The sequence below is a fragment of the Vibrio sp. 10N.286.45.E10 genome, assembly GCF_002874195.2.
Classification (GTDB): domain Bacteria; phylum Pseudomonadota; class Gammaproteobacteria; order Enterobacterales; family Vibrionaceae; genus Vibrio; species Vibrio crassostreae.
The window spans coordinates 2,822,111-2,925,995 of sequence record NZ_MCWD02000001.1 but is presented as its reverse complement, the minus strand read 5'-3'; the positions used below and the strand labels follow the sequence as shown (position 1 = coordinate 2,925,995).

Sequence of the window (103,885 nt, the reverse complement as noted above, 5' to 3'; positions counted from 1 at the left end):
TAACAATTTAAACCTATCAATCTGTGTACCTGTTGATGAATATCAAAACGTTATTACTGAAGGGTAAAAACTGTTACTTCGGTATCAACATTGATTTCAATGAACTGAGTGACTAACACAAATAACCTCGGTTATTTACACAGTCAATCTATTATCATTCTGTTGGAATGGTAATAGCTTTAAAATTACATAGTAGTTTTGAAGTCAGTATTCGTTGAGTCACAAAATCTTAAATTGAAGAGTTTGATCATGGCTCAGATTGAACGCTGGCGGCAGGCCTAACACATGCAAGTCGAGCGGAAACGACACTAACAATCCTTCGGGTACTTCGGCGTCGAGCGGCGGACGGGTGAGTAATGCCTAGGAAATTGCCTTGATGTGGGGGATAACCATTGGAAACGATGGCTAATACCGCATAATGCTTACGGGCCAAAGAGGGGGACCTTCGGGCCTCTCGCGTCAAGATATGCCTAGGTGGGATTAGCTAGTTGGTGAGGTAATGGCTCACCAAGGCGACGATCCCTAGCTGGTCTGAGAGGATGATCAGCCACACTGGAACTGAGACACGGTCCAGACTCCTACGGGAGGCAGCAGTGGGGAATATTGCACAATGGGCGAAAGCCTGATGCAGCCATGCCGCGTGTATGAAGAAGGCCTTCGGGTTGTAAAGTACTTTCAGTTGTGAGGAAGGGGGTAGTGTTAATAGCGCTATCTCTTGACGTTAGCAACAGAAGAAGCACCGGCTAACTCCGTGCCAGCAGCCGCGGTAATACGGAGGGTGCGAGCGTTAATCGGAATTACTGGGCGTAAAGCGCATGCAGGTGGTTCATTAAGTCAGATGTGAAAGCCCGGGGCTCAACCTCGGAACTGCATTTGAAACTGGTGAACTAGAGTACTGTAGAGGGGGTAGAATTTCAGGTGTAGCGGTGAAATGCGTAGAGATCTGAAGGAATACCAGTGGCGAAGGCGGGCCCCTGGACAGATACTGACACTCAGATGCGAAAGCGTGGGGAGCAAACAGGATTAGATACCCTGGTAGTCCACGCCGTAAACGATGTCTACTTGGAGGTTGTGGCCTTGAGCCGTGGCTTTCGGAGCTAACGCGTTAAGTAGACCGCCTGGGGAGTACGGTCGCAAGATTAAAACTCAAATGAATTGACGGGGGCCCGCACAAGCGGTGGAGCATGTGGTTTAATTCGATGCAACGCGAAGAACCTTACCTACTCTTGACATCCAGAGAAGCCAGCGGAGACGCAGGTGTGCCTTCGGGAGCTCTGAGACAGGTGCTGCATGGCTGTCGTCAGCTCGTGTTGTGAAATGTTGGGTTAAGTCCCGCAACGAGCGCAACCCTTATCCTTGTTTGCCAGCGAGTAATGTCGGGAACTCCAGGGAGACTGCCGGTGATAAACCGGAGGAAGGTGGGGACGACGTCAAGTCATCATGGCCCTTACGAGTAGGGCTACACACGTGCTACAATGGCGCATACAGAGGGCAGCAAACTAGCGATAGTGAGCGAATCCCAAAAAGTGCGTCGTAGTCCGGATTGGAGTCTGCAACCCGACTCCATGAAGTCGGAATCGCTAGTAACCGCAGATCAGAATGCTACGGTGAATACGTACCTGGGCCTTGTACACACCGCCCGTCGCACCATGGGAGTAAGCTGCAAAAGAAGTGGGTAGTTTAACCTTTCGGGGAGGACGCTCACCACTTTGTGGTTCAAGACGGGAAGGGTGAAGTCGTAACAAGGTAGCCCTAGGGGAACCTGGGGCAGGATCACCTCCTTATACGAAGATATTCACGATAAGGTCCACACAGATTGATAGGATTAAAAAGTGAAGAGACAAAACACCCAACAACCCACAGCCCATGTCCCGTTCGTCTAGAGGCCTAGGGACACCGCCCTTTCACGGCGGAAACAGAGGTTCGACACCTCCTACGGGATACCATTCCCACTTTTATCACCACCCCCCCCCCACCCCAGATTCAAACTTACGTACCCAGGAGAGCCCCCCGGGGTCACCCCCCCCCATTATCTCTAATTTCTGAATTAACCCAAGCCACGTCTTATGCGCTGATTTTCACTTTACACCACACCCACCCCCCACCCAAAATAAAACTAGCACCAGGAGAGCCCTTTCAACGGGCACCCCCCCCCACCATCAAACCCACCCCCTGATTTTGACACAGAGTCTTTAGAAAATGTGATTTGACAGAGGTGTTCCTTGAAGTCTCATGCTCTTTAACAATTTGCAAAGCTGGACTGATTGATTACTTACGAGTAATTCAATCAAATTTAGAAAGTTCTCAATGTTTACCTTTACGGTAAACATAACAAACACATTCTAGTGTCTTATATTCGAATCAAACTTAATTTGATTCACATTGAGTCCGGCAAACAGTCATTGAGAATTAACCCTTCTTAATGACAACCAAAAAACCTTGGTTAGTTGGCATACGCTAGCTAGAAATCTCTTTCGGGTTGTATGGTTAAGTGACTAAGCGTACACGGTGGATGCCTTGGCAGTCAGAGGCGATGAAAGGCGTAATAACTTGCGATAAGCCCAGATTAGGTAGTAATAACCTTTTGAGTCTGGGATTCCTGAATGGGGAAACCCACTTACATAAGTAAGTATCCTGTTGTGAATACATAGCAGCAGGAGGCAAACCGGGGGAACTGAAACATCTAAGTACCCCGAGGAAGAGAAATCAACCGAGATTCCGAAAGTAGCGGCGAGCGAAATTGGATTAGCCCTTAAGCTTTTAATGATGCAGGTGAAGAGTCTGGAAAGTCTCGCAATAAAGGGTGATAGCCCCGTAACCGACACATCATAATCAGTGAAAACGAGTAGGGCGGGACACGTGATATCCTGTCTGAATATGGGGGGACCATCCTCCAAGGCTAAATACTACTGACTGACCGATAGTGAACCAGTACCGTGAGGGAAAGGCGAAAAGAACCCCTGTGAGGGGAGTGAAATAGAACCTGAAACCGTGTACGTACAAGCAGTAGGAGCACCTTCGTGGTGTGACTGCGTACCTTTTGTATAATGGGTCAGCGACTTAATTTTAGTAGCAAGGTTAACCGTTTAGGGGAGCCGTAGGGAAACCGAGTCTTAACTGGGCGTACAGTTGCTAGGATTAGACCCGAAACCAGGTGATCTAGCCATGGGCAGGTTGAAGGTTGAGTAACATCAACTGGAGGACCGAACCGACTAATGTTGAAAAATTAGCGGATGACTTGTGGCTAGGGGTGAAAGGCCAATCAAACCTGGAGATAGCTGGTTCTCCCCGAAAGCTATTTAGGTAGCGCCTCGGACGAATACTACTGGGGGTAGAGCACTGTTAAGGCTAGGGGGTCATCCCGACTTACCAACCCTTTGCAAACTCCGAATACCAGTAAGTACTATCCGGGAGACACACGGCGGGTGCTAACGTCCGTCGTGGAGAGGGAAACAACCCAGACCGCCAGCTAAGGTCCCAAAGTATAGCTAAGTGGGAAACGATGTGGGAAGGCTCAGACAGCCAGGATGTTGGCTTAGAAGCAGCCATCATTTAAAGAAAGCGTAATAGCTCACTGGTCGAGTCGGCCTGCGCGGAAGATGTAACGGGGCTAAGCTATACACCGAAGCTGCGGCTACGTACCTTAGGGTATGTGGGGTAGGGGAGCGTTCTGTAAGCCGTTGAAGGTGGTCTGTAAGGGCTGCTGGAGGTATCAGAAGTGCGAATGCTGACATGAGTAACGATAAAGGGAGTGAAAAACCCCCTCGCCGGAAGACCAAGGGTTCCTGTCCAACGTTAATCGGGGCAGGGTAAGTCGACTCCTAAGGCGAGGCCGAAAGGCGTAGTCGATGGGAAACGGGTTAATATTCCCGTACTTCTTACAATTGCGATGGGGGGACGGAGAAGGCTAGGTGGGCCTGGCGACGGTTGTCCAGGTTCAAGTACGTAGGCGGGTGGTTTAGGTAAATCCGGACCGCTACTAACGCTGAGATACGATGTCGAGCTACTACGGTAGTGAAGTCATTGATGCCATGCTTCCAGGAAAAGCCTCTAAGCTTCAGATTGTAAGGAATCGTACCCCAAACCGACACAGGTGGTCGGGTAGAGAATACCAAGGCGCTTGAGAGAACTCGGGTGAAGGAACTAGGCAAAATGGTACCGTAACTTCGGGAGAAGGTACGCTCTTATCAGTGAAGTCCCTTGCGGATGGAGCAGACGAGAGTCGCAGATACCAGGTGGCTGCAACTGTTTATTAAAAACACAGCACTGTGCAAAATCGTAAGATGACGTATACGGTGTGACGCCTGCCCGGTGCCGGAAGGTTAATTGATGGGGTTAGACTTCGGTCGAAGCTCTTGATCGAAGCCCCGGTAAACGGCGGCCGTAACTATAACGGTCCTAAGGTAGCGAAATTCCTTGTCGGGTAAGTTCCGACCTGCACGAATGGCGTAATGATGGCCACGCTGTCTCCACCCGAGACTCAGTGAAATTGAAATCGCTGTGAAGATGCAGTGTACCCGCGGCTAGACGGAAAGACCCCGTGAACCTTTACTACAGCTTGGCACTGAACATTGAACCTACATGTGTAGGATAGGTGGGAGACTTTGAAACCGCGTCGCTAGATGTGGTGGAGTCGTCCTTGAAATACCACCCTTGTAGTTTTGATGTTCTAACGTTGGTCCCTGAATCGGGATTACGGACAGTGCCTGGTGGGTAGTTTGACTGGGGCGGTCTCCTCACAAAGAGTAACGGAGGAGCACGAAGGTGGGCTAAACACGGTTGGACATCGTGTGGTTAGTGCAATGGCATAAGCCCGCTTGACTGCGAGAATGACAATTCGAGCAGGTGCGAAAGCAGGTCATAGTGATCCGGTGGTTCTGAATGGAAGGGCCATCGCTCAACGGATAAAAGGTACTCCGGGGATAACAGGCTGATACCGCCCAAGAGTTCATATCGACGGCGGTGTTTGGCACCTCGATGTCGGCTCATCACATCCTGGGGCTGAAGTCGGTCCCAAGGGTATGGCTGTTCGCCATTTAAAGTGGTACGCGAGCTGGGTTTAGAACGTCGTGAGACAGTTCGGTCCCTATCTGCCGTGGGCGTTGGAAAATTGAAAGGGGCTGCTCCTAGTACGAGAGGACCGGAGTGGACGAACCTCTGGTGTTCGGGTTGTCATGCCAATGGCATTGCCCGGTAGCTAAGTTCGGAATCGATAACCGCTGAAAGCATCTAAGCGGGAAGCGAGCCTTGAGATGAGTTTTCCCTGACGCTATAAGCGTCCTAAAGGGTTGTCGTAGACTACGACGTTGATAGGCAGGGTGTGTAAGTGCTGCGAGGCATTGAGCTAACCTGTACTAATTGCCCGTGAGGCTTAACCATACAACACCCAAGGGGTTTTGTGGACTCAAAGAAATACCAAACGCTTGAATGAGTTTGAAGAGACTTTTAAATCAGTTTTCCAGATTATTTTGCCTTCAGTTTTTAAAAAACTGAAAGTAAAAGCAAAATTTGCTTGGCGACCATAGCATTGTGGACCCACCTGATTCCATGCCGAACTCAGAAGTGAAACACAATAGCGCCGATGGTAGTGTGGGGCTTCCCCATGTGAGAGTAGGACATCGCCAGGCTTTAAATTATGAACGACTTGTCAGCGACGACAAGTAGTCCACTGCGGAGTGGTAGTTCAGTTGGTTAGAATACCGGCCTGTCACGCCGGGGGTCGCGGGTTCGAGTCCCGTCCACTCCGCCACTTATTAGAAAAGCCCTGCTAGCAATAGCAGGGCTTTTTTACATTTGAAGAAAAGTGTTTTGCTGTTAGGTTGTATGAGTGTTGTTAAGATACCGAGCCCCTGCACTTCACGCTATTCCTGCACATATTAGAAAGCCTAGTCTGACGACTAGGCTTTCGTCGTTTTTGATGTATGAACTTCGGACTTTTGGTACAGACCTCATTGCTACCTATTGAGGTGTCTCTATAGAAACCGACAGGCGCTGTTTGCTCTCAAATCTGACGAATGAAGGTGGCTCTTTCAACTTTTTCTGTTGCACCTTCTAAAGAGGGATTTAGCTATCTCGTAGATACAAAAACGCCTAGCGTTTGCTAGGCGTTGATAGATGGTTATTTTTAACATCGACTACAGTATTTGTTTAAGCACTCTATCGGCTTTCACGCGAGTGATCTTGCGAATCAACTTCTGAACTTCCGTCGGGTAGCTCTCTATCTTGTCTAACTGCTTATAAGTACAGATAAGCTGAGTGTGTTGAAGGATATTATCCACTTCAGCTTGGAATTTGTCTGTTAGGTGATGGTAGTTATCTTGGATAAAGATGCCGTTCTCTAGATCTAGCTTCCATGCTCGAGGGTTTAGGTTATTGCCTGTTAGTAGCATGTAGCGCTTATCGACCCAAATCCCCTTTAGGTGGAAGCTATTGGAATCGTGTTGCCAAAGTCGAATTGATAGATTACGGCTAGCTATATGAGCTTCATTCGCTTTAGCGAAACGACGTAAGTTCAATTCGTAAAGGTATGGTAAACCGCCAATCGTTTTAAACTCTTCTTCTGGCGAGATAAAGAAATCATTTGCTGTCTTATCGCCAACAACAATGCTGACCTTTACGCCTCGCTTAAGCGCTTTCTTCACTTCTTTAGCTAGGCTAGGTGGGAAGTTGAAGTAAGGTGTGCAGATAAAGATTTCATCTTTAGCTTGAGCGACGAGTTGATTAATTCCCTGATTCAGTCGGTTACGTCTCTTACCGATACCAACCAATGGTGTTACAGCAACTTGGTCTGCTGAAACCTCTTGACCATCGAATTGATACTGAGATCTTGCCAATGATGCACGAAACTGACGAATCGCTGGTTTCAGTTCTTTGGTCGCAGGCTTGTTCTTATCAGCCAAGTCATAAACAGCGCTGTCCGCAACCATCTGTTCGTGTACGTAGGTAAACATCGAGTCCGCAAGCGCTACGTTGTTTAAAACGTGGTAACGATCAAAGCGATAGCGGTCATGGTAATTCAGGTAGATATTGTTAAGGCTTGCACCGCTGTATATCACGCTGTCATCGACGATAAAGCCTTTTAAGTGCAATACGCCAAAGACTTCTTTACCGCGAACTGGAATGCCATAGACAGGCACAGCGTGCTGATATTTTTCTGCGAACTCTTTATACATGGCTGCATTGCCTTCAGAAGACTCTGCGCCGATCAATCCACGCTGCGCTCGGTGCCAGTCGACACAAACGCTCACGTCTAATTCTGGATTCTTTTGCTTTGCTTCATATAAGGCAGTTAGGATCTCACGGCCAGCCTCATCATCTTCAAGATACAAAGCGACTAAACTAATACGAGTCGTTGCGCGAGATATCTCATCAAGTAGACGAGTTCGAAACTCTTGCGCTGATAGTAGTACTTCAAACTTGTCAGGATTCTGCGCTATGGTTGGCAACTGTATGAATGGATTCCTACTGGCAATCATATTGACTGTTTTACCTTAAAAATATGCAAAATTGCGAACCTTTAATTTTACCAAAGGGATAGCATCAAATACTAGATAATCGAGGCATTCTCTAACAATTTTGCTGAAAATGCATAGGAATGAGATCTTTTCCGCTATTCGAATAGCGCTCATATAAAACTCTTAAGCCATTGGGTAGCTGTTCTGGAGCGATCTGTACGAACTGATGTCGTGAGTAAAAGCTGGTGAGATGCGCGTAGGCAAAGCAGTAGTCGTTATCTGTTAGCGTATGCTGAGCACAATAATCCATAAGCTGAGAGCCTAATTGCTTACCACGATGTTCTTTTGATATAGCCATTCCGGTGAGCAAGCGAGTATTTTCTATCGTCCGAAAACGCACGACACCACAAAGCTCGTTATCCATCAGTAACGAATAGATAAGCTCACTCTTATTGGCTTTCCCTGTCGGATAATGTTCCTTGTAGAAACGTTTTACGAGGGGAACCTTTACGGGGTCTAATTGGGTAATGATGACATTGTTCATTCAGTCACTGCGCCACTGGTTTATCTGCTGTAGAATGGTTGCAGTGTAAGTTAATTGAATATCGTCATGCAATTCCATCTCAATGCTAGTTTAAAAAACGTTCATACTTTTTCCATCGATCAGACTTGTGATGCGTTGGTTGAAGTCACGACTATCGAAGAACTGATTACGGTTTATCAAGACCCTAAGTGGTCAACTTTGCCAAAGTTAATATTGGGTAAGGGCAGTAATATGCTTTTTACTGAGCACTTTGCAGGCCTGATTATTGTGAACCAGTTAGCCGGGATTACGTTAACCGAGACAGATAGCCATCACCATCTACATGTTAATGGTGGTGAGGATTGGCCTAGTTTGGTTAAGTGGAGTGTCGATAAAGGGCTGGGTGGTCTAGAAAATCTAGCAATGATACCCGGTTGTTCAGGCTCTGCTCCGATTCAGAATATTGGTGCGTACGGCGTTGAACTGCAAGACATATGCGAGTACGTTGATATCCTATGTCTGGATACTTATACAGTTAAGCGATTAAGCAAGGAAGAGTGTCTCTTTGGTTACCGAGATTCTATTTTCAAACATGCTCTCTACGGTAAAGCGATTGTTGTTGCGATTGGTTTAACGTTGCCGAAAGAGTGGGAGCCATGCAATCACTATGGCCCGTTAAAAAGCCTAGCAGCCGATAGTCTCTCTCCTCGTACTGTATTTGATGAAGTGTGTGCTATTCGTTCGAGTAAGCTGCCAGACCCTAGAATACAAGGGAATGCGGGCAGCTTCTTCAAAAACCCTTTGATCACCAAAGATCATTTTGATCGCCTGTTAGCTCTATATCCAAACATTGTCGGCTATGAGAGTAATGACATGATCAAAGTCGCTGCTGGCTGGCTGATTGATCAATGCCAGTTCAAGGGCGTGACAGAAGGTGGCGCTCAGGTTCACCCTAACCAAGCATTGGTTATCATCAATTCTGATGAGGCTTCTGCTGTGGATATCCTTAAGCTTGCAGAGCGAGTACGTCAGGCCGTTTTGAATAAATTCGATATTCGATTGGAACATGAAGTACGTTTTATGGGACGAGACCGTGAGACAAACCTAGATAAGGCTTTGGAGTCATTGGTATGAGAGAACATAGTACCAAGCTTGCACTATTGAGATGTCTTGCTGACGGTGAGTTTCATTCAGGTGAAGAGCTAGGTGAAATGATTGGTGTATCACGAGCGGCTATCAGCAAGCACATTAAAGGTATTCAAGAGTGGGGTTTAGATATCTACCGAGTACAAGGCAAGGGTTACAAGCTAGCTAGCCGTTTAGATATGCTTGACCAAGAAAAATTGTCTGCAGTTAGTCGCGATGCTTCTCTTGAGCTGATTCCAATCATCGGTTCTACAAACCAACACCTATTAGAGCGTACTAACACCCTCGAATCGGGTTCTGTCTGTATTGCTGAATATCAAGCTGCGGGGCGTGGACGTCGCGGACGAGAGTGGGTATCGCCATTTGGTGCAAATCTCTACCTTTCAATGTATTGGAGACTCGACGCAGGGATGGCTGCTGCGATGGGCTTAAGCCTTGTGGTTGGAGTAGCCGTTGTAGAGGCTTTGGAAGAGATGGGCGTTGAAGGCATCAAGCTTAAGTGGCCGAATGACCTATACCACAATGACAAGAAGCTCGCGGGTATCTTGGTCGAGCTCTCTGGGCAATCGGGTGGCGCAGCTCATATTGTTATTGGTTTAGGGCTGAATCTATCTATGGATCCAACGACATCAGGTATTGGTCAACCGTGGACTTCTCTTAAAGAAGTGTGTGACGGAAAGGTGCCTGATCGTAACCAATTAGCGCAGGCTCTGATCAATGCTTGGGACAAGTCTCTTGTGGATTATGAACTGAAAGGAATGTCCAATTTTGTAGAGCGTTGGAATCGCTTAGATAATTTCTTAGGTCGCAATGTTAGGTTGATTATTGGACCTAGAGAAATTGAAGGTGTTGTTCAGGGCATCGATGAACAAGGTGCCGTGTTACTCAAAACAGAGAATGGCCTCGAGAGTTATATTGGTGGTGAAATATCGCTAAGAAAAGGCGATTAAGGCGTTACTATTTTCTGAGTAACACTTCTTCAACCATGTGATCGGCGCCTTTTCGCAAAATCAGGTGCGCTCTTTCTCTTGTCGGAAGGATATTTTGTTCAAGGTTCAAGCCATTGATTGAACTCCAGATACCTTCCGCTTTATCCAGTGCCGCTTGATTCGATAACTTAGTGTAATGACTAAAGTACGAGCCAGGTTTAGTAAACGCGCCATCGCGAAACTTCATAAAACGATTGATGTACCATTCTTTGATTTGCTGGCTGTCAGCATCAACATAGAGTGAGAAATCAAGGAAGTCTGAAATAAACACACGATGCGGTTCGTGTGGGTAGTTCATGCCACTCTGTAAGACATTAAGCCCTTCAATAATAAGTACATCGGGTAGGTCGACACACTTAACATCATCAGTAATGTTGTAAGTTAGGTGCGAGTATACCGGTGCGGTGACATTTCTTTTGCACGCTTTAACATCTGAGACAAAGTTCACAAGACGCTTGATGTCGTAAGACTCAGGGAAGCCTTTTTTACTCATCAACCCTTTCTCTTCCAACACTTCATTTGGGTATAAGAAACCGTCCGTTGTGACTAGCTCAACTTTTGGGTGGTTTTCCCAACGAGAGAGTAGGGCTTTAAGCAGTCGTGCAGTTGTACTTTTACCAACCGCAACACTACCTGCAATACCTATGATAAAAGGTGGCGCTTTCTCTTTCTTATCTAGGAACTCGTGAAGTACCGAGTTTCTGTTTTGTCTGGCTGCTACATAGAGATTCAACAGCCGAGAAAGTGGTAGATAGATCTCCACAGCCTCTTCCATTGTGAGTTTTTCATTGATGCCTTGAAGCTCTTTTAAGTCGCTTTCAGAAAGTGTCATCGGAACTAAATTCCTTAGCTCAGACCAGCGTTCGCGGTCAAATGACATAAATGGGCTCATACAAAACTCTATAGTGGATAACAAAACAAGTGCATGGAAAATACATCAAGCGATAGATAAATAAAATATCTTCCTGTGCTAGATGCGTGTTAAAGATGGAAACCTTGAGCTAAATTGGCGTATGTAGGAGTTTGGTAAGAGAATTTTGCACTTTTTTTCAATTTACTATTGCAAGGTGGAAAATCATTCAATAAAATGCGCCCCACTTGTGCCGACTTAGCTCAGTAGGTAGAGCAACTGACTTGTAATCAGTAGGTCACCAGTTCGATTCCGGTAGTCGGCACCACTTTCTCCCTTCCTCTAAGGCAAGCGAGAGAAAGCTCAAAATTTGGAGAGGTTCCCGAGTGGCCAAAGGGAGCAGACTGTAAATCTGTTGGCACTGCCTTCGATGGTTCGAATCCGTCCCTCTCCACCATATTCTAAAGGTTAAATAGCTCAAACAGAGTTACGTGTTGCGTGCATCGTATAATGGCTATTACCTCAGCCTTCCAAGCTGATGATGCGGGTTCGATTCCCGCTGCACGCTCCAACTCATTTTGTGTGCTGATATAGCTCAGTCGGTAGAGCGCACCCTTGGTAAGGGTGAGGTCCCCAGTTCGACTCTGGGTATTAGCACCAGTCTAAAGCTTCTTCTCCTTTAATAAAGAAAACCATTTTTTTTGGTTGCGTGGTCTTATTTTAAGCCACCTAATCCGTACCTAGAGGGACACCCCATGTCTAAAGAAAAATTTGAACGTACGAAACCGCACGTAAACGTTGGTACTATCGGCCACGTTGACCACGGTAAAACAACTCTAACTGCTGCTATCTGTACTACACTTGCAAAAGTGTACGGCGGTGTTGCTAAAGATTTCGCATCTATCGATAACGCTCCAGAAGAGCGCGAGCGCGGTATCACAATCGCAACTTCTCACGTTGAGTACGATACTCCAGCACGTCACTACGCACACGTAGACTGTCCAGGACACGCGGATTATGTTAAAAACATGATCACTGGTGCTGCACAAATGGACGGCGGTATCCTAGTTGTTGCTGCGACTGACGGCCCTATGCCTCAAACTCGTGAGCACATCCTACTTGGTCGTCAAGTTGGTATCCCTTACATCATCGTATTCATGAACAAATGTGACATGGTTGATGACGAAGAGCTACTTGAGCTAGTTGAGATGGAAGTTCGTGAACTTCTTTCTGAATACGACTTCCCAGGTGATGACCTACCAGTTATCCAAGGTTCTGCACTTGGCGCACTAAACGGCGAGAAGCAGTGGGAAGACAAGATCGTTGAGCTTGCAGAAGCACTAGATTCTTACATTCCTGAGCCAGAGCGTGCAGTTGACCAACCGTTCCTACTACCAATTGAAGATGTATTCTCAATCCAAGGTCGTGGTACTGTTGTAACTGGTCGTATCGAGCGCGGTATCCTACGTGTAGGTGACGAAGTAGAAATCGTTGGTATCAAAGAGACTACTCTTACTACTTGTACTGGTGTTGAAATGTTCCGTAAACTGCTTGACGAAGGTCGTGCAGGTGAGAACGTTGGTGCACTTCTACGTGGTACTAAGCGTGATGACGTTGAACGTGGTCAAGTACTTTCTGCGAAAGGTTCTATCAACCCACACACTAAGTTTGAGTCTGAAGTATACGTACTTTCTAAAGACGAAGGCGGCCGTCACACTCCTTTCTTCAAAGGTTACCGTCCACAGTTCTACTTCCGTACAACTGACGTAACAGGCGACATCACTCTACCAGAAGGCGTAGAAATGGTAATGCCAGGTGACAACGTTCAAATGACTGTTGAGCTAATCGCTCCAATCGCAATGGACGAAGGTCTACGTTTCGCAATCCGCGAAGGTGGCCGTACAGTTGGTGCTGGTGTTGTAGCTAAAATCTTTGCATAAGATTTGACGAACCACTAGTAAAAAGGGCATCATTTGATGCCCTTTTTCTGCGCTAAAAAAAGAGTTGGATGTTTTGACATCGATTTTTGCTCTTAGCAAAGAATTAAACGGTCTTTTTGACTAAAATGACTGTTAGATGTGTTGTTTTGCAACGCAAAGGAATGTGCCCTGCAACAGCGGGGTTATTGTCGTCTATATTTAAGACTTATCACAGGTTGGTTTTATGAAAGCAAACGCTGAAACTCCTGATAGCTCAGGTGCAGCAGATACAATGAAGTGGATTGTCGCTTTTGTTCTGTTGGCTGCTGCTGTTGTGGGTAATTACCTGTATGGTGAATTGTCTGTTGTAATTCGCGCTGCAGGTGTAGTTGTGCTGATTGCTGCCGCACTAGGCGTTGCAGCAACAACAACTAAAGGTAAAGCTGCGATCGATTTTGCAAAAGAATCTCGTATGGAGATTCGTAAAGTTGTTTGGCCTACTCGCCAAGAAACTATGCAAACTACATTGATCGTTTTAGCTGTATGTATTGTTATGTCTCTAGTGCTTTGGGGAATTGACGGCATTATGGTCCGTCTAGTTTCTCTAGCAACTGGGGTGTAGAGGGTTCTGATTCATGAGTGAAGCTCCAAAAAAACGTTGGTATGTAGTTCAAGCCTTTTCTGGCTTTGAAGGTCGTGTTGCACAGTCGCTACGCGAGCATATTAAAATGCACAACATGGAAGAACTATTTGGCGATGTGCTAGTACCTACTGAAGAAGTAGTGGAAATGCGTGCTGGCCAACGTCGTAAAAGTGAACGTAAATTCTTCCCTGGCTACGTATTAGTTCAAATGATCATGAATGATGAATCATGGCACTTAGTACGCAGCATTCCGCGTGTTATGGGCTTCATTGGTGGTACCTCTGATCGTCCTGCACCAATCACTGATAAAGAAGCTGATGCTATCTTGAACCGTCTAGAGAAAGCGAGCGAGTCTCCACGTCCTAAGACAATGTTCGAAGCGGGTGAAGTGGTTCGTGTGAACGATGGTCCATTTGCTGACTTCAACGGTACTGTTGAAGAAGTAGATTACGAGAAAAGCCGCATTAAGGTATCTGTATCGATCTTTGGTCGTGCAACACCAGTTGAGCTTGAATTTGGTCAGGTTGAAAAACTGGACTAAAACTCTGACATTTGAGCAAGCTGTGGATAAATGCTTCATAAGTTGTTCAAAATAAAAGAGTATAAAAAATCACCTTTTTAGGGTTGTTAAAGGCGCGAATTATGATTATAATTTCGCGCCTTTTTGCTTCTGAGGAAGTAAAAAAGAGTTAATTGAATTTATGGGGAGCTCGCCTTACGGCTAGCGCATGTACCCAAAATATTAGGAAATATCATGGCTAAGAAAGTTGAAGCTTATATCAAACTGCAAGTTGCAGCTGGTATGGCAAACCCAAGTCCACCGGTTGGTCCTGCTCTAGGTCAACACGGCGTGAACATCATGGAATTCTGTAAAGCGTTCAACGCAAAAACAGAATCTGTTGAGAAAGGTCTACCTACTCCAGTAGTTATTACTGTTTACAACGACCGTTCTTTCACGTTCGTAACTAAGACTCCACCTGCTGCTGTTCTTCTTAAGAAAGCTGCTGGCGTTAAGTCTGGTTCAGGTCGTCCAAACACTGAGAAAGTTGGTACTGTAACTGACGCTCAAGTACAGGAAATCGCAGAAACTAAAGCTGCTGATATGACTGGTGCTGACATCGAAGCAATGAAGCGTTCTATTGCTGGTACTGCTCGTTCAATGGGCCTAGTGGTAGAGGGATAAGATCATGGCTAAACTTACTAAGCGTATGCGCGTAATCCGCGACAAAGTTGACGCGACTAAAGAATACGAAATCAACGAAGCTGTTGCTCTTCTTAAAGAACTAGCGACTGCTAAATTCGTTGAGTCTGTAGATGTTGCTGTTAACCTAGGCATCGATGCTCGTAAATCTGACCAAAACGTTCGTGGCGCAACTGTGCTACCTCACGGTACTGGCCGTGACATCCGCGTTGCTGTGTTCACTCAAGGTGCAAACGCAGAAGCAGCTAAAGCAGCTGGCGCAGATATCGTTGGTATGGAAGATCTTGCTGAGCAAGTGAAAAAAGGCGAAATGAACTTCGACGTTGTTGTTGCTTCTCCAGATGCAATGCGTGTTGTTGGTCAACTAGGTACAATCCTAGGTCCACGTGGCCTTATGCCAAACCCTAAAGTTGGTACTGTAACTCCTAACGTTGCTGAAGCGGTTAAGAACGCTAAAGCTGGTCAGGTTCGTTACCGTAACGACAAGAACGGCATCATCCACACTACTATCGGTAAAGCATCTTTCGAAGCTAACCAGCTTCAAGAGAACCTAGAAGCTCTTCTAGTTGCTCTTAAGAAAGCTAAGCCTTCTTCAGCTAAGGGTACTTACCTGAAGAAAGTAAGCATCTCTACTACGATGGGTGCTGGTGTTGCTGTTGATCAAGCTAGTCTTGACACTCAAGCAAACTAATTTGCTTAGGCGCAGATTTAGTGTATACTTCTGCGCCTAATATTTGTGGTTGGGTGGTTTTAAAGCAATTTGAAATCATCTATCCCAAGACCGTAGGCGCTGTCGATTTTCATTAGATTATTGATAGCTTAATAAAACCTACGTAGGCGATGTTGTGGTTTGAAGTGAATTTATTCATTTTTAAATAACATCGTAAACGCTCATTACATTTTGTATTGAGTGCTGTAATCACAACCAGAGGTTAATCCAAATGGCTTTAAATCTTCAAGACAAAAAAGCAATTGTTGCTGAAGTCAACGAAGCTGCCAGTGGTGCACTTTCTGCAGTTGTAGCTGATTCTCGTGGCGTTGAAGTTGGCGCAATGACTTCTCTACGTAAACAAGCTCGCGAAGCGGGTGTTTACATGAAAGTTGTTCGTAACACACTAGCACGCCGTGCGGTTCAGGGTACAGACTACGAGTGTCTAGTAGACACTTTCACTGGTCCAACTCTGATCGCATTCTCTAATGAGCACCCAGGTGCTGCAGCGCGTCTTTTCAAAGACTTCGCTAAAGAGAATAAAGATTTCGAGATCAAAGCTGCTGCATTTGAAGGCGCAGTTACTGATGCTGAAGTACTAGCGACACTACCAACTTACGACGAAGCTATCGCACGCCTAATGATGTGCATGAAAGAAGCTTCTGCTGGCAAGCTGGTTCGTACTATCGCTGCTGTTCGCGACCAAAAAGAAGAAGCTGCGGCATAAGCCTTGCTTTTCACTGGTTGCTATTTAAACTTATTGTTGACTTAAAAGAGAATTGTTATGTCTATTACTAACGAGCAAATCCTAGACGCAGTTGCAGAAATGTCTGTAATGCAAGTTGTTGAGCTTATCGAAGCTATGGAAGAGAAATTCGGCGTTACTGCAGCTGCTGCTGTTGTAGCTGGCGGCGCAGCTGGCGGCGACGCTGCTGCTGAGCAAACTGAATTCGACGTTATCCTAACTGCTGCTGGCGCTAACAAAGTACAAGTTATCAAAGCTGTACGTGGCGCAACTGGCCTAGGTCTTAAAGAAGCTAAAGGTCTTGTAGACTCAGCTCCTGCAGCGCTTAAAGAAGGCGTTGACAAAGCTGAAGCTGAAGCTCTTAAAGCACAGCTAGAAGAAGCTGGCGCTTCTGTTGAAATCAAGTAATTATTACTTAATTTCATAGCCGCAAGGCTAATGGCTGGTGGTTTATTAACCACCGGCCTTTTTGCGCTGTAGGGCTATGACGAAATTTCCGCTGTTTAACCGTCATAATCCGAGCAAAAAAACAGTCATTTTTTCGAAATGATTGTTCACTACCACTAAACAGCTGTTTGTCACCACCCCCTCTGAAGAGTGTTTTGGGTGGTTTGGGTCACTTATCAGCGAGCTGAGGAACCCCATGGTTTACTCTTATACCGAGAAAAAGCGCATCCGTAAGGATTTTGGTACTCGTCCACAAGTTTTGGACATTCCATACCTGTTATCGATCCAGCTTGATTCTTTCGACAAATTCATCGAACAGGATCCAGAAGGTCAATACGGTCTTGAAGCTGCTTTCCGTTCTGTATTTCCAATTCAGAGCTACAACGGCAATTCTGAGCTGCAATACGTTAGCTACCGTCTTGGTGAGCCAGTTTTTGACGTTAAAGAATGTCAAATCCGCGGTGTTACTTACTCAAAGCCACTACGCGTAAAACTACGTCTAGTTATCTTTGATCGAGATGCACCAGCAGGTACTGTAAAAGACATTAAAGAACAAGAAGTCTACATGGGCGAAATTCCGCTTATGACAGACAATGGTACTTTCGTAATTAATGGTACCGAGAGGGTTATCGTATCCCAGCTGCACCGAAGCCCAGGCGTGTTCTTCGACAGTGATAAGGGTAAGACCCACTCATCAGGTAAAGTTCTTTATAACGCACGTGTAATTCCTTATCGTGGCTCATGGTTAGACTTTGAGTTCGATCCTAAGGATAACTTATTCGTACGTATCGACCGTCGTCGTAAGCTACCAGCATCGATTATTCTTCGTGCACTTGGTAAATCGACTGAAGAGATCCTTGATCTATTCTTCGACAAAGTGAACTTCGAAGTTAAAGACCAAACTCTTCTTATGGAGTTGGTTCCTGATCGTCTACGTGGTGAAACTGCGTCATTCGACATCGAAGCAAACGGCAAAACTTACGTTGAGACTGGTCGTCGTGTTACTGCTCGCCATATCCGTCAACTTGAGAAAGATGGCGTTGAGCACATCGAAGTACCAGTAGAGTACATCGTTGGTAAAGTTGCATCTAAAGATTACATCAATGAAGCAACTGGTGAGATCATCGTTGGCGCGAACCAAGAGATTAGCCTAGAAGCACTTGCTAACCTGTCTCAAGCAGGCCACAAGGCTCTACAAACTCTGTTCACGAATGACCTAGATCACGGTCCATTCATGTCAGACACTCTACGTGCAGATAGCACAGTAGATCGCATCTCTGCATTGGTAGAAATCTACCGCATGATGCGTCCTGGCGAGCCACCAACGAAAGAAGCTGCAGAGTCTCTATTCGAAAGCCTATTCTTCTCTGAAGAACGTTACGACCTATCAACTGTAGGTCGTATGAAGTTCAACAGCTCTATCGAGCGTGAAGAAGAAGAAGAGCGCGGTACTCTGGATGAATCAGACATCATCGAAGTGATGAAGAAACTGATTGGTATCCGTAACGGTATTGGTGAAGTGGACGATATCGACCACCTTGGCAACCGTCGTATCCGTTCTGTAGGTGAAATGGCAGAAAACCAATTCCGTGTTGGTCTAGTTCGTGTAGAACGTGCCGTTAAAGAACGCCTAAGCCTTGGTGACCTTGATGCAATCATGCCTCAAGATCTTATCAACGCTAAGCCGATCTCTGCTGCAGTTAAAGAATTCTTTGGCTCTTCACAGCTTTCACAGTTCATGGACCAAAACAACCCATTGTCAGAAGTTACGCACAAACGTCGTATCTCTGCTTTAGGTCCTGGTGGTCTTACTCGTGAGCGCGCAGGCTTCGAAGTACGTGACGTTCACGTAACTCACTACGGTCGTCTATGTCCGATCGAAACGCCTGAAGGTCCAAACATCGGTCTAATTAACTCGCTATCTGCGTTTGCACGTTGTAACGATTACGGTTTCCTAGAAACTCCGTACCGTCGTGTAGTTGATGGTGTAGTAACAGAAGAAGTTGATTACCTGTCTGCAATCCAGGAAGGTCAATTCGTAATCGCGCAAGCAAACACCATTCTTACTGAAGAAGGTACGTTTGCAGATGAGCTAATCACAGCTCGTCAAAAAGGTGAATCTGGTCTTCACCCACGCGATCACGTTGACTACATGGACGTTGCGACAAACCAAGTTGTATCTATCGCTGCTTCGCTTATCCCGTTCCTAGAACACGATGATGCGAACCGTGCATTGATGGGTGCCAACATGCAACGTCAAGCTGTACCAACACTTAAGGCTGATAAGCCTCTAGTAGGTACGGGTATCGAACGTAACATCGCAGTTGACTCTGGTGTTACAGCGGTTGCTAAACGTGGTGGTCAAGTTCAGTCTGTAGACGCTTCTCGTATCGTAGTTAAGGTTAACGAAGATGAATTGGTACCTGGCGAAGCTGGTATCGATATCTACAACCTAACTAAGTACACGCGTTCGAACCAAAACACATGTATTAACCAACGTCCAACTGTACTTCCAGGTGAACCAGTTGCACGCGGCGATGTTCTTGCTGATGGTCCTTCAACAGACCTTGGTGAACTTGCTCTTGGCCAAAACATGCGTATCGCATTCATGCCTTGGAACGGTTACAACTTCGAAGACTCGATCTTAGTATCTGAGCGCGTAGTTCAAGAAGACCGTTTCACGACAATCCACATCCAAGAACTATCTTGTGTGGCTCGTGATACTAAGCTGGGTTCTGAAGAGATCACAGCTGATATTCCAAACGTAGGTGAGTCTGCTCTGTCTAAACTAGACGAGTCAGGTATCGTTTACATTGGTGCTGAAGTTAAGGGTGGCGACATCCTAGTTGGTAAAGTAACCCCTAAAGGTGAAACTCAACTGACTCCTGAAGAGAAGCTACTACGTGCTATCTTCGGTGAGAAAGCATCTGATGTTAAAGATACTTCTCTACGTGTACCAAACTCTGTTTCGGGTACTATCATCGATGTACAAGTCTTCACTCGCGATGGCGTAGAGAAAGACAAGCGTGCACTTGAAATCGAACAGATGCAGCTTAAAGAAGCTAAGAAAGACCTAACTGAAGAGTTCCAAATTCTTGAGGGTGGCCTTCTTAACCGTGTTAAAGCTGTACTTCTGTCTGGTGGTTACTCTGAAGCTAAGCTTGATACTATCGGTCGTAAGCAATGGCTAGAGCAAGTTCTAGAAGACGATGCGCTACAAACACAGCTTGAGCAACTTGCTGAGCAGTGGGATGAGCTAAAAGCAGACTTCGATAAGAAGTTTGAAACTAAGCGTCGTAAAATCACTCAAGGTGATGATCTAGCGCCTGGCGTTCTTAAGATTGTTAAAGTTTACCTAGCGGTTAAACGTCGTATCCAGCCTGGTGATAAGATGGCCGGTCGTCACGGTAACAAAGGTGTAATCTCTAAGATTAACCCTGTTGAAGACATGCCATACGATGAGAAAGGTCAGCCTGTAGACATCGTACTTAACCCGCTGGGTGTACCATCGCGTATGAACATCGGTCAGATCCTAGAAGTTCACTTAGGTTTGGCTGCGAAAGGTATCGGTGACAAGATCAACCAAATGGTTAAGGAACAACAAGAACTGCATAAGTTCCGTGAGTTCCTACAGAAGGTTTACGATCTTGGTGATACTCGTCAGAAAGTTGATATTGCTGAACTGTCTGATGATCAAGTTCGTACACTGATCAAGAACCTACGTGGCGGTCTACCGATTGCTACTCCTGTGTTCGACGGTGCTTCTGAATCTCTAATCAAAGAACTACTTAAACTGGGTGATCTGCCAGAATCTGGTCAGCTTAAACTGTTTGATGGTCGTACTGGTGATTCGTTTGAGCGTCCTGTAACTGTTGGTTACATGTACATGCTGAAACTGAACCACTTGGTTGATGACAAGATGCACGCTCGTTCAACTGGTTCTTACAGCCTAGTAACTCAGCAACCACTTGGTGGTAAAGCTCAGTTCGGTGGTCAGCGTTTCGGTGAGATGGAAGTATGGGCACTAGAAGCATACGGTGCTGCATATACTCTACAAGAAATGCTAACAGTTAAGTCGGATGACGTTAACGGCCGTACTAAGATGTATAAGAACATCGTAGACGGTAACCATAGCATGGAACCTGGTATGCCTGAGTCGTTCAACGTACTGTTGAAAGAGATTCGCTCGCTAGGTATCAACATCGAGCTAGAAGACGAAGAGTAATCCCTCCTCTTTTTTAAAAGAAGATAGGATTATTTGGTAAAAGGGAGCTTGCTACAGCAGTGAGCTCCTTTAACTCCTTACAGGAGCTGAATGTGAAAGACTTATTAAACTTTCTAAAAGCACAGCATAAGACCGAAGAATTTGATGCAATCAAAATCGGTCTATCTTCACCAGACATGATCCGTTCATGGTCTTTTGGTGAAGTTAAAAAGCCGGAAACAATTAACTATCGTACGTTCAAACCTGAACGTGATGGTCTGTTCTGTGCACGTATTTTTGGTCCAGTTAAAGACTACGAATGTCTTTGTGGCAAATACAAGCGCCTGAAGCACCGTGGTGTTATCTGTGAGAAGTGTGGCGTTGAAGTTACACAAACTAAAGTTCGTCGTGACCGCATGGGCCACATCGAGCTAGCTTCACCAGTTGCTCACATCTGGTTCCTAAAATCACTACCGTCTCGTATCGGTCTACTAATGGATATCCCTCTACGTGATATCGAACGTGTTCTTTACTTCGAGATGTACGTAGTAACTGAACCAGGTATGACTGATCTAGAAAAATCTCAGATGCTTACTGAAGAAGAGTATCTGGATCGTCTAGAAGAGTGGGGTGACGAATTCACTGCTAAGATGGGTGCTGAAGCGATCAAAGATCTGCTTGCAACAATGGACCTTCATCAAGAAGTGGAAGAAATGCGCGAAGAGTTAGAAACAACTAACTCAGAAACTAAGCGTAAAAAAGTTACTAAGCGCCTGAAGCTAGTTGAAGCGTTCATTGCATCGGGTAACGATCCGCAATGGATGATTCTGACTGTACTTCCGGTTCTGCCGCCAGATCTACGTCCTCTAGTACCACTAGATGGCGGTCGTTTTGCGACTTCAGATCTGAACGACCTTTACCGTCGTGTGATCAACCGTAACAACCGTTTGAAGCGTCTTCTAGAGCTAGCTGCTCCGGACATCATCGTACGTAACGAAAAGCGTATGCTGCAAGAGTCTGTTGATGCACTTCTAGATAACGGTCGTCGTGGTCGTGCTATCACGGGTTCTAACAAGCGTCCTCTGAAATCTCTTGCTGATATGATCAAGGGTAAACAAGGTCGTTTCCGTCAGAACCTTCTAGGTAAACGTGTAGACTACTCTGGCCGTTCTGTAATCACAGTAGGTCCATACCTTCGTCTACATCAGTGTGGTCTTCCTAAGAAGATGGCACTTGAGCTATTTAAGCCGTTCATCTACAGCAAGCTAGAAACTCGTGGCATGGCTACGACAATCAAAGCTGCTAAGAAGATGGTAGAGCGCGAAGAAGCTATCGTTTGGGATATCCTAGACGAAGTAATCCGCGAACACCCAGTACTGCTTAACCGTGCACCTACACTTCACCGTCTAGGTATCCAAGCGTTTGAACCAGTACTAATCGAAGGTAAAGCGATTCAGCTTCACCCACTAGTGTGTGCGGCATACAACGCCGACTTCGATGGTGACCAAATGGCGGTACACGTGCCTCTAACTCTAGAAGCACAGCTTGAAGCACGTACACTGATGATGTCGACGAATAACATTCTGTCGCCAGCGTCAGGTGATCCGATCATCGTACCTTCTCAGGACGTTGTATTGGGTCTTTACTACATGACACGTGACAAGATCAACGTGAAAGGCGAAGGTATGTACCTTGCTGGCCCTGCTGAGGCTGAAAAGGCATACCGTACTAAGACTGCTGAGTTACACGCTCGCGTTAAAGTACGTATCACCGAGACTGTAGTAGACGAAGATGGTAACAGCACTACTGAAACGAAGATGGTTGATACAACTGTCGGCCGTGCAATGCTATGGCAAATCGTTCCAGCTGGCCTACCGTACAGCATCGTTAACCAAAAGTTAGGTAAGAAGCAGATCTCTACTCTTCTTAACGAGTGTTACCGTAAGCTTGGTCTAAAAGATACAGTAGTATTTGCTGACCAAATCATGTACGCAGGTTTTGCATACGCTGCACTTTCTGGTGTTTCTGTAGGTATCGACGATATGGTTGTACCTCAAGCGAAATACGATGAAATTGAATCTGCTGAAGAAGAAGTTCGCGAAATCCAAGAGCAATTCCAATCTGGTCTTGTTACTGCGGGTGAGCGTTACAACAAAGTTATCGATATCTGGGCATCTACGAATGACCGCGTTGCGAAAGCAATGATGGATAACCTATCTTCTGAAACAGTTATCAACCGTGACGGCGAAGAAGAACAGCAAGAATCGTTCAACAGCATCTACATGATGGCCGACTCGGGCGCACGTGGTTCTGCAGCTCAGATTCGTCAGCTAGCAGGTATGCGTGGTCTGATGGCGCGTCCAGATGGTTCAATCATCGAAACGCCGATCACAGCGAACTTTAAAGAAGGCCTAAACGTCCTTCAGTACTTTATCTCAACGCACGGTGCTCGTAAGGGTCTTGCGGATACAGCACTGAAAACAGCAAACTCGGGTTACCTAACTCGTCGTCTAGTAGACGTTGCTCAAGACGTTGTAGTACACGAACATGACTGTGGCACGCATGAAGGTATCGACATGATGCCTCACATCGAAGGTGGTGACGTTAAAGTTGCACTTTCTGAGCTTGCTCTAGGTCGTGTAGTAGCTGAAGACGTTCTTAAGCCTGGTACTGAAGATGTACTGATTCCACGTAATACTCTGATTGATGAGAAGTGGTGTCAAATCATGGAAGACAACTCAGTAGATAGCATGAAAGTGCGCTCTGTTGTTACCTGTGATGCAGACTTCGGTTGTTGTGCACAGTGTTACGGTCGTGACCTAGCACGTGGTCACCTAGTGAACCAAGGTGAAGCAGTTGGTGTTATCGCTGCACAATCTATCGGTGAACCGGGTACACAGCTAACGATGCGTACGTTCCACATCGGTGGTGCGGCATCTACTGCAGCAGCAGAGAACAGCATCCAAGCTAAGACAACTGGTACTGTGAAACTTCACAATGCTAAGTTCGTAGTTAACAAAGATAAGAAACTGGTTATCACTTCTCGTGCATCTGAGATGACGATTATTGATGAATTCGGCCGTACTAAAGAGAAGCACAAACTTCCTTACGGTTCGATGCTAACCAAAGGCGACAACGCAGCAGTTACTGCTGGTGAAGTTGTAGCTAACTGGGAAGCGCATACCATGCCAATCATCACTGAAGTGGCAGGTCGTATCCAATTCGTAGATATGATCGATGGTATTACAGTTTCTCGTCAAACTGACGATCTAACGGGTCTTTCTTCAAGTGAAGTTACAGACGCAGCAGCTCGCCCAGCAGCAGGTAAAGATATGCGTCCAGCTATCAAACTTGTTGATGAGCAAGGTAACGACGTAATGATCCCTGGTACTGATATGCCAGCTCACTACTTCCTACCTGGCAAAGCGATTGTAAACATTGAAGATGGCGCTGAAGTTGGCATTGGTGACACACTATCTCGTATCCCTCAAAAATCGAGCGGAAACAAAGATATCACCGGTGGTCTACCTCGCGTAGCTGACCTATTCGAAGCTCGTAAGCCTAAAGAGCCTGCGATCCTTGCTGAGCACACAGGTACTGTGTCTTTCGGTAAAGAAACGAAAGGTAAGCGTCGTCTAGTAATCACTCGTGAAGGCGGTGACGCTTACGAAGAGATGATTCCTAAGCATCGTCAATTGAACGTGTTCGAAGGTGAGAAGATTGAACGTGGTGATGTAATCGCCGACGGTCCTGAAACTCCACACGATATCCTGCGTCTACGTGGTATCCACGCAGTAACTCAGTACATCGCGAACGAAGTTCAAGAAGTTTACCGCTTACAAGGCGTAAAGATTAACGATAAGCACATCGAGACTATCGTTCGTCAAATGCTACGTAAGTGTACAATCACTCATTCTGGTGACTCTCCGTTCCTACCTGGCGAACAAGTTGAGTACCACAATGTTAAGATTGCTAACCGTAAGCTAGAAGCTGAAGGTAAAGAACTAGTACGTTTCGAACGTGATCTACTAGGTATTACTAAAGCATCTCTTGCAACTGAGTCATTCATCTCAGCTGCATCGTTCCAAGAAACGACTCGCGTACTAACAGAAGCTGCGGTTTCTGGTAAGCGTGATGACCTTCGCGGTCTGAAAGAGAACGTAATTGTTGGTCGTCTGATCCCAGCTGGTACTGGTTTCGCATACCACCAAGAGCGTCAAAAGCAACGTGAAGAAGAGCAAGAAGGTCCTTCAGCTGAACAAGCTACTGACAACCTAGCAGCACTTCTAAACGCTGGTTTCTCTTCAGAAGAGTAAGCTCTACGAGTAGTATCTAAGAGATAAGAAAAAGGCACCTTTGGGTGCCTTTTTTGTATCTGGCGTATTGGTGTTTAACGAGGGCCTATAGATTAGAATCTGATAGGTTTGCTTGATTGCTTGATTGCTTGATTGCTTGATTGCTTGGCTGGTGGACTTAGTCACGAGTACTTTTTCGAAGGTAGTTTTGAGTGTTTGCAGGAAGAGCGTGAGGGTGAAACTGGTGACAAGTGTTAAGTCTGGTTATCGCAAAACATCAGAGTAGGGACGAACCAATAACCTCTGGTAGAAGAGTTGGATGTTTTAGGTAACGCTACAGACAAAACAAAAAGCTTGCACAGAGGCAAGCTTAGAAGATGTTAAGCCATTACGCTCCTGGTGGGACCGCTAGGCTGTCGGCAATTTGTTGTATCAGTTGGTCTTCAACCGCAAATCTCGCCTCAAGAATCTCACCAACGAGTGATAGCTCACTATCAAAGCTTTCTAATGTATCGGTCGCTTCAATGGCAGCGTATTTATCGGTGAAGTTGAGCAGTGGATCTGTGGTAAGAACGATATGACCATAAGATTGGTTGATTTCGTCTGTTGCTTTGAAGCCAGTAGACTGCCATTTATCCATCACCATGTCATAGATTTTGAAATGACCTTCAGAGATGTAATCAACAAGGTGTTGGCTGAATTTTTGGAGCTCTTCTGGAGAAGGCAGTTCGGTGATTGCAGTTGCTTTCGACGATGAAGGCTGCAGAGCGGCAAGCTTACAATACTCAACGATTAGAGACTGTCGAGTTTCGAGCCAATGATCGATGACCTCATTAGAGCCACCCCATTGTTCTTGTATTTGTTTGAATTTATTTAGCATGACCATGTCCTCATGATCTGATCACAACCTTGTGATCAAGTAATTGCCTAAGCAGGGTCCGTTTTATTGGTAGCTACTAAAAGTAATAGCTTGAAATATTCTCTGCTACAACTCTAGTATGAAATTAGATTGCCAGTAAAATGAACGAACTGCAAGCAATGAGGCATAGGGATGTTAAAAAAAAGTGATAAAAAAATGACAGAGCAAGCTTATTGGTGCGTCGTTTCTGGTAGTGATATTTGGGTTAATAATGATCAGTTTCCGTTTGGCTCTGCTGAAGAGCTAGGGCTGAGTATTGAGCATGCAATCTGTATTGGTCAACATCAAGGTCGCAAGGTGTATTGGCTCAACGATTGTGATGTGGAGAATAAGTTGAGCATGGTCAGCCTAAGAGAGTTGCTGCACTGGCCTGAAGCGAGTTTCTTGACTGCAAGCAAAGCCATCCAATATGGGCATATGACTCAAAGTATGCGCTTTTGCCCTCAATGTGGCGGCCGTAATCACCTCAATCATAACCAGGTGGCGATGCAGTGTGGAGATTGCCGCACGCTTCATTATCCTCGTATCTTCCCGTGCATCATTGTCGCTGTACGAAACCACAACAAGATATTGCTTGCGCAGCACCCAAGACATAAAACAGGCATGTATACCGTGATAGCGGGCTTCCTAGAGGTCGGAGAAACCTTAGAGCAGTGTGTGGCAAGAGAAGTCAAAGAAGAAACGGGTATCGATGTCGACAACATTCGTTACTTTGGCAGTCAGCCATGGGCGTTTCCATCGAGTATGATGATGGGCTTTCTTGCAGATTATGCTGGTGGTACGCTTAAGCCTGACTATAGCGAGCTATCGGATGCTCAATGGTTTGGCGTAACAGGCCTACCTGATGTTGCTCCTGTTGGAACCATTGCGAGACAGTTGATTGAGAAAACAGTTGATGACGTGATGAAAGATGGTGTGACGGAGCAGATGCTAGAGCACTAATTGGCCTGTGATAGTATTTAGCCTATGGGTAGTCAAAAGCTAAAAAAAACCCTCCACAAGTGGAGGGGGTAAGTAAGATGTCGTTATGAGATGCTGAGTAGTGACTACTCAGATGTTATAATTGTAATTTTCGCTAGCGAACAAATTTTTAACATGCTCCCGTAATTGGGTGCAAATTAAGCATTGATTTAAAAGTTAATAACTTGATCTAGGTTGCAAAGCACACAGCTTTTACCCTTCAATCAGTGTTAGAATACTTGCCATCAAAACTAGACAAGATTGAATTGGAATTTAACGGAATGACCGAATTAAAAAACGATCGCTATTTACGCGCACTTTTAAAACAGCCTGTTGATTACACACCGGTATGGATGATGCGCCAAGCTGGCCGCTATCTTCCTGAGTACAAAGCAACGCGCGCTGAAGCGGGCGATTTCATGTCTTTGTGCAAAAACGCGGAACTGGCATCAGAAGTAACACTTCAACCTTTACGTCGTTTCCCGCTTGATGCGGCAATCTTGTTCTCAGACATCCTAACTATCCCTGATGCAATGGGCTTAGGTTTGTACTTTGAAACAGGTGAAGGTCCTAAGTTTGAGCGTCCTATCACGTGTAAAGCTGACGTAGAGAAGATTGGCTTACCCGATCCAGAAGGTGAGCTTCAATACGTAATGAATGCCGTTCGTCAGATCCGTAAAGACCTGAAAGGCGAAGTGCCGCTGATTGGTTTCTCTGGTAGCCCATGGACTCTAGCGACATACATGGTTGAAGGTGGGAGCTCTAAAGCATTCACTAAGATCAAAAAGATGATGTACGCAGAACCACAAACACTGCACCTGCTTCTAGACAAGCTGGCTGACAGTGTTATCGAATACCTGAACGCGCAAATTAAAGCGGGTGCTCAATCAGTAATGGTATTTGATACATGGGGTGGTGTACTGACTCCTCGTGACTACAACCTATTCTCACTGCAATACATGCACAAAATCGTTGATGGCTTAATCCGTGAAAACGAAGGTCGTCGTGTACCGGTTACTTTGTTCACTAAGAACGGTGGCATGTGGCTTGAGTCTATCGCAGCAACAGGTTGTGATGCGGTTGGTCTAGACTGGACAATCAACATCGCAGATGCAAAAGCTCGCATCGGCGACAAAGTTGCTCTGCAAGGTAACATGGATCCTTCAATGCTTTACGCTCAGCCTGAACGTATTCGCGAAGAAGTGGGCAGCATCCTAGAAGGCTTCGGCGACGGTGGTACAGGTCATGTATTTAACCTAGGCCACGGTATCCACTTAGATGTACCGCCAGAGAACGCTGGTGTATTCGTTGACGCTGTTCACGAATTGTCTAAGCCTTACCACAAGTAACTCTGAGTAAGATGACTGAAAGCGCTGTTGGGAAACCAACCGCGCTTTTTTATTGTCTGAAATTGGTATTTGATCGCGGTTTAATCTTGTTGTGTGCAGTTAATTAGGTATTTGGATCATGGTAGGCCAAATGCTCTGAGATGTGTTTCCTGATATAGGGAATGACTTCACTTTCAAACCAAGGGTTCTTCTTTAGCCAGATATTATTGCGTGGCGAAGGGTGAGGTAATGGCAAAAATTCAGGCGCCCAAGCCTGCCAGTTTTTGACTGTTTCTGTCAGCGTTTTGGTGGTTCTTTCCTTTAAATAATAGTTTTGCGCATATTGACCAATCAATAGTGTCATTTGAATGTTGGGCAATGACTGCAGTACCTTTTTGTGCCAGAGCTCTGCGCATTCTTTGCGTGGTGGCAGATCGCCACTCTTCGCTTTGCCTGGGTAGCAGAACCCCATAGGAACAATCGCGACCTTTTGTTCGTCATAAAAGGTATCGCTGTTTATCCCTAACCATTCTCTTAATCGTTCGCCACTGGCGTCATTCCAAGGGATCGACGACTCATGCACCTTGATACCCGGCGCTTGACCTATGATCAGCAAACGCGCATTTGGGTGTGCTTGAATTACTGGGTTGGCACCGTGTGATAGGTGAGGTTCACAAGCTCGGCATTGTCGAACCTCTTTAAGTAACGAAGAGGACATCAGTAACCTTTATCAAAATCGATGACATGATTAAGTGTAAAGCCATCTCGCCATTGTTGGTAATTCTCTGCGAAGATCTCGACCACTTGTCTTGGCTCACTGAGTGCAGCGATGTGCGGAGTGATGGTGACTTGCGGTAGTTTCCAGAAAGGGTGTTCTTGCGAGAGGGGTTCACTTTCAAACACATCTAAAAATGCGTGTTCTACCCATCTGTTTTTTATGGCGAGCAACAAGGCTTTATTGTCGATGCTCTCTCCTCGACCGACATTAAACAGCAACACATTAGAGCAATAGCCTAACGTGGTTTGGTTCAACAACTGATAGGTTTCAGCAGTTGATGGTAGGGTGTTGACCACAATATCGGCCTGCTTGAGGGCAGCCTCTATCTCATTGATGTGGAACGTCTCTTTAAAGGTTTCTTGTTTGGATGGGATGCCCGTACGGTTGACACCTATGGTATGAATACCAAAAGCGGCCGCGGTTTTTGCTAAATGACTGCCGATTGAACCTGTTCCTAAAATCACCATAGTTTTGTCAGTTAGGCTAGTATAAAGCTGTGGCTGCCAGTTTCGTTGTTGTTGATGCTGGTGGTAATGAGGAAAGTGTCTACAGTGGCTGATTGCGTAACCTAAAACGTACTCCGCGATAGCAGGACCGAAGATACCTTTGACGTTGGTCAGCGTGTAATCCTGACGAAGGTCTGGCTGAGTGAGTTTATTGATGCCAGCGTAGGTACTCTGTACCCAGTCTAGCTCTTTAAACTCGCCAAGGCGCTCGGCTATCAGGGGAGGCGAGGCTAATACAATTTCAGCTAACTCGGGGTTTTGAGTGATTTCTAGGTCGGGTAAATCCTGGTTTAGAATCAGTTGCGTATAGGTATCGTTATGCTCAGTAAGAATATAGAGCTTATTCGTGAAATTGTTCATCGGCTTACCTTTTCCCCCCAGGGTTTATCAAGTACACTTTCGCTGTCTTTTTCTGCAATTATTGAGTGACTATGCTTCAGAATCCACTGCAGGTTCGTCTTGAAAAGTTAGAACCTTGGCAACAAATTACCTTTATGGCGTGTCTATGTGAGCGTATGTACCCTAACTATGCCATGTTTTGTGAGAATACAGAATTTGCGGAAGCTCGAATCTATCGTGATGTTTTGGATAGCATTTGGGAAATCCTGACGGTTAAAACAGCAAAGGTGAACTTTGAGCGTCAACTTGAGAAGGTTGAAGAGCTATTCCCTAGCGGTGATGATTTTGATTTTTATGGTGTTTACCCAGCAATGGACGCATGCCAAGGCCTAGCAACGCTAATTCATGGCCTGCTTGACCGTGAACATATGTTGGAAGCGGTAATTAAAGTGAGTCAACAATCGGTGAAGACGGTTGCTGAGCTTGAGTTTGCTCAAGGCGCTGAAGAAGTGACCAACGAAAACCAGAAAGAAAACGAAGCGGTATGTGAAGAGTGGGACGTTCAGTGGGCCATTTTCCGACCTCTACGTGAAACGACTGAGCGTGACTTAGAGTTGATCAAAGACCTACGCCACGAACTGCGTGAAGACCCAGTCAGTAACATTGGTGTTGCGTTATAATTCGCTATCGCACCAAGGTACGAATAAAAACAAAGGCTCCCTAGGGAGCCTTTATTGTATCTGACGATATCAAATTTAGATTAAGCGTCTTTTTTGTCTTCGTTCTGCGCTTTGTCTTTTGATGCCTTATCTTTTGATGCGTCGTCGTCATCCGCTGATGTTGAATCTGAGGAATCGTTGTCTGCTGGAGTTTCTTCCTCTAGCTCGTCCTCGTCATCGCGGTTTTCGATAACACCGTGTGTCTCTTTCCACTTTTCCCAGCGTTGGAACGCCAGTTCTTGCATGTCAGTCGTCTTATCCGCTTCGTCGACAATCTCTTCACCCACTAGGTGTTCAAAGATATCTTCTAGGGTGATGATGCCCTGAATGGTGCCGTACTCGTCCACAACTAAAGACAGTTGCAGGCGGTTTGCCATCATCTGGTCAAAGGCCTTAGCCAAGCCCATGTTGTTCAGCAACACGTGGATAGGGCGCATTACCTCACCCAGAGCTTTCTCACCACAACCGGCTTGCTGCAATCTAAACAGCTCTAAGCGGTGAACAAAACCGATGATGTTGTCACTCTGCTCGCTGTAAACCAGCGGGCGTGAGAATGGCGTATCTTTATGTTGTTCTAGGAAGGTATTCACACTCATTTCCGCATCAACACGGAATACCACTGGGCGCGGCGTCATTACCTGAGTCACGGGTACATCTTGAATACCCAGTAGGTTGCTCAGGATTTTTGATTCGCCTTCTGCAAACTCGCCGCTCTCTTTTGCCAAAATCGCCATTGCAGATAGTTCATCACGCATTTTGGGTGCTTGGTGGCCACGAGCAAGACGTTTGGTGATCTGTTCTGAGAACCATACAAACGGTGTTAGGAAGAACACCATCCAACGCAGCACACTTGCTGAAGTAGGAGCAAGTTGACGCCAGTAGGTTGCACCAATGGTTTTTGGAACAATCTCAGACAGTACCAAAATACCTAGCGTTAGCACGGCAGAGAAGACACCTAACCATTGGCTACCAAAAACGACAGCCGCTTGTGCACCTGCTGTCGCAGCACCGATAGTATGCGCGATGGTGTTGAGCGTTAAAATTGACGCAAGCGGGCGGTCAATATCTGTTTTCAGTTTGTCTAAAGACTCTGCTGCAGGGTGCCCATTTTGTTTTAGTTGAGCAATGTAGCTCGGACTAATACTCAAAAGTACAGCTTCCAAAACAGAACAAATGAAAGAAACTCCAATAGCAATGGAGACGTAAATAGTTAGCAGCAGCATGTTTGCCCTTAAATTAAATTGTACGCTTTAGCAGCGATTCAGCGTGGATTATAGTGAAAAAGTAGTGGCTAGGTCATCATTAATTTTGCTCTCAGCCCCTTTTAAACAAGGGCTTGCTTAATAAAATCAGTAACAAATTGTGAGTTATTACTCATATTATGGCTAAAACTACGGCATTAGAGCTAAAGATCGACGACAAACCTTTGCCAGATGGGGCATTTATGTTTTAGAGTGAATTGAATTCAAAAATACAAAGAAGGGAAACCTAAAATGAACAAGACTCAATTAATCGACTTTATTGCTGAAAAAGCGGACCTTTCTAAAGCACAAGCTAAAGCTGCTCTAGAAGCGACTCTTGGCGGTGTTACAGATGCTCTTAAAGATGGCGATCAAGTTCAGCTAATTGGTTTTGGTACTTTTAAAGTAAACCACCGTGCAGCTCGCACTGGTCGTAACCCAAAAACTGGTGATGAGATCCAAATCGCTGCTGCAAATGTTCCAGCATTTGTTGCAGGTAAAGCGCTGAAAGATTCAGTGAAATAATCTAAACTGTACCGAGGTAGTCGTATTCCACCTCGGTACAGGTTTTTATGAAAAAAGCATTTCTTCTCGTTTCACTATTATCTACATTTCTTATTGGCTGTTCTTCAACAAGCCCTCGCAAAAACCTAGAGCAATTTGAAACTCACACCGGCGGCCAAGTCATGGGCGACGCGACAAGTTTTTACTGGGTTACAAACAAGCTAACACAACCTCATACTTCAGCTGACTACGTCACTGTAGGCGATTACGGCTGGTACCAAACTGACTATGCTTGGTCAGAAAGTGTGCTTCGTGAATTCATTCGTGAAGGCGAGCAGCGTAACTCTTCTAATAAGCTGGTTCCTTATCGTGTCCATGTGCGTTTCAATAAGTCGGGCGAAGCTGTGTATCAACAGTATCGTATCGACAGCAAAATCTTACCTATCCAAGCTAAGCAGCTTGAAAACTACCAGAAAGAAGCTAAATCGGTTCTAGAGACTACGATGAAGCAGAATGACGAAGGGCTAAGATTGGTTCAGGGTTACTGGGATGGCAGCTCTTTTAAGACGTGCGCTGGTGGTGAATTTGATCGCATTGAATTTAACCAGACTTTACCAAGCTTCGTGATCGACCGATTGGCATCTGTGGAAAGCTATGCGGCGTTTCTTGGCAGTGATTCACTGGGTAAGATGAGCGTGAAAGAGTTACTGATGCTGGCTGAAGACAGCCATGATTGTGTCGTTAGGCCATCATTGTTGAAAGAATAGCTAACAATCAAAGGTTTGAGAGTATTTGGCCTACTGTAGGCCAAGTGCTAATTTGTCTGTACAGGCGCAGATTCCTAGAAAGATTGAGTAATAAAAAAGGCGCCTATCGAGGCGCCTTTTGCTGTTATTCGCTTACTGCTATTTGCTTACTGTTATGGAAAGTAAGCGAGTAACAAAATTGATTACTGCTCTTGCTCGCGCGCAATCGCACGGTAACCAATGTCATTGCGGTGGAACATACCATTCCAGCTAACTTGCTTCGTCAACGCGTAAGCACGCTCTTGAGCTTCAGAAACCGTGTTACCCAGTGCCGTTGCACAAAGTACACGACCACCGTTTGTCACCACGTCGCCAGCTTCGTTATTTGTCGTACCTGCGTGGAAAACCTTTTGGCCTTCAACTTCGCTTGTTGGTAGTGAAATTACGTCACCTTTTGCGTAGTCAGCAGGGTAACCGCCAGCCGCAAGAACAACACCGATAGAAGCGCGTGGATCCCACTTCGATTCTGCTTCGTCTAGTTTCTCGTCGATAGCCATTAGGCAAAGCTCAACAAGGTCTGACTCCATACGCATCATGATAGGTTGCGTTTCTGGATCGCCGAAGCGGCAGTTGTATTCGATAACCTTAGGTGTGCCGTCAGCATCGATCATTAGGCCAGCGTAAAGGAAACCAGTGTAAGGTGCGCCCTCTGCGTCCATACCACGTACCGTTGGGTAGATAACTTCCTCAAGGATACGGTTGTGGATTTCAGGCGTCACAACTGGAGCAGGAGAGTAAGCACCCATACCGCCAGTATTAGGACCAGTGTCTTTGTCGCCAACACGTTTGTGATCTTGGCTGGTGGCCATAGGAAGCACGCTAGAACCGTCAACCATTACGATGAAGCTTGCTTCTTCGCCTTCAAGGAACTCTTCGATAACCACGCGGCTGCCAGCTTCGCCAAATGCGTTGCCCGCTAGCATGTCTTTGATTGCGTCTTCAGCTTCTTCAAGTGTCATCGCAACGATAACGCCTTTACCTGCTGCAAGACCGTCAGCTTTTACTACGATTGGCGCGCCTTGCTCACGTACGTAAGCGATAGCCGGCTCAATCTCAGTGAAGTTCGCGTAGTAACCCGTTGGGATGTCATGACGAGCTAGGAAATCTTTAGTGAATGCTTTCGAACCTTCAAGCTGTGCTGCCGCTTGAGTTGGACCAAAGATAGGCAGACCCACTTCGCGGAATGCGTCAACCACACCAATAACTAATGGCGCTTCAGGGCCAACGATAGTCAGTTCGATTTTTTTCTCTTGAGCAAACGCCACTAAACCAGCGATGTCTTCAACACCGATGTTTACGTTCTCAAGTTTCGGCTCAAGTGCAGTACCTGCGTTACCTGGAGCAATGAATACCGTTTCAACGTTTGGGTTTTGTGCCGCTTTCCAACCTAGTGCATGCTCACGACCGCCGGCACCAATAATCAATACATTCATGTTTTAAAATCCTTATAGCTGCTTCAGAGCCTTTATTTCTGAGTCAAACATGCTCACTTATAGTCATAAGCTCCGCGTGTTTTCCTTGAACTAAAGTCACTGACTTGCTCTACGTATTTCAAATATCGGAATATTTAAAAAACAAAATTATAAATTCTGCTCAAAGTAGTTGGTGATGTGGCTAGGCAGCAATTGAGCCCATCCCCGGTCACATAGCCCGCTATGTGACCGGGGTGGACGAAAGCAGCTAACGACGCCACAGTGCCAAATACGAAGAGGAAATTAGTGGCGGAAGTGACGCATGCCAGTAAAGATCATCGCCATGCCGTGTTCGTCTGCTGCTGCGATAACTTCGTCATCACGCATAGAGCCGCCCGGTTGGATAACACACTTGATGCCAGCTTCTGCTGCCGCGTCGATACCGTCACGGAATGGGAAGAACGCATCTGATGCCATTACACAACCTTCAACCTGTAGACCTTCGTCAGCAGCTTTGATGCCTGCAATTTTCGCAGAATAAACGCGGCTCATTTGGCCAGCGCCAACACCAATTGTCATGTCGCCTTTCGAGTAAACGATAGCGTTAGATTTAACGTATTTCGCTACTTTCCAGCAGAATAGAGCATCTTTCAATTCTTCAGCTGTTGGTTGACGCTTAGAAACCACTTTCAGGTCATCTTCAGACACCATGCCTTGATCGCGGTCTTGAACTAGCAAGCCACCGTTAACGCGTTTAACGTCAAAGCCAGTCGTCTTAGTTGTCCACTCACCACACTCAAGTAGACGAAGGTTTTTCTTAGCCGCTACGATTTCTACTGCCTCAGCAGAAACTGATGGTGCAATGATAACTTCAACGAATTGACGCTCAGTGATAGCCGTTGCTGTTGCTGCGTCTAGTTCACGGTTGAAAGCGATGATGCCGCCAAATGCAGACGTTGGGTCTGTTTTGAATGCACGGTCGTAAGCTTCTAGGATGTCTTCACCTAGTGCAACACCACATGGGTTAGCGTGCTTAACGATCACACATGCTGGCTGGTCGAACTCTTTCACACACTCAAGTGCTGCGTCGGTGTCAGCGATGTTGTTGTAAGAAAGGGCTTTACCTTGAATTTGGCGAGCAGTAGAAACAGATGCTTCTTCAGGGTTCGCTTCAACATAGAATGCAGCAGCTTGGTGGCTGTTCTCACCGTAGCGCATGTCTTGTTTTTTCTCGAACTGTTGGTTGAACGTGCGAGGGAATTTAGACTCTTCGTCAGCCTTCTTTCCTTCTTCATCAAGTAGAGAGGCACCGTAAGATGGAACCATAGTGCCGAAGTAGTTAGCGATCATGCCGTCGTAAGAAGCGGTGTGCTCGAATGCCGCGATAGCTAGGTCGAAGCGAGTCTCTAGCGTTAGAGATTTCTCGTTCGCGTCCATTTCAGCCACAACGCGCTCGTAGTCGTGTGCGTTAACAACGATAGTGACGTCTTTGTGGTTTTTCGCTGCAGAGCGAACCATTGTTGGACCACCGATGTCGATGTTTTCAACAGCGTCAGCAAGGGTACAACCTTCTTTAGCAACGGTTTCTGCGAATGGGTATAGGTTTACAACAACCATATCGATAGGGTTGATACCGTGAGTTTCCATCACGTCATCATCTTGACCACGACGGCCTAGAACACCACCATGAACTTTTGGGTGCAGAGTCTTAACACGGCCATCCATCATTTCTGGGAAACCAGTGTAGTCAGATACTTCTGTAACAGAGATGCCTTTTTCAGCAAGCAGGCGAGCAGTGCCACCGGTAGATAGGATATCTACACCACGGTTAGCAAGAGCTTGTGCAAATTCAACGATACCAGTTTTGTCTGATACGCTGATTAGAGCGCGGCGAATTGGACGAGCGTTATTCATGCTTCCATCTTCCTCAAATTCATGGGGTTAAAATAAAGATATTTGCCAAAAAAGAACTTGTTTCTATCTTCTTAGCGTGGATTATCTTAGATACCAGTAAGAGATAAAATATTGGCCAGTTTTGGTAAAGACCTTTTGGGTTAGTCTTATGATTAAGCTATAAGATAACCAACTCCAAATTTGATGGCGCAGATTCTAACTAATTTATTACAAAAAAGCTCGCGCAATCGTTTGGCATCTCAAAATTAATTATGAAAAGTGCCATTTCAGCCTGAAAAGTAACGATAAGGTTAATTGTGGAATGGACGAAACAGTAGGAAAAAACATGTTTCAGATCGGTGAATTAGCGAAACGATGCGGTGTAACAGCCGATACCTTGCGATTTTATGAGAAGAATAACCTGATCGCGCCAGCCAGTCGCAGTGAGTCGGGTTATCGCTTATATGATGAAAATAACCAAAAGCAGGTGACGTTTATTCTCAAATCTAAAGAGTTAGGGCTGAGTTTAGATGAAATCAAAGAATTGCTTGAGATTCGTCTCGAGGCCACACAGCACAGTTGCGCCGAAGTGAAGTCGATTACCTCAGCAAAACTAGAGATGATTGATGAGAAGATTACCGAGTTAACTAAGATTCGCACCGCACTTAAAAAGATTAATGATGCGTGTTGTGGCCACGTGGACGACGATGCAAGCCATTGTTCTATTCTGGCAGCCTTGGATTCAGCAAACGTCGACAAAGGGCGCTGTTGTCGCACTGGAGAGTAATCAGCTACCTATCACGGTTCGACAAGCCAAAAAAAAGCCAAACTCAAAAATGAGCTTGGCTTTCAATTCAATAAATTACGAAAGAACGATTAGTTCATGCCGTATTTTTTAAGTTTCTTGCGAAGAGTACCGCGGTTAATACCCATCATGGTTGCTGCGCGAGTTTGGTTACCGCGAGTGTACTGCATGATAGTGTCTAGTAGTGGCTGTTCAACTTCAGCTAATACTAATTCGTATAACTCGCTGACTTCTTGACCGTTTAATTGAGCAAGGTAATTTTTCAATGATGCTTTAACTGAGTCACGTAGTGGCTTCTGCGTGATTTGGTCTTGTGATGTAACTGTAGTTACTGTCAATGCTTCTGAAGTCAGATTTTGTTCGAACATATTCGGTCTAGCTCTTCTCGTAATTATGGTGCAACGTTATCAAAAAAACCTTCTAGCGCTTCAAGCTGCAGATCACCTGCTTCGAATGCGTTGAAGGTACGGCGAAACTCACTCGCTTGTTCATGTTCTTTTAGATACCAACCCACATGCTTACGAGCGATGCGAGGGCCTAAAAACTCTCCATAAAATTCATGTAGAGCGTGCACATGACCAAGCATGATGTCTTTCACTTCCGAAATCGGGAGTGGGTCCATCGTGGTGCCGTTTTCCAAATAGTGTAGGATTTCGTTAAAAATCCAAGGACGTCCTTGGGCAGGTCGACCTATCATTAAAGCATCAGCGCCGGTGTACTCCAGCACAAACTTCGCTTTTTCCGGACTATCGATATCACCGTTAGCGATAACCGGAATAGATACTGCTTGTTTCGCTGCTTTAATGTGTTTGTATTCTGCCTCACCTTTGTACATACAAGCGCGAGTTCTTCCATGGAGCGCAAGAGCTTGTATGCCGCAGTCTTCGGCTATTTTCGCGATTTGGACACAGTTTCTATTGTCTGTATCCCAGCCTGTGCGCGTTTTCAACGTTACTGGAACGTCGACAGCATTTACCACCGCCTTCAGAATGTCTTCAATGAGTTCTGGATGCTGCAGTAGGGCTGAGCCCGCAAGCTTTTTATTCACTTTTTTAGCTGGACAACCCATGTTGATATCGATGATTTGCGCACCGTTATCGACATTAAATTGAGCAGCCTCGGCCATAAGCTGTGGATCTGCACCAGCGATTTGTACTGAACGAATGCCCGATTCGCCTTCATGTACCATACGCTGCTGAGACTTTGACGTTTTCCAAACTTTCGGATTGGAGGACATCATTTCACTGACTGCCATCCCCGCACCGTAGCGAAGACACAACTCACGGAATGGTCTATCCGTTACGCCAGCCATAGGAGCGACGATTAGATTGTTCTTAAGTTGATAATTTCCGATTTTCAAAAATGTCATCACAGTTCTGTACCAGCAAGGGCGCGCATTTTACGCATTTTTTCGCTGCGTGAAAAGACTAATATTTGAGCATTTACAATTTGTTTTTGTAATTTGTTTAAATTTCAGTCAATTAGCGCCCAAAGTCTTGTCTAGCCTTGCTTGCGACCTGAGATTCGGCACCATTCTTGTTGTTCAATGATCGGATCAATGTGAAGCTCATCACGATAATAAGTCGCCACATCTTCCGCTTGTGTATCTAAAACACCCGACATCGCAAGCACACCATTTGGCTTAACTAGGCCTTTGATGATGCCAGAAAGGTCGCGTAATGGACCTGCAAGAATGTTGGCAACAACAACGTCAGCCAGCAAACCTTCCGGTTGATCTTGTGGTAAGAACACTTCGAGTTGTTCAGCAACGCCATTGCGTTGTGCGTTGTCTTTTGATGCAAGCAGAGCTTGAGGATCAATATCGATCCCGATAACTTTTGCCGCGCCTAGTTTGATCGCCGCGATCGCTAGGATGCCTGAGCCACAACCGAAGTCGATTACGGTTTTTCCTGTCAGGTCTAAGCCTTCAAGCCACTCAAGACACAGTGCCGTTGTCGGGTGAGTACCGGTACCAAATGCAAGGCCTGGGTCTAGCATTACGTTGACAGCGTCAGGTTCAGGGATATCGCGCCAGCTAGGGCAGATCCATAAACGCTCACCAAACTTCATTGGGTGGAAGTTGTCCATCCATTCACGTTCCCAATCCTTGTCTTCAATTTGCTCTACTTTATGAGCAAAGTCTGCAGGGAACATGTTACTTGCTTTAATCTGCGCTAGAACGACACCAGTATCAGTCTCAGCGTCGTAAAGCGCGAGAATGTCAGTATCACCCCAAAGGCGAGTTTCGCCCGGCAGAGGCTCAAATACAGGGGTATCTTGTGCATCCAGGAAAGTTACAGAAAGAGCACCAGTCTCTTCCATTAACATGTCGCCGATTTGTTCGGCATTTTCATTGGTAGCATTAAGCTTGATTTGAATCCAAGGCATGGCTGCATCTTCTATATGAGAAAAATTGGATGGCGAGTCTAGCAGAAAATATGAGCAAATTCACCAAAACCCCACGGAATATAATGGGGATTAAAGATTGAGTTTTTCGGCGGCTCAAAAACAAAAATGCTCACCGAAGTGAGCATTTTGACTGTTCTTAAACGAACGGATTATGACAAACCAAGTTTCTTCTCAAGGTAGTGGATGTTTGCACCACCGTGTTGGAAGTTTTCGTCGTTCATAATAGACAGTTGAAGCTCAGTATTAACGTTAATACCTTCAACAATCATTTCACCCAATGCGTTCTTCATACGAGCGATAGCCACATCACGGTTCTCACCGTAAGTGATCAGCTTACCAATCATTGAATCGTAGTGTGGTGGCACTGTGTAACCAGTGTAGATGTGAGATTCCCAACGTACGCCCATGCCGCCTGGTGCGTGGAAACGTTCAATCTTACCTGGTGAAGGTAGGAAACGAACTGGATCTTCAGCATTGATACGACATTCGATTGAGTGGCCGCGCAGCTTAATATCATCCTGAGTGAATGATAGAGGCTGACCAGCTGCAATACGTAGCTGTTCTTTCACTAGGTCGATACCCGTTACCATTTCAGTAATCGTGTGCTCAACCTGAATACGAGTGTTCATTTCGATGAAGTAGAACTCACCGTTCTCGTATAGGAATTCAAATGTACCTGCACCGCGGTAACCGATCTCAATACATGCACGTGTACAGCGTTCGCCGATGTACTTACGCATCTCTTCAGTGATACCTGGAGCTGGCGCTTCTTCCACAACTTTCTGGTGACGACGCTGCATTGAACAGTCACGCTCACCTAGGTGGATAGCATTACCTTGGCCATCTGCAAGCACTTGTACTTCAATGTGACGTGGGTTTTCTAGGAATTTCTCCATGTAAACCATGTCGTTGTTGAAACATGCTTTTGCTTCAGCGCGAGTCATCGCGATAGCTTCTGTTAGTTCTGCTTCAGAACGAACAACACGCATACCACGACCGCCGCCGCCGCCAGATGCCTTGATGATTACTGGGAAGCCAATACGCTTAGCGTGCGCTTTGTTTTTCGCGTCGTCGTCATCAAGAGGACCGTCAGAACCTGGTACACAAGGTACGCCAGCTTTCTTCATTGACGTGATAGCTGACACTTTGTCACCCATCATGCGAATGGTTTCAGCTTTAGGGCCAACGAAGATAAAGCCACTGCGTTCTACCTGTTCTGCAAAGTCTGCATTTTCAGATAGGAAGCCGTAGCCAGGGTGAACTGCTACTGCACCTGTAACTTCAGCTGCGCTGATGATACGGGGGATGTTTAGGTAGCTATCGATACCACGAGCTGGACCGATACAAATGGTTTCGTCTGCAAGTAGTACGTGCTTAAGATCACGGTCAGCAGTTGAGTGAACCGCTACCGTTTTAATGCCAAGCTCTTTACATGCACGCAGAATACGTAGTGCAATCTCACCACGGTTCGCGATTACTAATTTATCTAACATAATGAGTGCTCTCTATTATTCGATAATTACTAGAGCTTGGTCGAATTCTACTGGTTGACCGTCTTCAACTAGGATAGCTGTTACAACACCAGATTTATCAGCTTCGATTTGGTTCATCATTTTCATTGCTTCAACGATACATAGAGTTTCGCCAGCAGTTACAGATTGACCAACTTTAACGAATGGTTTTGCGTCTGGGCTTGGAGCGCCGTAGAAAGTACCAACCATTGGAGAAAGAACTTGGTGGCCCGCTGGAACTGCAGGAGCCGCTGCTTCTGCTGCTACAGGTGCCGCCGCAGGAGCTGCTGCCGCTGCTACAGGAGCTGGAGCTGCTGCATATTGAACAGGTGCTACAGGTGCAGTGCTGTTACGACTGATTCGTACTGACTCTTCACCTTCAGAGATTTCTAGCTCAGAAATACCAGACTCTTCAACCAATTCGATTAGCTTTTTGATTTTGCGAATATCCATTGTTTCTTTCTCTTTATCTGTTAATTGAACTTACTCTTTGACTGAGTAGGTTAGTAATAGTCCGTTGTTTATGTTTACTTTGAGTTGAGCTTGCTGAGCGCAGCGGTCAAAGCAAATTGATAACCTTGGGCACCTAAGCCACAAATCACACCTTCTGCTTTATCAGATAGGTAAGAGTGGTGACGGAATGGTTCACGCGCGTGAACATTCGATAGATGGACCTCAATAAATGGGATTGCAACGCCAAGTAGTGCATCACGCAGTGCCACACTGGTATGTGTAAAGGCTGCTGGGTTGATAATAATAAAATCAACATTTTGATAAGCACTATGGATCGCTTCAATCAGTTCATACTCGCGATTTGACTGTAAGTGAGATAGCTCAACATCGTGTGCTTTCGCTTGCTCGGTCAGTGAGCTAATAATCTGGTCAAGTGTTTGAGAACCGTAGTGTGCAGGCTCTCTAAGGCCTAACAGGTTAAGGTTTGGGCCATTTAAAACTAGAATGCGAAACTTTGTAGACATCGTGGGGCTATCTTCCTTTATCGTGTTTACGAACGTGAATGTTGCCATTTTATTGAAAATTTGGGGTTAATTTCCAGTGAGAAAAACCCAAATTTAAAAATTAGAACCAGATTATAGCTAATTCAGCGCAAATCGCAGCAATTTACTGGTCTAATCTCCTATTGATACAGCGTGGAATTGTTACCAACTTAACAAAAAAGCGTCATAGCCTTAATTTTGTCGAGGATATTTGAGATCAAGATCAGCCATAAAAAAACCGCCACATAGGTGACGGTTGAGGTAAGGTCTGTTTTAAACAGTAATTCAGGGTGTAACGGGTTGCTTATGCCAGTTCTGCTTTCTCAGCAATCAGCTTATCAACCACGCTTGGGTCGGCTAGTGTTGAGGTATCACCTAGGTTACCTGTATCTCCGGTAGCAATCTTACGCAGGATACGACGCATGATTTTACCTGAACGAGTTTTTGGCAGAGAGTCAGTCCAGTGCAGTACATCTGGCGTTGCAATTGGTCCAATTTCTTTACGTACCCAGTCTTTCACTTCTTTATGAAGCTCTGCGGTTGGGAACTCACCATCATTCAGCGTGATGTAAGCGTAAATTGCTTGGCCTTTAATATCATGAGGGATACCGACAATCGCAGCCTCTGCAATCTTATCGAACGCTACTAGAGCAGATTCAATCTCAGCAGTACCCATACGGTGACCAGAGACGTTAAGTACGTCATCGACACGACCAGTAATCCAGTAGTAACCGTCTTCATCGCGACGAGCGCCGTCACTGGTGAAGTACATACCCTTAAATGTAGAGAAGTAAGTCTGTTCGAAGCGGTCATGATCGCCATGAACGGTACGCATTTGGCCTGGCCAAGAGTCTAGAATGACTAGGTTGCCGTCTGTTGCACCCTCAATGATATTACCCATGTTATCAACTAACGCAGGTTGCACACCGAAGAATGGACGCGTCGCTGAACCTGGTTTTAGATCGGTTGCGCCCGGTAGCGGTGCGATTAAGATGCCGCCCGTTTCTGTTTGCCACCAAGTATCGACAATTGGAGACTGTTCGTTACCAATCGTTTTGTAGTACCACTCCCAAGCTTCAGGGTTAATAGGTTCGCCTACTGAGCCCATGATTCTTAGGCTGTCACGAGATGTGCCTTCAACGGCTTCATTGCCTTTCGCCATCAATGCACGAATCGCAGTTGGTGCTGTGTAAAGAATATTCACTTGGTGCTTATCGACCACTTCACTCATACGGCTGGTGTTCGGGTAGTTTGGCACGCCTTCAAACAAAATAGTTTTTGCACCATTAGCGAGTGGCCCGTATACAAGGTATGTGTGACCGGTAATCCAGCCCACATCCGCAGTACACCAAAAAGTCTCGCCTTCTTGGTAATCGAATACGTATTTGAATGTCATCGCTGCATAAACAAGGTAACCACCTGTGGTGTGCATAACACCTTTAGGTTTACCCGTTGAGCCTGACGTATAAAGGATGAATAGTGGATCTTCTGCGTTCATCTCTTCTGGTGGGCAATCTGCCGATACGTTTGCAATAGCATCATGCCACCACACATCACGGTGTTCATGCCAAGCAACATCACCGCCAGTACGCTTGAATACTACAACCTTCTCGATGTTTTTCACTTCAGGGTTAGTCAGAGCTTCATCGACGTTTTTCTTCAGTGGAACCGCACGGCCGCCACGCACGCCTTCATCGGCAGTGATAACGACTTTAGAATTTGAATCGATAATACGACCAGACAGTGCTTCTGGAGAGAAACCACCAAATACTACCGTGTGAACCGCACCGATACGGGTACACGCCAGCATTGCTACTGCCGCTTCTGGCACCATTGGCATGTATAAACAAACCACATCACCTTTGCGTACGCCTTGCTCTTTTAGAGCATTCGAAAACAGGCACACTTCTTTGTGCAGTTCATTAAAAGTTAGAGTTTTATCATCTGCCGGGTCATCGCCTTCCCAGATGATAGCGACTTCATCACCGCGTTCAGCAAGGTGGCGGTCGATACAGTTAGCCGAAACGTTAAGCGTGCCATCTTCAAACCAGCGGATGTCGATGTGGCCAGGGTCGAAAGAGGTGTTTTTTACCTGTGTGAAAGGTTTAATCCAATCAACGATTTTTCCGTGTTCACCCCAAAAGCCTTCAGGGTCAGAAACAGATTGCTGGTACATGGCTAGGTAAGTGTCATTATCCGCGTGTGTGGTTGATTTAATATTTTCTTTTACCGGATAAACGTGGGCTTCACTCATTGCATCTCTCCTTGTGCCTACATTCCTAATGAACTGGCAACTTCCTTTGTGTTCAGTTTCTAGGTCTATTACAGAACCATCTTTGTGTTATCACTCTCGGCTAGGACGGCGATTTCCACAATTAGACTTTAGGATGAGACGCTGCTTTTCACTTACAAAATAGCGAGTTAAGTTCATTTTTGAGATGTTGCTCTCTATGTGAAGCGCCAGTGGTTGAATTAAGAATAAGAAGAGTTGAAACGAGGTAGATCACCATGTTTCAGGCGCACAAAGATCAGCGCAGCGGAGATAGCGTCTTGTAATGCATCATGTTTATTGACTGGAATCGGTAAATCGAGCTGGCGACAGATGGCATCCATACTGAGATCAAAATAGGCATTGGGCAGCTGTCTTTCGAGTTTGTCTTGATAGAGTTGGCTTACTTCGACTAATCGGTTAGGCAGTGGAAATCCAAGTTGTTTTAAACAGGCGCGGTCGAGAATTTTTTTATCATAACGGATGTGATATCCGACTAAAGGACGATTACCAATGAAGTTCAGTAGCTCAACTAAAGCCTGTTTTTCTTCGATGCCGTGCTTTAGATCTTGATGACGAATGCGGTGGATTTTTATTGAATTGCAATCGAGCGATTGCGGGGCGCGCAATCGGACTTCAAAAGGTTGGCTGGTAATGATTCGGTTACCGATGATCTTGGTCGCGGCAATAGTGACTAATTCCGCCTGATTAGGGTCTAGGCTGGTGGTTTCACAATCGAGCGATACATATTCATGATCAATAGGCGCAGTAAACAGAGGCTGGTAAAGAGAGCCTTTGAGCTTGTGATGCCAGTAATAGCGAACCAACCTATTCATCGTTCAATTGCCTAATCTCGTATCTGATAGTGGTAGCCGAGCCATTGCTTGAATTTCTTCACCACGTGCAGGCTATGACGAAGCAAATCTCTGTCTGCTCGCTCCATCAGTTTGACGTTAATTTTGTTACTGCTGTGCTGTTGAGAAAGCCTTTGGGCTAAGCGCCACTTAAAGAATTGCTTGAGTGCTTCACTGAGATTATCCGCGGTGCTTTGCTCTAATACCTTCTTGCTAACGAGCTGCTCAATGCGTTCGAAGGTGTTGTTTACGGTGACACCATGCTCAAGACAAAGTGCTCTCACACCATGCACTATAGGGAAAATACCGCCTTGTTTGATATCGAGCCCTGACTTGGATTGCTTCACATTGCCAAATAGAGTGAGGGGTACTGAGAAGTTCAGCGCTGGGCGGCAGAATTCCGTCAAAATCAACTCTTGTCCTAGCATTAAATCACTGAGGTGCTGCTTCACTGGTTTTAATAGTTCTCTGTTACCTGCAACGGCGTGTGCGTCCGCCATGATCGCGATATCCATCACTGTCTCTGGCGTTGCTTTGCTTACCCAGCTGGTGAGGGTTTGCTTCCACTCTTGTTGTGAATGAACCCATTTCGGGTTGTTGACCATCACGTTGCCCGGACATAGTGGGTAACCCAATTGCTGCAATGTATGGGTTAGGTCGTTCATGGCACTTTGGCATTGATGCCACTCCAAACCATCTTGAATAATCAGAGCGTTGTCTTGATCGGTTTTGAGAATTTGCTCTCCGCGACCTTCTGAACCCAACACAATTAGGCAGCAGTGGTTATGCAGTGCAGGAGGGATAATCAACTCAAAAGCCTTCTCTATGATCTGTTCGTTGACCGCAGAAATCAGTTCCATGATAAAGCGTGTGCGAATCCCATTACTGAGTAAGCTCTCGACCAGTTGACGCTGTTTGTTAGAGGCCATGGCCAACTCTTCAACGCTGGTGGCACGAGCAATACGCAAAGTGAGAACGTGAGAGTGTGTGGAAAATGCACTGAGGATCTGTGTCATATCCACCATGCCGACCGCATTTTTACCATCACAAACCATCAACCTTTTCACTCGACTTCTGGTCATGGTAATCATGGCGTTAAATAAGAAATCGCCTTGGTTCACGTGCATCACCGGGAAGGTTGCGATCTCACCGACAGGCGCATCCAATGGGAAATTATCGAGCATCACAGCATGCAATAAATTGGTTCGAGTGACGATTCCATACGGGAAGGAACATGATGATCTAATAGCTTTTGGATCATTATGTTCCAAATGAACTAGAGCCGAGTCAAACCCTTGCTCTTTAAGGGTTTGAGTGACTTGGTTGATTGGTTGGCTGGGTTCCAGTATCAGTGGAGGGTGATAGATCGACTCGTCCACTTTGGTCAGTATGAACTCTGCAAGATTTTGTTGCTGTTGAGCAGCTTCAATTAGCGCTTTTCGTGTCGAAAGGTTGCTATCAAAGTAAGCGGCAAACTGGCCATTGGCGTGGTACAGCTCGAGAAAGGTCTCGGTTGGCAGTAGATAACTTAGCGTATCTTCAAGTGCGATATATTGGTGTTTGGTGTGAGGCTCAAACTGACTTCGTACATCGAAGATATCGTCATTGGCATAATGTGCGTAGATCTCACCGTCACTGCTGGCGCGTTCTTCAACGGCCCCTTTGATCAAAATGTGCAGGTGTCGACTTGGCCTATCGGCTTCTAGTATCACTTCTTGAGAACGGTAATACACCACGTCTAATGAAGATCGCAGCTTCAACTGTTCGGTGTCGGACAGGCTATCGAAGGGTGGGTGCTGCATATTAAATTTGTCAGGCATAAGCATCACAAGAAGAAGTGGGAGTCTTTAATCAGTCTGACAAAATACCAGCGAAGCTCCAGACGACTTTAGTCTAAATGCGATATTCAAACTAATTGAATATAGGAATACTATCACCGTAATTATTCCCTTTTTCATCGTATGTGAGATAGGCATAATTGGTGCTGCCTTTTTCTGCACACTTTATAGGTTATTTATGTTTAGCCCTTCACCTTATGGCTGGATCTCTCAGTATTTTCTTGGTTTCTTTTTTGCGTATGGCGTGTATTTGCCATTTTGGGCGTTGTGGTTTGAAGACCAAGGCGTGTCTGCTGGTGATATTGGCGTATTGATTGGTATTGGCTTTGCGACGCGTTGTGTGGCCAACCTAGTGATTACTCCGCGCATCCATAAAGTTGAACATTTGATGCCAGCTCTGCGTTGTTTGAGTTTCGCCGCACTGCTGTTCGTCAGCTTCCACTTCTTCACCGGTGGCAGTTTTATACTGATGTTGTTGGCAACGGTGCTGTTTAACCTGTGTTGTGGGCCGATCATTCCTCTTTCTGATGCCATGGCTAATCATTATAGCCGCTTGAAAATGCTCGACTATGGCCGAACTCGCCTTTGGGGTTCAGTTGCCTTTATCGCTGGTTCAACGGTTGTCGGTTATTTGGTGGCACAATTTGGCACCGACATGATTTTGTATACTGCACTTGCGGGGGTGTTGCTGTCATTGATTCTGGCGATGAGAAACCCTAACGTGATGCCAGTAACGCAATCTGAGCAACAAGCAGTGCGACCAAAATTAGGTGAACTGTTGCGTGAGTCGTCAGTGGTGAAATTTCTAGCCTTGATGGCGCTGCTGCAAGGTAGTCATGCGGCTTACTACAGTTTTAGTGCGATTTATTGGAAAGAAGCGGGCCACTCAGAAGCTATCATCGGTTATTTGTGGAGCCTAGGTGTTGTCGCTGAGGTGGCAGTATTTGCTCTGAGTAAGCGATTATTCTCTGGCTGGTCACTACGTACTTTGTTTGTCGTCGCGGCTATTGGAGTGATGGCGCGTTGGGGTATTACCGCATCAACCACAGCGATTTTTGCTCTGGTTATGGTGCAGTTGCTGCACGGTGTGACGTTTGCGATGGCACATATTGCCGCTATTCAATACATCCAATCTGAAGAACAAAACAAGATGGTTGCGCTACAAGCTTTGTATAACGCGATTCCATTGGGTGCCTTTATCGCACTAATGACCACCTTAAGTGGTTGGGGTTATGAGCTTTGGGGTGCAAATATCTTCTGGGGTATGGCTGCAATGGGTGCACTTGCTTTGTTCATTAAGTTGGATGAAAGAAGTTCGGTGGTTGAGATTAATCAATCAGATTCATAACTGTCAGAATCTCACAGCAAATGCTGATAATTAGAGTCTAAAGCACAGAATTTAAGCGATGCGATTGAGTTAATCATCCATCCTTAGTTAAATGAAACCTCTCTCTTATGGAGAGGTTTTTTTTATGGATGAAAAAAGGGTTTTCAATGCAAGGATGGATAGTAATTCCTGTCTCTTTAGCCTACTTGGGCGTGTTATTTCTGATCGCTTGGTATGGAGACAGACAGGTTCGTTGGCTATCGCGTTGGCGCCCGTGGATCTATAGCCTTTCGATTGCGGTGTATTGTACCTCTTGGACTTTCTATGGAACGGTTGGTCAGGCGAGCAATAACCCTTGGTCTTTTTTACCCATCTATCTTGCACCTATTCTGGTCTTCACCCTTGGGTGGCGGATCTTAGCGCGGTTGATCCTGATTGCGAAGCGGGAACACATCACCTCGATTGCCGACTTTATCGCTGCTCGTTACGGAAAATCTCAGGGCTTAGCGGTAGCTGTTACGGTTATCGCTGTGGTTGGTATTCTTCCTTATATCGCGCTGCAACTGCGCGGTATTACCATGGGGCTCGATATTGTTGCTCCGAGTTTAGCTCAAGATTTTGGCTATCAGGATTATCATGTTTCTTGGTTTGTGGTTGGCGCGCTGGCCATCTTTACGATGTTGTTTGGTACCAGGCATATAGATAACACGGAACATCACCGTGGCATGATGATGGCGGTGGCATTTGAGTCCATCGTTAAGCTGGCGGCATTCCTGATTGTTGGTCTGTTTATCATGTACTTGGCGATGAGCAGCGACAAAATCGACTTGCTTGATGTGGCGGCTTCCACCTACGAGTCACCGAATATTCCGACTCTAATCATTCATACCGTTTTAACTATGTTGGCGATTGTTTGTCTGCCGCGCCAATTCCATACCATGGTGGTAGAAAACGAACGTCCTCAAGATTTGCACACTGCACGTTGGCTATTTCCGCTTTATCTGATTTTGATGGGGCTGTTTGTTCTTCCTATCGCATGGGCGGGGCAAGGGCTGCTTCCAAGCATGCCTGCAGATACGTATGTGATTAGCCTGCCGATGGCTGAAGGCGCCAATCATATTGCCTTGCTCGCGTTCCTTGGTGGTACGTCTGCTGCAAGTGGTATGGTGATCGTATCGACTATCGCATTGGCGATCATGGTTTCGAACGATTTAGTGATGCCATTGCTTCTGCGTCGCATGCGCCTAACTCAAAGAACCCATCGTCATTTTTCGGGGCTGCTACTCGTAATTCGTCGCGGGCTTATTTTATTGCTTCTGCTTGGTGCTTGGTTGTTCTATCAGGCGCTCGACACCATTCACTCCTTGTCTGCGATCGGCTTCCTTTCGTTTGCCGCGATTGCTCAATTTGCTCCGGCACTGATTGGTGGTTTGTACTGGCGTCCGGGTAACCGAAAGGGTGTGTATGTCGGCTTAATGGTCGGTTCAGTGATTTGGCTGATTACCCTGATGAGTCAAACCAGCATGTTGGCAGGCGATAGTGAAAGTAACCTTTTGCTGTGGATGATCACGCCGCCAGAACTGCTCAGTAGCTGGAATATCAGCAGTTCGAACTGGGGCATTGTGCTGAGTATTGTACTTAATACCTTGTGCTATGCCGTGGTTTCGATGTCGACCAGGCCAAGCCTAAGTGAGCGCTTACAATCAGCAGCATTTGTTGGCACGCCGCTGCCTGAAAATGAGAACATTAGCCTTTATCAAAGCCGTGTAACCGTGGCTGAATTAGAGATGTTGGCGTCGCGTTTTGTCGGTCGAAAGCGCGCGAAAAGTGCCTTACACAGCTATTGGCAACAACACGGGCAGCCGTTACTTCCTAATCAACAAGCACCTGCGAGTTTGATTCGACACGCTGAGCGTGTACTCGCCGGTGTATTCGGTGCCTCTTCTGCTAAGTTAGTACTTACTTCTGCTTTACAGGGCAGGAACATGCAGCTTGAAGAAGTAGCGACCATCGTTGATGAAGCCTCTGAATTGTACGATTTCAGCCGTGGTTTATTGCAAGGCGCGATTGAACATATTGGCCAAGGCATTGCAGTAATAGACAAACAGATGAGGCTGGTGGCGTGGAATCAACGTTACTTAGAACTGTTTGAATTCCCTGCGGGTTTGATTCAGGTTGGGCGACCCATTTCAGATGTGATTCGCCACAATGCCGAGCAAGGTTTGTGTGGCCCGGGTGACCCAGAAGATCATGTTCGCCGCCGTGTTTATCACCTTGAACAAGGCACTCGACACACCTCTTCTCGTATTCGTCCTGATGGCCGAGTGATTGAGGTGCAGGGTAACCCGATGCCAAGTGGTGGTTTCGTCATGAGCTTTACCGACATCACGGTATTCCGACAAGCAGAGCAAGCGCTAAAAGATGCCAATGAAAGCTTGGAATCAAGAGTGCATGAGCGAACTCAAGAGCTCGAGAAACTGAATCATCGCTTGGTAAAAGCAACTCAGATTTCGGATCAAGAGTCCCAATCAAAGAGTCGTTTTCTAGCCGCGGTAAGCCACGATTTAATGCAGCCGCTCAATGCAGCGCGCTTGTTTGCTTCGTCACTTTCTGAGGTGGCGAAAGAGCAAGAGGTGAAGCAGCTGTCATCTCACATCGAGAGTGCGCTTGGGGCTGCTGAAGATCTGATTGGTGACTTACTGGATATCTCTCGACTGGAATCAGGGAAGCTAGAAACCAACATTCATGCGATTGCTGTACACGATGTGCTAACCAACTTAAATGCGGAATTTAGTGCCTTAGCGAGACAACAAAAAATTGAGTTCAAGATGATCCCATCGTCATTGTTCATTCACTCTGACCCTAAGTTATTGAGACGTGTGATTCAGAACTTTTTGACCAACGCCTTTCGCTATAATCCGGAAGGGAAAGTGGTACTGGGTGCGAGAAGAGTGAATGGACAAGTACGAATCGATGTGTGGGATAACGGAACCGGTATCGATGAAGACAAGCAACAAGAGATCTTCGAAGAGTTTACTCGTGGCAGCCAAGTGCGATCCGATCAAGGATTGGGATTAGGGCTGGCTATCTCGAAAGGTATTGCTCATGTGCTTGGCCATCAAATTTCGATGCGATCATGGCCGGGTCAAGGCAGTGTCTTTTCCATCACCTTGGCTCGAGCGGAAAAAGTGGCTCCAGTTGTGCAAGCTTCGACGCCAATGGCGACCAGCGACATCGAACATCTCAAAATACTATGTGTCGACAATGAACGAGAGATCTTAGTCGGTATGGAAAACCTGATTGGTCGTTGGGGCTGTGAGGTTAAGACGGCGGTTGATCTGGTCGAAAGTTTGCAGTGCCTGGATGAAGGTTGGCAACCTGATGTGATCTTCTCTGATTACCGTTTAGATAATGGCAGGACGGGGCTCGAAGTATTGCAGCAGTGTCGTTTGCGCCTTGGAGATTCTTTTGAAGGTGTCATCATCAGTGCAGATAGAACCGATGACATGTTGGCAGCGATAAAGGCCAACAGCTTTAGCTTTATTGCCAAGCCAGTGAAACCGTTAAAACTCAGAGCGGTATTGAATCGCGTGAGTTAGTTTAATTAACCCTTAGATATTAAAAAGGCCTCAGCTGAGGCCTTTTTCGATCTGTTCGCTCGGTTATGGATGACCGATTTACTTTAACCCGCAATGCCACCTTGTGTCAGTGTGGTTGGATCAAGCAGTTTACTGAGCTCTTCTCGGCTGAGATCGGTTTCTCTTTCTGCAACCTCAAGGATTGGCAAACCCTCTTTGTAGGCTTTCTTAGCAATATCCGCAGCTTTCAAGTAACCAATCACAGGGTTGAGTGCCGTGACCAGAATTGGATTCTTTGAAAGTGCTAAATCAAGATTGTCTTGGCGCACAGTAAAGGTCGCAACGGCTTTATCAGCCAATGCGATGGAGCTGTTAGCTAAAAGCTCGATACTTTCTAATACGTTATGAGCAATGACTGGCAGCATCACATTCAGTTGGAAGTTGCCTGATTGGCCTGCCACAGTAATCGTCGTGTCGTTACCAATCACTTGTGCTGCTGCCATCGCTGCGGCTTCTGGAATCACAGGGTTCACTTTGCCCGGCATGATAGAAGAACCCGGCTGTAGCGCCTGCAATTCGATCTCACCTAAACCTGCTAGCGGGCCTGAGTTCATCCAGCGAAGATCGTTTGAGATCTTCATGATCGCAACTGCTGCAGTTTTGAGCTGCCCTGAAAAGGCAACGATCGCATCTTGGCTGCTGAGGTTGAAAAAGAAGTTCTCACTCGAGTTAAAACTGATCTTTGTCGATTGAGATAGGTGACTTGCAAACTTATCGGCAAAGCGTGGGTCGGCATTGATCCCGGTTCCTACCGCTGTTCCACCTTGAGCGAGCGCCTTGATAGCGGGCAGGGTGCTTTCAATGGCTTGCTTGGCGTGTTCAATCTGGAACTTCCAGCCACCAAGCTCTTGAGCAAAGGTAATTGGCATCGCATCCATTAGATGAGTACGACCGGTTTTCACTACCTCAGCAAGCTCTTGCTGTTTAACGGTAAGTGCTTCAGAAAGGTGAGTTAATGCAGGCAGTAGTTTGTTTTCAGCCATAAGAGCGACACTGACTTGAATTGCAGTTGGTACCACATCGTTGCTGCTTTGACCCATATTGACGTGATCATTCGGGTTTACGTCGCCTTGTAAGCTTCTTGAAGCGAGCGTGGCAATCACTTCATTAGCATTCATGTTGGAGCTAGTACCAGAGCCAGTTTGATAAACATCGATCGGGAATTGATCGAGGTATTTACCATCGATGATCTCTTGGCTCGCTTCGGCAATCGCGTTGGCGATATCACCTTCCAATAAACCCAACTGAGCGTTGGTGTCTGCGGCGGCCTGTTTAATGAATGCCAATGCTTGAATGAAGCTGGTTGGCATCTTGTGTGAACTAAAAGCAAAGTTATCTGCAGCACGTTGAGTTTGTGCTTGGTATAGCGCATCAGCAGGGACTTTCACTTCCCCCATGCTGTCTTTCTCAATTCGATATTGTAGGGTCATGTTCTATCCTTGTTAGCCAAGTGGGGCTTGGACTTGTTGTAGTGTTTGGCTGAGATTCAAAAAACGCGCTTGGCCTTGAGGCTGCTGGCAGTAGTGGCGTTTCAAATAAAATAGTGGTGAGTGAATAGAGTCTAGGCAGATATGACGAAAGGCGAAACTGCGCTCAGGAGACTCAATCGCTTCAATCAGATGGAAGAAAACTTGGCGCAGGTACAGCTCGCACAACAAGATGTTTTCTTGGGCGGCGTGCTTTTCATAGTAAGCGGAAAGCGTCAGTGCGCACTCGATGTAGTCTCGAATCACAAATGGCTCATGGCCTTGGACTTGTTCTAATGAAGCAAAGCGATCTTGTGCTTTGTAAAACCTCGAATAGAGACCCTGCTGTTCTTTCATCATCACTTGCATCTCTCTATTGGATCTTAATGATAATTATTATCAAATGAGATTTTAAAAACAACCTTTTGTTTGTCTTTTTATAAAATAAAACGGGAAAAGAAAAAGCCGATACATAACGTATCGGCTTTCTGAGATTCAGTACCTAATCCCTACAATGTAAGTACTGATTCATTTTTTGCTAAACATCTTTGTTTCGTGGTCATGCTTAGTGGTCGTGAGCTTCACCAGCACCTTTCGGGTAACGGATGTTTTCAACCATGTCTTGTACATCTTGTGGTACTTCAGCAGTTACTTTGTTTACAGCAATCGATACTACGAAGTTTAGACACATACCTAGCGTACCGATGCCTTCTGGGCTGATACCAAACCACCAGTTTTCAGGTGTGCTTGCTGCTGGGTTAATGAACTTGAAGTAGATGATGTAGCTTGCTGTGAAGGCAATACCTGACAACATACCTGCAATTGCGCCTTCCTTGTTCATCTTCTTGTAGAAGATACCTAGGATAATCGCTGGGAAGAAGGATGCTGCGGCTAAGCCGAAGGCAAACGCTACTACCTGTGCTACGAAGCCTGGTGGGTTAATACCCAAGTAACCTGCACCTACAATCGCGACCATAGCTGCCAAACGAGCGGCTAACAGCTCCTGCTTGTCGGTCATGTTTGGTCTGAAGCCTTTCTTCAACAAGTCATGTGAAATCGACGTAGAGATTACCAGTAGTAGACCTGCGGCAGTTGATAGTGCGGCTGCTAGGCCACCGGCTGCAAGCAGTGCTACAACCCAGTTTGGTAGTTTCGCTAGCTCTGGAGAAGCCAGTACGATGATGTCACGGTTAATCTTCATCTCGTTGCGCTCATCGCCCGAGTAGAACATTTTGCCATCGCCGTTCTTATCTTCCCAACCAACTAGGCCAGTGCTTTCCCAGTTTTTGTACCAGCTTGGTGCGTCTGCTGCTGCGACACCTTGCATGTCAGGGCCGTTGATTGTTTCGATCATGTTTACACGAGCGAATGCTGCAACACCTGGTGCTGTTGTGTATAGCAATGAGATGAACAGTAGAGCCCAACCCGCTGAGATACGAGCATCACGTACTTTGGGTACAGTGAAGAAACGAATGATTACGTGTGGAAGACCCGCAGTACCTACCATTAGAGCCGCACAGATGAAGAATACATCCACCATGCTCTTGTTACCTTCGGTATAGGCGGTAAATCCGAGTTCTTCGGTGAGACCATCCAGTTTATCAAGTAAGTAAACATCTGTGCCTGATAGCGTAGAGCCCATACCAACTTGTGGAAGTGGGTTACCTGTCATCATTATTGACGTAAAGATTGCTGGAACAAGGAAGGCGAAAATGAGGACACAGAATTGAGCTACCTGCGTATAAGTGATGCCTTTCATGCCACCAAGCACTGCGTAGAAGAACACAATACCCATACCAATGATGATACCTAGGTTAATGTCGACTTCTAGGAAACGAGAGAATACAACGCCTACACCACGCATCTGACCTGCAACGTACGTAAATGATACGAAGATTGCACAGAATACCGCTACCATACGGGCTGTTTTCGAGTAGTAACGCTCACCGATGAAATCAGGAACCGTAAACTGACCGAACTTACGTAGGTAAGGTGCTAAACATAGCGCAAGTAGTACGTAACCGCCTGTCCAACCCATTAGGTAAACCGCACCGTCGTAACCAACGAATGAGATGATACCTGCCATTGAGATGAATGATGCTGCCGACATCCAGTCAGCGGCGGTCGCCATGCCGTTTGCTACTGGGTGTACACCACCGCCAGCAACGTAGAACTCACTCGTAGACCCTGCACGAGCCCAGATTGCGATGCCGATATATACCGCGAAAGTAATACCGACGAGAATAAACGTCCAAGTTTGAATATCCATGTTCTAGCCTCTAGTCTTCCTGTACGTTGTATTTTTTGTCGAGCGCATTCATGCGAACAACGTAAATAAATATCAGCGCCACGAAGGTGTATATCGAACCTTGCTGAGCGAACCAAAATCCTAGCTTGAACCCGCCAAACTGAACGGTATTGAGGGCATCCACAAATAAGATGCCAGCGCCGTAAGACACTGCAAACCAGACCGCGAGCAGTGTTCCCATAATTCCCAAGTTTTCCTTCCAGTAGGCTTGAGCATGTTCCGTAGATTCGAACGCCATTGCCTTCTCCTTTATTTCGTTTCCGTAGAAACTGTTTCTGTAGAAAATTATCGTGTTAACGTAATGTTACGATTTAGAATGTAGCAAGGATAAGTAAAGGGATCTGTGCAACTTTAGTCGGCACGCGATTAGCGCTAATCCACTGAAATATGGGAGTTGGAAGACATAACCATAGAAAAATGTGATGTTACAATGTTGTTAAATTAGCCTAAGGTCTAACAAAAACGCATGAATTAGGGTGCGAGTCATAAAATTTAACAACTAAATGACCGAGAAACGGTATTTAGTCCTGCATATGACACGAAGCGAAACATAAGTTTGTTATAGTATCAGCGGCACTTTTACCGACCGCGCCTTGCTTAACGGCAGAAGATCAACATGCTTAAAGCTCGGGTTTTATTCTTTGGGGGGACGAATTGGACGCAATAACTATTAACCATTTATTTTTAACTGGTGCGGTGCTCATCGCCATCAGTGTGCTTTTTTCGCAAGTCTCCTCTCGCTTGGGCGTTCCTATTCTTTTGATCTTCCTTTTCGTTGGCATGTTAGCTGGTGAAGATGGGCCCGGTGGCATCAATTTCGATGACTACTCCCTAACTTATTTGGTGAGTAATCTTGCGCTTGCCGTGATCCTGCTTGATGGCGGTATGCGGACCAAGGTTGCAAGCTTCAAGGTCGCTTTCTGGCCGTCACTGTCACTAGCCACAATAGGCGTGGCCTGTACTGCGACCTTAACTGGACTTATGGCTTCTTGGCTGTTCGACCTGTCACTGATGCAGGGCATTTTGGTGGGTGCGATTGTCGGCTCCACCGATGCGGCAGCGGTATTCTCTTTGTTGAAAGGGCAAAGCCTCAATGAGCGTGTTGGCTCAACCTTAGAGATCGAATCGGGTACCAACGACCCAATGGCAGTCTTCCTTACAGTGACCTTAATTGCGCTACTTGGCACCCCAGATGCCGAGATAGGAATGAACTTCCTACTGAAAAGTTTCGTGATGCAGTTTGGTGTCGGCACGCTTATCGGCCTTGGTGGCGGTTGGGTTCTGTGGAGTCTAATCAATCGAGTGCAGCTGGCTGATGGCCTGTATTCGATTCTGGTGCTCAGTGGCGGTGTAGCTCTGTTTGCCTTCTCTAACATGCTTGGCGGCAGCGGTATCTTATCGATTTACTTAGTGGGCTTGTTCATTGGTAATCGTCCGACACGCTCTCGACACTCGATTCTTAATGTCCTTGATGGCATGACGTGGTTAAGCCAAATCGTGATGTTCTTGGTATTGGGTTTACTGGTGACGCCATCGACGCTGATGGACATTGCTCTGCCTGCGTTAGCACTGGCCTTCGGTATGATTTTGTTTGCTCGTCCGCTGTCGGTTTGGTTGGGTTTGCTGCCGTTCAGAAGCTTTACCACCAAGGAGCGTTGGTTTGTTTCTTGGGTCGGTTTACGTGGTGCGGTGCCGATCATTCTGGCCGTGTTCCCGATGATGGCTGGCCTGCCTAATGCTCAGCTTTACTTCAATATCGCTTTCTTCGTGGTTATGGTGTCGCTGATTGTTCAAGGTGGCAGCTTAATGAAAGTCGCGAGATTGGCTCAAGTGACGCTACCTCCAACGCCGACACCGATTTCTCGTACAGGCATTGAAATCTACCCTGCCAGTGAGTGGGAGATGTTTGTCTACAAGCTGAAAGAAGAGAAATGGTGTGTGGGCGAACCATTGAAGCGCTTGTCTATGCCTGAAGGAACGCGCATTACTGCACTGTTTAGAAAGGATGCCTTGCTTCACCCATCGGGCAGTACCGTGCTAGAGGCGAACGATATTCTCTGTGTGCTTGGCCAAGATAAAGACCTAGATAGCCTAAGTGAGCTATTCAGTGAGGCACCTTTAGCCGAAGAAGCGGCAAGATTCTTTGGTGATTTCTTCCTTGAGGTTGGGTTATCGATTGCTGCCGTGAGTGACTGCTATGGCATTGAACTTGGCTCGGAAGAAGAGCGCGACATGACGCTAAAACAATTGGCTGAGCGCGAACTTGGCGCGCACCCAGTATTGGGCGATAGCTTCGAGTGGCATGACATCACTTGGGTAGTCGCAGAGATAGATGATCATAAAGTCGTCAGGTTGGGTTTATGTTTACCTAAGACGACTTTAGAAGAGGATATGAGCGAAGCCTAATTGTGGACTTCTTGTAGCAAGATAACCGCTTGAGTACGATTTTTTACATCCAGTTTACGGAAGATGGCCGTCATATGTGCCTTGATGGTCGCTTCCGAAACATTCAATTCATAGGCGATTTGCTTGTTCAGCAAGCCGTCAGAAAGCATCCCTAATACCTTGTACTGCTGAGGCGTCAGTGTGGAAATCTTTTCTGCAAGGTCGCTACAGGCAGCATTGTTGGTAATCAGTCCTTCAGGGAAGAACGGGTCGCCATTCAGCACTTGATTCAGTGCACTCACCAATTCACGCATATCACTCGACTTAGGAATGAAGCCAAACGCACCGTGGCTCTTCACTTGAGTCACTACGCTGGCATCTTCACTGGCAGAAATCACCACAATCGGTAGATCTGGGTATTCAGCGCGCAGTTGAATTAAGCCTGACATGCCATTGGCACCCGGCATTTTCAGGTCGAGCAGCAGCAGGTCGGGTTCATATTCTTTCTTAAGCAGAGTCAGTAAGGCGTCGAGAGAATCAGCCTCAAGCAGGTTCGCACCGCTGATCGCCATATGAACTGACTGAAACAGGGCGTTGCGGAAGAGAGGGTGGTCATCAGCAATGATGATGGTATAGGTCGAGTCCATGACGTTCATACTTTTAACAATTTAGTTAATATTTATTATCATCCTGATTGAGTATGTGGACAATATCTATGCATTAAAAGTCTGAACCATATCGACTTTTATCCCTGTTCTTGGAAAGCGTTTCCTATAATCACAAAAAAGCCGCACTGCCATCTCGTTATGAGGAGCAGTGCGGCTTGCGTTAGAGCTTGTATTTAGACGAATGTCGTCGTTATAGCTGGTGGTCTTGCATGTGTTTTAAGAATACATCGGCAGGCATAAAACCAGTGACACGAGCATTTGGAACATGGTTACCCTCGCCATCCCAGAACTCAATCGTTGGTAAGCCGAGAACCTGTAATTGTTTAAGCAGTTCAATATCCTGAGGCATGTTTCTTGTTACGTCAGCCTGAAGCAGAACGAAGTCAGAAAGTTTGTTCTCAACATCAGCTTGATGGAAGGTGTACTTCTCGAACTCTTTACACGCCACACACCAATCTGCGTAGAAATCGAGCATCACTGGTTTACCCAGCTTTTTCGCTTCGATGAGCTGGATTTCTAGCTCTTCAACGGTATTGATGCGTGCAAATTGGATATGCTGTTGTTCTACCGTTACGCTCTTCTCCGCAAACCAATAGTTCAATGCAGGCTGTGCGGAAGCAAACAAGCCAAGCATTGCGATGATACCGACCGCACTTTGCTTCCAGCCGCCGAATGGCAGTGCATTCTTGCTGTGGTACAGCCAACCGAAGGCGATGAAGCCAAGGCCAGACCAAAGTACGGTTGCCCATAACTCAGGGATAATACGCTCTAGCAGGAAGATTGGTGCTGCCAGCAAGATAAAGCCGAATACGATTTTTACCTTGTCCATCCAGCTGCCCGCTTTCGGTAGTAGCTTATTACCAAATACCGCAACTAAGATCAGCGGGATACCCATACCCATCGCCAATGCGTATAGAGCGATCGCGCCAGTAAACAGGTCACCACTTTGAGCCACATACAACAGCGCACCCGATAGTGGCGCTGTGGTACAAGGCGAACACACCAAGCCAGAGATAGCACCCATCGCGAACACGCCCAAGGTATTGCCACCTTGTTGCTTGTTACTTTGGTTGTTGAGCCAAGTTTGAATGCTGCTTGGCAGTTGCAGGTTATAAACGCCAAACATCGACATGGCTAACGCCACGAATAGAACGCTCAACGCAATCAATACGTAAGGGTGTTGCATCGCCGCTTGGAACTGCATACCTGCAGAGGCAACCACTAAACCTAACAGGGTGTAGGTTAGCGCCATACCTTGCACATAGATGAACGACAACATCAGCGCACGACCTTGGCTGAGCTTGCCGCCACCTAAAACGATACCCGTTAGAATTGGGTACATCGGCAGAACACACGGTGTAAAGGCTAAGCCAACACCAAGTGCTAAGAATAATAATGGCGTCCACCAACTGTCACCGAGCTTATCGGCTAGGCTCGCTTCTTTTGAAACGGGTGCACTTGATTGTGGAGTGGTGTTAGTTGCAACGTCTGCTTTTAGAGAAGCTTGTTGCGTTGAAACATCGGTTTCATTGTTTGCAGCCGATGACTCTTGCGATACCGCATTAGCTTGAGAGTCGCCCGAACCAGAACCAAAATCTGTAGCCGCAAATGGTTCAATGTCGATGATTCGAGTTTCGGGTGGATAGCAGAAACCCGCATCCGCACAGCCTTGATATTTAACGATCAGCTGTGAGCCATCTTGGTAACTCTGTAGGGGAACTTGAACGAATAACGGCTGGGTATAAATGCTCACCTCACCAAAGAATTCATCTTGGTGTGGCTTACCATCTTCTAATTCAACGTTACCGATCGCGAGATTTTGCCCAGTGAAAGAGAGGCTATGTTGGTAGAGGTAGTAGCCTTCTTTTACTTGCCAGTCGAGAAGCACCTTGCCGTCTTGCTGGTAGTAATTGAAAGGGAAAGCTTGGTCTACAGGGACAAAACCGTTGTTATTGCCTCCGAAGCTTGGCTCGGCGTTGTCATTTCCAAAAAGCGCCCACGCAGGCTGGGTGAACAGGGAAACACAAACAAAAAGTAATGTGGCAAGTCGTCGCATACTATTTAGTCATCAAATTGGAGTTGAAGGTATCTTAACTCAATCAGACCGTAATAGTTTGTGATTAGTTTCATCGACCAGCAAATATCCGCTAGGGCGGGTGAGCCACTTTGCTAGGCAGTCGAGAGAGGGTTAGCTGCGCAACTGCAGTGAACAGCCCTTGCCAGTAAGACATTTAGGCAACACCTAAGCGTGCTCTTACTACTTGTTCGCAAGCATCAATGTTCATCGTATCTTTTGGAATAATGAGCACAGTGTCATTGCCGCCAACAGTACCGATAATCTCTGTATGTGGGTCGATATCGACTAACCTTGCGACCAACTGCGCACAACCAGGGTTTGTTTTGACGATCACCATCGCTTGGTTGTGAGTAATTAATTCGATTTGCGATGAGATGGAGGCATCGACACGCACAGGCGCGCTTTCAACTGTAATGCAGTAAACCTTTTTACCACAGGCATTCTGAATTTTGACAACGCCAAGCTGTGACAAAATGCGAGAGACAGTCGATTGGCTAATGCCTGTATAACCGATCTCGACCAGTTTCTCGCGCAGTTGATTTTGGGTCGAGAAGCTTTGTTGTTGTAGTAAGCGTTTGCACGCCGCAGTCAGTGTTTTATCTTCAGCTGAATACAAGCAACCGTGCTCAGTGATTTCGTTCATGAACAACTCCTTAAGGTCAACGTGTGGATATCGCTTGTCCATAGCGCAGAACGCACTCCCAAAGCCGTAGAGTACGATTATTAATTAGGCTTACCGATGAATCCCGAAGTAGAGAAGGAAGGGTATGCGAGATGTATGATCATCTATGCATTGAGTCTACCACTAAAGGATAGTTATCTTTTTGAAGGCGATCACCAAATAATATTCTGGTTTATTGCTTTTATTTTGGGGTTTTATTCTTTGGCTAATGGATATTTATTCCGGCTTGGGAATAAATATCCATGTTACTTTCGTGGTTTTTGTTGCGAAGGTAATACCGCTAAGGGTTAGCGAATTTCACTCATGATCTCGCGAGAGAATACTTTTTCACAATAGTGACATTTTAACTGTACGTTTTCGTGTTTTAGCTGCACTTTAAAGCTACTTTCGACAGGTTCACCGTGTGAAATACAGTTGCTATTTGGGCAGGCGAACACACTGTTGATTTGTTCTGGCAGCACAAGGGTTAGCTTGTTGACCACTTTGTACTCTTCAATCTGATTCACTGTCGCTTGTGGAGCGTACAGAGCTAATTGGTTGGCTTGTTCCTTGGTCAGAAAGATGCTCTCAATTTTGATTAGGTCTTTGTTGCCGAGCGCTGATGATGGCAGGTTTAAGCCCATCGTGATGCGTTGTTCTGTTTTATGCAGCTTGAACAGTTTGAGAATTTTAATCCCAAGATGAGCAGGGATGTGGTCAATCACGCTGCCATTACGGATCGCTTCTACTTGTAGCTGAGTTTGTTTAACCATGACTGTATCTCCTGCTTATAAAGTGTCGTTTAGAACTAGGGCTAATAAAGCTTCACGTGCGTACACACCGTTTTCAGCCTGTTCGAAGTAGTAAGCGTGTGGCGTTTTATCGACGTCGGTGGTGATTTCGTCGACGCGTGGCAGTGGGTGAAGGACCTTCATATTTTGACGAGCGTCTTTCAATGTATCGGCGGTTAGGATGTAAGCCGATTTCATGTGTGCGTATTCCGACGCATCAAAGCGCTCTTTCTGTACGCGAGTCATGTATAAAACATCCAGTTCTGGCACGACTTCTTCAATGCTGCTGTGAGTGCTGTATTGGATCCCCATCTCTTCTAGCTCTTCACAGATGTAATCTGGCATCTCTAATACTTCTGGTGCGATAAAGAAGAAACGTACGTTATTGAATTTTGATAGCGCTTGGGTTAGTGAGTGCACAGTACGGCCATATTTTAGGTCGCCGACAAATGCCACATTGAGGTTATCAAGCGTGCCCTGCGTTTCGTAAATCGAGAACAGATCCAACAAGGTTTGAGTCGGGTGTTGGTTAGCACCATCACCACCATTCACCACCGGAACACCGTTAGAGAATTCAGACGCTAAACGTGCTGCGCCTTCTTGTGGGTGACGCATCACAAAGGCATCCACGTAAGATGAAATGACCTGCACTGAGTCGGCAAGCGTTTCGCCTTTTTTCGCCAGTGATGTGTTACCGCCATTATCAAAGCCGATGACCGTGCCACCAAGGCGCTGAACGGCAGTTTCAAATGAAAGACGAGTTCGAGTTGAAGGCTCAAAGAAGCAGCTCGCAACGACCTTATTTTTCAGCAGCTCTGGGTTTGGCTCGGCCTTGAGTCTTGCTGCTGTGTCGACGATAAGCTCCAGTTCATTACGAGTGAGCTCAGGTATGGAGATGATGTGCTTGTTAAATAACGAATGCGCCATAACGGGTCTTCCTTCTATGCATACAGTCAAATTGCGGACAAAAAAAAAGCCCCCTAAAAATAGGAGGCTTCGAAACGATCAATAGAGCAAAATAAAAATGACACCACCGCCACTCTTTGGCGTGTGGTTTGACAATTATGTGCGACAGAATTGCGGTTCATTTTTTGCTCTCTTTAGACAAATTGCGGAGGATTATACTCAGATAAAAAGACCATGCAATACTTTCTGTAAAGTATTCATTTAATGGATTTTTATGCGAAATTGCGTCCGTTTATAGCTTTCATTTAAGCCTTTGTCGGAACTACGAATCTCAGGCTTTTTCAGGTAATAATCCTCTCTAGTACATGAAAAAAAATGCGGGTTTTATCCAAGGTCAAAATCCCAAGAACGCCACCCGCATTTCCCTGTCATTACACTTAACTTGTCAACGTCTTGCGAACAAGTGAGTGCTTAACTTATTAACTTATTAACTTATTAACTTATTAGCTGCCTAGTGTCGCAACCATTACTGCTTTGATGGTGTGCATGCGGTTTTCAGCTTCGTCGAACACGATAGAGTATTCAGACTCAACCACTTCATCTGTCACTTCAACGCCGTCTTTTAGTTGTGGATATTCAGCAGCAAGTTGTTTGCCTACGGTGGTATCTTCGCCGTGGAAAGCCGGTAGGCAGTGCATGAATTTCACATGTGGGTTGCCAGTCGCTTTGATCATGTCCATGTTGACTTGGTAAGGCATCATTAGGTTGATGCGCTCAGCCCACGCTTCTTTTGCTTCGCCCATCGATACCCAAACATCGGTGTATAGGAAGTCACAACCTTGCACGCCTTCTTGAACATCTTCTGTTAGCGTGATTTTGCCGCCTGTGTGTTCAGCAATTTCACGACATTCAGCTAATAGTTCTTCTTGTGGCCAGAATTGTTTTGGAGCAACAAGGCGAATGTCCATGCCCATTTTCGCAGCGCCAACCATTAGAGAGTTACCCATGTTGTTACGAGCATCACCTAGGTAAGCAAAGCTGATTTCATGCAGTTGTTTACCACGGCCGTATTCCGTCATAGTTAGGAAGTCAGCCAGGATTTGTGTTGGGTGGAATTCGTCAGTCAGGCCATTCCATACTGGTACGCCAGCGTAAGCGCCTAGCTCTTCAACGATCTCTTGACCGAAGCCGCGGTATTCAATGCCATCGTACATACGGCCAAGAACGCGAGCGGTATCTTTCATTGATTCTTTGTGGCCAATTTGAGAGCCAGATGGGCCTAAGTAAGAAACTCGAGCACCTTGGTCGAATGCAGCAACTTCAAATGCACAGCGAGTACGAGTTGAGGTTTTCTCAAAGATAAGTGCGATGTTTTTGCCAGTCAGTGTTGGCTGTTCGTAACCGTTGTACTTCGCTTTTTTTAGCTCCATAGAAAGATCTAACAAGTGTTGAATTTCGCGTGGAGTGAAATCTAGTAGTTTTAGGAAGTTACGATTGCGTAGGTTAAAAGCCATGATGTATTCCTTCTTAGATTTAGGCGCTGTCCTGTTACAGGGAAAGAAAATTCAAGAAAGCGCGATTCAATTTTTAGTTAAATTTGTTCGTTTGATTCTGTGTTTACAAGGACATAGAAACTTATTTGTGCGTTAACCTTTGGTGATATTGGTACCCGCTTGGCCTTGCAGGATTTGCAAGCCATCTTCGAGTGCGCCGATACCCACAACCTTGCCGCCTTGCTCAATGAACTCGCACGATGCTTCAATTTTTGGCCCCATAGAGCCTGCATCGAATTCGAACATTGCTAACTCGCTTGGCGTGGTGCTGCGCAATGCGTGTTGAGTCGGTTTGCCCCAATCAAGGTAAACAGCGTCCGCGTCGGTTAAAATAAGCAGTGCATCCGCATCCAGTTGTTTCGCCAAGAAAGCCGCTGACATGTCTTTGTCGATAACCGCTTCCACACCCACTAATTTGCCATTTTCTTTTTTCACTGGGATACCGCCGCCGCCAGTACAAATCACTAAGTGGCCTGCATCGATAAGCTGGGTGATCGCTTCGTGTTCAACAATGCCAGTGGGGCGTGGGCTTGGCACAACGCGACGGAAGTGTTGTCCGTCTGGTTTGACGATCCAGTGGAATTTCTCTGCCAATTCACGCGCTTCAGCTTCTTCGTAGATTGGGCCAATCGGTTTGGTTGGATCCGCAAATGCAGGATCATTTGGATCAACCGTCATTTGCGTCAACATGCACGAGATGTTGCGATTAGGCAGGTAGTTCTTAAACTCTTGCATCAACATGTAGCCGATCATGCCTTGAGTCTCACTGCCCAGTACATCTAGCGGGTATGGGTTTACTTTCTTGTATTCCAACCCTTGCAGAGCAAGTAAGCCAACTTGTGGGCCATTACCGTGCACTAACACCACGTTGTACACTTTTGCGATTTCAGAGATGGTTTTCACAGCCGTTTCAATATTGCGGCGTTGAACATCGGCTTCTAACGGCTCACCGCGACGAAGTAGGGCATTACCACCGAGTGCGACAACAACAGTTTGCTTAGTCATAATTGTGTTCTCTCATTTTGGCCCAGCTGAGATGATTTAAGATCGTTCAACTTGGCCGTTTCGTCATAGTGATTAGATACCATCACGCTCAATTGGGCAGCTCATGCAGCGTGCGCCACCGCGACCGCGGCCAAGTTCATCGCCTGGAATCGGAAGAACTGTGATGCCTGCTTTGTCGTATTTTTCATTGGTGTATGTGTTGCCTTCGTAGCCAATCACGACGCCAGGTTTAACCGTTAGAACGTTGTTTGCATCGTTCCACTGCTCACGTTCTGCATGGAAGTTGTCACCACCAGTCGTGATTAGGTTTAACTTGTCTACGCCCAATGCTTTTTCGATAGCCGTTACGAAGTAGCCTTCCTCTTTCACTTTTACCGCACCAGACTCATCGCCAGTTAAGTTCCAGCACTGAACGTCTTTACTCACCACTTCAGGGTAAACAGAGAAAGTATCTTCGTTCATGTGCGTCATAACGGTGTCTAAGTGCATGCAAGAGCGGTGTTTTGGTAGCTGCATTGCGATAACTTGTTTCGCTTGACCGTGTTTGAATAGGCTAGATGCTAAGTGCTCAACACCTTGTGCTGTTGTACGCTCAGACATACCGATAAGCACTGTGCCACGACCGATAACAAGAACGTCACCGCCTTCAATCGTTGAGTTGTCGTAGCTGATGTTTTCTTCATCGCCGAAGTATTTGATGAAGTCTTGGCCTGCGAATGTTGGGTGCCAGCGGTAAATAGCGCGAACGTGGTTGGTTTCACGTTGACGAGCTGGTTTCGCCATTGGGTTGATTGATACACCACCGTATACCCAGCAAGAGGTGTCACGAGTAAATAGGTGGTTTGGTAGAGGCTCGATAATGAAGTCAGTTGGTGCGTGCATGCCTTGCATCATTGAAGATGATTTCATTGGCATCTCAGCGTAAGACAGGCCGCCCGTTAGGATTTTTGCTAGCTCTAGGTTTGGTAAGTCGCCCAAGTAGCAGCGCACGTCGTTAGCAAAAGTTTTGCCTAATCGGTAATCAGAAACTTGATGATTCAAAAGCCAATCTTTCGCTTCTGGCACGGCTAGCGTGTCCGCTAGTAGGTCAGTAAGAAGAAGAACTTCAACACCTTGATCACGTAGCGTTTGAGTAAATGCGTCATGCTCTTTACCTGCACGCTCAACAGCCAGTACGTCATCAAATAGTAAATCGTGACAGTTAGAGGGTGTTAGGTGAGTCAGTGCGCGTCTTGGACGGTGAACTAGAACGCGGCGTAATTGACCTATTTCAGAACCTACATAGAACTTACTCATGATCGTCTCTCTCTTATATATTTGAATTACTTTTATCGCTAAGAGTAATTATTTATTTTCAGTTGAGAAGAATGAATTATTTATTCATATCTCTTGTCTGGAATTAATATTACGCCTGCTAGTCAGGTATTCTTAGAGATCTATCACAAATCGTTTTTTATCCCTCATCCCTTTAAAATTAAGGGTTTTAACAAATTTTATGCACTTTTAACTATTGGCTATCCCTTCTAAATAGTTAACTCTTTGGGAACATTATGCATACTTTTTTCACTCGTATTACTAGAGTGGGAATTACAGGGGTTTATATGCAAAATAATTTTATTGATAAGAATGAGCTTAAGATGGAAGTATGCAATGTTAGTATTTATATATTTAATTTTGAATATGAAATTAATTATTCTTTAACAATTTAAATGCGAATAAAGCTATTTCGGTCACACTTTATAATCGAGTGTTTTAATCCGATTTTCTATGAAAATAGCTAATGCTTGTCCTTTGGTTATTACAGATTAATTTACTTTGAATATAATTAACTCTAATAAGTGACTAAGTATTTATCTAAATATAGTAGCGATGAATATTTGCTTTTTAATTAACCTTAGTATCGATATTTAAAGGTTATCTTTGCTTTCTAGCCAGTGTCTCAGCTCGTTTAGGCTTTGCGGCTTTGATAGGTAGATAGATTAATAGAGTGGCTTTAAATGATGCGTGTGCAGCTTGTGAGGGTGTTTCGATGGAAGGGTTTTGTTGGTCATCGATAGTGACAAAAAAAGCCGCTAGAAAGCGGCTTTGAGTGAGAAAGTGAGGTGTGTAGGTTTTAGATAAGCGCACCAATACTCAGAACAATGATGCAGAACACCATCAAGATACCAACTAGTGGCATTACCCATTTAACCCAGCGTACATAAGGGACGCGAGCAATCGCCAAGCCACCCATCACCACCGCGGAGGTTGGCGTAATTAGGTTCACCAAGCCAGATGCTGATTGGTACGCAGTGATAACCAGGTCACGACCTACGCCAGCAAAGTCAGCCAGTGGTGCCATGATTGGCATGGTAAGTACCGCCAAGCCAGAGGTCGATGGAACTAAGAACGACAGTAGAATCTCTAAGAAGAACATCACGTTAATGAAGATAACCGAAGAAAGCCCCGTTACCATTTGTTCTGCAGAGAACAGAATGGTATCGGTGATCATACCGCGGTCCATCACCACTACGATACCACGTGCAATACCTATGATAAGCGCAACACCAAGTAGGTCACGGGCACCATCAATAAAGCTGGTGGTAAACTCTTCTTCGCTCATACGAGCCACAATACCGACGATGATGGTTGCTGCTAAGAACATTGCAGAGATCTCTGCCATCCACCACCCAGCAACGGATACACCGTAAATCATTACCGCGAATGAACCACCAAAAATGGTCAGAATCAGTTTACGAGTTGCGGTGAATTCCAGTTTTTCGCCACTTGCGTTGCCAAGGAAGTGCGCTTTGTTCTCTTCGTATTTGTCGTACACAATGGATTTGCTTGGATCGGCTTGAACCATTCTTGCGTAGCGCATCACGTAGGCGACACAGATACCCCAACCAATAATCAACATCGCAATACGCAACACGATACCGTCGGTAAATGGAATGCCAGAGGCGTTGGCAGCGATCACGGTTGCGAATGGGTTAATGGTTGAACCTAGCACCCCAATCCCTGCGCCAAGTAGTACCGTCGCAGCAGCCACCAGAGGGTCAAAGCGAGCAGCCATCATTACAGGCACCAACAATGTATAGAATGGTAGTGATTCTTCCGCCATGCCGTAGACAGTACCGCCTGCGGCGAACAGTGCCATCAGTATTGGTATCATCAACTCTTCTCGCCCTTCTAATCGGGCGGTAACGCGTTCGATACCGGCATCAATCGCCCCCGTCTTAGTTACTAGTCCTAAGAAGCCACCAATGATTAGGATGAACAGCGAAACGTCGATTGCCGCAGCTTCATAGCTATTGTGGTCGTAGAAGCCGTCAATAGGCGCTAGCAGTACGTCAATCACGCCTTGAGGGTTACCTTCTACCGCTTGATAGGTTCCGGTTACGGGTACTTCTCGGCCTAGCTCTTCATTCATTGCTCGGTCGTATTGGCCTGCTGGAACAATCCAGGTAAGCAGAGCGACGAACGCTATCAGAATAAATAGAATGGTGTAGGCAGAAGGGAATTTAAAGTTGGCAAAGAAGCCGCCCTTTTTTTTCTCGCTTGGTATCGTTTGAGTTGTCATGGCTATCTCCTTACATCATCTTAAATAGAAGTGATGTGAATTAGCGACTAATGATTTATAGATTGTAAATACACGGACACTTATAAAGCACTCAACGATATAAAGTTGCTGACTTTAAATTAAGTTTTTTTTTATATTTACTAATCCAAATGAAGTTAGATTTAATTTAGCTGCGGTTATTTTATTCCTTACGTCAGTATTTAAGTTTGGTGCTGTTCACAAAAATAATCGCTAATGAATGGTCTGAAAAATGGCAGAAAAACGGTAAGGTTTTTTGGTTAGTTAGCTTGGATTAATATTCGCTATGGATTAAAGGAAAGCGAGGGGAGATTGATTTGATAGGTGTTGTTTCTAGTTGGGTTGAATAATCTTGGAATTTTATTCAAACTTTATTTTTAGGCGGTTTTTAAAGTTTATAATGGTTATTTGATGTGTATCAAACAACACGTTGAGTAGAAAATAAAAAAGGAAGCCGAAGCTTCCTTTTAAATGTTCAATCATCAGCGAATATTAGATAAACAGACCGCCGAACGCGAAGCCTAGTGCTACCGCTGTACTGATTGTTACCACACCTGGAATGAAGAATGGGTGGTTGAAAACGTAGTTACCGATACGCGTTGAGCCTGTGTCATCCATCTCAACCGCAGCTAGTAGCGTAGGGTAAGTTGGAAGTACGAACAGCGCACTTACCGCAGCAAAAGAAGCAACGGCTGTTAGTGGTGCTACGCCAATCGCTAGTGCTGCAGGCATCAGTGCAACCGTTGTTGCGCCTTGAGAGTAAAGCAGCATCGAAGCGAAGAACAGAACAAGAGCCAGCATCCATGGGTAGTCAGCCAGTAGAGCGCCTGCTACGTCTTTGATTTCAGCAACGTGTGCGTTTACAAATGTTGAACCTAACCAAGCCACACCAAGTACACATACACATGCCGTCATACCAGAGCGGAATGTTGGCGCTGAAGAAATCTTAGCTGCATCAATCTTAGTGAACAGAACGATAGCCGCTGCTGCTGCCAGCATCACAGACATGATCGCTTCGTTACGACCTAGCGCAGGGTTTTCAATTAGACCAACAGAGCTAGAGATAGCTGCTGCGTAGCACACCACGAAACCAATCGCTGCTAGGAAGATGTACGTTGCTTTCTTCGCTGTTGGCAGAATTTCGCGTTTCTCTTCTGTTGCTAGTTTGATTAGACCTTTCTCTAGACGCTCTTGGTAAACAGGATCGTCTTTCAGCTCGCTACCCATGTAGTTAGCGACAACCGCGCCAACCATACAAGCGATGAAGGTTGTTGGGATACAAACCATCAGTAGCGTTAGATAATCAACACCGAACGGTGCCAGCATTGCTGCGAAAGCCACAACCGCTGCCGAGATTGGCGAAGCCGTGATAGCGATTTGAGAAGCGACAACTGCGATAGACAGTGGACGAGAAGGACGAACGCCTTGGCCTTTCGCTACTTCTGCGATAACAGGAAGTGTTGAGAATGCTGTGTGACCAGTACCCGCCATTAGCGTCATTACAAAGGTCACGATTGGCGCATAAAAGGTGATGCGTTCAGGGTGCTTACGCAAAAAGTTTTCTGCAATTTGCACCAACCAGTCCATACCGCCAGCAACCTGCATTGCAGCAATTGCGGTGATAACAGACATGATGATCAAGATTACGTCGATCGGGATGAAAGATTGGCTTGTTGGAACGCCAAGAATAAGTGAAAGGGCAATAACACCAGCACCACCGGCAAAACCGATACCGATACCGCCAATTCTGGCCCCCAAAAAGATAAAGAGCAGGACGACAAATAGTTCTACTGCAATCATAAGTAACACCTCATTTAGATTTTATTATGTGAACATTCGCCGCTGGAATGTTCACATAATAGTTCTATGGTTTAGGTTCAATTAAGCAAAAGTGCAACATACAGAAATCCACAAAATAAACATGGTTAACCGTATTGGAGCCTAAAAAAGGGCTCCGTTTGGAGCCCTTTCTCGCTAACTTTATTCGTAGCGCTTCGCTTTATACTGAGGATGCATCAAATTTTCAACAGAGAAAATGTCATCAAGCTCTTCTTCGGTCAATAAACCGCGCTCTAGAACCACATCACGCACGCTCTTACCTGTTTCTGCACAGATCTTACCAACAATGTCACCTTCGTGGTGGCCAATGTATGGGTTTAGGTAAGTTACGATACCAATAGAGTTAAATACGTGTGCTTCACACACTTCTTTGTTTACCGTAATGCCGTCGACACACTTGTCGCGTAGGTTCACACAAGCGTTTGTTAGAATGTCTAGAGACTCAAACATGCTTTGTGCAATAACCGGTTCCATTACGTTCAGTTGCAATTGACCACCTTCTGCAGCGAAAGAAACCGTGTTGTCGTTACCTAGAACTTTGAAGCAAACTTGGTTTACTACTTCAGGAACAACTGGGTTTACTTTAGCTGGCATGATTGAAGAACCTGCTTGTAGTTCAGGTAGGTTTAGCTCGTTCAAACCAGTACGTGGACCTGAAGAAAGTAGACGCAAGTCGTTACAGATCTTAGATAGCTTAACGGCTAGACGCTTAAGTGCGCCGTGCGTCATTACGTATGCGCCACAGTCAGATGTTGCTTCGATTAGGTCTTCAGCTGGAACACACTCTAGGCCAGTTACTTCAGCTAGGTGTTTCACTGCTAGGCCTTGGTAACCCGGTGCTGCGTTCAGACCTGTACCGATAGCCGTTGCGCCTAGGTTAACTTCAAGCAGTAGCTTTGATGTGTATTCTAGGTTTTTGATTTCTTCGTTGATGGTTACTGCCCAAGCGTGGAACTCTTGGCCAACCGTCATTGGAACTGCATCTTGAAGTTGAGTACGACCCATCTTCAAAATCGTGTTGAATTCTTGGCTCTTAAGCTCGAATGCACCTTTTAGGTATTCAATCGCGTCGATCAGTTTTAGTACGCTGTTGTAAACAGAGATACGGAAGCCAGTTGGGTAAGCACAGTTTGTAGATTGGCTGCGGTTTACATGGTCGTTCGGGTTGATGAACTCATATTGGCCTTTTTCTTTGCCCATAAGCTCAAGTGCCACGTTCGCAACCACTTCGTTCGCGTTCATGTTTACAGAAGTACCAGCACCACCTTGGAAAACGTCTGATGGGAACTGATCCATGCACTTACCCGTGTCTAGAATTAGGTCACAAGCTTGGATGATGTATTTAGCCACTTCGCTAGGAATTACACCTAACTCTTTGTTTGCTAAAGCCGCCGCTTTCTTTGTCATCACCATACCGCGAACGAATTCAGGTACATCTGAGATCGTTACATTTGAGATGTTGAAGTTTTCAACTGCGCGTAGGGTGTGGATGCCATAGTAAGCATCAGCCGGAACATGACGTTGACCTAAAAGATCTTCTTCGAGACGAGTAGCTTGAGGAGCATCAACTTGTGCTTCTGATAGAGTAGCCATAACAGGATCCTTAGAGAATTATTCTGATTATATAGTTAGTTATTAGCCTATTCTGTGTGCAAATACTCCGTTCGCTAGAATATTGGGCTGATAAATCCGTCCTGACTTATGTGGCACATGATACTGTACTTAGCGCATAAAAATATTAAGTTGATCACCTTTTTCGGTTTTGTTTCGTCAATATTTTGCAAAGTTATTCTCGGTCAATAAACACGCTTATTTACAGGATAAATTTGAGATTGATAGGGCTTTCAGCGTAAACTGAATGCAACAAAGGAGGGCGTGTGTTTCCTATCTTATTATTACTATTTATCTTCGTACCCATCATTGAGATTGGGCTATTTATTCAAGTTGGTGGCTTCTTAGGATTGTGGCCAACTATTGCGTTAGTGTTGATTACTGCATTTGTTGGTGCCTCACTGGTTCGTAGCCAAGGCATTCAGACACTTATGTCTGTACAAGGTCGATTACAACAAGGGGAAATGCCAGCACAACAGATTCTTGAAGGCGTGATGCTTGCGGTTGCAGGCGTATTGCTGCTGACTCCGGGCTTCATGACAGACGCGCTGGGTATGTTGGTGTTGCTACCAGCACCAAGAGCCATGATTGCCAAGAAAATGATGGAAAAAATGGTGGTTAAAAATATGTCTGGTGGTTTCCATACCGGTGGGCAAGCTGGCTTTGGTCAGAGTCCTTTTGGACAAGACCCATTCAATCGCGACCCATTTGACCAGTCAAAAGACGGCAACACCTTTGAAGGTGAGTTTGAGAAGAAAGACGACGACAACGATCGTAACCGCTTGAACTAATCCGTTTTCCCTCTTCTTTATATCGAGGGAAAAACAGAAAAGGCTCTTACCATTATCCTTCGCAAGCAAGTGATAATGGTAAGAGCCTTTTTTATTGCATGTTACCGGCTATTTACGATTGCTAGCAGGAACAGGTAACAGGTCGAATGAGCGGTTATTTACTGAGATTGGTATTATACCGCGCCTTCAAAGCCCATTTGTCGCCATGCTTCGAACGCAATAATCGCAACCGCGTTAGATAGGTTTAGGCTGCGTGCGTCTGGCATCATTGGAATGCGAATGCGTTGTTCCATTGGCATGCTTTCGATGAACTCAGCAGGCAGGCCGCGTGTCTCTGGGCCAAACATCAACACATCACCTTGTTGGAATTTTGCATCCACGTGGTGACCTGTCGTTTTCGTTGTGCAAGCAAAAATACGGAAGTCACCTTCGCGTTCATTTTCTAGATACTCAAGGAAGGCTTCTAGGTTCTTGTGACGCTTCACACGCGCAAGGTCGTGGTAATCCAAGCCAGCACGACGAACTTTCTTCTCTTCAAAATCAAAGCCAAGCGGTTCAATCAGGTGCAGGTTTGCGCCGCAGTTAGCACATAGGCGGATGATGTTACCCGTATTGGGTGCAATTTCAGGTTCGTATAGAGCGATATCAAACATGTTGGTTCACAAGAATAATCAAAGATAGCCAGAGTATACGGTGGCAAGCTGAGTGAGTACAGTTCACCACCATTCGCTTACGCTTTATTCGCGAGTGCCTGTGCATAGTTTTCAGCAACCGCATTCCAATTCACCACATTCCACCATGCGTTGATGTAATCAGGGCGGCGGTTTTGGTAGCTGATGTAGTAAGCGTGTTCCCAAACATCCAGCGCAAGAATTGGCTCACCTTTGCTGGCGATGGTATCCATCCACGGGTTATCTTGGTTTGAGGTTGAGATGATTTTCAGTTGTCCTTGTTCTACTACTAACCACGCAAAGCCTGAACCAAAGGTATTGATTGCCGCTTGAGCGAACTGTTCTTGGAACGTCTCGAAATCTCCGAATGCGCTCTTGATAGCATCACCAAGTTCGCCTGTCGGTTCTCCACCGCCGTCTTGCGACATGCAGTTCCAATACAAGATGTGATTGTAGTAGCCGCCACCATTGTTGCGAACTGCCGGGCTATGCTGTGAGATGTTTGCGAATATCTCGGTCAGAGATTGCTGTTCTAGTTCGCTGCCAGACACCGCCGCAACAAACTTATCGTAGTAGGTTCTATGGTGTTTACTGTAATGCACTTCCATCGTTTTAGCATCAATGTAAGGTTCTAGGGCATCGTAAGCGTAGGGCAGTTCAGGGAAAATGTGAGACATGGTAAATCCTTCATAATTAGAGGATTTACCATAATGATAATAACAATCATTATCAACTATGATCTTTGTAAGGGTATTACACCGGTAAGATAGGTAGGGTGATTTCGAGCTGCAATCCACCTAACTGGCTGCGGGTTGCTGTGATGGTTCCGCTGTGTTGGCGAATCGCACTTTCAGTAATGGTTAACCCAAGCCCTGTGCCTCCGGTATTACGATCACGGGCAGTTGAGACACGGTAGAAAGGCCTGAAGATAGAATCTAATTCATCATCAGGTACACCATCACCATTATCGTTGACGCAAATTGTTAGCTGATCTTGCACCACGTGGAACTGCACATCGACTTGGTCTTTGCCGTAGTAGATGGCATTACGCGTAATATTGTCTAGCGCACTCATCAGCAGCTTAGGGTTACCCGAAATAGAACGCTCGGGGATCTCCGAGAACGTCAGCTGTTTACCCATCTGCTCGGCTTCAAACTGTGCGTCTTTCAAGATCTCTTCCCACAGGCTCGAGATAGGTTGAACCTCACGAGTAATGTGGCTGTCGACCTGCATACGAGATAGCGTCAGTAGCTCACTGATCATCTGTTCCAAACGTTGTGCTTCGGTGTCAATGCGTTCTAACTCTTGGCTCTCACCTTGTTTACGAATTGCCAAAGCATTGGCCATACGCAGACGAGTCAGTGGGGAGCGGAGCTCGTGTGAAATATCAGAGAGCAGTCGCTGTTGCCCCGAAATCATTTGGTTCACCGCTTCTACCATCTGGTTAAAGCTTTCACCTGCTTGTCTAAACTCTGAAGTGCCTTTTTCAAGTGTTGGATCGACTTCAAATTGACCTTTCGCTACGCGCTGAGCTGCGCGTTCGAGCCTGCGAGCAGGTTGGCTCAATGCCCAAGCTAACCATAATAATAGCGGGGTACTGGCTAACATCACGGCAAGCAAAAGCTGCAGAGGTTTATCAAACAGGCGTAACAAGAATGGCGGTGGTTGATTCCATTTCACTCCTGCGTACATCAGCAACTCTTCACCGGCAAGCGTAATAGGCACAGGCCCAGCCACCATGTAGTGCCCGTATAGCTTCTGCTTCGGCACTTCAGGGTTCTCAATTGAGGTCACAAAGTTTCGAATTGCCTTCAACTTGTAGTCTGAATGTCTCTTAGAGGTAAGGACTGCTCCTTCAAGGTCGGTTAAGTAGATGCGGGCGCGAGAATCCTTGCGGCTACGTGGTGCCTCAAGTTGGAACACAATTTTGCCCAGATTCGGTTCTTTGGCGTAGCGTTTCTCTGTGAATTTAGCGATACGCTCTAACTTATTGAGATGATCCGCGGGCACATCACGTGCTACACGTGGATCTAAATGGGGAAGTGACAGCACCGACAAAAGCACCAGTAACATGGTGAACCAAAAGATAGCAAAGATACGTCCATATAAGCTGGTGATTTTAGGGATACGCATTAATCTTCCTCTACCAATAAGTAACCACGGCCTCGTAAGGTTTTGATGCGAGATTTGCCGTCGCTACGCTCAGGAATCTTTTTACGCAGATTGGAGATGTGCATATCAATTGCGCGGTCAAACGCCGCAAGCCTTTTACCTAACACATCTAGGCTCAATGCTTCTTTGGTGATCACTTGCCCTGGATTTTGGATAAGGTGACTCAGTAGTGCGAACTCGGTTGTGGTGAGGTCGATGAGCTGACCATTGCAGTAGGCTTCTTGTTTACCAGGGAAGACTTCGATGTCTTGATATTGAACCTTGTCACTGACCGCTTTAGGTGCAGTGGTGGTTTGAGTCCGACGCAAAATGGCACGAATACGCGCTAACAACTCTCTGTCACTGAAAGGCTTAGGTAGATAATCGTCTGCGCCAAGTTCAAGGCCAATTACACGGTCGATCTCTTCGCCTTTTGCGGTCAGCATCAGCACGGGCGTTTCCCAATTTTCTCTCAGTTTCTTTAGTGTCTCCATGCCATTAAGACGCGGCATCATCACATCCAAAAGAATCAGGTCAATCTCATCATTGATAGCTTCAAGTCCCGCATAGCCATCATTGGCTTCGGAAACAGTGAAGCCCTCAAAGCTCAGAATGTCTTTGAGTAAGCTGGTTAACTCGGTGTCGTCATCAATAAGAAGAATGTTCGCCATTGGGAAGCCTTAATCGGTTATCTGCTATTTACAGGTTAATAATACTGCTAATTATTCGTCAACTTTCACTCTTTACGATTCTTTACGCTTTCTAAACGTCACTTTACGAGGGAAAGACTAATCTATATTCAAGCGCTGAGAAACAGACGCAACACATGACTTATTATACCGAATTGAGGCAACAATTATGAAAATGACTAAGAAACTTGTACTAGCAGCTGCGGCACTTCCACTTATTTTTGGTACAGCAAGCGCATATGCTTACGGTGGTGGTGATAAAGGCGACCACAAAGGCATGCACGGTAAATGTGGCGGCTTCGATAAGAAAGTGATGCGTCAGCTAGACCTGACTGATGCTCAAAAAGCAGAACTAAAAGAGATGCGAGAAGCGAACCGCGCTGAGATGAAAGCAAAACACTCAGGCAATAAAGCTGACAAGATGGCGAAAATGAAAGCGCATCAAGAGAAAGTTCAAGCATTGGTACTGGCTGACAACTTCGATGAAGCAGCAGCAAACGACCTAGCAAGCCAAATGGTTGAGAAGCAAACTGAGCGTCGCGTAGCAATGCTTAAGAAACAACATCAAATGATGAGCGTACTAACACCTGAGCAAAAGACTCAACTGAAAGAAATCCAACAAGAGCGCATGACTAAGTGTGCTGACAAAATGGAAAAACGCATGAACAAAGACAAGTAATTCATTGCTTGAGAAATCAGCGTTGCATGAAAGTGTTTAGAAAGAAGCGGCCGTGTGCCGCTTTTTTTGATCCTTAAAAATGAATGTTTTACATCATGGCTGTCATATTCAATTGGTTGTTTGCGGGTTATACTTTGTGCTATCAGTCACTTTATAGCCAAGTTATGAAACAAGAATACGCACGTTTAGTTACGCTCGCCGCTTGGGCAGCCACAACCATCGCCACTATTTTATTGATAGTGAAAGTCGCAGCGTGGTGGGTGACAGGTTCTGTGAGTCTGTTGGCTTCCGTCGTGGACTCCATGCTTGATATCGCAGCCTCTGTCGTTAACCTTATCGTGGTTCGCTACTCTCTGCAGCCTGCCGACAAAGAGCACACCTTTGGTCATGGTAAGGCCGAATCCCTTGCTGCATTAGCGCAAGCGATGTTTATTTCAGGCTCAGCATGTTTCCTTATTCTCAATGGTATTGAGCGCTTCTTCCGACCTCATGAACTGAACTCTCCAGAAATTGGTATCTACGTCAGCCTGTTCGCGATAGTGATGACCTTTGGTCTGGTTCGCTTCCAAAAACATGTGGTCAACAAAACGGGTAGCCAAGCTATTGCAGCCGATTCATTGCACTATCAATCAGACCTTTATATGAACGCCGCGATTATGCTAGCACTGGCATTGAGTTGGTTTGGGCTTGGCCAAGCGGACTCTGTATTTGCGGTCGGTATAGGTATCTACATTCTGTACAGCGCTTATCAAATGGCGATGGAAGCGGTTCAATCTCTGCTTGATCATAAGCTACCTGATGAAGAACTAAAGCAGATAAAAGAGACATCATTGAGCGTGGAAGGCGTTTTGGGTGTGCATCAATTACGAACGCGTCGTTCGGGGCCAATTCGCTTCATTCAACTGCATCTAGAATTAGAAGATAATATCCCACTTATTGAAGCGCATCGCATTTCAGACGAAGTAGAGGCTAAGCTTATCTCCGTGTTCCCTGATGCTGATGTATTAATTCACCAAGACCCGTATTCGGTCGTATTTGGACCAGAGAAGCAGCAGAAATTCCACTCGTGGTAATGCGTGCTAAAAATTAGCTGGCAAATGGTAAGTGGGTGGCTTTTGAACTAAAGTGAGTAAAAATTACTAACTCTTTGGTGATTCAAAAAACACCTTAGTAACAATTAATGTTGATTCTGATGTGAATCAACAAAGTTACTGAGTAAAACTGTAATACTCTTACAGAAGTAGAAATGTTACATAAATTTACGCGATTTAAGTGCTATTCCCTTTGAGGAAATGTAACATAAAGCACAAATACAGATTTAAAATCTTGTTGATATACAATCAGCAAGTACAAGAATTGAATAATAGATTCCCAAAAATCGAGGGTGAGCATGATTAAGAAGATCGGTGTTTTGACCAGTGGTGGTGACGCTCCAGGTATGAACGCAGCAGTTCGCGGCGTTGTTCGTACTGCGTTATCAGTTGGCATTGAAGTTTACGGCATTTACGACGGCTACCAAGGCCTTGTTGAAGACCGTATCGAAAAGCTTGACCGTTCAAGCGTATCTGACGTGATCAACCGTGGTGGTACTTTCTTAGGTTCTGCACGTTTCCCTGAGTTCAAAGACGTTGCTGTTCGTGAGAAAGGCATTGAGAACCTTAAGAAGCACGGCATCGAAGCACTTGTTGTTATCGGTGGTGACGGTTCTTACATGGGTGCTAAGAAACTGACTGAAATGGGTTACCCATGTATCGGTCTTCCAGGCACAATCGATAACGATATCGCGGGTACTGACTACACAATCGGCTACCTAACAGCGCTTAACACTGTTATTGATTCAATTGACCGTCTACGTGACACGTCTTCTTCTCACCAACGTATTTCTATTGTTGAAATCATGGGCCGTCACTGTGGTGACCTTACGCTTATGTCAGCAATCGCGGGTGGTTGTGAGTACATCATTACTCCAGAGACTGGCCTAGATAAAGAACAGCTTATCAGCAACATCCAAGATGGTATTGCTAAAGGTAAGAAGCACGCAATCATCGCTCTAACTGAGCTAATGATGGATGCGAACGAACTGGCTAAAGAGATCGAATCTTCAACTGGTCGTGAAACTCGTGCAACGGTTCTTGGTCACATCCAACGTGGTGGTCGTCCTACTGCATTTGACCGTGTACTGGCTTCTCGCATGGGTAACTACGCTGTTCACCTTCTTCAAGAAGGTCACGGTGGTCGTTGTGTTGGTATCGAGAAAGAAGAACTTGTTCACCACGACATCATCGACTGTATCGAGAACATGCAGAACCCAGACCGTTCTGAGCTGTTCCGCGTTGCAGAAGAGTTGTTCTAAGTCACGCCTAGCGTTCGCTTAAAGAATTTAAAAACCGCTGATTGTTCAGCGGTTTTTTTGTGCCTGCCGTTTGAGGTTTCTGGAATGACAGGCAACAAAAAAGGCCAACCTAAGTTGACCTTTCATCTAATCTAAACGGTGACGTTTAAATTAAGCTTTTGCTTCAGCTGCTGCTTTAGCGATAGCTGCGAAGCTTTTCGCGTCTAGAGCTGCGCCGCCAACTAGAGCACCGTCGATGTCTGGTTGTGCGAAGTAAGCTGCTGCGTTTTCTGGCTTAACAGAACCGCCGTATTGGATAACAACTTTCTTAGCAACTTCTTCAGATTTCTCTGCGATGTGTGCACGGATTTGAGCGTGGATGCGTTGTGCATCTTCAGCTGTAGCTGCTTTACCAGTACCGATAGCCCAGATTGGTTCGTAAGCGATGATAGCGCCTTCAAGAGCTTCAACACCTTGAGTGTTGATAACAGCGTCAAGTTGACGAGCACATACAGCAACAGTTTCGCCGGCTTCGTTTTGTGCTTCAGATTCACCGATACAAAGAACAGGAGTTAGGCCGTTCTCTTTTAGGAATGCGAATTTCTTAGCTACGAACTCATCTGATTCGTTGTGGTATTCACGACGCTCAGAGTGACCGATGATGATGTGAGATGCACCGAACTCTTTAAGCATTGCTGGAGACATGTCGCCAGTGAATGCACCGCTGTTGTTTAGGTCAGAGTTTTGAGCACCTAGGATGATCGCGCTGCCAGCTTCAGTAAGCGTACGCTCAGCAAGATCAACGAAAAGTGCTGGTGGAGCAACTGCTACGTCTACGCCTGTTACGCCTTCAAGTTCAGCGTTAAGACCGTTTAGTAGATCAACAACCATTTCTTTGCTGCCGTTTAGTTTCCAGTTACCCATAACTACAGGATGACGCATAGGAATATCTCCAAAGTATTTAAATAAATCGAATGTAAAAAAGTAAATTTTATTACGAAATAATATAACAGATTAATATCAACAGATCATGACTGTGGTCATGACTTTCTTGGATCTTACTCAATGGTCAGAGTAGATTTTGAGCATATATCAGTGATCCGGCAGACAGAATAATAGCTAACTTCTCGGATTTTTCATCGTTAGTTGTTATTAAGGGACAAACGATTGCGTTAACAACAGGAAGTAACAATGCCGAATCTAGTTCTAGAGTACTCCAATTCAGTGGATGAGCGAGTGAATATCCAAGGCTTACTGGAAGATCTCCACCAAGTCGCTCTCACATGTGGCTTGTTTGATGTGCCATCAGTGAAGTCTCGTTCACTGCGTTGCCATAATTGGTTGGTCGGTGATGAGGAAGATAGTGTAGACTTTATTCATATCAGCTTTGAGTTACTTTCGGGACGAACGGAAGAGCAAAAGCGAGAATTGTCACGATCGTTAATGCAGATCCTGCAAGAGCAAGCGAGTCATGTAAGAAGCTTAACGGTGAATATTCGTGATATGGATAAAAGTTGTTTTCAAAAAGTAATAAACTAACCATTGCTGCTGACTTTTAGCGGCGTATAAATTTGAGTATTTAAGATGTCGATGAAAGATTTACTGCTCTCTTTCAAGGGGAGAATTGGTCGTAAGACTTACTGGATTTGGAATATTTTCTACTACATAGCGATTACTGGTTTTGCTTCTGGTATCTCTGTGTTGTTCCCTGCTTATTCGTATATCCTGCTACCAATCTTCCTATTGATGCTTGTGATCCCAGATCTTGCGGTCACCGCTAAGCGCTGGCACGACCGCAATAAGTCGAATTACTGGCTATTGCTAAATGTGCCGCTAGTACTGGGTCGTTTAGCTTCGCCAATGGCTGCGACTACCACAGAGCCTGTATCGCCAATTCATATGGCGGCAACCGTCGCGGCATTAGTGTGTGGCTTATGGATTCTGATTGAGTGTGGCTTGTTGAAGGGCACTGAAGGCCGTAATGACTACGGCGAAGACCCATGTAAATATTGATAGATAAGAAGGGACCATTAGGCTCCCTTTTTTCTTTTTAATGCCTTGCTACTTTCAGTACATTTTAGGTTCGGTATTCGGCTTAAAAGGCACGACATTTTCAGGCAGAGATTCTTCAAAGCCGCTGCGCCCTTCGAGTGCATCTTGGAACTTACAGACCTGACAGCGCAACTCTTGCATGAGCACGACATTGGCATGGTGTGGGTTTTTACAGCGACTAACCACTAAGTCGATGTGACTTTGTTGAGCGCGAAGCCTACCTTGCATGGTCTCTGAAGCCGAACAAATCATCTGTTCGCACATCTCGTGTTTGAATTGGTTGAATGCTTTAGGATCGCTTTTCGCGAGTTGGACAAGTTCGTCAAAGGGTGGCAGTTTTTGATCGGGTTGAGGATGCGCCATCATTCCTTCCTTAGCATTAAGCGTGTTTCATATGCTATAAGCTTAAGAAAGAAAACTGTACAAATTTTAATCTATTTGCATTTTCTCAATATTGAGACAGCATCAGCCGTTTATCGTTACGATCAAAGTGCGGGTGTTAAGGTGTAAGTGCAGCGTCTCTCGCCAGCAATTATGTGCTCTGTACGGCTCACGTGGCACTCATCTTTTAGTAACTCAGTAAACACATTGAGCTCAGACTGGCACAGGCTAGGGCAGCGAGTTGCAGCCTTGCAGATAGGGCAGTGGTTCTCAATCAAGATGTAGTGATCGTCATGCTCTTGAAGCTCTGCCATGTAGCCTTCGTCTTCACGAAGCTGGGTGAGTTTTTTAAGTTTGCTGATGAGTGAATCACAGTCAGATAGCGCAGTTTGATACTGCTTTAGTGTGTGTTGTTCACGCTCGGCCGCAACCTTAGCCAGCCCTTCTTTACCAAATAGATTTTCCACAGCATCAATCACTTGAATAGTGAGTTCACCATGTCGGTCTGTAAATTGGCTGTGGCCTTGTTGAGTCAGGGACCAGTGGCGAGTCGGGCGACCCACCTTCACTTTCACATCATGAAACGCAAGAATACCGTCATCTTCCAGGCTTTGCAGATGTTGCCTTGCACCCATTGTCGTCATGCCAAATTCTTCTGACAGTTGTTTCGCGGTTACCGCGCCTTGACGCTTAATGGTCTGTAAGATTTTGTCGCTTGTTTTCATACTATCCCTACCTCATGAACCTTACTATTATGAGGCAAGGTGTTTATAAAGCAAACCATTTACTATATTGATGATGATTTACTCTATAGCTCGCGTTTTACTCTATCGGCAGCCATGGTGAGATTCTGGTGCGCCAATAAAAACAAAAGGCTGATACTTGGTATCAGCCTTCGAATATTCTGTTTCACCGAGTTTAGACTTACAGGATATGACCTACTACTTCTGGATCTTTACGCTCTAGGTAGTGGATAGATTTGATGCGGCGAATCGTACGGCAGCGGCCACGGATAAGCAGAGTTTCTGTGGTTGCGATATTACCCTGACGAGTAATGCCTTCTAGTAAGTCACCCTTAGTGATGCCCGTTGCTGAGAATACAACGTTGTCGCTGCGTGCCATGTCTTCCATCTTCAACACGATACCCGCCGTTACGCCCATTTCTGCGCAGCGCTCAAGTTCAAGTTCACCGTGCTTACGGTTTTCTGCTGTGTCGCCTTTCACTTCGTGACGAGGTAGAAGACGACCGTGCATATCACCATCAAGTGCGCGAATTACCGCGGCAGAAACCACACCTTCAGGTGCGCCGCCGATGCAGTACATGACGTCCACTTCGCTGTCTGGCATACACGTTAAGATAGAAGCCGCAACATCACCGTCTGGCACAGCGAATACACGAACGCCCATAGCTTGCATGTCGGCGATGACTTGATCGTGACGAGGCTTTGCCAGTGTGGTTACGACTAGAGTATCGAGTGTTTTACCTAGTGCTTTCGCAATGTTTTCTAGGTTTTCTGTTAGTGGTAGTTCTAGGTCAATCACGCCTTTAGCACCTGGGCCTACAACCAACTTCTCCATGTACATATCAGGCGCTTTAAGGAAGCTGCCTTTTTCGCCTGCAGCCAATACAGCCAATGCATTTGATTGGCCCATAGCTGTCATGCGTGTCCCTTCAATTGGATCAACTGCGATGTCGACAGCGTCGCCGCCCACACCTACGTTTTCGCCGATGTACAGCATAGGTGCATCATCGATCTCACCTTCGCCGATAACAATCTCACCGCTAATTTCGGTTTTGTTTAATAGGCTACGCATTACTTCTACAGCAGCGCCATCTGCAGCGTTTTTATCGCCACGGCCAAGCCACTTGTAACCAGCTAGTGCTGCACCTTCTGTGACACGAGAGAATGACATTGCTAAATCGCGTTTCATGCGGACTCCAAAATTTTCAAAGGGGGAATAGAAATTTCGCGGCGAATTTTACCATATCCAAAAGGAAACGTTTGCCTTTTTGTTTTTTGGAGATTGCTCTCGATCAATTCGCAGTGGAAAACAGTTATTATTCATCAAAATAATCGGTTTGCCGTTGTGGCGCTAATCGTTCACGTCAATATTCGGTAAAAAGCGCTGTTTTTTTCATCGAATGGCGCAAAATATCGAATATATTGAGTGTTTATCCTTGCTCTGCTGAGTAGAATGGGGAAATAAGTGGAGTGAACCTTCACCATCAAACGGATAACTTAAAGGTAGGCCAGAATGTCTTTTGAAGTACTAGAGCAGCTAGAAGCAAAAATTCAAACAGCAGTAGATACAATTGCACTTCTTCAAATGGAAGTGGAAGAGCTTAAAGAAGAGAAACAAGCACTAGCAACAGAAGCTGGTGAGCTAAAAGCAAGCCGTCACGAACTAGAGCAAAAAACTCAGCAAATGCAGGAAGAGCATTCAGCATGGCAAGATCGCATCCGTAACCTTCTTGGTAAAATGGATGAAGTAGAGTAATCGACTCTTCAGATTTAAAAAAACGCCCGCTACTCAGTAGCGGGCGTTTTTGTTTGCGTTCTAATACTTCGTATTCTTATGCTTTGTTTTAGTATTCAAAGCCGAGTGAGTTACTCGACCTTTTCTTCCTCAACATCCAGATCGAGTTCTACATCTAGAGGTTCGGCTGAAAGAATGATACCGGTGTTGTCAGCGTAGAGGTAATCTTCTGGTAAGAAGGTCACGCTACCAAAGTTCACTGGAACGTCTAACTCACCGACACCCTCTTGGCTCGCACCAACGGGAATAGAAGCCAAGGCTTGGATACCTAAGTTCATGTCTTCAAGCTCATCGACTTCACGAACACAGCCGTAAACCACAATACCTTCCCACTCATTGTCTTCGGCAAGTAGGGCAATCTCAGCATCAATCAGCGCTTTACGCAGTGAGCCACCACCGTCGATTAACAACACACGCCCCAGACCATCTTGCTCTAGTACAGAGCGAATCAAAGCGTTGTCTTCAAAACACTTTAATGTCGTGATCTGTCCTGCGAAGGATGCACGTCCACCGAAGTTGCTGAACATTGGTTCCACGACATCAACTTGATCCAAATATATGTCGCACAGTGCTGAAGTGTTGTATTCCATTCGTATACCTTTTGAACAATGAGCTTACTTTGAGTATATCGGTGCTTGATCCCTTTGCAATGATTAGTCTCATTTAACTCAATAGAGTTTGAGCTACGACAACCCCTGCAAACAATAGGTTAGTGACCAGTGAGCATTTCACAATCACTGGCATCATTGGTGCAATCTGCGCGGGTTTTTCGGTTTCCCAAACAGCTTTGCCATGTTTATAAACAATAATAATACTCAGTAAAAACGGCAGGCTGATCCAGGCTGGCTTTTCTTGAATCAGTAGGTAAATAGCGAAAGACGCAAGGGCGAGACCAAGCAAGGCGAAATGATAGTGCTTAGCTTTGCGCTGTCCTAGGCGAACTGCCATGGTACGTTTACCGCATTCGCTGTCGTTTTCGATATCGCGCATGTTGTTGATATTGAGTACCGCAACCGCCATCAGTCCGCAGCCCAGAGCAGGGAGAAACAGGCTTGGTTCAACATGGCCAGTGTGCAAGAAGTAAGTCCCCGATACACCTAACAAACCGAAGAAGATAAACACCGATAAGTCGCCAAGGCCGATATAGCCATAAGGTTTATTACCGACGGTGTAAGCGATGGCTGCAACAATGGCTAATACGCCTAACGCAATGAAAGATAAGATACTTTCAATCGAGGTTAAGGCGTGAAAAATAAGAATCAGCCCAGCGACCATGGTAAACACGATGTTGAGGATGATCGCTTGCTTCATGGTTTTCGCTGTTACCGCGCCAGATTGCATGGCGCGTGTTGGTCCCAGGCGATTTTCGTTGTCTGTGCCCTTTACTGCGTCGCCATAGTCATTGGCTAGGTTCGACAGAATCTGTAATAGGGTGGCGGTTAGAAAAGCCAGTAGTGCTATCGATAAAGAAAACTGACCGCCGGCGAACGCTAAACTACTTCCTGTAAGAATAGAGACAAGTGCAAGAGGCAGAGTTTTTGGTCGTGCGGCATCAAGCCAAATCAGTAGAGATTGTTTCATCGTAGGTCTATTTCTTTGTAAGTCTTCGTTTCAAACTGTGATTTGAGTATACGCCCATTTTTCGGGTAATAAAAAGCCCACTCGAAAGTGGGCCTTGAATTCGCTTATTAGCTGCTATTTCTTTGAGATAGAGCAATAAGTTGGAGTTTGGTGTGCTACAGGATGAAGCGACTTAAGTCTTCGTCTTCTACGAACTCACCAAGTTTCGACGTTACGTAAGCTTCATCAATAACAAGCTTGCTGCCAGCTTTGTCTGTTGCTTCGAATGAAATTTCATCCATTAGACGCTCCATTACTGTGTGTAGACGACGCGCACCGATGTTCTCAGTGGTTTCGTTTACGCGCCATGCTGCGTCCGCAATCTGGTTGATGCCATCTTCAGTAAACTCAATGCTCACATCTTCTGTTTTCATTAGGGCAATGTATTGCTCTGTTAGAGATGCTTTTGGTTCAGTCAGGATGCGTTTGAAGTCATGTGCTGATAGTGCTTCAAGTTCTACGCGGATTGGTAGACGACCTTGTAGTTCAGGGATCAGGTCAGATGGCTTAGCCACTTGGAATGCGCCTGATGTGATAAACAAGATGTGGTCAGTTTTAACCATGCCGTGCTTGGTTGATACTGTGCTGCCTTCGATAAGAGGCAGTAGGTCACGCTGAACACCTTCGCGAGATACGTCTGGGCCTGAGCTGTCGCCACGCTTACAGATTTTGTCGATCTCATCGATGAATACGATGCCGTTGTTTTCAGCGTTGAAGATCGCGTTCTCTTTTAGCTCTTCTTGGTTCACAAGCTTTGAAGCTTCTTCTTCCGTCAGTGCTTTGAATGCGTCTTTGATTTTCATCTTACGCTTTTTCTTGGTGTCGCCTGCTAGGTTTTGGAACATGCCTTGCAGCTGGTTTGTCATCTCTTCCATGCCTGGAGGTGACATGATTTCAACACCCATTTGCGGCGCGGCTACATCAACTTCGATCTCTTTGTCGTCTAGCTTACCTTCACGCAGTTTCTTGCGGAAAATCTGGCGAGTGTTTGAAGAGGTGGTGTCTTCTGTTGATTGCTCGTTCTGACCCCAAGCATCACGTGCTGGTGGTAGAAGGGCATCAAGAATGCGTTCTTCAGCTTGTTCTTCAGCGCGGTACTGTACTTTCTCCATCGCTTGTTGGTGTGTCATCTTGATTGCAACGTCCGTTAGATCACGGATGATGGTCTCAACTTCTTTACCAACGTAGCCAACTTCGGTGAACTTAGTCGCTTCTACCTTGATGAAAGGCGCGTTTGCTAATTTCGCTAGGCGGCGAGCAATTTCAGTTTTACCGACACCTGTTGGGCCAATCATTAGGATGTTCTTTGGTGATACTTCAACACGCAGGCTTTCTTCAAGCTGCATACGACGCCAGCGGTTACGCAGAGCGATAGCTACTGAACGCTTAGCGTTGTCTTGGCCGATAATGTGGCGATTGAGTTCGTGAACAATTTCGCGAGGAGTCATCTCAGACATGGTTTTTCCTTAATTCTTTAATCACTGTTGAATACAACGTTATTGATGGAAGCGGTCGTTACTCTGGCTTTGGCAGCTCAACGGTGCTTTCTAGTTCTTCAATAGTGTGGTGATGGTTGGTGAAGACACAGATGTCGCCCGCAATGTTCAGCGACTTTTCTGCGATTTCACGCGCATCTAAATCAGTATTTTCTAATAGTGCAGTAGCTGCTGCTTGAGCGAAGTTACCACCAGAACCGATCGCAATCAGGTCGTTCTCTGGTTGAACTACGTCACCGTTACCAGTGATGATCAGTGAAGCGGTCTCATCCGCTACTGCTAACAGTGCTTCTAACTTACGCAGAGCACGGTCGCTACGCCAATCCTTCGCTAGCTCAACGGCAGCTTTGGTTAGGTGACCTTGGTGCATTTGCAGCTTGCTTTCAAATTTTTCGAATAGCGTGAAAGCATCAGCGGTACCGCCAGCAAAACCTGCCAGTACTTTGTTGTTGTATAGGCGACGTACTTTACGGGCATTGCCCTTCATTACAGTGTTGCCTAGAGATACTTGTCCATCACCCGCGATGACGACTTTATTATTACGACGTACAGATACAATGGTAGTCACGAGTAGGGCCTCTTAATATTTCTTATCTTTGGGTATAAAAAGTATATGAGGATGGCGCTCGGATAATTCAAGGAAGGGTGAGTGATGTCGTGCAAACTTATCGGCGGAAGTTGTAAGGAAATTTGGTTAAAGGGGGGGGGGATAAAAGAAAACCTCCACAGTGGGAGGCTTTCGGTGTTTGGTTTTCGGCTTTTACTAAGACCGAGACTGCCGCTGAATCTAAATTACTCGGTGTCTTTCCAAATAGCACAAGGTTCGATTTTCGCTCGTTGCAGCTTATGGCGATCTCGCTCTGCGTCACGCTTCAACTTGTATGGACCTAGAACCACACGGTACCAGCTACTGCCATCTTTCTTGCGGATCTCACTCGAGATACCTTGGAAGGCAATATCCAACTTACGAGCTTCTGCCTGCGACGAGGTTTTGTAAGCGCCACACTGCATGATGTAAGGGATCTTCGAGATCTCTTGCTCTTTGGCTTTCACTTCGATTTCGCGGCTTGGCAGCGTTTCAACGTAGTCCCATTTCTCTTCAGGAGGCGGCGGAATCACTTTCGCTGGTTTTGGCTTAGGTTTTGGTTTGGTTACCACAGGAGCAGGTGCTGGCGGCTCAGGATCATTACTCAATAGGTAAAGTCCGTAACCAAAACCACCGGCAAGGAGGATCGCCAAAAGACCACTGCGCCAAGGTTTACGGCGAGGGGCTTGTTTTTTGGTCGGCTTTTTCGTACCACGACCGCGCTTTACATAATCTCTATTAGCCACAAGACATTTCAATAGTTGCTGATTCTGCCCTCATGGTAATCCAGATTGCGCGAGGATAATAGTGCAGAAATGGAAGCGGCACATCAAAATGTGCCGCAGATTTGTAAGGGTATTTTTGAAGGTTACATACGAGGTGGCGCTGTACTGCCTCGAACCACTAATTTAGCTTCAAGTAGACGCGAACCTGCTTGCACATCGTTGCCTTTCAGTAGATCAAGCATCATCAACATCGCTTGGCGTCCAATCTCATAACGAGGTTGAGAAATGGTGGTTAGCGGAGGATCGCAGTATTGAGCGAATTGGATGTCATCAAAGCCGACAATCGATAGGTCTTGAGGAACGCGTAAGCCCAGCTTCTTCGCTTCTTGAATCGCGCCAATGGCCATCGCGTCGTTATGACAGAAGATAGCTGTAGGCTGTTCAGGAAGTGCCAACAATTGACGAACCGCTTGAGCACCGGCTTCAAAAGTAAAGTCGCCGACGGTGCTATAGGCAGGGTTCATTGATACTCCAGCGCGACGCAGCGCTTGTTGATAGCCTTGTTGGCGGAACTTACACAGCGTTGCCGATACTGGCCCTGATATTTGAGCGATACGCTTATGACCTAACTGAGCTAAGTAGTTCACCGCTTCAAATGCAGAGGTCAGGTTATCGATGTGTACGGTAGGCAGTTCAAGCTCAGGGGCAAACTCACACGCCATCACCATTGGTGGTAAATTCTTTTGTTCAGATTTACTGACATCAAATGGATGGTCAGTGCCAAGCAATAGCATACCGTCAGCTTGTTTGGTGAAAACTAAGTTAACAAATGAAGACTCACGCTTCTTTTGTTGGCCGCTATCACCCAGTAAGACAAGGTAGTCATTTTCTACTGCGGCATCTTCGATACCACGAATGATCTCGGCGAAATAAGGGTCACAGATATCAGGAACGATAGTGATGATGGTTTTTGATTCGTTGCGACGTAAGTTTCTAGCTAATGTATTGGGTGAGTATCCAGCTTCAAGTACTGCTGTTTCCACTCGTTTACGAGTCGAAACTGAGACTTTCTCAGGGTTCATCAATGCACGTGATACCGTGGCTGTTGAGACGCCTGCTAGCTGGGCAACATCCTTCATTGTCGCCATAAATTAAACCCTCTTTTAAGTTCCTTTGTCGCCTAAGTATCTAAGGCGTGAATAATAAATGTAATCGAATAGATATTATGAAAGTGTTGCTAACACTTTTTTTATTGCAATATTTTATTCGTTTAATCCGTGTAAAGTTACGGCTAGATTAACAAAAATCACATGACTCGTGTGAACTTGCTCACGAGAAATATGAAATATTTGTGAACAAACTTATCATTAGTTTTAACCCGAAGGGGTTTAGCTCAGATCTTGCGGCTCTATGTCGAGTGACCAACGAACTTTTTTCGCGGCGGGTAACATATTAATTGCCGGCTTAGCGCTCATTAATAGCTTCTGCATTAACGAGCGAGTTTGAGTCTGTAAGATTAACTGCCAGCGCGATTTGCCTGCTCGTTTTGCTAATGGGGCTGGGGTTGGTCCTAGCACCATGCAATATTGGTCAAACAGTGGATGCGATTCCAATGTGTGACGAACTTGACGCAAGAATTCTTCCACCAAGCGCGTGTCGTTGGCTTCTGCTCTAAACAGCGTCATAAAGGTATAAGGCGGTAACATTGCCTGCTTACGTTCTGCCAGCGCCGTCTGAGCAAAGTGGTTATAGTCTTTGTGAAGCAAGGCTTGCAGCAACCCGTGTTCTGGGTGATGAGTTTGTAATATCACCTCACCGGGCTTGCTTGCACGACCTGCACGACCTGCCACTTGAATAAACAGTTGAGCAAGACGCTCAGAGGCTCGGAAGTCACTGCTGTATAAAGAGCCATCTACATCCAATAACGCCACAAGTGTCACGTCAGGGAAATGATGACCCTTAGCGAGCATTTGCGTACCGATAAGAATTTGGTATTCACCCTTACGAATCGACTCTAGTGCGCTTTCTAGGCTGCCTTTACGGCGGGTGCTGTCGCGGTCAATACGAATGGTTTTGTATTCAGGGAATAGTTGGCCAAGCTGTGCTTCTAGTTGCTCGGTACCTACACCCACCGTCACCAAGTTCGCTGAACCACAACCTTGGCAATTGTGTACGATATGCTGCTGAGAGCCACAGTGGTGGCAGCGCATCTCATTGCTGTATTGGTGATAGGTGTAGTAGGCATCACAACGCTTACATTCGGCTGTCCAACCACAATCGTGACACATCAGTGCTGGAGAGAACCCACGGCGGTTGAGAAACAACATCACTTGGTTGCCTGCTTTGAGGTGTCTTTGCATTTCAGCAATCAAAGAAGCAGACAAGCCACTTTCTAGATATTCACCCTTTACATCCAACACTTTATTGGTGGTCGGCAGCGCGACACCCGCACGTGAGGTCAGGGTGAGGTAACTGTATTTACCGATCTGAGCGTTGTGCAGTGTTTCAAAAGCCGGAGTCGCCGAGCCTAACACAACCGGAATCTGCGCTTTATGAGCACGCATGATGGCTACATCACGAGCGTGGTAGCGTAGGCTATCTTGCTGCTTATAAGAGGCGTCGTGCTCTTCATCGACAATGATAATTCCCAGATCAGCGAAGGGAGTGAACAGAGCCGAGCGCGTACCAATCACAATGCCCGCTATTTTGTCTCGCGCTGATAACCAAGCATTCAGTCGTTCAGAATCGTTTAATCCAGAGTGAATCACCTCAACAGGCACATTAAAACGACGCTTAAAGCGATTAATCGTTTGTGGAGTGAGGCCTATTTCCGGTACCAAGACTAACGCTTGTTTACCTTGGTCGAGAATCGGCTTGATCATATTCAGGTAGACTTCGGTCTTACCTGAGCCGGTAACCCCCTCTAGTAAGAAGCAACTAAAATCGGTTTGGCTATTTACTGTCGCAATCGCGATCGCTTGTTCAGCATTGAGCTTAGGTTTGTCTTGGTCGTTTTCAAGATCAACTGGCCACGGCTGACGCTTCGGCTTTTTCTCTACCGATTCAATCCAGCCTTTCTCTTCTAGTGTCTTGAGTACGGCGCTGCCAACTTCTTCATCAATGAACTCTTGATGGGGAACGGGGCCTTGCTCAAGCATGTGCATCACTTTGGCTTGTTTGACTGCGCGACCAAAACCTTGCATCAGTTGGTCTTTGCCTGATGGCGTTAACTGCCACTCAACCAGCGTTGCGAAGTCGGCGGCTTTGCCTTTTCTTAGAGCACTCGGAAGGGCGTTAGCAAAGGTTTCGCCAAGAGGGTACTGATAAAATTGACTGCACCACATTAACAGTGAATAGACAGATTCCGGCCAAACAGGCTGATTGTCTAATAGGGCTTTAATGGGTTTGAGCTTATCGAGCTCGAATTCAGATTCGTTAACCAGAGCCGTTACAATACCGGTTAAGGTTTGTCGTCCAAAAGGCACAGAGACTCGTCCACCAATAATAGGAAATAGGTGGCTAGGAATCTTGTAATCGAACTGCTTGTCGAGTGGAACAGGCAGTGCCACGCGGGCAATCATTGGACGCATAAAGGGACGGCTTTATCTGAATTGACGAGAGCGAACAGTCTAAAGGATAAGGCGGTTAAATTCGAGAAGCAGTTTGGATGAAGGCGGCGAGTTAACGTATACAGACAACGACAGCTCGAAATCTCAGGCCGATAAAGGAAATAAAGAGAGAATTGGTGAAAAATGTATCAAATCAGTTGATCCTGCCTTATAGATTCATTACTATACTGCGCCTTAAAGGTATGGCTTCATCACTCTTTTGTGTCGATGCGGTGTCTTTATTTCTTTTTTAAACTACGTGTGGTGTGCGGCTTAGAATCGTATAGCGACACGGCCTACTTGAGGTTATCCCATGAAAGCTGGAATCCACCCAGAATACAAAGCAGTTACTGCAACTTGTTCTTGCGGCAACACATTTGAGTTCAACTCAACTCTTGCAAAAGAATCTATCCACCTAGACGTATGTGACAAATGTCACCCGTTCTACACTGGTAAGCAACGTATCGTAGATACTGGCGGCCGTGTTGATCGCTTCAACAAGCGTTTCGGTGCTCTTTCTAGCAAGAAGTAATTCTCGCTATTTAGACATGAAAAAGGACACTTCGGTGTCCTTTTTTGTTGCCTGAAATTTAAGAAAGCACTGATTTTCATTCAAGCTTCAATCCCGCCCAACGATTAAGGTGCCTACCTTTCTATTGCAGGGCAATTCCTTGCGTATCTCTCTTCACCAAAATTCAGCTCGAAAGTTCAACAAGCGACAGTAATTTCAACTGCTCACTGGTCTTATTAGTAGTGAAATCTCGTTTTTTAATGAGACAGAGGCTCCAACCACCTAGGAACTTTGAAGTACATCCATTAACATGAACAAGATACCCCAAATAATAATATCCTAGGAACCTACACCTATGTCTGAAGACAGCAGCCAAGCTCAATCCTCTCAAGAATTATCGCCTCAAGAACAATTCCGTCAGCAAGCTCTTGATTATCATGAGTTCCCGATTCCAGGCAAAATTGCCGTAGAACTGACGAAGCCTGCAAACTCTGCAGAAGACCTAGCACTTGCATACAGCCCAGGCGTGGCTGAGCCTGTTCGCGAGATCGCACAGAACGTTGATAACGTCTATAAGTACACAGGTAAGGGCAACATGGTTGCTGTTATCTCTAACGGTACAGCGATTCTTGGCCTAGGTAACCTTGGTCCTATTGCTTCTAAACCTGTAATGGAAGGTAAAGCGCTACTGTTTAAGCGTTTTGCTGGTTTAGATTCTATCGATATTGAAGTAAAACACCGCACAATCGATGAGTTCGTTGATACGGTTGCGAATATCGCAGATACATTCGGCGGTATTAACCTGGAAGACATCAAAGCACCAGACTGTTTTGAGATTGAACGTCGCCTGATTGAGCGTTGTGATGTACCGGTATTCCACGATGACCAACACGGTACTGCGATTGTAACGGCAGCGGGTATGCTGAACGCGATCGAACTTCAAGGTAAGAAACTTGAAGAGTGTAAGATCGTTTGTTTAGGTGCTGGCGCAGCAGCGGTTGCATGTATGGAACTACTGATTAAGTGTGGCGCTCAGCGTGAGAAGATTTACATGCTTGACCGTAAAGGCGTGATTCACACTCGTCGTGATGATCTGAACGAATACAAAGAGCTATTCGCAAACAACACGGATAAGCGCACACTTGAAGATGTTATCGAAGGCGCTGACCTGTTCTTAGGTGTATCGGGTCCTAACCTACTGCCTGCTGAAGCACTAACGTTGATGGCTGATAAGCCAGTTGTGTTTGCATGTTCAAACCCAGATCCAGAGATCAAACCTGAGCTTGCACACGAAGTTCGTTCTGACCTTATCATGGGTACAGGCCGTAGTGATTACCCTAACCAAGTAAACAACGTACTTTGTTTCCCATTCATTTTCCGTGGTGCATTAGATGTGCGTGCAAGCGAAATCAATGACGAAATGAAGCTAGCGGCGGTTAAAGCGATTCGTGAACTGGCGAAAGAAGCAGTTCCAGCTGAAGTACTAGCAGCGGCGGGTGAGACCGCACTGGAATTTGGTAAAGGCTACATCATTCCTAAGCCAATGGACCCACGTCTACTTCCTCGCGTAGCACGAGCAGTTGCGGAAGCGGCTGTTGAATCTGGCGTAGCTCGTATCGAGATGCCTGCTAACTACATGGCGTAGTAGCTGCTGCTCTATTGAGAGAAAAGAATAATAAAAAACCGACTCATCTGGAGTCGGTTTTTTTATGTCTATCATTCGCAGCGTAGTCATAAAAACGCAATGCATAATGTGATAGATAGGGTCAGCTATAGCGAATCAATAATGAAGGCAGTGACTGAGTTGTTTTATTCTTCGTCAAACGCTTCGAACTCGATACCCATTTCTGTCATCAGTTTTTTAACTTCAGCAGGGATATCGTCAGGACGATCTTTACGAAGGTCTTCATCCGTTGGTAGTGGTTGGCCTGTGTACGCATGTAGAAAGGCTTCGCACAGTAGCTCACTGTTTGTTGCATGGCGTAGGTTATTAATCTGGCGGCGAGTACGCTCATCAGTTAGAACCTTTAACACTTTTAGAGGGATAGAAACTGTAATTTTCTTTACTTGTTCGCTTTTCTTTCCATGCTCAGCATATGGGCTTATGTATTCACCATTCCAGTCGGCCATTGCGTACCTTCATCACTTTAGTTGTTAGAATAAATTAATAGTGGTGATTTTAGCGGGATTTACTGCCATAAGCAAAGACATATAGACGTCTGGAAGTGTTGACGTCTCACGTTTATGAAAGTAAAGTGAATAACATATATCTAACACAGCCGCAAAATGCCGACAAGCAGCTGTGATTCTCAGACGCAAAACTTGTAAGGAAGCACCTATGAGCAGCCGGAAGCCAGCAACCATCGCAGTACGTACTGGTATCGAGTCAGACACGCAACACCATGCTGTTGTCCCACCTATTTATCTTTCGACTAACTATGGGTTTCCCGCTTTTGGTGAAGTGCCAAAGTATGATTACACCCGTTCTGGTAACCCAAACCGCGGTTTACTAGAAACTGCACTGTTTGAGCTTGAATCGGGCAAAGGCGCGGTGGTCACTAACTGTGGTACTTCGGCGCTTAACTTATGGGTTTCTGCTTTCTTAGGTGGCGATGATCTTATTATTGCACCACACGACTGCTACGGCGGTACTTACCGTCTGTTTAACACTCGCTCACTGAAAGGTGACTTCAAAGTTCTGTTCGTTGATCAATCGGATCAAGCTGCGCTAGATGCGGCGATCGCGCTTAAGCCAAAGTTGATCTTAATCGAAACCCCATCGAATCCACTGGTTCGTGTGGTTGATATTGCAGAAACTTGCCGCAAAGCGAAAGAGGTTGGTGCTCTGGTTGCTGTCGACAACACGTTTTTGACACCTGTGTTCCAAAAGCCTTTAGAGCTGGGTGCGGATTTTGTTATCCACTCAACCACTAAGTACATCAATGGACACTCAGATGTGATTGGTGGCGTTGTGGTCACTAAGACAGAAGAGCACGCTGAAGAGCTAGCCTGGTGGGGCAACTGTATTGGTGCGACCGGCACACCATTTGATAGCTACATGACTTTACGTGGTATTCGTACGCTAGGTGCGCGTATGCGAGTTCACGAAGAAAGCTCACGTGAAATTCTGGCGTCTCTGCAGCAGCAAGATCTCGTTGGCACTATTTATCACCCAAGCCTCCCTGAACATCCAGGTCATGATATTGCGAAGAAACAGCAGTCTGGCTTTGGTTCAATGTTGAGCTTTGAGTTTGCGGGTTCATTCGAAGCGCTTAAGTACTTTGTCGATAAATTAGAGCTGTTCTCTTTGGCTGAATCACTGGGTGGTGTGGAAAGCTTGATTTGTCACCCTGCGTCGATGACTCACCGTGCGATGGGCGAAGAAGCACTGGCAGAGGCGGGTGTTTCTCAACAGTTACTGCGTCTTTCTGTTGGCCTTGAAGATGCTGATGACTTGATTGACGACCTCAAGCAAGCGTTTGAAAAGACACAAGGCTTTATCGCTGAAGGGGAGGGTTAATAATGGCAACCTTTCGCCAGCTACATAAATTTGGTGGCAGCAGTTTAGCGAATCCTGAGTGTTATCAGCGCGTGGTCAACATTCTTAGAGAATACTCAACAGCAACTGATTTGGTGGTGGTATCAGCAGCGGGCAAAACAACCAACCGCTTAATTGAATTTGTTGAAGCGCTCGACAAAGATGGTCGTATTGCTCATGAATGCCTACAGGCACTTCGTCAGTTCCAGCTTGAACTGATTGAAACACTGCTTGAAGGTGAGTCTTCGGCTCAGCTAACGGCAACCATTCAACAAGAATTTACCGCTTTGGGGGAGCTAACGGCTCCTTTAAGTGAAGCACAAAAAGCAAAAGTGCTTGGACACGGTGAGGTTTGGTCTTCACGTCTACTCGCTGCTTTGTTATGCCAGCATGACTTACAAGCAGTTGCTCAAGATGCACGTGCCTTTTTACGTGCAGAAGCGGGTGCTCAACCTGAAGTTGACCGCGCACGTTCTTATCCTCTGATCAAAGAAGCCTTAGCGCAGCATGCACATTGCCGCGTGGTGATTACGGGCTTTATGGCTCAGAACTTCGAGGGTGAAACGGTATTACTTGGTCGTAACGGTTCGGATTACTCAGCAACCGTGATTGGTGCTTTGGCTGAAGTTGAACGCGTGACGATTTGGAGTGATGTGGCGGGCGTTTACAGCGCTGACCCTCGTTTGGTTTCAGATGCGTGTCTACTGCCTCTACTTCGCCTTGATGAAGCTAGTGAATTGGCACGTCTTGCCGCTCCAGTGCTTCATAGCCGAACGCTACAGCCTGTGGCTCAAAGTGCTATGGATCTGAGCTTACGCTGCAGCTACCAGCCGGAGGCGGGTTCTACACAGATAGAGCGTGTACTGGCATCGGGTCGTGGCGCGAAAATTATTACTTCTTTGGATGAAGTGCTTATCGTGCAGCTGACCTTTGGTCACGGCCATGATTTCGACCGTCTAGAGAGTGAAGTGCTTGAAGGGCTTAAGCGTGCTCAACTTGAGCCGCTGGCTTATGAGCTTGAACCGGATCAACACTGCTTGCGTCTTGCCTATACGGAAGAGATCGCTGGTGGTGCATTAGAATATCTACAAGACCATGCGATTGAAGCTGAGATTAAGCTCAAAGAAGGTTTCTCTCTGATTGCTGCAGTGGGTGCGGGTGTGACTAAGAACCCGAACCATTGTTACGGTTTCTACCAGCAGCTTAAGAGCTCGCCGGTTGAGTTCATCTCAGAAGCGAACTCAGGCTTAAGCTTGGTGGCAGTCATTCGTAAGAGTGAAACATCAAGCCTAGTGAAAGGCATTCACTCTCAACTGTTCCAAGCGCAGAAGCGTGTTGCGATAGCCTTGTGTGGTAAGGGCAACATTGGTTCAAGCTGGTTAAGCCTGTTTGCAGAGCAAAAAGCGGAACTTGAAAAGCGCCGTGGAATGAACTTTGAATTGGTTGCCGTGGTTGATAGCCAAACCTATTGGTTCGACGATCAAGGCATTGATGCGACCTCAGTGAGTAAGTGTTTTGACGATGAAGCGATTGCTAACAATGGTAATGACTGGTTAGAGCGTTTAGGTTCTATTCAGGGCTACGATGAAGCGGTTGTGTTAGATGTTACGGCAAGCCCAGTGCTTGCAGCAAAATATCTGCAAGTCGCACAACAAGGTATTCACCTGATCTCGGCTAACAAGGTGGCTGGTTCTGCATCGAGCGAGTATTACCATCAAGTACAGGATGTTTTCGCTAAGATCAGCCGTCACTGGTTGTACAACGCGACCGTTGGTGCAGGCCTGCCGATTAACCACACAGTCAGAGACTTGCGTGAAAGTGGCGATGACATTATTGCGCTGTCAGGTATCTTTTCAGGCACGCTGTCTTGGTTGTTCCAACAGTTTGATGGCACCGTGCCATTCAGCGAGTTGGTTGACTTAGCGTGGCAACAAGGCCTGACTGAACCTGACCCTCGTGCTGACCTAGATGGTTCAGACGTCATGCGTAAGCTGGTGATTCTGGCGCGTGAATCGGGTTTAGATATCGAGCCTGAAAACGTCAAAGTGGAATCACTGGTCCCTGAAGAGTTGCAAGATCTGTCGGTAGATGACTTCTTTGATAAGGCTTCGGTGCTAAGCGAAGAGTTGGCCGAGCGTTTAGAGAAAGCGCACTCTCAACAGAAAGTTCTACGTTACGTAGCGCGTTTAGAGAAGAACGGTAAGGCAACCGTAGGTGTTGAAGCCCTATCTAAAGAGCACGCTCTGGCGAACTTGCTGCCTTGCGACAATATCTTTGCGATCGAGAGTAAATGGTACAAAGATAATCCATTGGTTATTCGTGGCCCGGGTGCTGGACGTGAAGTGACGGCTGGTGCAATTCAGTCTGATTTGAACCGAATATCGAGCCTGTTCTAATACTCAGATCATTTGCTATGACACTTAAATAGCATACTATTCACTAAGATAAATAAGGCTGAAAGCACGATGTGTTTCTCAGCCTTTTTTCTTCCTTATTTCTGCTTTGCGACCCATCTAACGACTTGAGTTTTACTCACGATCTACTTGAAAAAAATTCATAATGGATCTGTTGACATTAAATCGTATTCAATACATTCTACAGACATATAGACGTCTAAACGTCGTTTAAGGATTTGAGTTTTTAGTGGTTGCTTTTGCCACAGGGAGAGTAAGATGGGATACACACACGCTAGTCATATCGACGCTTTAAATCAGAATATCGCTGAGCTTTCTGACAACATCAATGTGTCATTTGAGTTTTTTCCACCAAGCAATGAGAAGATGGAAGAGACCCTGTGGAATTCTGTTCACCGTCTTAAAACACTTCAACCAAAGTTTGTATCGGTAACTTACGGTGCAAACTCGGGCGAACGTGACCGTACCCACTCAATCATTAAAGAGATTAAGAACCAAACAGGCTTAGTTGCAGCACCGCACCTAACGTGTATTGATGCGAGTCGCGAAGAGCTGATTCAAATTGCCGACGATTACTGGGCGAATGGTATCGAGAGTATTGTTGCGTTGCGTGGTGATATTCCAGCAGGCGGCGGCGCGCCAGATATGTACGCATCTGACCTAGTCGAGCTACTTAAATCTCGCCACGATTTTGATATCTCAGTAGCGGCATTCCCTGAGGTTCACCCTGAAGCAAAAAGCGCTCAATCGGATCTTATTAACCTTAAGCGTAAAGTCGATGCGGGTGCTAACCGTGCTATCACTCAGTTCTTCTTCGATGTTGAAAGCTACCTACGTTTCCGAGACCGCTGTGTGGCGGCTGGTGTAGATGTTGAAATTGTTCCGGGCATCCTACCGGTTTCTAACTTCAAGCAAGCGTCTCGCTTTGCTGCGATGAACAACGTAAAAGTACCGGGTTGGATGGCGAAGCAGTTTGAAGGTTTGGATGATGATCCAACGACTCGTCAGCTTGTTGGTGCTAGCCAAGCAATTGATATGGTTCGTACACTGAGCCGTGAAGGTGTGAAAGACTTCCACTTCTACACGCTAAACCGTGCAGAAATGACTTACGCACTTTGCCACACATTAGGTGTTCGTCCACAAGTCGCTGCGCTTTAAGCAAAGTCTAAGAAGTAAAGCCTAAGTGCTTGTAAAAGCCTCTGGCTGTAAAATTTCAAATCCTATAGATACAAAAAAGGCTTGGACTCTAAGAGTTCAAGCCTTTTGCTATTCTAGCTTCTAGCTTCTAGCTTCTAGCTTCTAGCTTAACTTAAGCAAGAGCGCCAAGTTCAAGCAGTACTTCTTCAGCCCATACAATCCATGCTTCACGGATAAGTAGGTTACGACGAAGAGTAAGACGCTCAAGGCGTGCTTGCTTGTCTAGAGTTGATGGCGTTGCGTAGTAAGCCGCTTCGATTTCACGGTAGTGAGAAACCAGTTTGCGAGACTCTTCTACTAGCTCAGCAAGTTGTACACGGTAAGCGTCAGAAGGTTGTACAGCACAAGCCATTAGCTTAGCTGAGAACTCGTCACGAACGGTTGGGTGTGCAGTTGGTTGTTCAAACCATTCACCTAGCGCGCCACGGCCAGCATCAGTGATAGAGTAAACTTTACGATCAGGTTTGCCTTCTTGAGGCTCAAGCACGCAAGTTACCTGGTCGTTCTGAGCCATTTTATTTAGCTCGCGGTAAACTTGTTGGTGGCTAGCTTTCCAGAAGTAACCAATGCTTGCGGAGAATTCTTTTGTGATATCGTAACCAGTAGCATCGCGTGTACTTAAAACGGTTAGAATTACGTGTGGTAATGACATGTCTGAAATCCAAATGGTAAACAGTAAACAAATACTTAAACAACAAGTGTGCTTCTAATGGCACGTTATATTGGTTATGTCTAAGTAGCACCAACTCATCGGTTGGTTATGTCACCTTACAAAGCCGTTTATCACCTAGGTTGACCAGTTTATTGGTCAAATTGCTGCAGATTATTTTTTTGGAGTGTTTCCGCAGCGGAGCAGTAGTATATCTAAATAATAAGCATAAAGTAGAATACATGGACAAAATAACCCAAAAAACTGACAAAATACTCACTAGTGGTTATTTTGCAAAATAAAAAGGTCGCGCGTGGCGACCTTTTGTTCTTTTTATAGTAGGAATCACTAATTAACCAGTGTTTCGCATACCTGCTGCAATGCCTGCAATCGTCACCATTAGCGCTTCTTCTAGCTCTGCTGGTGGTGTTTCACACTTACGAGTACGGTACAGCAGTTCTGCTTGAAGCATGTTTAGTGGCTCAACGTAGATGTTACGTAAGCGAATTGACTCAAGCCCCCAAGGGTCGCTCTGCATCAAGTTCTCGTTATTTTCTACATTCAGTACCGCTTTGATGTCTTTTTGTAGCTGTTCACGCAGTAACTCACCCAGAGGCAATAGCTCTTCGTCAACAAGACGTTGATCGTAGTACTTCGCAATTTCCATGTTGCACTTCGAGTACACCATTTCCAACATACCCAGACGAGTTGAGAAGAATGGCCATTCACGACACATCTCTTCCAGTAGCGCTTGATGGCCTTGGTCTACAGAGTATTGAATGGCTTCACCAGCACCTAGCCATGCAGGAAGTACCAAACGGTTTTGGCTCCAAGAGAAGATCCATGGAATTGCACGTAGGCTTTCTACGCCGCCATTCGGGTTACGTTTTGCAGGGCGAGAACCAAGAGGCAGTTTACCTAGCTCCAGTTCAGGCGTCGCTTGACGGAAGTAAGGTACGAATTTCTCTTCACCACGAACCACGTTACGGTAAGCCTCACAAGAGACTTGAGACAGCACTTCCATTAGGTCGCGCCACTCTTGTTTTGGCTCTGGTGGCGGCAGAAGGTTCGCTTCTAGAATCGCACTTGCGTAAAGGTTAAAGCTGTTTACAGCAACGTCTGGTAAACCAAGCTTAAAGCGGATCATTTCGCCTTGCTCAGTTACACGTAAACCGCCTTTCAAGCTCTTAGGTGGCTGAGAAAGAAGAGCAGCGTGCGCTGGCGCACCACCACGACCAACCGTACCGCCACGACCGTGGAATAGAGTCAGTTCAATGCCTTCTTCATCACAAACTTTAACCAGCTTGTCCATCGCGTCATACTGGGCCCAACCTGCAGACATTACGCCCGCATCTTTCGCTGAGTCAGAGTATCCGATCATCACCATTTGGTGGTTCTGGATAAATCCACGGTACAAGTCGATGCTCATTAGCTGCTTCATTACCGCTTCTGAGTTGTTCAAATCGTCTAGCGTTTCGAACAGTGGACATACGTCCATGCGGTATGGGCAACCACATTCTTGCAGAAGCAAGTGAACAGCCAGTACATCCGATGCAGTACGAGCCATAGAAATCACATAAGCGCCGAAGGCTTCACGAGGTTGAGCTGCAATTACCTTACAGGTGTCTAAAACCTCTTTGACCTGTTCAGATGGCTCCCAGTCGCGCGGTAGCAGTGGGCGTTTTGAGCTTAATTCATTGGTTAAGAAAGCAATCTTGTCTTGCTCGCTCCACTGGTCGTAATCGCCAATGCCTAGGTAGCGAGTCAGTTCAGATAGGACATCTGAGTGACGTGTACTTTCTTGACGAACATCGAGACGAACTAAATGCACACCGAATGCTTTTAGGCGACGTAGGGTATCAAGCAGAGAACCATCTGCGATTACGCCCATGCCACATTCGTGCAGCGATTGGTAACACGCGTAAAGTGGTGTCCAAAGTTGGTCGATGTTCTGCAGTGTTTCTTTCTTCGGTACTTCAGCATCATGCAGTTTTGCGTCAAGCACTTCTAGCGTGTTGTTCAGCAGAGTGCGTAGGCTCTTAAGGATTGCACGGTAAGCTTCGTGCTCATCACCTGCTAGTTCACGAACCGCATCATTACACTTAGTCATCGACAGCTCGGTAATCAGCTCATTAACGTCGCCTAGGTAAAGGTCTGCAGCTTTCCAGCGAGATAGGCGCAGCACTTCTTTAGTGATGGTGTGCGTTACGAATGGGTTACCATCGCGGTCA

83 protein-coding genes, 6 tRNA genes and 3 rRNA genes (1 of these 92 only partly in view) are annotated in these 103,885 nt (G+C 46.0%); 41 read left to right on the top strand and 51 right to left on the bottom strand.

Annotation, left to right across the window (positions count from 1 at the left end):
* Positions 1-231 precede the first annotated feature (231 nt).
* The 5 genes from BCU34_RS13165 to BCU34_RS13145 all read left to right on the top strand — a co-directional run bounded on the left by BCU34_RS13165 (position 232) and on the right by BCU34_RS13145 (position 5,749).
* A 16S ribosomal RNA gene (locus tag BCU34_RS13165) occupies positions 232-1,784 on the top strand.
* An 84-nt stretch (positions 1,785-1,868) separates the two neighbouring features.
* Positions 1,869-1,946: transfer RNA gene (locus BCU34_RS13160), tRNA-Glu, on the top strand.
* Positions 1,947-2,485: 539 nt separating this feature from the next.
* Positions 2,486-5,379: ribosomal RNA gene (locus BCU34_RS13155) — 23S ribosomal RNA — on the top strand.
* A 132-nt stretch (positions 5,380-5,511) separates the two neighbouring features.
* Positions 5,512-5,627, top strand: a 5S ribosomal RNA gene (rrf, locus tag BCU34_RS13150).
* Together the 16S, 23S and 5S rRNA genes with 2 tRNA genes alongside form the textbook arrangement of a ribosomal RNA operon.
* A 45-nt stretch (positions 5,628-5,672) precedes the next feature.
* Positions 5,673-5,749: transfer RNA gene (locus tag BCU34_RS13145), tRNA-Asp, on the top strand.
* 385 nt (positions 5,750-6,134) lie between these two features.
* On the opposite strand, the gene pssA is transcribed toward BCU34_RS13145, so the two are convergent.
* Together pssA and BCU34_RS13135 are read right to left on the bottom strand one after the other, a co-directional pair.
* Positions 6,135-7,475 (bottom strand): CDP-diacylglycerol--serine O-phosphatidyltransferase, encoded by a 1,341-nt coding sequence (gene pssA / locus BCU34_RS13140; RefSeq protein WP_102479604.1) that lies wholly within the window; start codon positions 7,473-7,475, stop codon positions 6,135-6,137.
* A 91-nt stretch (positions 7,476-7,566) separates the two neighbouring features.
* Positions 7,567-7,998, bottom strand: a complete 432-nt coding sequence (locus tag BCU34_RS13135; RefSeq protein WP_102479603.1) for a GNAT family N-acetyltransferase — start codon at positions 7,996-7,998, stop codon at positions 7,567-7,569.
* Positions 7,999-8,064: 66 nt separating this feature from the next.
* On the opposite strand from BCU34_RS13135, the gene murB reads away from it, so the two are divergent.
* Entirely contained in the window at positions 8,065-9,111 is a 1,047-nt protein-coding gene (gene murB / locus BCU34_RS13130; protein ID WP_102479602.1) for a UDP-N-acetylmuramate dehydrogenase, read from the top strand.
* Positions 9,108-10,073 carry a bifunctional biotin--[acetyl-CoA-carboxylase] ligase/biotin operon repressor BirA gene (birA, locus tag BCU34_RS13125; protein WP_102479601.1) on the top strand — a complete coding sequence of 322 codons (966 nt, stop codon included), beginning with the start codon at positions 9,108-9,110 and terminating at the stop codon, positions 10,071-10,073. Before murB ends, birA begins: the two co-directional genes overlap by 4 nt.
* Before the next feature lie 7 nt (positions 10,074-10,080).
* On the opposite strand, the gene coaA is transcribed toward birA, so the two are convergent.
* Entirely contained in the window at positions 10,081-11,004 is a 924-nt protein-coding gene (gene coaA / locus BCU34_RS13120; protein ID WP_048657856.1) for a type I pantothenate kinase, read from the bottom strand.
* Between the two features lie 210 nt (positions 11,005-11,214).
* Between coaA and BCU34_RS13115 the strand changes: the two genes are divergently transcribed.
* From BCU34_RS13115 to rpoC, 13 genes are all read left to right on the top strand, one after another.
* Positions 11,215-11,290 (top strand) — tRNA-Thr (locus tag BCU34_RS13115).
* A gap of 44 nt (positions 11,291-11,334) precedes the next feature.
* Positions 11,335-11,419: transfer RNA gene (locus tag BCU34_RS13110), tRNA-Tyr, on the top strand.
* 39 nt (positions 11,420-11,458) lie between these two features.
* Positions 11,459-11,533: transfer RNA gene (locus tag BCU34_RS13105), tRNA-Gly, on the top strand.
* 13 nt (positions 11,534-11,546) lie between these two features.
* A tRNA-Thr gene (locus tag BCU34_RS13100) sits at positions 11,547-11,622 on the top strand.
* 95 nt (positions 11,623-11,717) lie between these two features.
* Positions 11,718-12,902 (top strand): elongation factor Tu, encoded by a 1,185-nt coding sequence (tuf, locus tag BCU34_RS13095; protein WP_010435158.1) that lies wholly within the window; start codon positions 11,718-11,720, stop codon positions 12,900-12,902.
* 223 nt (positions 12,903-13,125) lie between these two features.
* Entirely contained in the window at positions 13,126-13,503 is a 378-nt protein-coding gene (secE, locus tag BCU34_RS13090) for a preprotein translocase subunit SecE (protein WP_010435558.1), read from the top strand.
* 13 nt (positions 13,504-13,516) lie between these two features.
* The gene (gene nusG, locus BCU34_RS13085) at positions 13,517-14,065 is read left to right on the top strand and encodes a transcription termination/antitermination protein NusG (RefSeq protein WP_010435556.1); all 549 of its coding nucleotides are present in this window, start codon (positions 13,517-13,519) and stop codon (positions 14,063-14,065) included.
* A gap of 213 nt (positions 14,066-14,278) precedes the next feature.
* A complete protein-coding gene (gene rplK, locus BCU34_RS13080) occupies positions 14,279-14,707 on the top strand; it encodes a 50S ribosomal protein L11 (RefSeq protein ID WP_010435555.1) in 429 nt (142 codons plus the stop codon).
* 4 nt (positions 14,708-14,711) lie between these two features.
* Positions 14,712-15,416: a 50S ribosomal protein L1 gene (gene rplA, locus BCU34_RS13075; RefSeq protein ID WP_048659214.1), complete on the top strand. Its 705-nt coding sequence runs from the start codon at positions 14,712-14,714 to the stop codon at positions 15,414-15,416.
* 250 nt (positions 15,417-15,666) lie between these two features.
* Entirely contained in the window at positions 15,667-16,161 is a 495-nt protein-coding gene (gene rplJ / locus BCU34_RS13070) for a 50S ribosomal protein L10 (RefSeq protein ID WP_010435550.1), read from the top strand.
* A gap of 57 nt (positions 16,162-16,218) precedes the next feature.
* Entirely contained in the window at positions 16,219-16,587 is a 369-nt protein-coding gene (gene rplL, locus BCU34_RS13065; RefSeq protein WP_017631516.1) for a 50S ribosomal protein L7/L12, read from the top strand.
* 235 nt (positions 16,588-16,822) lie between these two features.
* On the top strand, positions 16,823-20,851 hold the full coding sequence (gene rpoB / locus BCU34_RS13060; RefSeq protein ID WP_017060526.1) for a DNA-directed RNA polymerase subunit beta: 4,029 nt from the start codon (positions 16,823-16,825) through the stop codon (positions 20,849-20,851).
* A gap of 92 nt (positions 20,852-20,943) precedes the next feature.
* Entirely contained in the window at positions 20,944-25,146 is a 4,203-nt protein-coding gene (gene rpoC / locus BCU34_RS13055) for a DNA-directed RNA polymerase subunit beta' (protein ID WP_017060527.1), read from the top strand.
* Between the two features lie 367 nt (positions 25,147-25,513).
* Here the strand turns inward: rpoC and BCU34_RS13050 are convergent, their stop codons facing one another.
* On the bottom strand, positions 25,514-26,011 hold the full coding sequence (locus BCU34_RS13050; protein ID WP_048605474.1) for an Rsd/AlgQ family anti-sigma factor: 498 nt from the start codon (positions 26,009-26,011) through the stop codon (positions 25,514-25,516).
* Positions 26,012-26,176: 165 nt separating this feature from the next.
* Between BCU34_RS13050 and nudC the strand changes: the two genes are divergently transcribed.
* Together nudC and hemE are read left to right on the top strand one after the other, a co-directional pair.
* The gene (gene nudC / locus BCU34_RS13045) at positions 26,177-26,986 is read left to right on the top strand and encodes an NAD(+) diphosphatase (protein ID WP_102433248.1); all 810 of its coding nucleotides are present in this window, start codon (positions 26,177-26,179) and stop codon (positions 26,984-26,986) included.
* A gap of 299 nt (positions 26,987-27,285) precedes the next feature.
* Positions 27,286-28,353: a uroporphyrinogen decarboxylase gene (gene hemE, locus BCU34_RS13040; RefSeq protein WP_017060530.1), complete on the top strand. Its 1,068-nt coding sequence runs from the start codon at positions 27,286-27,288 to the stop codon at positions 28,351-28,353.
* Positions 28,354-28,456: 103 nt separating this feature from the next.
* Here hemE and BCU34_RS13035 read toward each other — a convergent pair whose 3' ends face one another.
* Positions 28,457-29,050, bottom strand: coding sequence for a uracil-DNA glycosylase family protein (locus BCU34_RS13035; RefSeq protein WP_102433247.1), 594 nt, complete (start codon positions 29,048-29,050; stop codon positions 28,457-28,459).
* A complete protein-coding gene (locus BCU34_RS13030) occupies positions 29,050-29,976 on the bottom strand; it encodes a D-2-hydroxyacid dehydrogenase (protein WP_055319891.1) in 927 nt (308 codons plus the stop codon). The genes BCU34_RS13035 and BCU34_RS13030 overlap by 1 nt, the downstream gene beginning before the upstream one ends.
* A 71-nt stretch (positions 29,977-30,047) precedes the next feature.
* Between BCU34_RS13030 and BCU34_RS13025 the strand changes: the two genes are divergently transcribed.
* Positions 30,048-30,635: a YjaG family protein gene (locus BCU34_RS13025; protein ID WP_017062699.1), complete on the top strand. Its 588-nt coding sequence runs from the start codon at positions 30,048-30,050 to the stop codon at positions 30,633-30,635.
* 80 nt (positions 30,636-30,715) lie between these two features.
* Here BCU34_RS13025 and BCU34_RS13020 read toward each other — a convergent pair whose 3' ends face one another.
* Positions 30,716-31,897 (bottom strand): CNNM domain-containing protein, encoded by a 1,182-nt coding sequence (locus BCU34_RS13020; RefSeq protein WP_102433245.1) that lies wholly within the window; start codon positions 31,895-31,897, stop codon positions 30,716-30,718.
* Positions 31,898-32,167: 270 nt separating this feature from the next.
* Between BCU34_RS13020 and hupA the strand changes: the two genes are divergently transcribed.
* Both hupA and BCU34_RS13010 read left to right on the top strand, forming a co-directional pair.
* Positions 32,168-32,440 carry a nucleoid-associated protein HU-alpha gene (hupA, locus tag BCU34_RS13015; RefSeq protein ID WP_004729753.1) on the top strand — a complete coding sequence of 91 codons (273 nt, stop codon included), beginning with the start codon at positions 32,168-32,170 and terminating at the stop codon, positions 32,438-32,440.
* Positions 32,441-32,487: 47 nt separating this feature from the next.
* Positions 32,488-33,186 carry a DUF1481 domain-containing protein gene (locus tag BCU34_RS13010; protein WP_048659209.1) on the top strand — a complete coding sequence of 233 codons (699 nt, stop codon included), beginning with the start codon at positions 32,488-32,490 and terminating at the stop codon, positions 33,184-33,186.
* A gap of 182 nt (positions 33,187-33,368) precedes the next feature.
* Here BCU34_RS13010 and purD read toward each other — a convergent pair whose 3' ends face one another.
* Both purD and purH read right to left on the bottom strand, forming a co-directional pair.
* Entirely contained in the window at positions 33,369-34,658 is a 1,290-nt protein-coding gene (gene purD, locus BCU34_RS13005) for a phosphoribosylamine--glycine ligase (protein WP_048612396.1), read from the bottom strand.
* A gap of 282 nt (positions 34,659-34,940) precedes the next feature.
* Complete coding sequence (gene purH, locus BCU34_RS13000; RefSeq protein ID WP_102433244.1) at positions 34,941-36,551, bottom strand: bifunctional phosphoribosylaminoimidazolecarboxamide formyltransferase/IMP cyclohydrolase; 1,611 nt, start codon at positions 36,549-36,551, stop codon at positions 34,941-34,943.
* 325 nt (positions 36,552-36,876) lie between these two features.
* Between purH and zntR the strand changes: the two genes are divergently transcribed.
* Complete coding sequence (gene zntR / locus BCU34_RS12995; RefSeq protein ID WP_048659207.1) at positions 36,877-37,317, top strand: Zn(2+)-responsive transcriptional regulator; 441 nt, start codon at positions 36,877-36,879, stop codon at positions 37,315-37,317.
* 89 nt (positions 37,318-37,406) lie between these two features.
* On the opposite strand, the gene fis is transcribed toward zntR, so the two are convergent.
* From fis to BCU34_RS12950, 9 genes are all read right to left on the bottom strand, one after another.
* On the bottom strand, positions 37,407-37,703 hold the full coding sequence (gene fis, locus BCU34_RS12990; protein WP_004729744.1) for a DNA-binding transcriptional regulator Fis: 297 nt from the start codon (positions 37,701-37,703) through the stop codon (positions 37,407-37,409).
* A 23-nt stretch (positions 37,704-37,726) separates the two neighbouring features.
* Positions 37,727-38,695, bottom strand: a complete 969-nt coding sequence (gene dusB / locus BCU34_RS12985) for a tRNA dihydrouridine synthase DusB (RefSeq protein ID WP_032546269.1) — start codon at positions 38,693-38,695, stop codon at positions 37,727-37,729.
* 140 nt (positions 38,696-38,835) lie between these two features.
* The gene (gene prmA, locus BCU34_RS12980; RefSeq protein WP_009844690.1) at positions 38,836-39,723 is read right to left on the bottom strand and encodes a 50S ribosomal protein L11 methyltransferase; all 888 of its coding nucleotides are present in this window, start codon (positions 39,721-39,723) and stop codon (positions 38,836-38,838) included.
* A gap of 170 nt (positions 39,724-39,893) precedes the next feature.
* Positions 39,894-41,237 (bottom strand): acetyl-CoA carboxylase biotin carboxylase subunit, encoded by a 1,344-nt coding sequence (gene accC, locus BCU34_RS12975; protein ID WP_076655833.1) that lies wholly within the window; start codon positions 41,235-41,237, stop codon positions 39,894-39,896.
* Positions 41,238-41,252: 15 nt separating this feature from the next.
* Positions 41,253-41,708 carry an acetyl-CoA carboxylase biotin carboxyl carrier protein gene (gene accB, locus BCU34_RS12970; protein ID WP_048659206.1) on the bottom strand — a complete coding sequence of 152 codons (456 nt, stop codon included), beginning with the start codon at positions 41,706-41,708 and terminating at the stop codon, positions 41,253-41,255.
* Positions 41,709-41,782: 74 nt separating this feature from the next.
* On the bottom strand, positions 41,783-42,232 hold the full coding sequence (aroQ, locus tag BCU34_RS12965; RefSeq protein ID WP_010435475.1) for a type II 3-dehydroquinate dehydratase: 450 nt from the start codon (positions 42,230-42,232) through the stop codon (positions 41,783-41,785).
* 322 nt (positions 42,233-42,554) lie between these two features.
* Positions 42,555-44,504 (bottom strand): acetate--CoA ligase, encoded by a 1,950-nt coding sequence (acs, locus tag BCU34_RS12960; RefSeq protein WP_009844693.1) that lies wholly within the window; start codon positions 44,502-44,504, stop codon positions 42,555-42,557.
* Positions 44,505-44,722: 218 nt separating this feature from the next.
* Positions 44,723-45,355, bottom strand: coding sequence for a 3'-5' exonuclease (locus tag BCU34_RS12955; RefSeq protein ID WP_048663023.1), 633 nt, complete (start codon positions 45,353-45,355; stop codon positions 44,723-44,725).
* 11 nt (positions 45,356-45,366) lie between these two features.
* Positions 45,367-47,199, bottom strand: a complete 1,833-nt coding sequence (locus BCU34_RS12950) for a DUF294 nucleotidyltransferase-like domain-containing protein (RefSeq protein ID WP_102478459.1) — start codon at positions 47,197-47,199, stop codon at positions 45,367-45,369.
* A gap of 190 nt (positions 47,200-47,389) precedes the next feature.
* Here BCU34_RS12950 and BCU34_RS12945 point away from each other — a divergent pair, with 190 nt between their 5' ends.
* Both BCU34_RS12945 and BCU34_RS12940 read left to right on the top strand, forming a co-directional pair.
* Positions 47,390-48,559 carry a 3-phenylpropionate MFS transporter gene (locus tag BCU34_RS12945; protein ID WP_102478458.1) on the top strand — a complete coding sequence of 390 codons (1,170 nt, stop codon included), beginning with the start codon at positions 47,390-47,392 and terminating at the stop codon, positions 48,557-48,559.
* 146 nt (positions 48,560-48,705) lie between these two features.
* Complete coding sequence (locus tag BCU34_RS12940) at positions 48,706-52,137, top strand: PAS domain-containing hybrid sensor histidine kinase/response regulator (RefSeq protein ID WP_102478460.1); 3,432 nt, start codon at positions 48,706-48,708, stop codon at positions 52,135-52,137.
* 83 nt (positions 52,138-52,220) lie between these two features.
* Here BCU34_RS12940 and BCU34_RS12935 read toward each other — a convergent pair whose 3' ends face one another.
* The 4 genes from BCU34_RS12935 to BCU34_RS12920 all read right to left on the bottom strand — a co-directional run bounded on the left by BCU34_RS12935 (position 52,221) and on the right by BCU34_RS12920 (position 56,188).
* Positions 52,221-53,606, bottom strand: coding sequence for a class II fumarate hydratase (locus BCU34_RS12935; protein ID WP_048663021.1), 1,386 nt, complete (start codon positions 53,604-53,606; stop codon positions 52,221-52,223).
* Between the two features lie 12 nt (positions 53,607-53,618).
* Complete coding sequence (locus BCU34_RS12930; protein ID WP_026084247.1) at positions 53,619-54,002, bottom strand: hypothetical protein; 384 nt, start codon at positions 54,000-54,002, stop codon at positions 53,619-53,621.
* A gap of 205 nt (positions 54,003-54,207) precedes the next feature.
* On the bottom strand, positions 54,208-55,911 hold the full coding sequence (locus tag BCU34_RS12925) for a sodium:solute symporter family protein (protein ID WP_017062715.1): 1,704 nt from the start codon (positions 55,909-55,911) through the stop codon (positions 54,208-54,210).
* 10 nt (positions 55,912-55,921) lie between these two features.
* The gene (locus BCU34_RS12920; RefSeq protein ID WP_010435433.1) at positions 55,922-56,188 is read right to left on the bottom strand and encodes a DUF4212 domain-containing protein; all 267 of its coding nucleotides are present in this window, start codon (positions 56,186-56,188) and stop codon (positions 55,922-55,924) included.
* A 416-nt stretch (positions 56,189-56,604) separates the two neighbouring features.
* On the opposite strand from BCU34_RS12920, the gene BCU34_RS12915 reads away from it, so the two are divergent.
* The gene (locus BCU34_RS12915) at positions 56,605-58,356 is read left to right on the top strand and encodes a potassium/proton antiporter (protein ID WP_102478457.1); all 1,752 of its coding nucleotides are present in this window, start codon (positions 56,605-56,607) and stop codon (positions 58,354-58,356) included.
* Here BCU34_RS12915 and BCU34_RS12910 read toward each other — a convergent pair.
* From BCU34_RS12910 to aspA, 11 genes are all read right to left on the bottom strand, one after another.
* Complete coding sequence (locus tag BCU34_RS12910) at positions 58,353-58,982, bottom strand: response regulator (protein ID WP_102478456.1); 630 nt, start codon at positions 58,980-58,982, stop codon at positions 58,353-58,355. The two genes, BCU34_RS12915 and BCU34_RS12910, sit on opposite strands and share 4 nt — an antisense overlap.
* A 211-nt stretch (positions 58,983-59,193) precedes the next feature.
* Entirely contained in the window at positions 59,194-61,059 is a 1,866-nt protein-coding gene (locus tag BCU34_RS12905; RefSeq protein ID WP_102433240.1) for a protein-disulfide reductase DsbD, read from the bottom strand.
* Between the two features lie 175 nt (positions 61,060-61,234).
* Entirely contained in the window at positions 61,235-61,723 is a 489-nt protein-coding gene (locus tag BCU34_RS12900; protein ID WP_048659199.1) for an arginine repressor, read from the bottom strand.
* Between the two features lie 326 nt (positions 61,724-62,049).
* On the bottom strand, positions 62,050-62,514 hold the full coding sequence (gene pyrI / locus BCU34_RS12895; RefSeq protein ID WP_102478454.1) for an aspartate carbamoyltransferase regulatory subunit: 465 nt from the start codon (positions 62,512-62,514) through the stop codon (positions 62,050-62,052).
* Positions 62,515-62,529: 15 nt separating this feature from the next.
* A complete protein-coding gene (gene pyrB / locus BCU34_RS12890; protein ID WP_017062721.1) occupies positions 62,530-63,459 on the bottom strand; it encodes an aspartate carbamoyltransferase in 930 nt (309 codons plus the stop codon).
* 482 nt (positions 63,460-63,941) lie between these two features.
* Positions 63,942-64,952 (bottom strand): ornithine carbamoyltransferase, encoded by a 1,011-nt coding sequence (locus BCU34_RS12885; protein WP_048663019.1) that lies wholly within the window; start codon positions 64,950-64,952, stop codon positions 63,942-63,944.
* A 132-nt stretch (positions 64,953-65,084) separates the two neighbouring features.
* Positions 65,085-65,996: a carbamate kinase gene (gene arcC / locus BCU34_RS12880; protein ID WP_016790859.1), complete on the bottom strand. Its 912-nt coding sequence runs from the start codon at positions 65,994-65,996 to the stop codon at positions 65,085-65,087.
* A gap of 72 nt (positions 65,997-66,068) precedes the next feature.
* On the bottom strand, positions 66,069-67,292 hold the full coding sequence (arcA, locus tag BCU34_RS12875; protein ID WP_017062724.1) for an arginine deiminase: 1,224 nt from the start codon (positions 67,290-67,292) through the stop codon (positions 66,069-66,071).
* An 817-nt stretch (positions 67,293-68,109) separates the two neighbouring features.
* Positions 68,110-69,558, bottom strand: a complete 1,449-nt coding sequence (locus BCU34_RS12870) for a YfcC family protein (RefSeq protein WP_048659196.1) — start codon at positions 69,556-69,558, stop codon at positions 68,110-68,112.
* Between the two features lie 510 nt (positions 69,559-70,068).
* Entirely contained in the window at positions 70,069-71,376 is a 1,308-nt protein-coding gene (locus BCU34_RS12865) for an anaerobic C4-dicarboxylate transporter (protein ID WP_048659195.1), read from the bottom strand.
* 180 nt (positions 71,377-71,556) lie between these two features.
* Entirely contained in the window at positions 71,557-73,008 is a 1,452-nt protein-coding gene (gene aspA, locus BCU34_RS12860; protein ID WP_102478835.1) for an aspartate ammonia-lyase, read from the bottom strand.
* Positions 73,009-73,292: 284 nt separating this feature from the next.
* Between aspA and BCU34_RS12855 the strand changes: the two genes are divergently transcribed.
* Positions 73,293-73,817, top strand: coding sequence for an FxsA family protein (locus BCU34_RS12855; protein WP_076656755.1), 525 nt, complete (start codon positions 73,293-73,295; stop codon positions 73,815-73,817).
* A 173-nt stretch (positions 73,818-73,990) separates the two neighbouring features.
* Here BCU34_RS12855 and trmL read toward each other — a convergent pair whose 3' ends face one another.
* From trmL to BCU34_RS12835, 4 genes are all read right to left on the bottom strand, one after another.
* On the bottom strand, positions 73,991-74,470 hold the full coding sequence (gene trmL / locus BCU34_RS12850) for a tRNA (uridine(34)/cytosine(34)/5-carboxymethylaminomethyluridine(34)-2'-O)-methyltransferase TrmL (protein WP_009844716.1): 480 nt from the start codon (positions 74,468-74,470) through the stop codon (positions 73,991-73,993).
* Positions 74,471-74,547: 77 nt separating this feature from the next.
* The gene (locus BCU34_RS12845) at positions 74,548-75,165 is read right to left on the bottom strand and encodes a superoxide dismutase (protein WP_048663016.1); all 618 of its coding nucleotides are present in this window, start codon (positions 75,163-75,165) and stop codon (positions 74,548-74,550) included.
* Positions 75,166-75,241: 76 nt separating this feature from the next.
* Complete coding sequence (gene cpxA, locus BCU34_RS12840; RefSeq protein WP_102478599.1) at positions 75,242-76,621, bottom strand: envelope stress sensor histidine kinase CpxA; 1,380 nt, start codon at positions 76,619-76,621, stop codon at positions 75,242-75,244.
* Entirely contained in the window at positions 76,621-77,310 is a 690-nt protein-coding gene (locus tag BCU34_RS12835; RefSeq protein ID WP_048659190.1) for a response regulator, read from the bottom strand. Before BCU34_RS12835 ends, cpxA begins: the two co-directional genes overlap by 1 nt.
* Positions 77,311-77,497: 187 nt before the next feature.
* Here BCU34_RS12835 and BCU34_RS12830 point away from each other — a divergent pair, with 187 nt between their 5' ends.
* From BCU34_RS12830 to pfkA, 3 genes are all read left to right on the top strand, one after another.
* Positions 77,498-78,007 carry a CpxP family protein gene (locus BCU34_RS12830; protein ID WP_048663014.1) on the top strand — a complete coding sequence of 170 codons (510 nt, stop codon included), beginning with the start codon at positions 77,498-77,500 and terminating at the stop codon, positions 78,005-78,007.
* Positions 78,008-78,171: 164 nt separating this feature from the next.
* On the top strand, positions 78,172-79,080 hold the full coding sequence (gene fieF / locus BCU34_RS12825) for a CDF family cation-efflux transporter FieF (protein ID WP_048659217.1): 909 nt from the start codon (positions 78,172-78,174) through the stop codon (positions 79,078-79,080).
* 317 nt (positions 79,081-79,397) lie between these two features.
* Complete coding sequence (gene pfkA, locus BCU34_RS12820) at positions 79,398-80,360, top strand: 6-phosphofructokinase (protein ID WP_017061160.1); 963 nt, start codon at positions 79,398-79,400, stop codon at positions 80,358-80,360.
* Positions 80,361-80,510: 150 nt separating this feature from the next.
* Here the strand turns inward: pfkA and tpiA are convergent, their stop codons facing one another.
* A complete protein-coding gene (tpiA, locus tag BCU34_RS12815; RefSeq protein WP_017061158.1) occupies positions 80,511-81,281 on the bottom strand; it encodes a triose-phosphate isomerase in 771 nt (256 codons plus the stop codon).
* Positions 81,282-81,530: 249 nt separating this feature from the next.
* Here tpiA and BCU34_RS12810 point away from each other — a divergent pair, with 249 nt between their 5' ends.
* Together BCU34_RS12810 and BCU34_RS12805 are read left to right on the top strand one after the other, a co-directional pair.
* Entirely contained in the window at positions 81,531-81,878 is a 348-nt protein-coding gene (locus BCU34_RS12810; RefSeq protein WP_017061157.1) for a 5-carboxymethyl-2-hydroxymuconate Delta-isomerase, read from the top strand.
* 45 nt (positions 81,879-81,923) lie between these two features.
* The gene (locus BCU34_RS12805) at positions 81,924-82,352 is read left to right on the top strand and encodes a DUF805 domain-containing protein (RefSeq protein WP_048659188.1); all 429 of its coding nucleotides are present in this window, start codon (positions 81,924-81,926) and stop codon (positions 82,350-82,352) included.
* Positions 82,353-82,406: 54 nt separating this feature from the next.
* Here the strand turns inward: BCU34_RS12805 and BCU34_RS12800 are convergent, their stop codons facing one another.
* The 3 genes from BCU34_RS12800 to glpX form a co-directional block, all read right to left on the bottom strand.
* Positions 82,407-82,754: a DUF3135 domain-containing protein gene (locus BCU34_RS12800; protein ID WP_102479486.1), complete on the bottom strand. Its 348-nt coding sequence runs from the start codon at positions 82,752-82,754 to the stop codon at positions 82,407-82,409.
* A 122-nt stretch (positions 82,755-82,876) separates the two neighbouring features.
* Positions 82,877-83,497: a helix-turn-helix transcriptional regulator gene (locus tag BCU34_RS12795; RefSeq protein WP_048659186.1), complete on the bottom strand. Its 621-nt coding sequence runs from the start codon at positions 83,495-83,497 to the stop codon at positions 82,877-82,879.
* A 199-nt stretch (positions 83,498-83,696) separates the two neighbouring features.
* Positions 83,697-84,704: a class II fructose-bisphosphatase gene (gene glpX, locus BCU34_RS12790; protein ID WP_048659185.1), complete on the bottom strand. Its 1,008-nt coding sequence runs from the start codon at positions 84,702-84,704 to the stop codon at positions 83,697-83,699.
* A 324-nt stretch (positions 84,705-85,028) separates the two neighbouring features.
* Here glpX and zapB point away from each other — a divergent pair, with 324 nt between their 5' ends.
* On the top strand, positions 85,029-85,271 hold the full coding sequence (gene zapB, locus BCU34_RS12785; protein WP_008219652.1) for a cell division protein ZapB: 243 nt from the start codon (positions 85,029-85,031) through the stop codon (positions 85,269-85,271).
* A gap of 110 nt (positions 85,272-85,381) precedes the next feature.
* On the opposite strand, the gene rraA is transcribed toward zapB, so the two are convergent.
* The 7 genes from rraA to priA form a co-directional block, all read right to left on the bottom strand.
* On the bottom strand, positions 85,382-85,900 hold the full coding sequence (rraA, locus tag BCU34_RS12780) for a ribonuclease E activity regulator RraA (protein WP_102479210.1): 519 nt from the start codon (positions 85,898-85,900) through the stop codon (positions 85,382-85,384).
* A 73-nt stretch (positions 85,901-85,973) separates the two neighbouring features.
* Positions 85,974-86,891: a 1,4-dihydroxy-2-naphthoate polyprenyltransferase gene (locus BCU34_RS12775; protein ID WP_048659183.1), complete on the bottom strand. Its 918-nt coding sequence runs from the start codon at positions 86,889-86,891 to the stop codon at positions 85,974-85,976.
* A 155-nt stretch (positions 86,892-87,046) separates the two neighbouring features.
* The gene (hslU, locus tag BCU34_RS12770; RefSeq protein ID WP_048605412.1) at positions 87,047-88,387 is read right to left on the bottom strand and encodes an HslU--HslV peptidase ATPase subunit; all 1,341 of its coding nucleotides are present in this window, start codon (positions 88,385-88,387) and stop codon (positions 87,047-87,049) included.
* Positions 88,388-88,445: 58 nt separating this feature from the next.
* The gene (hslV, locus tag BCU34_RS12765; protein WP_004729692.1) at positions 88,446-88,994 is read right to left on the bottom strand and encodes an ATP-dependent protease subunit HslV; all 549 of its coding nucleotides are present in this window, start codon (positions 88,992-88,994) and stop codon (positions 88,446-88,448) included.
* Between the two features lie 224 nt (positions 88,995-89,218).
* Positions 89,219-89,758 carry an SPOR domain-containing protein gene (locus BCU34_RS12760; protein ID WP_029405385.1) on the bottom strand — a complete coding sequence of 180 codons (540 nt, stop codon included), beginning with the start codon at positions 89,756-89,758 and terminating at the stop codon, positions 89,219-89,221.
* A gap of 122 nt (positions 89,759-89,880) precedes the next feature.
* Positions 89,881-90,885, bottom strand: coding sequence for a DNA-binding transcriptional regulator CytR (gene cytR / locus BCU34_RS12755; protein ID WP_048659182.1), 1,005 nt, complete (start codon positions 90,883-90,885; stop codon positions 89,881-89,883).
* Between the two features lie 240 nt (positions 90,886-91,125).
* On the bottom strand, positions 91,126-93,327 hold the full coding sequence (gene priA, locus BCU34_RS12750; protein ID WP_102479211.1) for a primosomal protein N': 2,202 nt from the start codon (positions 93,325-93,327) through the stop codon (positions 91,126-91,128).
* A 331-nt stretch (positions 93,328-93,658) separates the two neighbouring features.
* On the opposite strand from priA, the gene rpmE reads away from it, so the two are divergent.
* Both rpmE and BCU34_RS12740 read left to right on the top strand, forming a co-directional pair.
* Complete coding sequence (rpmE, locus tag BCU34_RS12745) at positions 93,659-93,877, top strand: 50S ribosomal protein L31 (RefSeq protein WP_004737142.1); 219 nt, start codon at positions 93,659-93,661, stop codon at positions 93,875-93,877.
* A 334-nt stretch (positions 93,878-94,211) separates the two neighbouring features.
* Positions 94,212-95,501, top strand: coding sequence for a malic enzyme-like NAD(P)-binding protein (locus BCU34_RS12740; protein WP_019821524.1), 1,290 nt, complete (start codon positions 94,212-94,214; stop codon positions 95,499-95,501).
* A gap of 164 nt (positions 95,502-95,665) precedes the next feature.
* Here the strand turns inward: BCU34_RS12740 and metJ are convergent, their stop codons facing one another.
* Complete coding sequence (gene metJ / locus BCU34_RS12735; RefSeq protein WP_004415993.1) at positions 95,666-95,986, bottom strand: met regulon transcriptional regulator MetJ; 321 nt, start codon at positions 95,984-95,986, stop codon at positions 95,666-95,668.
* A gap of 208 nt (positions 95,987-96,194) precedes the next feature.
* Between metJ and BCU34_RS12730 the strand changes: the two genes are divergently transcribed.
* From BCU34_RS12730 to metF, 3 genes are all read left to right on the top strand, one after another.
* A complete protein-coding gene (locus tag BCU34_RS12730; RefSeq protein WP_102433313.1) occupies positions 96,195-97,376 on the top strand; it encodes an O-succinylhomoserine (thiol)-lyase in 1,182 nt (393 codons plus the stop codon).
* A gap of 2 nt (positions 97,377-97,378) precedes the next feature.
* Positions 97,379-99,790: a bifunctional aspartate kinase/homoserine dehydrogenase II gene (locus BCU34_RS12725; RefSeq protein ID WP_102479213.1), complete on the top strand. Its 2,412-nt coding sequence runs from the start codon at positions 97,379-97,381 to the stop codon at positions 99,788-99,790.
* Positions 99,791-100,066: 276 nt separating this feature from the next.
* Complete coding sequence (gene metF, locus BCU34_RS12720; RefSeq protein ID WP_029405383.1) at positions 100,067-100,966, top strand: methylenetetrahydrofolate reductase; 900 nt, start codon at positions 100,067-100,069, stop codon at positions 100,964-100,966.
* Between the two features lie 151 nt (positions 100,967-101,117).
* Here the strand turns inward: metF and BCU34_RS12715 are convergent, their stop codons facing one another.
* A complete protein-coding gene (locus BCU34_RS12715; protein ID WP_017061141.1) occupies positions 101,118-101,657 on the bottom strand; it encodes a PadR family transcriptional regulator in 540 nt (179 codons plus the stop codon).
* Between the two features lie 349 nt (positions 101,658-102,006).
* Positions 102,007-103,885, bottom strand: the 3' portion of a protein-coding gene (gene ppc, locus BCU34_RS12710; RefSeq protein WP_170960799.1) for a phosphoenolpyruvate carboxylase. The gene runs 758 nt beyond the window's last position; the window shows 1,879 of its 2,637 coding nt (coding positions 759-2,637); the start codon falls outside the window, past its right edge — the gene reads right to left on this strand; it ends in the stop codon at positions 102,007-102,009.

What these genes read in the sequence shown, in the direction of transcription:
- pssA (WP_102479604.1), bottom strand. Translation starts at nt 7,475, where the DNA reads ATGATTGCCAGTAGGAATCCATTCATACAGTTGCCAACCATAGCGCAG.
- BCU34_RS13135 (WP_102479603.1), bottom strand. Translation starts at nt 7,998, where the DNA reads ATGAACAATGTCATCATTACCCAATTAGACCCCGTAAAGGTTCCCCTC.
- murB (WP_102479602.1), top strand. Translation starts at nt 8,065, where the DNA reads ATGCAATTCCATCTCAATGCTAGTTTAAAAAACGTTCATACTTTTTCC.
- birA (WP_102479601.1), top strand. Translation starts at nt 9,108, where the DNA reads ATGAGAGAACATAGTACCAAGCTTGCACTATTGAGATGTCTTGCTGAC.
- coaA (WP_048657856.1), bottom strand. Translation starts at nt 11,004, where the DNA reads ATGAGCCCATTTATGTCATTTGACCGCGAACGCTGGTCTGAGCTAAGG.
- tuf (WP_010435158.1), top strand. Translation starts at nt 11,718, where the DNA reads ATGTCTAAAGAAAAATTTGAACGTACGAAACCGCACGTAAACGTTGGT.
- secE (WP_010435558.1), top strand. Translation starts at nt 13,126, where the DNA reads ATGAAAGCAAACGCTGAAACTCCTGATAGCTCAGGTGCAGCAGATACA.
- nusG (WP_010435556.1), top strand. Translation starts at nt 13,517, where the DNA reads ATGAGTGAAGCTCCAAAAAAACGTTGGTATGTAGTTCAAGCCTTTTCT.
- rplK (WP_010435555.1), top strand. Translation starts at nt 14,279, where the DNA reads ATGGCTAAGAAAGTTGAAGCTTATATCAAACTGCAAGTTGCAGCTGGT.
- rplA (WP_048659214.1), top strand. Translation starts at nt 14,712, where the DNA reads ATGGCTAAACTTACTAAGCGTATGCGCGTAATCCGCGACAAAGTTGAC.
- rplJ (WP_010435550.1), top strand. Translation starts at nt 15,667, where the DNA reads ATGGCTTTAAATCTTCAAGACAAAAAAGCAATTGTTGCTGAAGTCAAC.
- rplL (WP_017631516.1), top strand. Translation starts at nt 16,219, where the DNA reads ATGTCTATTACTAACGAGCAAATCCTAGACGCAGTTGCAGAAATGTCT.
- rpoB (WP_017060526.1), top strand. Translation starts at nt 16,823, where the DNA reads ATGGTTTACTCTTATACCGAGAAAAAGCGCATCCGTAAGGATTTTGGT.
- BCU34_RS13050 (WP_048605474.1), bottom strand. Translation starts at nt 26,011, where the DNA reads ATGGTCATGCTAAATAAATTCAAACAAATACAAGAACAATGGGGTGGC.
- nudC (WP_102433248.1), top strand. Translation starts at nt 26,177, where the DNA reads ATGTTAAAAAAAAGTGATAAAAAAATGACAGAGCAAGCTTATTGGTGC.
- hemE (WP_017060530.1), top strand. Translation starts at nt 27,286, where the DNA reads ATGACCGAATTAAAAAACGATCGCTATTTACGCGCACTTTTAAAACAG.
- BCU34_RS13035 (WP_102433247.1), bottom strand. Translation starts at nt 29,050, where the DNA reads ATGTCCTCTTCGTTACTTAAAGAGGTTCGACAATGCCGAGCTTGTGAA.
- BCU34_RS13030 (WP_055319891.1), bottom strand. Translation starts at nt 29,976, where the DNA reads ATGAACAATTTCACGAATAAGCTCTATATTCTTACTGAGCATAACGAT.
- BCU34_RS13025 (WP_017062699.1), top strand. Translation starts at nt 30,048, where the DNA reads ATGCTTCAGAATCCACTGCAGGTTCGTCTTGAAAAGTTAGAACCTTGG.
- BCU34_RS13020 (WP_102433245.1), bottom strand. Translation starts at nt 31,897, where the DNA reads ATGCTGCTGCTAACTATTTACGTCTCCATTGCTATTGGAGTTTCTTTC.
- hupA (WP_004729753.1), top strand. Translation starts at nt 32,168, where the DNA reads ATGAACAAGACTCAATTAATCGACTTTATTGCTGAAAAAGCGGACCTT.
- BCU34_RS13010 (WP_048659209.1), top strand. Translation starts at nt 32,488, where the DNA reads ATGAAAAAAGCATTTCTTCTCGTTTCACTATTATCTACATTTCTTATT.
- purD (WP_048612396.1), bottom strand. Translation starts at nt 34,658, where the DNA reads ATGAATGTATTGATTATTGGTGCCGGCGGTCGTGAGCATGCACTAGGT.
- purH (WP_102433244.1), bottom strand. Translation starts at nt 36,551, where the DNA reads ATGAATAACGCTCGTCCAATTCGCCGCGCTCTAATCAGCGTATCAGAC.
- zntR (WP_048659207.1), top strand. Translation starts at nt 36,877, where the DNA reads ATGTTTCAGATCGGTGAATTAGCGAAACGATGCGGTGTAACAGCCGAT.
- fis (WP_004729744.1), bottom strand. Translation starts at nt 37,703, where the DNA reads ATGTTCGAACAAAATCTGACTTCAGAAGCATTGACAGTAACTACAGTT.
- prmA (WP_009844690.1), bottom strand. Translation starts at nt 39,723, where the DNA reads ATGCCTTGGATTCAAATCAAGCTTAATGCTACCAATGAAAATGCCGAA.
- accC (WP_076655833.1), bottom strand. Translation starts at nt 41,237, where the DNA reads ATGTTAGATAAATTAGTAATCGCGAACCGTGGTGAGATTGCACTACGT.
- accB (WP_048659206.1), bottom strand. Translation starts at nt 41,708, where the DNA reads ATGGATATTCGCAAAATCAAAAAGCTAATCGAATTGGTTGAAGAGTCT.
- aroQ (WP_010435475.1), bottom strand. Translation starts at nt 42,232, where the DNA reads ATGTCTACAAAGTTTCGCATTCTAGTTTTAAATGGCCCAAACCTTAAC.
- acs (WP_009844693.1), bottom strand. Translation starts at nt 44,504, where the DNA reads ATGAGTGAAGCCCACGTTTATCCGGTAAAAGAAAATATTAAATCAACC.
- BCU34_RS12955 (WP_048663023.1), bottom strand. Translation starts at nt 45,355, where the DNA reads ATGAATAGGTTGGTTCGCTATTACTGGCATCACAAGCTCAAAGGCTCT.
- BCU34_RS12950 (WP_102478459.1), bottom strand. Translation starts at nt 47,199, where the DNA reads ATGCTTATGCCTGACAAATTTAATATGCAGCACCCACCCTTCGATAGC.
- BCU34_RS12945 (WP_102478458.1), top strand. Translation starts at nt 47,390, where the DNA reads ATGTTTAGCCCTTCACCTTATGGCTGGATCTCTCAGTATTTTCTTGGT.
- BCU34_RS12940 (WP_102478460.1), top strand. Translation starts at nt 48,706, where the DNA reads ATGCAAGGATGGATAGTAATTCCTGTCTCTTTAGCCTACTTGGGCGTG.
- BCU34_RS12935 (WP_048663021.1), bottom strand. Translation starts at nt 53,606, where the DNA reads ATGACCCTACAATATCGAATTGAGAAAGACAGCATGGGGGAAGTGAAA.
- BCU34_RS12930 (WP_026084247.1), bottom strand. Translation starts at nt 54,002, where the DNA reads ATGATGAAAGAACAGCAGGGTCTCTATTCGAGGTTTTACAAAGCACAA.
- BCU34_RS12925 (WP_017062715.1), bottom strand. Translation starts at nt 55,911, where the DNA reads ATGGATATTCAAACTTGGACGTTTATTCTCGTCGGTATTACTTTCGCG.
- BCU34_RS12920 (WP_010435433.1), bottom strand. Translation starts at nt 56,188, where the DNA reads ATGGCGTTCGAATCTACGGAACATGCTCAAGCCTACTGGAAGGAAAAC.
- BCU34_RS12910 (WP_102478456.1), bottom strand. Translation starts at nt 58,982, where the DNA reads ATGGACTCGACCTATACCATCATCATTGCTGATGACCACCCTCTCTTC.
- BCU34_RS12905 (WP_102433240.1), bottom strand. Translation starts at nt 61,059, where the DNA reads ATGCGACGACTTGCCACATTACTTTTTGTTTGTGTTTCCCTGTTCACC.
- BCU34_RS12900 (WP_048659199.1), bottom strand. Translation starts at nt 61,723, where the DNA reads ATGAACGAAATCACTGAGCACGGTTGCTTGTATTCAGCTGAAGATAAA.
- pyrI (WP_102478454.1), bottom strand. Translation starts at nt 62,514, where the DNA reads ATGGTTAAACAAACTCAGCTACAAGTAGAAGCGATCCGTAATGGCAGC.
- pyrB (WP_017062721.1), bottom strand. Translation starts at nt 63,459, where the DNA reads ATGGCGCATTCGTTATTTAACAAGCACATCATCTCCATACCTGAGCTC.
- BCU34_RS12885 (WP_048663019.1), bottom strand. Translation starts at nt 64,952, where the DNA reads ATGGCTTTTAACCTACGCAATCGTAACTTCCTAAAACTACTAGATTTC.
- arcC (WP_016790859.1), bottom strand. Translation starts at nt 65,996, where the DNA reads ATGACTAAGCAAACTGTTGTTGTCGCACTCGGTGGTAATGCCCTACTT.
- arcA (WP_017062724.1), bottom strand. Translation starts at nt 67,292, where the DNA reads ATGAGTAAGTTCTATGTAGGTTCTGAAATAGGTCAATTACGCCGCGTT.
- BCU34_RS12870 (WP_048659196.1), bottom strand. Translation starts at nt 69,558, where the DNA reads ATGACAACTCAAACGATACCAAGCGAGAAAAAAAAGGGCGGCTTCTTT.
- BCU34_RS12865 (WP_048659195.1), bottom strand. Translation starts at nt 71,376, where the DNA reads ATGATTGCAGTAGAACTATTTGTCGTCCTGCTCTTTATCTTTTTGGGG.
- aspA (WP_102478835.1), bottom strand. Translation starts at nt 73,008, where the DNA reads ATGGCTACTCTATCAGAAGCACAAGTTGATGCTCCTCAAGCTACTCGT.
- trmL (WP_009844716.1), bottom strand. Translation starts at nt 74,470, where the DNA reads ATGTTTGATATCGCTCTATACGAACCTGAAATTGCACCCAATACGGGT.
- BCU34_RS12845 (WP_048663016.1), bottom strand. Translation starts at nt 75,165, where the DNA reads ATGTCTCACATTTTCCCTGAACTGCCCTACGCTTACGATGCCCTAGAA.
- cpxA (WP_102478599.1), bottom strand. Translation starts at nt 76,621, where the DNA reads ATGCGTATCCCTAAAATCACCAGCTTATATGGACGTATCTTTGCTATC.
- BCU34_RS12835 (WP_048659190.1), bottom strand. Translation starts at nt 77,310, where the DNA reads ATGGCGAACATTCTTCTTATTGATGACGACACCGAGTTAACCAGCTTA.
- BCU34_RS12830 (WP_048663014.1), top strand. Translation starts at nt 77,498, where the DNA reads ATGAAAATGACTAAGAAACTTGTACTAGCAGCTGCGGCACTTCCACTT.
- fieF (WP_048659217.1), top strand. Translation starts at nt 78,172, where the DNA reads ATGAAACAAGAATACGCACGTTTAGTTACGCTCGCCGCTTGGGCAGCC.
- pfkA (WP_017061160.1), top strand. Translation starts at nt 79,398, where the DNA reads ATGATTAAGAAGATCGGTGTTTTGACCAGTGGTGGTGACGCTCCAGGT.
- tpiA (WP_017061158.1), bottom strand. Translation starts at nt 81,281, where the DNA reads ATGCGTCATCCTGTAGTTATGGGTAACTGGAAACTAAACGGCAGCAAA.
- BCU34_RS12810 (WP_017061157.1), top strand. Translation starts at nt 81,531, where the DNA reads ATGCCGAATCTAGTTCTAGAGTACTCCAATTCAGTGGATGAGCGAGTG.
- BCU34_RS12805 (WP_048659188.1), top strand. Translation starts at nt 81,924, where the DNA reads ATGTCGATGAAAGATTTACTGCTCTCTTTCAAGGGGAGAATTGGTCGT.
- BCU34_RS12800 (WP_102479486.1), bottom strand. Translation starts at nt 82,754, where the DNA reads ATGGCGCATCCTCAACCCGATCAAAAACTGCCACCCTTTGACGAACTT.
- BCU34_RS12795 (WP_048659186.1), bottom strand. Translation starts at nt 83,497, where the DNA reads ATGAAAACAAGCGACAAAATCTTACAGACCATTAAGCGTCAAGGCGCG.
- glpX (WP_048659185.1), bottom strand. Translation starts at nt 84,704, where the DNA reads ATGAAACGCGATTTAGCAATGTCATTCTCTCGTGTCACAGAAGGTGCA.
- zapB (WP_008219652.1), top strand. Translation starts at nt 85,029, where the DNA reads ATGTCTTTTGAAGTACTAGAGCAGCTAGAAGCAAAAATTCAAACAGCA.
- rraA (WP_102479210.1), bottom strand. Translation starts at nt 85,900, where the DNA reads ATGGAATACAACACTTCAGCACTGTGCGACATATATTTGGATCAAGTT.
- BCU34_RS12775 (WP_048659183.1), bottom strand. Translation starts at nt 86,891, where the DNA reads ATGAAACAATCTCTACTGATTTGGCTTGATGCCGCACGACCAAAAACT.
- hslU (WP_048605412.1), bottom strand. Translation starts at nt 88,387, where the DNA reads ATGTCTGAGATGACTCCTCGCGAAATTGTTCACGAACTCAATCGCCAC.
- cytR (WP_048659182.1), bottom strand. Translation starts at nt 90,885, where the DNA reads ATGGCGACAATGAAGGATGTTGCCCAGCTAGCAGGCGTCTCAACAGCC.
- priA (WP_102479211.1), bottom strand. Translation starts at nt 93,327, where the DNA reads ATGCGTCCAATGATTGCCCGCGTGGCACTGCCTGTTCCACTCGACAAG.
- rpmE (WP_004737142.1), top strand. Translation starts at nt 93,659, where the DNA reads ATGAAAGCTGGAATCCACCCAGAATACAAAGCAGTTACTGCAACTTGT.
- BCU34_RS12740 (WP_019821524.1), top strand. Translation starts at nt 94,212, where the DNA reads ATGTCTGAAGACAGCAGCCAAGCTCAATCCTCTCAAGAATTATCGCCT.
- metJ (WP_004415993.1), bottom strand. Translation starts at nt 95,986, where the DNA reads ATGGCCGACTGGAATGGTGAATACATAAGCCCATATGCTGAGCATGGA.
- BCU34_RS12730 (WP_102433313.1), top strand. Translation starts at nt 96,195, where the DNA reads ATGAGCAGCCGGAAGCCAGCAACCATCGCAGTACGTACTGGTATCGAG.
- BCU34_RS12725 (WP_102479213.1), top strand. Translation starts at nt 97,379, where the DNA reads ATGGCAACCTTTCGCCAGCTACATAAATTTGGTGGCAGCAGTTTAGCG.
- metF (WP_029405383.1), top strand. Translation starts at nt 100,067, where the DNA reads ATGGGATACACACACGCTAGTCATATCGACGCTTTAAATCAGAATATC.
- BCU34_RS12715 (WP_017061141.1), bottom strand. Translation starts at nt 101,657, where the DNA reads ATGTCATTACCACACGTAATTCTAACCGTTTTAAGTACACGCGATGCT.